Annotated in this window: 95 protein-coding genes, 1 tRNA gene and 4 pseudogenes (1 of these 100 running past the window's edge); 44 read left to right on the top strand and 56 right to left on the bottom strand. The window is 66.7% G+C overall.

The window, feature by feature from the left end; genetic code table 11:
• Window positions 1–222 carry the 3' portion of a hypothetical protein gene (locus ABZ293_RS29205; RefSeq protein WP_355185818.1) on the top strand. It extends 201 nt beyond the left edge of the window, so only the last 222 of its 423 coding nucleotides appear in the window; the start codon falls outside the window, past its left edge; its stop codon occupies window positions 220–222.
• 227 nt (window positions 223–449) lie between these two features.
• Here the strand turns inward: ABZ293_RS29205 and ABZ293_RS29200 are convergent, their stop codons facing one another.
• Window positions 450–863: a hypothetical protein gene (locus ABZ293_RS29200; RefSeq protein ID WP_355185816.1), complete on the bottom strand. Its 414-nt coding sequence runs from the start codon at window positions 861–863 to the stop codon at window positions 450–452.
• Window positions 864–993: 130 nt separating this feature from the next.
• Here ABZ293_RS29200 and ABZ293_RS29195 point away from each other — a divergent pair, with 130 nt between their 5' ends.
• A complete protein-coding gene (locus ABZ293_RS29195) occupies window positions 994–1866 on the top strand; it encodes a helix-turn-helix transcriptional regulator (protein WP_355185814.1) in 873 nt (290 codons plus the stop codon).
• On the opposite strand, the gene ABZ293_RS29190 is transcribed toward ABZ293_RS29195, so the two are convergent.
• The 8 genes from ABZ293_RS29190 to cobC all read right to left on the bottom strand — a co-directional run bounded on the left by ABZ293_RS29190 (window position 1815) and on the right by cobC (window position 18386).
• Window positions 1815–2504 (bottom strand): S1 family peptidase, encoded by a 690-nt coding sequence (locus ABZ293_RS29190; RefSeq protein ID WP_355185812.1) that lies wholly within the window; start codon window positions 2502–2504, stop codon window positions 1815–1817. The genes ABZ293_RS29195 and ABZ293_RS29190 overlap by 52 nt on opposite strands.
• A gap of 203 nt (window positions 2505–2707) precedes the next feature.
• Window positions 2708–9946 carry an amino acid adenylation domain-containing protein gene (locus ABZ293_RS29185; protein ID WP_355185810.1) on the bottom strand — a complete coding sequence of 2413 codons (7239 nt, stop codon included), beginning with the start codon at window positions 9944–9946 and terminating at the stop codon, window positions 2708–2710.
• A gap of 183 nt (window positions 9947–10129) precedes the next feature.
• Window positions 10130–12604 (bottom strand): FAD-dependent monooxygenase, encoded by a 2475-nt coding sequence (locus tag ABZ293_RS29180; RefSeq protein WP_355185808.1) that lies wholly within the window; start codon window positions 12602–12604, stop codon window positions 10130–10132.
• A 312-nt stretch (window positions 12605–12916) separates the two neighbouring features.
• Entirely contained in the window at window positions 12917–14203 is a 1287-nt protein-coding gene (locus ABZ293_RS29175; protein ID WP_355185806.1) for a bifunctional RNase H/acid phosphatase, read from the bottom strand.
• A gap of 94 nt (window positions 14204–14297) precedes the next feature.
• Window positions 14298–15035 (bottom strand): C4-type zinc ribbon domain-containing protein, encoded by a 738-nt coding sequence (locus tag ABZ293_RS29170; RefSeq protein WP_355185846.1) that lies wholly within the window; start codon window positions 15033–15035, stop codon window positions 14298–14300.
• 333 nt (window positions 15036–15368) lie between these two features.
• A complete protein-coding gene (locus tag ABZ293_RS29165) occupies window positions 15369–16013 on the bottom strand; it encodes a hypothetical protein (protein WP_354960549.1) in 645 nt (214 codons plus the stop codon).
• A 133-nt stretch (window positions 16014–16146) separates the two neighbouring features.
• A complete protein-coding gene (locus tag ABZ293_RS29160; RefSeq protein WP_355185804.1) occupies window positions 16147–17322 on the bottom strand; it encodes a Nif3-like dinuclear metal center hexameric protein in 1176 nt (391 codons plus the stop codon).
• Window positions 17322–18386 carry an Rv2231c family pyridoxal phosphate-dependent protein CobC gene (gene cobC / locus ABZ293_RS29155; RefSeq protein ID WP_355185802.1) on the bottom strand — a complete coding sequence of 355 codons (1065 nt, stop codon included), beginning with the start codon at window positions 18384–18386 and terminating at the stop codon, window positions 17322–17324. Before cobC ends, ABZ293_RS29160 begins: the two co-directional genes overlap by 1 nt.
• A gap of 17 nt (window positions 18387–18403) precedes the next feature.
• On the opposite strand from cobC, the pseudogene ABZ293_RS29150 reads away from it, so the two are divergent.
• Together ABZ293_RS29150 and ABZ293_RS29145 are read left to right on the top strand one after the other, a co-directional pair.
• Window positions 18404–18865 (top strand): annotated as a pseudogene (locus tag ABZ293_RS29150) (low molecular weight protein-tyrosine-phosphatase); the annotation flags it as partial.
• Between the two features lie 197 nt (window positions 18866–19062).
• Window positions 19063–19923: an SURF1 family protein gene (locus ABZ293_RS29145; protein WP_355185800.1), complete on the top strand. Its 861-nt coding sequence runs from the start codon at window positions 19063–19065 to the stop codon at window positions 19921–19923.
• Between the two features lie 19 nt (window positions 19924–19942).
• On the opposite strand, the gene ABZ293_RS29140 is transcribed toward ABZ293_RS29145, so the two are convergent.
• A complete protein-coding gene (locus ABZ293_RS29140; protein ID WP_355185844.1) occupies window positions 19943–20854 on the bottom strand; it encodes a cobalamin biosynthesis protein in 912 nt (303 codons plus the stop codon).
• Window positions 20855–21067: 213 nt separating this feature from the next.
• Between ABZ293_RS29140 and sigJ the strand changes: the two genes are divergently transcribed.
• Complete coding sequence (gene sigJ, locus ABZ293_RS29135; protein ID WP_355185798.1) at window positions 21068–22018, top strand: RNA polymerase sigma factor SigJ; 951 nt, start codon at window positions 21068–21070, stop codon at window positions 22016–22018.
• 51 nt (window positions 22019–22069) lie between these two features.
• On the opposite strand, the gene ABZ293_RS29130 is transcribed toward sigJ, so the two are convergent.
• From ABZ293_RS29130 to ABZ293_RS29120, 3 genes are all read right to left on the bottom strand, one after another.
• Complete coding sequence (locus tag ABZ293_RS29130) at window positions 22070–23590, bottom strand: serine hydrolase domain-containing protein (protein ID WP_355185796.1); 1521 nt, start codon at window positions 23588–23590, stop codon at window positions 22070–22072.
• 38 nt (window positions 23591–23628) lie between these two features.
• Complete coding sequence (gene ald, locus ABZ293_RS29125; protein ID WP_355185794.1) at window positions 23629–24744, bottom strand: alanine dehydrogenase; 1116 nt, start codon at window positions 24742–24744, stop codon at window positions 23629–23631.
• A 75-nt stretch (window positions 24745–24819) separates the two neighbouring features.
• Window positions 24820–25587, bottom strand: coding sequence for an MBL fold metallo-hydrolase (locus ABZ293_RS29120; protein WP_355185792.1), 768 nt, complete (start codon window positions 25585–25587; stop codon window positions 24820–24822).
• 72 nt (window positions 25588–25659) lie between these two features.
• Here ABZ293_RS29120 and ABZ293_RS29115 point away from each other — a divergent pair, with 72 nt between their 5' ends.
• From ABZ293_RS29115 to ABZ293_RS29100, 4 genes are all read left to right on the top strand, one after another.
• Window positions 25660–26643 carry a helix-turn-helix domain-containing protein gene (locus ABZ293_RS29115; RefSeq protein WP_355185790.1) on the top strand — a complete coding sequence of 328 codons (984 nt, stop codon included), beginning with the start codon at window positions 25660–25662 and terminating at the stop codon, window positions 26641–26643.
• The gene (locus ABZ293_RS29110; RefSeq protein WP_354959755.1) at window positions 26640–27155 is read left to right on the top strand and encodes a gamma carbonic anhydrase family protein; all 516 of its coding nucleotides are present in this window, start codon (window positions 26640–26642) and stop codon (window positions 27153–27155) included. Before ABZ293_RS29115 ends, ABZ293_RS29110 begins: the two co-directional genes overlap by 4 nt.
• 167 nt (window positions 27156–27322) lie before the next feature.
• Window positions 27323–27508, top strand: coding sequence for a hypothetical protein (locus ABZ293_RS29105; RefSeq protein WP_355185788.1), 186 nt, complete (start codon window positions 27323–27325; stop codon window positions 27506–27508).
• A 168-nt stretch (window positions 27509–27676) separates the two neighbouring features.
• Entirely contained in the window at window positions 27677–28324 is a 648-nt protein-coding gene (locus ABZ293_RS29100; protein ID WP_355185786.1) for a TetR/AcrR family transcriptional regulator, read from the top strand.
• 4 nt (window positions 28325–28328) lie between these two features.
• Here the strand turns inward: ABZ293_RS29100 and ABZ293_RS29095 are convergent, their stop codons facing one another.
• Genes ABZ293_RS29095 through ABZ293_RS29085 form a run of 3 tightly spaced genes read right to left on the bottom strand, consistent with a single transcriptional unit; the run spans window position 28329 to window position 32290 of the window.
• Window positions 28329–30113: an N-6 DNA methylase gene (locus ABZ293_RS29095; protein ID WP_355185784.1), complete on the bottom strand. Its 1785-nt coding sequence runs from the start codon at window positions 30111–30113 to the stop codon at window positions 28329–28331.
• A gap of 18 nt (window positions 30114–30131) precedes the next feature.
• Window positions 30132–31370, bottom strand: a complete 1239-nt coding sequence (locus ABZ293_RS29090) for an acyltransferase (protein WP_355185782.1) — start codon at window positions 31368–31370, stop codon at window positions 30132–30134.
• The gene (locus tag ABZ293_RS29085) at window positions 31367–32290 is read right to left on the bottom strand and encodes an SGNH/GDSL hydrolase family protein (RefSeq protein WP_355185780.1); all 924 of its coding nucleotides are present in this window, start codon (window positions 32288–32290) and stop codon (window positions 31367–31369) included. The genes ABZ293_RS29090 and ABZ293_RS29085 overlap by 4 nt, the downstream gene beginning before the upstream one ends.
• 56 nt (window positions 32291–32346) lie before the next feature.
• On the opposite strand from ABZ293_RS29085, the gene ABZ293_RS29080 reads away from it, so the two are divergent.
• Window positions 32347–32589, top strand: coding sequence for a hypothetical protein (locus ABZ293_RS29080; protein ID WP_355185778.1), 243 nt, complete (start codon window positions 32347–32349; stop codon window positions 32587–32589).
• A gap of 548 nt (window positions 32590–33137) precedes the next feature.
• Here the strand turns inward: ABZ293_RS29080 and ABZ293_RS29075 are convergent.
• The 7 genes and pseudogenes from ABZ293_RS29075 to aceE all read right to left on the bottom strand — a co-directional run.
• Window positions 33138–33501, bottom strand: a pseudogene (locus ABZ293_RS29075) (cation:dicarboxylase symporter family transporter); the annotation flags it as partial.
• 49 nt (window positions 33502–33550) lie between these two features.
• Window positions 33551–34984, bottom strand: coding sequence for a carboxyl transferase domain-containing protein (locus ABZ293_RS29070; RefSeq protein ID WP_355185776.1), 1434 nt, complete (start codon window positions 34982–34984; stop codon window positions 33551–33553).
• Window positions 34985–35185: 201 nt separating this feature from the next.
• Window positions 35186–36436: a KasA/KasB family beta-ketoacyl-ACP synthase gene (locus tag ABZ293_RS29065; protein WP_354959745.1), complete on the bottom strand. Its 1251-nt coding sequence runs from the start codon at window positions 36434–36436 to the stop codon at window positions 35186–35188.
• Window positions 36437–36446: 10 nt separating this feature from the next.
• Window positions 36447–36746, bottom strand: coding sequence for a meromycolate extension acyl carrier protein AcpM (gene acpM / locus ABZ293_RS29060; RefSeq protein WP_014982996.1), 300 nt, complete (start codon window positions 36744–36746; stop codon window positions 36447–36449).
• 123 nt (window positions 36747–36869) lie between these two features.
• Window positions 36870–37784: an ACP S-malonyltransferase gene (locus ABZ293_RS29055; protein WP_354959744.1), complete on the bottom strand. Its 915-nt coding sequence runs from the start codon at window positions 37782–37784 to the stop codon at window positions 36870–36872.
• A gap of 128 nt (window positions 37785–37912) precedes the next feature.
• Window positions 37913–39247 carry a helix-turn-helix domain-containing protein gene (locus ABZ293_RS29050; protein WP_355185774.1) on the bottom strand — a complete coding sequence of 445 codons (1335 nt, stop codon included), beginning with the start codon at window positions 39245–39247 and terminating at the stop codon, window positions 37913–37915.
• 11 nt (window positions 39248–39258) lie between these two features.
• The gene (aceE, locus tag ABZ293_RS29045; protein WP_355185842.1) at window positions 39259–42078 is read right to left on the bottom strand and encodes a pyruvate dehydrogenase (acetyl-transferring), homodimeric type; all 2820 of its coding nucleotides are present in this window, start codon (window positions 42076–42078) and stop codon (window positions 39259–39261) included.
• 297 nt (window positions 42079–42375) lie between these two features.
• Between aceE and ABZ293_RS29040 the strand changes: the two genes are divergently transcribed.
• The 5 genes from ABZ293_RS29040 (at window position 42376) to ABZ293_RS29020 (ending at window position 44736) form a co-directional block, all read left to right on the top strand.
• Window positions 42376–42933 (top strand): hypothetical protein, encoded by a 558-nt coding sequence (locus ABZ293_RS29040; protein ID WP_355185772.1) that lies wholly within the window; start codon window positions 42376–42378, stop codon window positions 42931–42933.
• A 158-nt stretch (window positions 42934–43091) separates the two neighbouring features.
• Entirely contained in the window at window positions 43092–43514 is a 423-nt protein-coding gene (locus tag ABZ293_RS29035; RefSeq protein WP_040688342.1) for a DUF3052 domain-containing protein, read from the top strand.
• A gap of 71 nt (window positions 43515–43585) precedes the next feature.
• Complete coding sequence (locus tag ABZ293_RS29030; protein ID WP_355185770.1) at window positions 43586–44065, top strand: peroxiredoxin; 480 nt, start codon at window positions 43586–43588, stop codon at window positions 44063–44065.
• Between the two features lie 32 nt (window positions 44066–44097).
• Window positions 44098–44169, top strand: a tRNA-Val gene (locus tag ABZ293_RS29025).
• A gap of 45 nt (window positions 44170–44214) precedes the next feature.
• On the top strand, window positions 44215–44736 hold the full coding sequence (locus ABZ293_RS29020; protein WP_355185768.1) for a hypothetical protein: 522 nt from the start codon (window positions 44215–44217) through the stop codon (window positions 44734–44736).
• 40 nt (window positions 44737–44776) lie between these two features.
• Here ABZ293_RS29020 and ABZ293_RS29015 read toward each other — a convergent pair whose 3' ends face one another.
• Complete coding sequence (locus ABZ293_RS29015) at window positions 44777–45856, bottom strand: alpha/beta hydrolase fold domain-containing protein (RefSeq protein ID WP_355185766.1); 1080 nt, start codon at window positions 45854–45856, stop codon at window positions 44777–44779.
• Window positions 45857–45974: 118 nt separating this feature from the next.
• On the opposite strand from ABZ293_RS29015, the gene ABZ293_RS29010 reads away from it, so the two are divergent.
• The gene (locus tag ABZ293_RS29010; RefSeq protein WP_355185764.1) at window positions 45975–46628 is read left to right on the top strand and encodes a TetR/AcrR family transcriptional regulator; all 654 of its coding nucleotides are present in this window, start codon (window positions 45975–45977) and stop codon (window positions 46626–46628) included.
• A 38-nt stretch (window positions 46629–46666) separates the two neighbouring features.
• On the opposite strand, the gene ABZ293_RS29005 is transcribed toward ABZ293_RS29010, so the two are convergent.
• Window positions 46667–48460, bottom strand: a complete 1794-nt coding sequence (locus ABZ293_RS29005; RefSeq protein WP_355185762.1) for a serine/threonine-protein kinase PknD — start codon at window positions 48458–48460, stop codon at window positions 46667–46669.
• Window positions 48461–48862: 402 nt separating this feature from the next.
• Window positions 48863–50884, bottom strand: coding sequence for a hypothetical protein (locus tag ABZ293_RS29000; protein ID WP_355185760.1), 2022 nt, complete (start codon window positions 50882–50884; stop codon window positions 48863–48865).
• Between the two features lie 830 nt (window positions 50885–51714).
• On the opposite strand from ABZ293_RS29000, the gene ABZ293_RS28995 reads away from it, so the two are divergent.
• Window positions 51715–51936, top strand: a complete 222-nt coding sequence (locus tag ABZ293_RS28995; protein ID WP_355185758.1) for a hypothetical protein — start codon at window positions 51715–51717, stop codon at window positions 51934–51936.
• Window positions 51937–51966: 30 nt separating this feature from the next.
• On the opposite strand, the gene ABZ293_RS28990 is transcribed toward ABZ293_RS28995, so the two are convergent.
• The 3 genes from ABZ293_RS28990 to ABZ293_RS28980 all read right to left on the bottom strand — a co-directional run bounded on the left by ABZ293_RS28990 (window position 51967) and on the right by ABZ293_RS28980 (window position 56445).
• Window positions 51967–53430: a wax ester/triacylglycerol synthase family O-acyltransferase gene (locus tag ABZ293_RS28990; protein ID WP_355185756.1), complete on the bottom strand. Its 1464-nt coding sequence runs from the start codon at window positions 53428–53430 to the stop codon at window positions 51967–51969.
• A 24-nt stretch (window positions 53431–53454) separates the two neighbouring features.
• Window positions 53455–53844, bottom strand: a complete 390-nt coding sequence (locus ABZ293_RS28985) for a hypothetical protein (protein ID WP_355185754.1) — start codon at window positions 53842–53844, stop codon at window positions 53455–53457.
• Window positions 53845–54225: 381 nt separating this feature from the next.
• The gene (locus ABZ293_RS28980; protein ID WP_355185752.1) at window positions 54226–56445 is read right to left on the bottom strand and encodes an MMPL family transporter; all 2220 of its coding nucleotides are present in this window, start codon (window positions 56443–56445) and stop codon (window positions 54226–54228) included.
• Window positions 56446–57131: 686 nt separating this feature from the next.
• Here ABZ293_RS28980 and ABZ293_RS28975 point away from each other — a divergent pair.
• From ABZ293_RS28975 to ABZ293_RS28950, 6 genes are all read left to right on the top strand, one after another.
• Window positions 57132–60557, top strand: coding sequence for a protein kinase (locus tag ABZ293_RS28975; RefSeq protein WP_355185750.1), 3426 nt, complete (start codon window positions 57132–57134; stop codon window positions 60555–60557).
• Window positions 60558–60816: 259 nt separating this feature from the next.
• Window positions 60817–61830, top strand: a complete 1014-nt coding sequence (locus ABZ293_RS28970; RefSeq protein ID WP_355185748.1) for an NADP-dependent oxidoreductase — start codon at window positions 60817–60819, stop codon at window positions 61828–61830.
• The gene (locus tag ABZ293_RS28965) at window positions 61830–62639 is read left to right on the top strand and encodes an SDR family oxidoreductase (protein ID WP_355185746.1); all 810 of its coding nucleotides are present in this window, start codon (window positions 61830–61832) and stop codon (window positions 62637–62639) included. The genes ABZ293_RS28970 and ABZ293_RS28965 overlap by 1 nt, the downstream gene beginning before the upstream one ends.
• Entirely contained in the window at window positions 62636–63268 is a 633-nt protein-coding gene (locus tag ABZ293_RS28960) for an HAD family phosphatase (protein WP_355185744.1), read from the top strand. Before ABZ293_RS28965 ends, ABZ293_RS28960 begins: the two co-directional genes overlap by 4 nt.
• A gap of 58 nt (window positions 63269–63326) precedes the next feature.
• Entirely contained in the window at window positions 63327–64547 is a 1221-nt protein-coding gene (locus ABZ293_RS28955) for an acyl-CoA dehydrogenase family protein (protein WP_355185742.1), read from the top strand.
• 15 nt (window positions 64548–64562) lie between these two features.
• Window positions 64563–65618, top strand: a complete 1056-nt coding sequence (locus ABZ293_RS28950; protein WP_355185740.1) for a phosphotransferase family protein — start codon at window positions 64563–64565, stop codon at window positions 65616–65618.
• Between the two features lie 116 nt (window positions 65619–65734).
• Here the strand turns inward: ABZ293_RS28950 and ABZ293_RS28945 are convergent, their stop codons facing one another.
• From ABZ293_RS28945 to ABZ293_RS28925, 5 genes are all read right to left on the bottom strand, one after another.
• The gene (locus tag ABZ293_RS28945; protein ID WP_355185738.1) at window positions 65735–66187 is read right to left on the bottom strand and encodes a MaoC family dehydratase; all 453 of its coding nucleotides are present in this window, start codon (window positions 66185–66187) and stop codon (window positions 65735–65737) included.
• Between the two features lie 14 nt (window positions 66188–66201).
• Window positions 66202–66963, bottom strand: coding sequence for a 3-oxoacyl-ACP reductase FabG (gene fabG, locus ABZ293_RS28940; protein ID WP_355185736.1), 762 nt, complete (start codon window positions 66961–66963; stop codon window positions 66202–66204).
• A 35-nt stretch (window positions 66964–66998) separates the two neighbouring features.
• Entirely contained in the window at window positions 66999–67982 is a 984-nt protein-coding gene (locus ABZ293_RS28935; protein WP_355185734.1) for an NADPH:quinone oxidoreductase family protein, read from the bottom strand.
• Entirely contained in the window at window positions 67979–68734 is a 756-nt protein-coding gene (locus tag ABZ293_RS28930) for an SDR family oxidoreductase (RefSeq protein WP_355185732.1), read from the bottom strand. Before ABZ293_RS28930 ends, ABZ293_RS28935 begins: the two co-directional genes overlap by 4 nt.
• Window positions 68735–68881: 147 nt before the next feature.
• A complete protein-coding gene (locus ABZ293_RS28925; RefSeq protein WP_355185840.1) occupies window positions 68882–69460 on the bottom strand; it encodes a helix-turn-helix domain-containing protein in 579 nt (192 codons plus the stop codon).
• 340 nt (window positions 69461–69800) lie between these two features.
• Between ABZ293_RS28925 and ABZ293_RS28920 the strand changes: the two genes are divergently transcribed.
• The 3 genes from ABZ293_RS28920 to ABZ293_RS28910 all read left to right on the top strand — a co-directional run bounded on the left by ABZ293_RS28920 (window position 69801) and on the right by ABZ293_RS28910 (window position 73273).
• A complete protein-coding gene (locus ABZ293_RS28920) occupies window positions 69801–71303 on the top strand; it encodes a long-chain fatty acid--CoA ligase (RefSeq protein WP_355185730.1) in 1503 nt (500 codons plus the stop codon).
• On the top strand, window positions 71300–72274 hold the full coding sequence (locus ABZ293_RS28915) for a phosphotriesterase-related protein (RefSeq protein ID WP_355185728.1): 975 nt from the start codon (window positions 71300–71302) through the stop codon (window positions 72272–72274). The genes ABZ293_RS28920 and ABZ293_RS28915 overlap by 4 nt, the downstream gene beginning before the upstream one ends.
• A gap of 102 nt (window positions 72275–72376) precedes the next feature.
• Window positions 72377–73273, top strand: a complete 897-nt coding sequence (locus tag ABZ293_RS28910; RefSeq protein ID WP_355185726.1) for a hypothetical protein — start codon at window positions 72377–72379, stop codon at window positions 73271–73273.
• 11 nt (window positions 73274–73284) lie between these two features.
• Here ABZ293_RS28910 and ABZ293_RS28905 read toward each other — a convergent pair whose 3' ends face one another.
• The 4 genes and pseudogenes from ABZ293_RS28905 to ABZ293_RS28890 all read right to left on the bottom strand — a co-directional run bounded on the left by ABZ293_RS28905 (window position 73285) and on the right by ABZ293_RS28890 (window position 76637).
• A complete protein-coding gene (locus ABZ293_RS28905; RefSeq protein ID WP_355185724.1) occupies window positions 73285–74217 on the bottom strand; it encodes an alpha/beta hydrolase in 933 nt (310 codons plus the stop codon).
• Between the two features lie 85 nt (window positions 74218–74302).
• Window positions 74303–74575 (bottom strand): annotated as a pseudogene (locus ABZ293_RS28900) (acyl-CoA synthetase); the annotation flags it as partial.
• Window positions 74572–75507: a fumarylacetoacetate hydrolase family protein gene (locus ABZ293_RS28895; RefSeq protein ID WP_355185722.1), complete on the bottom strand. Its 936-nt coding sequence runs from the start codon at window positions 75505–75507 to the stop codon at window positions 74572–74574. The pseudogene ABZ293_RS28900 and the gene ABZ293_RS28895, both read right to left, overlap by 4 nt.
• Window positions 75504–76637 (bottom strand): VOC family protein, encoded by a 1134-nt coding sequence (locus tag ABZ293_RS28890; RefSeq protein ID WP_355185720.1) that lies wholly within the window; start codon window positions 76635–76637, stop codon window positions 75504–75506. The genes ABZ293_RS28895 and ABZ293_RS28890 overlap by 4 nt, the downstream gene beginning before the upstream one ends.
• 123 nt (window positions 76638–76760) lie before the next feature.
• On the opposite strand from ABZ293_RS28890, the gene ABZ293_RS28885 reads away from it, so the two are divergent.
• The 3 genes and pseudogenes from ABZ293_RS28885 to ABZ293_RS28875 form a co-directional block, all read left to right on the top strand.
• Window positions 76761–77423, top strand: a complete 663-nt coding sequence (locus tag ABZ293_RS28885; RefSeq protein ID WP_355185718.1) for a TetR/AcrR family transcriptional regulator — start codon at window positions 76761–76763, stop codon at window positions 77421–77423.
• 77 nt (window positions 77424–77500) lie between these two features.
• Complete coding sequence (locus ABZ293_RS28880; RefSeq protein WP_354953642.1) at window positions 77501–78136, top strand: helix-turn-helix domain-containing protein; 636 nt, start codon at window positions 77501–77503, stop codon at window positions 78134–78136.
• 29 nt (window positions 78137–78165) lie between these two features.
• A pseudogene (locus ABZ293_RS28875) lies at window positions 78166–78357 on the top strand (3-oxoadipyl-CoA thiolase); the annotation flags it as partial.
• 183 nt (window positions 78358–78540) lie between these two features.
• Here ABZ293_RS28875 and ABZ293_RS28870 read toward each other — a convergent pair.
• The gene (locus ABZ293_RS28870) at window positions 78541–80247 is read right to left on the bottom strand and encodes a putative PEP-binding protein (protein WP_355185716.1); all 1707 of its coding nucleotides are present in this window, start codon (window positions 80245–80247) and stop codon (window positions 78541–78543) included.
• A 145-nt stretch (window positions 80248–80392) separates the two neighbouring features.
• On the opposite strand from ABZ293_RS28870, the gene ABZ293_RS28865 reads away from it, so the two are divergent.
• The 4 genes from ABZ293_RS28865 to ABZ293_RS28850 are packed head-to-tail and all read left to right on the top strand — an operon-like array spanning window position 80393 to window position 84431.
• Window positions 80393–81160 carry a DeoR/GlpR family DNA-binding transcription regulator gene (locus ABZ293_RS28865; protein ID WP_355185714.1) on the top strand — a complete coding sequence of 256 codons (768 nt, stop codon included), beginning with the start codon at window positions 80393–80395 and terminating at the stop codon, window positions 81158–81160.
• Complete coding sequence (pfkB, locus tag ABZ293_RS28860) at window positions 81157–82107, top strand: 1-phosphofructokinase (protein WP_355185712.1); 951 nt, start codon at window positions 81157–81159, stop codon at window positions 82105–82107. Before ABZ293_RS28865 ends, pfkB begins: the two co-directional genes overlap by 4 nt.
• 11 nt (window positions 82108–82118) lie before the next feature.
• On the top strand, window positions 82119–84137 hold the full coding sequence (locus ABZ293_RS28855; RefSeq protein ID WP_355185710.1) for a fructose-specific PTS transporter subunit EIIC: 2019 nt from the start codon (window positions 82119–82121) through the stop codon (window positions 84135–84137).
• Between the two features lie 36 nt (window positions 84138–84173).
• On the top strand, window positions 84174–84431 hold the full coding sequence (locus ABZ293_RS28850; RefSeq protein ID WP_355185708.1) for an HPr family phosphocarrier protein: 258 nt from the start codon (window positions 84174–84176) through the stop codon (window positions 84429–84431).
• A gap of 86 nt (window positions 84432–84517) precedes the next feature.
• On the opposite strand, the gene ABZ293_RS28845 is transcribed toward ABZ293_RS28850, so the two are convergent.
• Window positions 84518–85051, bottom strand: a complete 534-nt coding sequence (locus ABZ293_RS28845; protein ID WP_355185706.1) for a DUF3145 domain-containing protein — start codon at window positions 85049–85051, stop codon at window positions 84518–84520.
• Between the two features lie 121 nt (window positions 85052–85172).
• Window positions 85173–86003, bottom strand: a complete 831-nt coding sequence (locus ABZ293_RS28840; protein WP_355185704.1) for a serine hydrolase domain-containing protein — start codon at window positions 86001–86003, stop codon at window positions 85173–85175.
• Window positions 86004–86088: 85 nt separating this feature from the next.
• Between ABZ293_RS28840 and ABZ293_RS28835 the strand changes: the two genes are divergently transcribed.
• Window positions 86089–87279, top strand: coding sequence for a serine hydrolase domain-containing protein (locus ABZ293_RS28835; RefSeq protein WP_355185702.1), 1191 nt, complete (start codon window positions 86089–86091; stop codon window positions 87277–87279).
• A 173-nt stretch (window positions 87280–87452) separates the two neighbouring features.
• Here ABZ293_RS28835 and ABZ293_RS28830 read toward each other — a convergent pair whose 3' ends face one another.
• Window positions 87453–87878, bottom strand: coding sequence for an organic hydroperoxide resistance protein (locus ABZ293_RS28830; protein WP_355185838.1), 426 nt, complete (start codon window positions 87876–87878; stop codon window positions 87453–87455).
• A 212-nt stretch (window positions 87879–88090) separates the two neighbouring features.
• Here ABZ293_RS28830 and ABZ293_RS28825 point away from each other — a divergent pair, with 212 nt between their 5' ends.
• On the top strand, window positions 88091–88789 hold the full coding sequence (locus ABZ293_RS28825; RefSeq protein ID WP_355185700.1) for an alpha/beta fold hydrolase: 699 nt from the start codon (window positions 88091–88093) through the stop codon (window positions 88787–88789).
• A gap of 9 nt (window positions 88790–88798) precedes the next feature.
• Window positions 88799–89485: a winged helix-turn-helix transcriptional regulator gene (locus ABZ293_RS28820; RefSeq protein ID WP_355185698.1), complete on the top strand. Its 687-nt coding sequence runs from the start codon at window positions 88799–88801 to the stop codon at window positions 89483–89485.
• A gap of 315 nt (window positions 89486–89800) precedes the next feature.
• Here the strand turns inward: ABZ293_RS28820 and ABZ293_RS28815 are convergent, their stop codons facing one another.
• From ABZ293_RS28815 to ABZ293_RS28805, 3 genes are all read right to left on the bottom strand, one after another.
• The gene (locus ABZ293_RS28815) at window positions 89801–90931 is read right to left on the bottom strand and encodes an NDMA-dependent alcohol dehydrogenase (protein ID WP_355185696.1); all 1131 of its coding nucleotides are present in this window, start codon (window positions 90929–90931) and stop codon (window positions 89801–89803) included.
• Between the two features lie 174 nt (window positions 90932–91105).
• On the bottom strand, window positions 91106–91690 hold the full coding sequence (locus tag ABZ293_RS28810) for a DinB family protein (protein ID WP_355185694.1): 585 nt from the start codon (window positions 91688–91690) through the stop codon (window positions 91106–91108).
• A gap of 90 nt (window positions 91691–91780) precedes the next feature.
• The gene (locus tag ABZ293_RS28805) at window positions 91781–92845 is read right to left on the bottom strand and encodes a phosphotransferase family protein (protein WP_355185836.1); all 1065 of its coding nucleotides are present in this window, start codon (window positions 92843–92845) and stop codon (window positions 91781–91783) included.
• Window positions 92846–92925: 80 nt separating this feature from the next.
• Here ABZ293_RS28805 and pabB point away from each other — a divergent pair, with 80 nt between their 5' ends.
• On the top strand, window positions 92926–95013 hold the full coding sequence (gene pabB, locus ABZ293_RS28800) for an aminodeoxychorismate synthase component I (RefSeq protein WP_355185692.1): 2088 nt from the start codon (window positions 92926–92928) through the stop codon (window positions 95011–95013).
• A 246-nt stretch (window positions 95014–95259) separates the two neighbouring features.
• Here the strand turns inward: pabB and ABZ293_RS28795 are convergent, their stop codons facing one another.
• A complete protein-coding gene (locus ABZ293_RS28795) occupies window positions 95260–95748 on the bottom strand; it encodes a hypothetical protein (RefSeq protein WP_355185690.1) in 489 nt (162 codons plus the stop codon).
• A gap of 745 nt (window positions 95749–96493) precedes the next feature.
• Between ABZ293_RS28795 and ABZ293_RS28790 the strand changes: the two genes are divergently transcribed.
• Together ABZ293_RS28790 and ABZ293_RS28785 are read left to right on the top strand one after the other, a co-directional pair.
• Window positions 96494–98290, top strand: coding sequence for a TerD family protein (locus ABZ293_RS28790; protein ID WP_355185688.1), 1797 nt, complete (start codon window positions 96494–96496; stop codon window positions 98288–98290).
• Between the two features lie 150 nt (window positions 98291–98440).
• Entirely contained in the window at window positions 98441–99202 is a 762-nt protein-coding gene (locus ABZ293_RS28785) for an NAD(P)H-binding protein (protein WP_355185686.1), read from the top strand.
• Here ABZ293_RS28785 and ABZ293_RS28780 read toward each other — a convergent pair.
• The gene (locus ABZ293_RS28780) at window positions 99192–99917 is read right to left on the bottom strand and encodes a TetR/AcrR family transcriptional regulator (protein WP_355185684.1); all 726 of its coding nucleotides are present in this window, start codon (window positions 99915–99917) and stop codon (window positions 99192–99194) included. The genes ABZ293_RS28785 and ABZ293_RS28780 overlap by 11 nt on opposite strands.
• Before the next feature lie 8 nt (window positions 99918–99925).
• Complete coding sequence (locus ABZ293_RS28775) at window positions 99926–101155, bottom strand: cytochrome P450 (RefSeq protein ID WP_355185834.1); 1230 nt, start codon at window positions 101153–101155, stop codon at window positions 99926–99928.
• A gap of 278 nt (window positions 101156–101433) precedes the next feature.
• Here ABZ293_RS28775 and ABZ293_RS28770 point away from each other — a divergent pair, with 278 nt between their 5' ends.
• Window positions 101434–101877 (top strand): group II truncated hemoglobin, encoded by a 444-nt coding sequence (locus ABZ293_RS28770; protein ID WP_355185682.1) that lies wholly within the window; start codon window positions 101434–101436, stop codon window positions 101875–101877.
• On the opposite strand, the gene ABZ293_RS28765 is transcribed toward ABZ293_RS28770, so the two are convergent.
• The 4 genes from ABZ293_RS28765 to ABZ293_RS28750 form a co-directional block, all read right to left on the bottom strand.
• Window positions 101878–102603, bottom strand: coding sequence for a hypothetical protein (locus ABZ293_RS28765; protein WP_355185680.1), 726 nt, complete (start codon window positions 102601–102603; stop codon window positions 101878–101880). It lies immediately after the preceding gene.
• A 13-nt stretch (window positions 102604–102616) separates the two neighbouring features.
• Window positions 102617–104035 (bottom strand): DUF1254 domain-containing protein, encoded by a 1419-nt coding sequence (locus ABZ293_RS28760; RefSeq protein ID WP_355185678.1) that lies wholly within the window; start codon window positions 104033–104035, stop codon window positions 102617–102619.
• Between the two features lie 12 nt (window positions 104036–104047).
• On the bottom strand, window positions 104048–105451 hold the full coding sequence (locus ABZ293_RS28755) for a DUF1254 domain-containing protein (protein WP_355185676.1): 1404 nt from the start codon (window positions 105449–105451) through the stop codon (window positions 104048–104050).
• Between the two features lie 111 nt (window positions 105452–105562).
• A complete protein-coding gene (locus ABZ293_RS28750; protein ID WP_355185674.1) occupies window positions 105563–105724 on the bottom strand; it encodes a hypothetical protein in 162 nt (53 codons plus the stop codon).
• Window positions 105725–105730: 6 nt separating this feature from the next.
• Here ABZ293_RS28750 and ABZ293_RS28745 point away from each other — a divergent pair, with 6 nt between their 5' ends.
• A complete protein-coding gene (locus ABZ293_RS28745; RefSeq protein ID WP_355185672.1) occupies window positions 105731–106006 on the top strand; it encodes a hypothetical protein in 276 nt (91 codons plus the stop codon).
• A 47-nt stretch (window positions 106007–106053) separates the two neighbouring features.
• On the opposite strand, the gene ABZ293_RS28740 is transcribed toward ABZ293_RS28745, so the two are convergent.
• The 4 genes from ABZ293_RS28740 to ABZ293_RS28725 form a co-directional block, all read right to left on the bottom strand.
• A complete protein-coding gene (locus ABZ293_RS28740; protein ID WP_355185670.1) occupies window positions 106054–107361 on the bottom strand; it encodes a VWA domain-containing protein in 1308 nt (435 codons plus the stop codon).
• 44 nt (window positions 107362–107405) lie between these two features.
• Complete coding sequence (locus ABZ293_RS28735; protein ID WP_355185668.1) at window positions 107406–108299, bottom strand: DUF5995 family protein; 894 nt, start codon at window positions 108297–108299, stop codon at window positions 107406–107408.
• Window positions 108300–108606: 307 nt separating this feature from the next.
• Window positions 108607–110115, bottom strand: a complete 1509-nt coding sequence (glpK, locus tag ABZ293_RS28730; RefSeq protein ID WP_355185666.1) for a glycerol kinase GlpK — start codon at window positions 110113–110115, stop codon at window positions 108607–108609.
• Between the two features lie 65 nt (window positions 110116–110180).
• Window positions 110181–110945 carry an IclR family transcriptional regulator gene (locus ABZ293_RS28725; protein WP_355185664.1) on the bottom strand — a complete coding sequence of 255 codons (765 nt, stop codon included), beginning with the start codon at window positions 110943–110945 and terminating at the stop codon, window positions 110181–110183.
• Between the two features lie 258 nt (window positions 110946–111203).
• Here ABZ293_RS28725 and ABZ293_RS28720 point away from each other — a divergent pair, with 258 nt between their 5' ends.
• From ABZ293_RS28720 to glpD, 3 genes are all read left to right on the top strand, one after another.
• Window positions 111204–112010, top strand: coding sequence for an MIP/aquaporin family protein (locus tag ABZ293_RS28720; RefSeq protein ID WP_355185662.1), 807 nt, complete (start codon window positions 111204–111206; stop codon window positions 112008–112010).
• Between the two features lie 34 nt (window positions 112011–112044).
• On the top strand, window positions 112045–113565 hold the full coding sequence (gene glpK / locus ABZ293_RS28715; protein WP_355185660.1) for a glycerol kinase GlpK: 1521 nt from the start codon (window positions 112045–112047) through the stop codon (window positions 113563–113565).
• Window positions 113566–113628: 63 nt separating this feature from the next.
• Window positions 113629–115308 (top strand): glycerol-3-phosphate dehydrogenase, encoded by a 1680-nt coding sequence (gene glpD, locus ABZ293_RS28710; RefSeq protein WP_355185658.1) that lies wholly within the window; start codon window positions 113629–113631, stop codon window positions 115306–115308.
• Window positions 115309–115343: the final 35 nt, after the last annotated feature.

The raw sequence follows: 115343 nt of genomic DNA, 5'->3' as shown, positions 1-115343 counted from the left end.
AAGCTCCGCGTCGTCTTCGACCGGCGCGATCCGAGCTCCGAGGAATTGCAGACGACCCGCGATGCCATCGCCGAAATGCTCGACGATCTGGACAGCCTCATCCGCGAAACCGGACTGACCATGCTCGAACTCGCCCGCGAACGACACGCGGAGCCACATCAGCCCCACACCGAGGCGACGCGCGACGACCGGATGACCAACCGCACCGGTCGACTGCGATGAACCCGCCCGCCTTTCTCAGACCGACGGCCCGGTATCGCACGAGCGGCGACTCAACGTGAGCGCGCACATCGCTCGGCGCCGCCAGCACTTCACCAAGGTCTGGGTTGACACGCGCGTCGCAGCCAGCAACAGCACCCCGTACAACCTCGGGTTCGGTGGCCGGACGATCACGGCGAATACGTTGCTCAGTGCGATCCGAGCTCGCCCCAAGTCGAAAGCTGCTGCACTCACAGCCCGGCCCGACGCACCCCACGGGCCTGCAGGCCCGCGAATACCGCAACCCACACCGCTCCGATCAGCAGGAACACCACCCCGAGCCCGGTCAACTCCAGGACACCGGAGAACGCCAACACCACCAGTGCCACCGCCGATACCGCGTTGATGCCGACGACCGCGCTCGCGTGGCCCGGCACCAGCTCCGGATACCCGGCAATGAGCAGCAGGGCGAGCCCGCCGCCGATCATCGCGACAGCGAATGGAATGGACCAAGCCGTCGGCAGCCCCAACGGTCCACTCAGCGCCGCCGCTCCGGCGAACATGACGACGCCGAAGGCCCCGGTTCCCCATCCGTCCAGGCGCAGCACGGTCCGCAAGAAAACGGTGTCCGACGCGGGCCGGGTGTTCGGTGTCGACGTGCTCATATCCCTCTCCTGAGGTCGATCCATGGCAGCCGATCGGCTCCCGGCACCGACCATGCCCGGTTCGAGGTACAGGTCTCAATAACCTCGGAGGTCATGGCCGAGCGCAGGCGGCGCTGACTAGCCTGCTCGGGTGGCATCAACTCGGACGGATACGCGCGTCGGCGCATTACTGCGCGCCTGGCGGCAGCGGCGCAGACTCAGTCAGCTCGACCTGGCGCTATCGGCAGACAGCTCCGCACGGCACATCTCCTATGTGGAGACCGGACGGGCCAAGCCGAGTCGGGCCATGATCCTGCGGCTCTGCGATGCACTGGAGGTGCCACTGCGCGAGCGCAATACCCTGCTGCTGGCCGCCGACTACGCGCCCGCCTACCGGGAGAGCAGCCTCGATGACGCGGGCCTGGCCTCGGTCCGTTCCGCGCTCGACATCATGCTGACCGCACACGAACCCTATCCGGCGGTCGTGGTGGACCGGCTGTGGAATGTGGTCAGTGAAAATGCCGCGATGGGCCTGTTCATGACCGGCATCCCCGACGAACTGCTGCTGCCGCGGCCGAATGTCTATCGGCTGGTGCTGCATCCCGATGGCCTCTCGGGCCGACTCGCCAACCTGACCCAGGTGCGAGAGTTGTTCCTGGAGCGACTGTCTCACCAGGTGAACGTGACCGGTGACGCCGAGCTGCGGACACTGTACGACGAGGTCGCCGCCTATCCCCTGCCCCCGGGCTACCGCGAAGAACCGGATGACGATGCGGCACAACCGAGTCCGTTCGAGGTCCCATTGCGCATTCGGACCCCGGTCGGCGAACTGCGCATGTTCAGCACCATGGCCACCTTCGGCGCACCCGCCGATATCACGCTCTCCGAGCTCGCGATCGAATTGTTCTACCCCCTGGACGCATTCACCGCCCAAACCCTGCGCGGACTCGCGGCGCTGAACTCCACATCCGATCAGATGGGCCGGAATCCGCTGCCGACACCACCGGTGGCATCCACGGCCTGAAGGATCTGATCGATCGGCGCGAAAAATGCCGGTGAGTGAATGGGATTCGCGCCCAAGGTGCACGGAATATTGAACCCGAGGCCGCCGAGGCTGGTCAGCCGCCCCTGATTCATACCCACCAGTCGATCACCCACCGTGACCGGACCACCGGAATCGCCGGGCCTGGAACAGGACTGGTTGATAACGACACTCTCCAGCGTGCCCCACACGATGCCGCAGTCGATTCCGCTGCTGCGCCCGCTCGTGCACACCGGTTCACCGGGGACGGGTGCGGCGGCGAACCCGGCGATGGTGGTCGGGCCGATATTGCGCGCGGGCGTGACCTTCGCCGGATCGAATTCCAGCACCGCGAAGTCCAAGCCCTCGCCCTCATCGGAGTATGCGACGGTGCCGATCACACCGGTGTCCAGGAACTGCTCGGCGCCCAATCGCGCGCCGGTCGGGGCGCAGTGCCCTGCGGTCAGCCCGACCAGTCGCCCGGCGCTGTCGTAGCCGATGGCGGTCAGCGAGCACACCGCGTTGCTATCGAAGACCAGACCGCTACCTCCGCCGACCACGGCATTTCCCGCCGCTTGCGCAGTACCGGCCCCCGCGAAACCCACCGCGGTCGCGGCCAGTGCGAGCATTGCGAACTTCACGGCAACCACTCTCCCTCTCGAAAAGCGCTGGCCGACATCGGAATCGACGCAGGCGTTGGCCAACCGCGCACGCGATGGCGAGCCACCCCCGATGGCTGCGGCCACCTCGAAACTGTAGTTCACCATGACGAGAACCACGCCTGCTACAGCGCCGAACCCGACCGTTATGCGGGTCGTCGCGCATAACGGTCGGGTCGCATCGGTCAGGCGTCGAGCATTTCGGCGCCCAGCTCCCGATCCAGATCCGGATCCGCCGCCGCCAGCGCCGCGTCGAGTTGCACAGCGACCTCACCGACATGCGGTTCGGTCATCATGTGCAGGTGATCGCCCGGCACCGGCACCAGCGTGAAGCGCCGGGCCGCGTACTGCTGCCACCCGTTGTTCGCGCTGTCGAACATGCTGCCCACCGCCTGGTGCGCGATATCGACACCGGGCGGCAGCCCCTGTTCGGCCCGCAGCAGGGTGATATCGCGGTCATAGGGTTCGAGCCGGTACTCCAGCAGCGCCGTGTAATTGGCGTAGAACACGTCGTAGAGCCTGCGGATGGCCTGCGGTGAGCTGTCGGCGGGCAGGATCGCGGATCTGATCGCCTCGGCGAGCATTGCCTCGAACAGTTCCTCGGAACCGTGCACATCGGGTTCGAAATCGACGAGTGCGGCCTGATTTCCGCGGGCGTACCACAGCAATTCATTGAAGAACCAGCGGATCAGCTGCTCCTCGGCGATCGGTTCGCGGGCCTGCTGCCGCAACGCCATGGTATCGAGCAGCGTCACGCTGGCCACTTCGTGTTCGGGCAGCTGACGCGCCATTTCGAGAGCGACATTGCCGCCGAAGGACCAGCCCGCCAGGTGGTACGGCCCCTCGGGGTGCACCCGGCGCACCGCCGCCAGATAGGACTCCGCCATCGCGACGATCGACTTCTCCGGCGTGCTGCCCGGGTCCGCTCCGGCAGCCTGCAGGCCGTAGATCGGCCGATCCGGATCGAGATAGCGGGAAAGGGCCAAGTAGCACAGCACATTTCCACCGATCGGATGCACCAGGAACAACGGCGGCTTATGACCGCCGACGCTGATCGGCACCAGGGGGTCGAAGGTGCGCTGAGTATTGCCGGAGCGGATCAGCGCCGCGAGTTCGGTGGCCGTCGGCGCGCCGATGAACGAATCCAGCGGCAACTCGACACCGAATCGTCGGGACAGCCCCATCACCACCCGCATGGCGCCGATGGAGGTGCCGCCGGAGGCGAAGAAATCGTCGTCGAGTCCGATCGAACGCAGACCGGCGTATTCGGCCAGCAGTTCGACGGCGGTGCGTTCGTATTCGTCGGCCGGTTCCCGATGTGCGGCAACCGATTCCGGTACGGCATCGATGATCGAGCGCAGTACACCGTCGTCGCGCTTACCACTCGGCGTGCGGGGCAGTTCGTCGAGGAAGACGAACCGGGACGGCACCATATGCGCGGGCAGTACCCCGCGCAGATCGTGGCGCAGCGCGGCCAGATCGGTCTGCTCGGCGTCGCCGACCAGGAAAGCGATCAGGGCACCGTCGATTCCACCGAAACCCCGTGCCACCACGGCCGCTTCGGTGATGGCCGGGTACTTCTCGGCCAGCCCGAGAATGCACAGCTCCACCTCGGCGGGCTCCACCCGGAAGCCGCGGATCTTCACCTGGCTGTCACTGCGGCCGAGGCAGACCAGATCGCCGGAGGCCAGCCGGACACCGAGATCGCCGGTACGGTAGAGGATCGCGCCGCCGTGCGCGGCCACGAAACGCTGCGCGGTCAGTGCTGCCCGGCCCTGGTAGCCGAGTGCGAGGGAACGACCACCCAGGTAGATCTCACCGATCACGCCATCGGCCACCGGACGCAGTGCGCCGTCGAGCAGGTCGACGGTATCACCGTCGACCGGGCGGCCGATGGGCGGCAGCGACGGATAGTCATCGGGCGAGCCGGTCAGCGTGCAGGTAGTCGCGACGTGGGATTCCGTTGGGCCGTACTGGTTTTCCAGCAGCAGCCCGGGTACCACCTTGCACAGAGCGCGGATCTCGTCGGTGATGCGCAGCTGTTCACCGGAGGAGGCGAGCACCTTCAGATCGACCGGGAACATCCGTCGGGCCACCACGGCCTCGGCGAAGGCCTGCAGTGCGACGTAGGGCAGGAACAGTCGCTCGATGCCCTCCGCGACAACGGTATTCAGCAGTTCCTCGACATTGGAGCGCAGATCCACCGAACTGACCCGCAGCGTGGAACCCGCGGCCAGGGTGGTGAAGATCTCCTGGAACGACACATCGAAACTCAACGGCGCCAATTGCAGTGTGCTGGCCAGGTCCATGCCCGATGCGCTGCGGTTCTGCCAGTCCACCAGTGTGGTCAGCCCGCGGTGCGGCATGGCGACGCCCTTGGGTTCGCCGGTGGAGCCGGAGGTGAACAGCACATAGGCGACCGCATCGGGTGAGATATGTTCCGGAGCAGCGGCTTCCGTGTGATTGTCCATGGCCGTCGAATCGAATAGGTCGGCGGCATCCAACACCAGCGCGGCATTGTCGACGATATCGGCGTAGTCGGCGTCGGCGATCACCCGGTGCGGGTCGGCGCGGTCGATCATCAGGTTCAGCCGGGACCGCGGATAGCTGACATCGAGCGGCACGCAGGCCGCGCCGAGCCGCATGAGCGCGAGTACCAGCAGTACCAGCTCCGGGCGACGGCCCATCAGAATGCCGATGCGATCGCCGGTCCGAATGCCGAAGCCGCTGAGCCGCCGGACAAGTCGATCGCTGCGTTCGATCAGTTCGTCGTAGGTGATGCCGGATTCGTCGCCCTGTACGGCGACCGTATCCGGATTGAGTGCGGCCGCGTCGGCGACCAGCGTGCCGACATCACGGGCCGTCGCCGGACCGGTGCTGCGATCGATCGCGGCATCCGGATCCGCGACGATGCCCGCCAGCATGCGCAGCTGGGTGACCGCGACGGTTTCGCACTGATCCCTGGTCAGCGTGTGATCGCCATTGACCCGCACCCACATTCGGCCGTCCCGTGGATCGTTGGCCACGGTCACCAGGAGCTGGAAGTTGGTGTCCTCGCGAACGTCGAAATCGCGCAGTGCAACGCCGTCCGCGCCGACAATCGGTGCGAAGAGGTGATAGTTGATGAAGTTGAACGCCGTCTCGAAGGCGGGGGCGCCATCGGCCAGCATCGACCGCAGCGGATAGCGCCGGTGCGGATACGCCTCGCGCTCCCGGCGCGCGATCTGGTCGACGGCCGCGCGCCAGGTGGTCGCGGTATCGTCCAGCCGCATCGGCAGGGTGTTGAGGAAAAGGCCCGCAATGCTTTCCGCGCCCGCCCGGTCCGGACGGCCGTGGCTGACGACGCCGGTGGTGATATCGGCGCGGCCGGTCACCGTGCGCAGCGTCAGGCAGTGCGCCGCCAGGTAGACGGCCTTCTCGGGCACCTGGTGCCGGGCGGCGAAGGCGGTCACCCGCTCGGCGAGCCGGCGCGGCACCACCGCACTGGCCCGCGGTTCCTCCGCCCCGGCGCCCCTGTGCACACCCAATGCGGTCAGTGCCGTCGGTTCGGCACCAGCCAGCGCCTCCCGCCAGAACGCACGGGCCGAATCGTCGTGCGCCGCCGCAATTTCGGCCTGTGCGTATTCGGCGAGCACGGTGGTCGCATGCGGGGTGTCATCGATACCGGTCTCGACCAGCCCCAACGTGTTCAGATAGTCGAGCAACAGCTCGAGCACCGCGGTCGCGACGCTCCACCCGTCGAGGATCGCGTGATGAAAACTGAGCACCAGATCGACGGTCTGGCCAGCACTTTCGAGCGGACGTAGGAACACCCGCACGGCATGCAGCGGTGCGCGGGTGAGGTCGTAGTGGGCGTGCCTGCGCTCCTGGGTGTAGTCCTCGACCTCTTGATCGGCGAGTACCGGATCGAGATCGGAGAGATCGACGATCTCCAGGTCGTATTCGACCGCGGTGTGCACGACCTGTAGCGGCACCGAGTACTTGCTCAGCTCGAACGATGAGCGCAAAGCTGGCTGACGGCGCACCAGCCGGTCGAATGCGGCGCGGAATCGCGCGGCATCCCATGGCATTTCGAAGCGGTAGCGGAAGACGTCCTTGTAGGTCACCGAATCGGCACGCTCGATGCTGTGGAACAGCATGCCGAGCTGCAGGGCGGTGGCCGGGAATGCGTCCTCGGCCTGGTGCAGCGCGGCGCGGTCGATCAGCGGCACCGTCTCCAGTGCAGTGACGATCCGAATCCGGTTGCCGTCCGGACCATCCGAGACGATCCCGGCCAGTTCGGCAATGGTCGGATGCTGATAGAAGGCGTCCACATCGAAGTACATCCCGGCCCGCTCGGCGGCGGTGCGCACAGATAGCGCGAGTATCGAGTCGCCGCCGTGGGTAAAGAAGTTGTCGTGTACACCGATGGAGTCGATACCGAGCACGGTCCGCCAGACCTGTGCCAGCTCGGCCTCGACCGGTGTGCGCGGTTCGACCGCGCCGATGACGTCCATCTGCTCGGCGGTCGCCGCCTCGCGGGCCAGCGCCTTGCGGTCGGCCTTACCATTGCGCGTCAACGGAATCCGGTCCACCCGCAGCAGCCGGGTCGGAATCATATAGCGGGGCAGGCGGGTCGCGATCTGTTCGGCGATCTCCTCGCCGGTCACCGCATCGCCGACGAAGTAGCCGACCAGGTGCAGTCCGTGGGTGTCGGACTGCTCGTCCAGCACGGCCGCGGCACGTACGCCCGGCCAGCCGAGGATCGCGTTCTGTACCTCGCCGAGGGTGATCCGATTGCCGCGGATCTTCACCTGATCGTCGAAGCGGCCCAGATACTCCAGGCTGCCATCGGCCAGCCAGCGCGCCAGATCGCCGGTGCGGTAGCGGCGGCGGCCGGGCACGGACAGGTCGTCGACGAAGGCGGCGGCGGTCAGATCGGGGCGGCCGCGATAACCGCGGGCGAGGCCGACACCGGCGATATTGAGTTCACCGGGCACCCCGATGGGCATGCGGCGTCCGGATTCATCCAGGACCAGCAGATCGATATTGTCGATCGGCCGGCCGATGGGCACCACATCGAGTGCATCGCCAGTGTCCGGGCAGTCGAAATACGAGACATCGACGGTGGCTTCGGTCGGCCCGTAGAGGTTCACCAGCTGCGGCGGCCGCTGGCCCACCGCGGTGAAGGCCGCATGAAAGCGGCGGACCAGGGCGGGCGGCAGCGCCTCACCACTGCAGAACACCCGGCGCAGACCAGCAATGCGCGGCACGATCGTGCGATCGGCCGCCAGCTCGTCCACGAAGGCGGCCAGCATGGACGGCACGAAATGGATGACCGTCACCGCATGCGCCTCGATGGCCTCGGCGATGCGGCGCGGGTCGCGCTCGCCGCCGACCTCGAGCAGTGCGACCTCGGCCCCGGTGATGGCCCACCAGAACAACTCCCACACCGAGACATCGAAGGTGACCGGCGTCTTCTGCAGGATGACATCGTCGGCGGCCAATGGATAGCGGCGCTGCATCCAGGTCAGCCGGTTGACCACCGAGCGGTGTTCGATCATCACGCCCTTGGGCACGCCGGTCGAGCCCGAGGTGTAGATCAGATAGCTCAGATTGTGTGGATGCGAGACGTTTTCGACGCTGCCGGGCACGGTGTCGGACACCGTGACGCGGGTGACGCCCAGGCCAGCGTAGACCCGCGCATGCTCGCGTCCGGCGACCACGAACCGCGCATCGCAGTCCGCGAGCACCGTCTCGATGCGCGCCGCCGGATAGTCCGGATCGAGCGGCACATAGGCGCAACCGGCGCGCAGGATGCCGAGCACCGCGATCAACATATCCGTCGAACGGGCCAGGACCACCGGAATGCATTCGTTCCCGGTGGCGCCGAGCTCATGCAGCCGGGCCGCGAAACCATCCACCAGACCGGACAATTGGGCGTAGGTCAGACGCTGTTCACCGGAACCTGCGGCGGGCACGATGGCCACCCGATCCGGATGCGCGGCGGCCTGTTCGGTGAAGAGCCGATCGATGGTGGTGTAGGGGAACTCGTTGCGTGGCCCCGCCTCGAAGGCCGCCACATCGGCACGCATCCGCGGCGACAGCAATGGCAGCGCGCCCACCGGGGTCTCCGGCCGGTCCAGCGATGCGGTGACCAGCTCACCGACCCCGCGCAGCGCCGATTCGATCGGGAAGCTCGCGTCGAAAACGTCCTTGTCGTAGAACAACTGGAGGCTGATCGAGCCGTCCCTGCCGTTCTCCGCGGTGACGATGGTGAGCGCATTGGTCACCGAACCCGGATTGTGCACCGTCCACTTCGAGAGCAGCTCGTGGACGTAGTCGGCATCGGGCAGTTTGGTGTGGGAGAAGGCGACGTCGTACAGCGGCGGCGCGGCCGGATCCGGATTCAACGCGCGGGTCAGCTCACCGTAGGGGAATCGCTGATGCTTCTTCAGCTTCCGAATCTGCCGGGTCACCTGCTCTGCGATTGCCGCGAGCGGCACGTCCCGGTCGACGCGCACCGGCAGCGGCACGACGTTGGCTCGGTGCCCCTGCGTGCGGTACGTCTCCGCGGAATGCCGGTTCAGCATCGGGCAGCCGATCACCACCTGGTCGGTGCGGTGGATCGTCGCGAGATAGGTCGCCACCGCGGCGGTCAGATAGGCGAAGACGGTGACGCCGGTGGCGCGGACACGGTCGAGGTACTCCCCCGAAATCATCGTGCTGTAGTGCCCGCGTGCGATTCTCGGCGAGTTGGTCCGGTTGTCGAACAGCGCGGGCTCGATACCGTCGAGTGCCGCCAGCAGTCCGTCGCGGTCGGCCTGGTACTGCTCGGAGGCCCGGTATGCCTCGTCGTCCTCGATGATCCGCCGGTAGGTGGCCACCGAACGATCGGTGTGCTCGTTGGCGGGTTCCGGTACCGCGAGCTGGTCGAGTGGCACGTCTTTCAGCTTGTAGCTGGTATCGAGCGTGGCGATGACCGGATTCATGCCATAGCCGTCGGCCAGTGCGTGATGCACCGAGATGTACAGGAAGAACCGGTCCGGCCGGTCCACCACCGCGGCCAGCCGGGCGGGCCGCTCCGGCCGCTCCGGCGCGCCGACCTCGCGCCACAGCCACTCCTGAGCCGCGGTCTCCGGATCGGGCGCACCGGTCAGATCAATGACCTCGACCGGCGGAATGTCATCGGAAATCCATTGGCGGAACTCGCCGTTGTCGAATGCGAAGCGCAGTCGCAGCGCGTCATCGCTCATCAGGGCCCGCTGCCAGCAGGCCTGCAACCGCTCGATATCCAGCGGCTCATCCATGCGCAGGCTATAGGTCTGTTGGGCAACGGGTTCGGGCGCCAGCCGGAATGCCAGGCCGAGCACATCGCGCTGATACGCGCTGACCGGCCATGCCTCGGTGGATCTTTCCGGGGTTGCGCTGATTTCGGACGTCACAGTCACTCCTATCGCGACGATCGCGGCACATACCGTGCGCAAACCTGTCCAGGACCCACCCCTGTCGACGCCGAACGCAAAGCAGTTACCACTTGTATCCAGTTTTCAGATAGCGCGAATTACCGGCATCGCCCTCGATACCGGGATTCGCGGTCTATGGGCGGGCGCGGACGGCCCGCATTGTCAGATCACCGACAGCAGTGCGCGCACACTCTCATCGGCGAGACGTTCCGCGCGCTCGCGAGATATCGCGGGCTCGACATAGCCGAGGTTGAACGACAATTCGCCGTGCGTGGCATTGGCGGTGGCCATGGTGAAGCCGCTCACCGACATGCCGGAGACGAATTGCGCGCCCGACAGCTGCCAGGAGCCGATCTTGTCCGGGAACGAGTAGCGGCCCAGGTAGGTCATGCACAGGTGGCCCGGACCGCGGGTGTCCATCAGCTTGACCGTGGATGCGCTGGCGGCCACCGACTTCGGTGCGGCGACCTGCAACAGATTCAGTGCCGCGAGGTGATCGCGACGATCCATCCGCGCGCCGTACTCGCGCTCGATCTCACCGGCGATCTGCCACAGCGAGGACCACGGCGCGTACTTCGCCGGGGTCGCGATCATGCCCTGGTAGGTCCCGACCTCGGTATCGGCGACCGCGCCGTCGAGGTGGTCGCGAAAGTTCACCGAACTGCCGACGGTGTACCAGGACTCCTTATAGGTGCCCGACTCTCGGGCCGCCGCGATGAGCAGCGCCGCGGAGAGCGCGGCCTGCAGGCCGACACCATTGCGCTCGCAACCGGCGCTCAGTGCGTCGAGTTGATCGGCGTCGAGGCTGCGGTGCACGACCCGGCTGCGCCGCTCGGCTGGCGCGGCCAATTCGGTCGGCTCCAGTCGACGCGGACGCTTGAGCTGCGACTTCTGATCGCGCAGCAGCGATCCCACGGTACGGCCGAAGCCCTTGGCGCCCTGGAACTTCGCCGGAAACAGTGCCTCCGGACCCGGCCGGACCGGTGCGGGCTCGAGTTCGGGACCCTCGCCGGCGGCGACCTGCAGCACCTGCTTTGCCACCGACATCGCACTCTCGCCGTCGGCGATCGCGTAGTGCAGGGTGATGACCAGATCGCTGGTCTCGCCGGTCGAGTCGGTAATCAGCACGGCGCGCGCGAGCGGGCCGCCGTGCCAGTCGAACGGCTCGCGCAGTTCGACCTCGTCCACCTCGGTCACCCAGCTCTGCGCATTCGCGTTTTCGATAACGCGCAATGGAATCGGTGTCGGCACCGGGACGAAACGCGGTGCGGTGCCGTCGGGTTCGGCCGCCACCGCGACACCGAGCAGCGGATGTCGGCGCTGCACCGCATCGAGTCCGGTCCGGACCTGCTCGGCGGTGATCGACCCGTGCACCCGCACCCGGGCCAGAATGTGCAGCGGCGCAAGCTGATCGGCGATCCAATGCCAGCGTTCTACCGGGGACAGCGGGCGCGGCAGCCGCGCGGTCGGTCCGGCGAGTGGCGGGAACGACATCGGCTTGGCCAATTCGCGCAGGAAGAATTCGGTGGGCGCGTGCCGGAAGTAGGTGTCGCGCACCTTCACCAGCTTGGGATCGGTCGTCTGCTCGATCTTGCCGAGCGACCACGAGCCATTGACGAACATGGCCGTGCGCTCGGCGCGCACCTGCTCGTAACGACGCAGGCCCGCAACGGGATCCAGCGAGGTCCGCAGCGAGTGGGCCAACACCACCGCGTCCTCGATGGCCGAGTTGGCGCCCTGACCGAGGCTGGGCAGCATGGGATGCGCGGCATCACCGAGCAGGGTGACCCGGCCGCGGCCCCAGCCCGCGAGCGGCGGACGGTCCTGGCAGGGCACGGCGAGCACATCGGCCCATTCGGTCTGATCGATGCAGGCGCGCACCTCGGGCGCCCAGTCGGCGTAGAGCCGCTGCAGATCTTCCTTGGTCCCCTGCCAATCGGCGGCCGCATCGCCGGGCATGGTCATGGTGCCCCACCAGTAGACCCGGCCGTGGCCGATGTCATGGATGCCGAAACGCATTCCGGTGCCCCAGTAGTGGGCGGAGTAGCCGCGCGGGACGGCCGGATGTTCGAACGGGATGCAGGCCAGCCAGGCGACGAAATCGCCGGGGCGCGGTTCGGCGCGGCCGTGCAGCTGCGCGCGCACCACGGAGTGGATGCCGTCGGCGCCGATCAGCAGATCGCCCTCGGCGACGCGGCCGTCGGCGAATTCGACGCGCACGTGGTCACCGTCATCGATGAACCGAGTCGCTTGTGCGCCGACATGAGTCGGGGTGTCGCCGATCGCGCGCAACAGCACCGCGTGCAGATCCTTGCGATGCAGCGCGACGCTCGCCGCACCGAGGCGCTCGTCCTGGCGGTGCACCGGGAGCACCCGGATGGGCGTGCCGTCCGGGTTGTTGAAGCGGAAGGTCTCGACCTTGCCGCCGCGCTCGAACAGTTCCTCCTCGATGCCGAGACCGATCGCGCGCAGCGCGTGGATGCCGTTGGCCTGTACCGAAAGTCCGAATCCCTGGCCGCGCAGTTCGGGGGCAGCTTCATACAGTTCGACCGCGAAGCCCGCCTGTCGCAATGCAGCGGCCGTGGTGAGCCCACCGATCCCCGCACCGAGCACGACAACCTTGACCGGACTACTCATTCGAACCTGCGCTTCCCTCGACCCACTGGACAGCACAGGACGCCTTCACCTTTCGAAGCGACCACCGAGCCACGTTGCTCGTCGGCTCTCATCCCCCCGAGCAGCACTGTTCGAAGACCGATGTCATCCCCGACCAGACAGGCGGCGGGATGCCTGTGCCTGACCGACCCGAAGCCTACCGCTATCCGCGTGTCTGAAACGTTACCGTGTGAGATTCACCCCAAAGGGGCCGTTTCGACAGGCCGAATCCGTTGCCATGCGCCATAATTCACGCTTTGCAAAAAGTACGGATTGGTCGGATGCCGAAACCTCTCAGAGGTAGGACGTGTCGTTGACCAACCGAACCGAGGATCCGCCATCCGGATAGAACTCGGCGATCGACAGCGATGCCAGGTCCAGATGCAGGCGATACAGCAGCGACGGGCCGACACCGAGCGCGAGTTGCAGCAGGGTCTTGATGGGAGTCACGTGGCTCACCACCACGATGTTCTGACCCGGATACAGGGCGACCAGATCGCGGCGGGCCGCATCCACGCGTTCGCGGACCTGGTCGAAGCTCTCGCCATTCGGTGCTGGCGTCGAGGGATCGCCGAGCCAGCGGGCGTGTAGTTGCGGATCTCGTTGTGCGGCTTCGCCGAAGGTAAGGCCCTCCCAGTCGCCGAAGTCGGTTTCGATGAGGCCGTCGATGATGCGCACGGGCACATCGAGTGCGGTTGCGGCGGCTTCGGCGGTGTCTCTGGCGCGGCCGAGCGGGGAGGTGACCACGGCGGCGATACCGGCCTTCGCGGCGAGCATCTTCGCGGCGCGGGCGGCCTGTTCGCGGCCGAGGTCGGTGAGCGGCGGATTGCCGCGGCCAGAGTAGCGGCGCTCGACCGAAAGCGCGGTCTGACCGTGGCGCAGCAGTAGAAAGCGGGTCGGGCGGCCGGTCGCGCCGGTCCAGCCGGGTGCCTTTTCGGCGGCGGTCGGTGGCTCGTCGCCCTCGGCGACTCGGGCATCGGCCGCGGTCGACTGCGCGTCCCTGGCCTCGTCGATCCAGCTCGGCAAGTGCTCCTCGGCGCCGTGGGCGGATGTTTCGTCGGTCCAGCTCAGCAGTTGCTCTTCGGCATCGCGCACCTCCTCCGCCACCGTGGCGGCGACCGCCCCGGCATCGAGCAGCTGCCGTTCGGCGGCATGCACCTCGCCGATCAGCGTGCCGTCATCCATCGCCTCGTTCGCCAGCCGGTCGGCATGGGAGTTCTCGGCGCGCGGAATCCAGGTGAAGGTGACCGTGTCGAATCCGGCGACCAGCCTGCGTGCCCGGTCCGCCAGCGGAATCATGGCCGGATGCTTGACCTTCCAGCGCCCGGACATCTGCTCGACGACCAGCTTGGAGTCCATCCGCACCGACACCATCCGAGCTCCGAGCTCGGCCGCCGCCTCCAAACCCGCGATGAGCCCGCGGTATTCGGCGACATTGTTGGTGGTGATGCCGAGGTATTCCCTGCGCTCGGCGAGGATCCGGATGTGATCGCCATCGAAGACGACCGCACCGTAACCGGCCGGCCCCGGATTGCCCCGGGAACCGCCGTCGGCCTCGACGATCACCTCGCGCTGGGTCATTGTTTCCCTCGTCCTCTTCGACCACCCGGCCTCGTTGGACCGCCCGCCGCCGGCAGCGGAACCGACGCGGGTACTGATACCCGCATCGGAAACGTCACAAACCCGACTCTTTGGTACGCACCAGGATCGCACCGCATTCCGGGCACCGCACGATTACATCGGGCTCGGTCTTGGCGATCCGCGAGATCTCGCCGCGGTCCAGTTCGATCCGGCACGCACCACATCGACGCGCCTGCAACAGCGCCGCGCCGACACCGTGCTGGCTGCGCTGACGGTCGTAGATGCTCAGCAGTTCGGCCGGGAACAACGCCAGCAAATCCTTGCGATCGGCATCGCAACGCCCCTGCGCCACATCGAGATCCGCCAGCGCCTCATCGCGCAGCCGCTGCGCGTCGGCCAGATCCTGTTCGGTCTTGGTGAGCCGCGCACCGGCATGATCGTGATCGGATGCCGACGCCTCGCGGCGCTCCATCACCTCGAGCAGTTCGTCCTCGAGTACCGACCGGCGCCGCTCCAGACTGCCCAGCTCGTGCTGGATCTCCGAAAGCTGTTTGGCGCCCACCGAACCGGCGGTCAACATGCCGCGGTCGCGCTCTTCGCGCTTGCGTACCGCCTCGACCTCGCCCTCCAGCTTGCGAATATCGCGGTCGAGATCGTCGAGCAGGATCTCGACCGCCACCGCCGCATCCTTGTGCGCATTCCGCTCGGTCTCCAGCCGCGCCACCTCCTGCTGCTCGGGCAGCACGGTGCGCCGATGCGCTATCCGCGTCAGTTCGGCGTCGACAGCGGCGAGCTGGAGCAGCTTGGCCTGGACAGGTGGTTCGACATTCAACGCGGACAAACTCCTGGACGCTATGGACGGATGGGGGCACGTGAGCCGCGGGGGCGGCGATACCAGTCTTCAACCGTACCCCGAATGGTGGGTGATTCGGTCCGAGGCCACGTCATCAGTTCATGCACGAAGTCGCGGCGCATATCGGCGACCGTGGCGTGAGCCACAGCGACCTCGGTTCGATCCTTCGCACGAATGTTCGATCCGCGTTCGGAGGCTCGGACGGCAATTCCCGTGACGACCTTCGCCTCGCCGGTCTTCGGCAGCCGCGGCTTCCCACCCGCGGTGACCGCGAAGCGGGCGTCACCCTTCACCAGCGCCCCGAGCTTTGCGTCAGCTTCCCGGGGCTCGGGTTTTGATGGCGTCGCGGGAGATGAACACGTCGTAGGTGCCGGGTGTGGCGATGACGGCATTGCCGTAGGCGGAGCGGACGAAGGGGTCGGTCCACCATCTGTGGTTGCTCATATCGTTGAAGAAGTCTTGATCATCGCCATTGACGAAGATCTGGTTCTGCGTGGTGGCGACGCCGTCGAGGCGCTGGCCGTAGAGGCGCGTGACCTTGTAGCCGGAGTGGAAGCCGAGGGCGTTCACCCAGGGCTTCAGTTCGACGATATTGGCCTGCAGCACCCACAGATCGCCCTCGACCTGATATTTCTCGTGCTTGTCGGGATGGTCCTCGTCGCCATAGAGGGTGAGGTCGACCTCGAGCCGATGGTTTTGGCCCGCAACCTGACTCACCACCACATGTGCCGCCTTGATCTCCCCGCTCAACCCGAGGAAGGTCTGCATGAGCGTCACCACCCACAACAGGAGCACGGCGACGACCAGCAGCACCAGTCCACCCGCCCCGCGCCCGATCAAAACCCGCAAACCGACCTTGCGCACCATCACGAGCGCCGATATCAGCAACGCGACCGCGACCAGGATGACCAGCATCAGCCCGATCTGCACGATCCCGAAGTCCACCGGGAAGTTCATGCGGTAGTTGTACCCCGTACCGGTGCGTCGACTCAGCTGAACGGCACACCACTCCCGGCAACAGTCACGACACGCCCCGAACACGCCGCCGCACAGGATAGTTCGGGCTCGTGCGAGTTGATCAGGGTGTGCGTCACACGGTGACGCTGACCGTCCAGGGATCGGTGCGCAGCGTGGACACGCGGGTTTCGAGGTCCGGTAGCGCGGTCTGCACCACCGTCTGCGCCTGTGCGCACCAAGGGAATTCGGTCGCCCAATGCGCCGCATCGATCACGGCCGGACCACCGCGGCGCAGGTGTTCGTCGACCGGGTGGTGGCGCAGATCGGAGGTGACGTAGGCATCCACGCCGAGGCGCGTCACGGTATCCAGATAGGAATCGCCCGCGCCGCCGCAGACGGCGACGGTCCGGATCATCCGATCCGGGTCACCGGCCGCGCGAACGCCCCAGGTCGTCGCGGGCAATGCGGCGGCAACCCGAGCGGTGAACTCGCGCAAGGACTCCGGTTCGGGCAGTACACCGACGCGACCGATGCCGAGTCCCGATGGCAGTGCGGCGCGCTCGGTGACGTGGTAGGCGGGATCTTCATAGGGATGGGCGTCCCGCAGTGCCGCCAGCACGGCGGCACGCGCCGAGGGTGGCGCGATGACCTCGAGGCGATCCTCGGCGACCCGCTGCAATTCCCCGATCGCGCCGACCGCCGGATTCGCCCCCGCGACCGGACGGAACTGCCCGATTCCCGGCACTCGGAGAGCGCAGTCGCGATAGGTTCCGCTACCACCCGCACCGGCCGCGAACAGCGCCGCCAGCACCGCATCGGCATGTGAGCGCGGCACCTGCACCACCCAATTATCCACGGCGGCTTGCGGTTTCGAATCCAATGGACCGGTGACAGCGAGCCCGAGCGCCGCCGCGAGCGCATCGGAAACCCCCGGATCAGCGGAGTCGGCATTGGTATGCGCCGCGAACAGCGCACATCCGGACCGGATGAGCCGATGCAGCAGCGCACCTTTGGGCGTATCGGCCGCGACGCTGTCGACCCCGCGTAACAGCAATGGATGGTGCACCACCAAAGCCTGTGCCCGCCAATCGATCGCCTCATCGACCACCGCCGCCGTGGCATCCACGGCGAACAGCACCCGAGTCACCGCATCCCCCGGATCCCCGCACACCAACCCCACCGAATCCCACGACTCCGCCAACTTCGGCGGATAAGCCGCGTCGAGCACCCCGATAAGTTCCGCCAGCGTCGTCACGATCCGCCTACCTCCACTCCATCCACGCCCTGACACACCCGTCCGGGCCGACATCAAATCCCCGAGGCACGAATACCGGCGACCAGCCGATCGACCTCGGCCGCACCGCGGACGGCAACACGGATGTAGTCGGGTCCGAGTCCGGGGAAGGTATCCGCGCGGCGGACCGCAATTCCCTGGTCCGCCAAGTGTTTCCGCAGGAGTTCACCATCGGACACGCGCAGCAGCAGAAACGGCCCATCGGCGGGCGCGTGAACCTGCACACCCAGCGCGGTCAGTCGTTCGATCATCGAATCCCGGTCGACGGCGATCGTCCGCGCACGCTGCTGGGTGGCGGCCACCGCATTCGGCTCGGCGGTCGCGATGATCGCCTCGAGTTGCAGTGTCCCGAGCGGCCAGTGCGCGCGACCGTGGTTCAGCCGGGCGAGGACGTCGGATGCGCCGAGGAAGTAGCCGCAGCGCAGGCCCGCCAACGCCCAGGTTTTGGTGAGGCTGCGCAGGACGAGGATGTCCGGATCGGTCGAGGCGGCCAGCGACTGTGGTTCACCGCGGACCGCATCGGCGAAAGCCTCATCGACCACAATGATCCGGCCGGGCCTGCGCAGCGCCCGGATGGTGTCGGCGGGATGTAGCACCGAGGTCGGATTGGTCGGGTTGCCGAGCACCACCAGATCGGCCGCGGCGGGCACCAGGGCCGGATCCAGCGTGTACGGCGGTTCGAGGACGACGCGGGCGACCGGAATATCGGCCTCGCGCAGCGCCAGTTCGGGTTCGGTGAACGACGGATGCAATACCGCGGCCAGCCGGGGTGCGAGTCGGGGCAGCATCGCGAAACCCTCGGCCGCACCGGCCAGCAGCAGCACCTCCTCGGCGGTACGGCCGTGTCGGGCCGCCACCGCACTGCGCGCGGCGGATTCGTCAGCTGCGCTCGGATAGCGGCCGAGGTCGTCGAGGCGGGCGGCCAACCGGTTGCGCAGCCAGTCCGGCGGCGCACTGCCCTGCACATTCACCGCGAAATCGAGCATGCCGGGGCGCGCGTCGACGTCACCGTGGTGACGCAGTTTCGCGTGATCGACCTGTTCATCCGGCACGAGAAAACACCCTACGTGGCGGCTCATCAGGGCGACCGGCCAGAATGGCTGTCGTGGGTGAGTTGCACGTGTCGTTCGTCTGTACCGGCAACATCTGCCGATCGCCGATGGCGGAGAAGATGTTCGCGGTCCACCTCTACCGCGAGGGGCTCGCGGACCGCGTGCGGGTCAGCAGCGCGGGCACCGACGGCTGGCACGTCGGAGAGGACGCCGACGACCGCACCAATGCGACACTGCGCCGCCACGGCTATCCGACCGGTCACGTGGCCGCGAAATTCGGCAACCAGCACCGCGACGCCGACCTCCTGGTCGCCCTCGACTCCGGCCACGAACGCCGATTGGCCATGCTCGGCATCCCATCGGATCGCCGCCGCCTGCTCCGCAGCTTCGACCCGGACGCCGACTCCCTCGACGTCCCCGACCCCTACTACGGCGACACCGCCGACTTCGACCTGGTCCACGACCAGATAGCCGCCGCCATTCCCGGATTGTTGGACTGGGTCCGAGGCACCCTCGCCGCTCGCAACGGCACGTCCACCGATGACGTCGAAGCCGACGCGCCCCATGGCGCCGCGATCCAAGGCCGAAGAGCTGCCCGGTCCGGTGACGACACGGGTACCCAGCCGAGCACGGCCCGCGGAGCAGCTCTCGGCGAATCAGACCAGACGGTCTCTTGCAATCCCGTCCACGACGGACACGCATGATGCGCCGACTGACCTTCCTCCTGCGTCCGAGCTGGCTGATCCTGGCCGTTCTCGTGGCGGCCTTCGCCTATCTCTGCTTCACCGTGCTCGCCCCCTGGCAGCTCGGCAAGAACACCACCACCTCGCACCGCAACCAGCTGATCGCCGATTCGGTGGATGCCGCCCCGATCGATATCACCACCGTCCTGGACGACCAGGGCACCGATTCGCACGCCGAATGGCGTCGCGTCATCGCTACCGGCAGCTATCTGCCGAACTCGACAGCACTGGTCCGCCTGCGCCACCTCGACGGCGCCCCCGGCTACTCGGTACTGGCCACCTTCAAGCTCAACGACGGCCGCATCCTGCTCGTCGACCGCGGCCTGGTCGCCGCCGTCGACGGATCCCGCCCACCGCAGATTTCGGACCCGCCGACCGGTCCGCAGCGGATCGAGGCCCGAATCCGGATGTCGGAGGGCGTCACCCCTGGCAAGGACCCGCTGGTCCAGGACGGCTACCGCCAGGTGTACTCGGTGGACACCACCCAGGAAATGGCCGTCCTGCAGGAGCCACTGACCGCGATCCCCACCGGCGAACGCGGCGGCTACCTGGAACTCAGCGAAAACCAGCCCGGCGCCTTCACCCCCACGCCGCTGCCCCAACTCGACGCGGGCCCATACCTCTCCTACGGCCTGCAATGGCTGGCCTTCGGCATCATGGCACCCCTCGGCCTCGGCTACTTCGTCTACGCCGAAATCCGCGAACGCCGCAAAGAAAAGACCCCGGCGGCCCCGAAACCGACCCCGACCGCAACCCCGACCCCCGCACCGGCCGCCACCAACGAACAGCGCCTCGCCGACCGCTACGGCGGCACCCGCTGAGCCGTGCGCGACCTCGGCGTCAGCGCCGCAGGACCGACCAGAGGGCAGCCGTGAGAACAGCGCCCAGTTGGACTGCCTCCGACATATGTACAGCCCGACGCAGATCCGCTACCCGAGGTGCCGGGCCGTCGCCGAGGGTGGGTCTCAATTCGGTGCCGTAGCGGTATTGGGTACGGCCGCCGAGGCGGACGCCGAGCGCACCCGCCATGGATGCCTCGACCACGCCCGCATTGGGGCTCGGGTGTTCGGATGCGTCGCGCCGCCAGGCGCGCAGTGCGTCGGCGGGATGTCCGCCGACCATGGGCGCCAAGGCGGCAGTCAGCATGCCGGTGACGCGGGCTGGCAACAGATTCGCGAGATCGTCCACCCGGGCGGCGGCCCAGCCGAAACGCAGGTAGCGCTCGTTGCGGTAGCCGATCATCGCGTCCAGCGTATTGACCGCGCGGTATCCGAGCAGCCCCGGCGTCCCGGCGACCGCACCCCACAGCAGTGGGGCCACCGTCGCGTCGGAGGTGTTCTCCGCGATGGATTCCACTGCGGCACGGGCCAATCCGTCCGCATCGAGTGCCTCGGGATCGCGCCCGCACAGCGATGGCAGCAATGCCCGCGCACCCGTCAGATCACCGGACTCGAGTCGATCGGCCATATCCCGCCCGGTGCGCGCCAGGCTGCGCCCACCGAGCACCGTCCAGGTCGCCAGCGCGGTCGCCACCACCCCGCCACGACGCAGCCCGATCCCGAGCGCCGTCACCGCACCGACCAGCAACACCTCGTGCACCACCCCCGCCGACCGCCGATCGGCATAGGTCGCCCGCTCCAGCGCGCTTGCCGCCGAACCGAATCCGGCCACCGGATGCCACCGCTGCGGATCACCGAACGCACGGTCGAGCGCGAAGCCGAGCACCAGCCCAACTGTCGTCGAGGTCCCCATTCGCACCCGGCGAGGGTATCCGGTCCGCACCTCCCCACAACGCACGCGCCCCAGCGAACCCGGCAACACCGCGCGGGCCCCGACGGTGATGGCCAAGCCCGAGCAGTGCGCCACCGCGACTCAGATGTCACACTCGCTAGCCCTGTTTCGTCATCGTGATGACGACTCATAAACTCGCCCCCGAGGGGGCCGGACCAACGAACGGCGAGAACAGTGACCGCAGACCAGCCCGCCTCCGAACCGATCGACCAGGCCGAATTGGCTCGGCGTTTCGAGGAGCATCGGCCGTATCTGCGCCGGCTCGCCTACAGCACGCTCGGCAGTCTCACCGATGCCGATGATGTGGTGCAGGATGCATGGCTGCGCCTGCAGCGCCAGTACGAGGCCGGGACCGTGGGCGAGATCGAGAATCTGCGCGCCTGGCTCTCCACCGTCACCGGCCGTCTCGCCCTCGATCAGCTCGGCTCGGCCCGCGCCCGCCGCGAACAGTACGTCGGCGAATGGCTGCCCGAGCCCGAGGTCACCAGCTGGGACGACCCGGCCGACCGGATCACCCAGGACGAGCGCGTCACCACGGCGCTGCTGGTCGTACTGGAATCCCTCTCGCCCGCGGAGCGCACCGCATTCGTATTGCAAGATGTGTTCGGTATGAGCGGTCCCGAGGTCGCCGAGGTCGTCGGCCGCACCCCGGCTGCCGTGCGACAACTCGCGTCGCGCGCCCGCAAGCGCGTCGAGGACGGCACACCCCGTTTCCCGGCCTCGCCCGACGAGCAGGAGAAGGTCGTCTCGGCCTTCGCGGTCGCCTGGCGCTCCGGTGACCTCAGCGCACTGCTCGGCGTACTCGATGCCAATGTCAGCCTCACCGCCGACGGCGGCGGTAAGGTCCCCGCGATCCGCCAGCCGGTGCACGGTGCCGAACTCATCGCGAAGATGCTGCTCGGCTGGTACCACGCACCGTCCGCGGCGGGCGCCTGGGGCCGTGCGGTCCTGGTCAACGGCACGCCCGGTCTGGTCGTCTTCGACGGCAACCATATCGGCGTCTTCGCCTTCACCATCGACAGCGGCCGCATTACCGCCATCAATGTCGTCCGCAATCCGGACAAGTTGCACGACCTCCCCACCGAAGGCGCCCCCGACTGGTACCTCGGCCCGAACGCCGAATAGTCCACGCGGCCCGCACATTCCCATGTGCGGGCCGCCGTCCGACACCGCCGCTCAGGCAGACGCCTCGGCAACCGGTGCTTCCCGCTCTGCGTTTCCCCCAGAACGCTTGCGCCGCAACACGATGAACCAGACCACGCGCGCGAGGAGAACACTCACACCCGCCAACGCAGCGATGCCGAGAAACACCACGAGAGCCGGCCACACATAGGTCACCTGCAGGAAGGTTCCGGCCCGCCCCCGGAAGACGAGCCCCGCGAGCTGCGGCAGCACAGCCAAGATCACAATCGGAGCCAGGTACGGCAATTGCCGCAGAGCGATCGACCACGGGGGTCGGGCGGCCTGCCGGTCGGCCCACCGGCGCGATCGCAGCAGGCAGAACCCACCGAAACCGACCGTCCCGAGTGTCAACAGCGCCATGCCCCAGTCCGCCCAGATGCTCCACGGACGGTGCACATCCGGCGTCGAGCCCCGGGTCAGCTCGACCAATCCCTGCGCGATGATCCCGGGATCATCCTCCAGCGACATACCGGTATCGGCGATCACGGCAATCCCGTACCCGGTATCGGGCAACAGCACCTGTTCAGCGGTATAGGTGAACCAATCGGCGTTGTGCGAGAGCTGCACCCCGTGATCGGATTGCGCACGCCGCCAACCCATTCCGTAGTCGCCATCGCCCGCCGCGGACGGTGTGTGCATCTCGGCCACTGCCGCACCGGATACCACCCGCTGTCCGTCCGGCGCCAGACCGCCATCGTTCTGCGTGATCAGCCACCTGGCCAGATCGGCGGCCGTAGTGATCACACCGTGGCTACCGCCGACGAACCAATCGGGCTCCGCGACCGGTATCGCGAACCCGTACGCCCGAATGTATCCGTGCGTCACATCACCGGCCGCGCGTGCCGTATCCACCGTCGTACTGTCGCGCATCCCGATGGGCCCGAACACATTGCGCCGCAGATAGTCCGCGAACGGTTCCCCGCTGACCACCTCGACCAACCGAGCGGCCACCTGATAGTTCGGATTGTGGTAGTTGAATCGCGTCCCCGGATCGGCGGCCAATTTCGCCGTCCGTAGTCGCTCGACGGCCCCCGCCAATGAATCCGCCTGCGGCCGCCGCAGATCGGGAAATGCGGTATCCGACATGCCCGAGGTCTGATTCAGCAGCTGCCGCACCGTGATCCGATCACCGCGCGGATCGGCCAGCCGAAAGTCCGTGAGGTACTGACGCACCGGCGCATCCAGACGCACCCGCCCCGCGTCGACCAATTGCAGCACGGCCAATGCCGTCATGGACTTGCTCACCGAGGCGATCGGCATTCTCGTCGTCGCGGTAATGGCCGAACCGGTGGAATCGTGACCGTACCCCGCGACATACACCACCTGATCCCCGTGCGTAATCGCGATCGAAGCCCCCGGCAACCGTGTCCGCGAAAGGTATTCGGACATATACCGGTCCACCGCGGCCGGATCGACGCCCATCGGCGCCGCGACCGCCGCACCGGAGTAGGGCAGCAGCACCAGCAGCAAGGTGATCACCAATACCGATGCCCGCCGTAGGTATTCCGCCGTCACCGATCTCGCCCTTGTCATCATCTGTCCGCGTCGAGCCGTCAGCCCGCCAACCACACCGGCTCGGATATCGAATACCCGTGCGCCGCCGCGACCTCCGCCGATAGCAACCGCCCCTTATCTGCGGCAACCCCATGCGCGAGATCAGGATGCTCGGTACACGCCTCGCGCCACCCGTGATCGGCGATGGCGCGCACATACGGCATGGTGGCATTGATGAGCGCGAGGGTCGCGGTATGCGGCACCGCGCCCGGCATATTCGCCACACAGTAGAACAGCGAATTCGCCACGCGGAAGGTCGGGTTCGCGTGCGTGGTCGGATGCGAACCGGCAAAGCATCCGCCCTGATCGATAGCGATATCCACCAGCACGGAGCCGGGACGCATACCGCGGACCAGCTCCTCGGACACCAATTTCGGCGCCCGCGCACCGGGCACCAGCACCGATCCGATCACCAGATCCGCACCGAGCACCGCCCGTTCGATCTCGACCGCATTCGAAGCCACCGTCGAGACCCGCCCCTGGAACAGCGCGTCGAGTTCGCGCAGGCGCGTCAAATTCGTATCCAGCACGGTGACTTTCGCGCCCATCCCGGCCGCGACGGTTGCCGCGTTCGTGCCGGCGACACCACCGCCGAGCACCACCACATCCGCCGGAGGCACCCCGGGCACCCCGCCGAGCAGCAGCCCGGCGCCCCCGAGCGGCGCCATCAGGTGATATGCGCCGACCTGGGGCCCGAGCTTGCCAGCAACCTCACTCATCGGTGCGAGCAGCGGCAGCGACCCATCCGCCGCCCGCACCGTCTCATAGGCGATCGCGGTGATACCCGACCGCAGAATCGCATCGGTGCACTCCCGCGACGCGGCCAGATGCAGATAGGTGAACAGCACCTGCTCGCGCCGCATCCGCGGATACTCCTGGGCGATTGGCTCCTTGACCTTCAGCACCAGCTCGCCCTCCCGCCACACCTGATCGGCGCCGGGCACCATCCGGGCACCTGCGGCGACGTACTCCGCATCCGGAAAACCCGAACCCACCCCCGCGCCGGTCTGGATCAGCACCTCGTGCCCGTGCCGCACCAGTTCTCCGGCACCGGCCGGGGTCAGCGCCACCCGAAACTCCTGCTCCTTGACCTCCCGCGGAACTGCGATCCTCATATCGCCATCGTGGACCACGGACCGGAGCTTCGCCATGAACGCCGCGCGCTACCGAGGCAGTTCGCCACCGCGCGGCTATACCTCGAACGGCTGGCCCAAGCGCGGGATCCGCAGCTGAGCGGCCCGTCCGGCGTATTCGAAGTTGCGGGCCAGGTAGTCCAGCGGCTCGCTGAAGTGGTGCCATCCCTCGCCGTGCACGGCGACGACCACCGCATCACCGAGCAATTCGGCGGCCTCGAGTGCGGTGCGCCCGTTCAGCGTCACATCGGCGTCGCCGAACCGCCCGACATTCGCGCCCCCGACATTGAGGACGGCGATATCGATCCGCCCGATCCGCTGCACGATCTGCTCGACCAGCGCCACCGAGGCATTGTCCCCGGAGACGTACACGGTCGGCTGCTCATCGGCCTGCAGTACGAACCCGGTGACCATCCCGCTCAGCGGTTCGCACCCTTCGGGCCCGTGCAGTGCGGGCACACCCGTCACGCGCACATCACCCACCGTGACGGTCGCCCAGTTCTCCAGTCCCCGAACACCGTTGATGCGTCCGGCCGCATCCGTGGTCGAGAGCACGGTCGGCACCCTGGTCAGGAACTCACGACCCGAGGTGTCGAGATTGTCCGCGTGCTGATCATGTGAGAGCAGCACCACGTCCACCGGCCCGACCGCATCGGCCGATACCGCCGGGCCGGTCAGCTTGTGCAGGGTGATCGGACCCGGGTAGGCGCCGGGAGCATCGAAGGTGGGGTCGGTGAGCCAGGTCAGCTTGCCGTACCGGAAGCGCAGGGTGGGCCCGCCGATGTGCAGGGCTTCGACGGTGGTGCGTTCGATCGTCTCGGTCATGCGATCAATATTTGCCGACCGCCCTGAGTGATCAAAAGTGGCCCGTGAGCCGCCCAGCGATAAGATCGGGCCATGCGTACCGTCGCCGTCCTCGCCTTCGATGGCGTCATCCCCTTCCACCTGTCCGTGCCGACGCTGGTCTTCGGCCGCGTCGGCACCGAGGGCAGCCCCGACTACCGCGTCGAGGTGTGCGCAGAGCGCCCCGGCACCCTGCGGACACCCGCGGGATTCGACATCGTCGTCGACACCGGACTCGACGCCTTCGAGCGGGCCGACCTGGTGGTCATCCCGAGTTGGTTGCGCGATAAGCCCATTTCGGACGACCTGCGCAACGCACTGCACCGTGCCCACGCCCGCGGTGCCCGGATCGTCGGCCTGTGCCTGGGCGCCTTCGCGGTGGCGGCGAGCGGTTTGGCGGACGGCCGCGAGATCACCACCCATTGGGCCGCGGCCGACGACCTCGCCGCCGCCTATCCCGCGGTCCGGGTCCGCGCCGATACGCTCTGGTCGGATCTCGGCGATATCGTCACCTCCGCGGGCGTCGCCGCCGCACTCGACTGCTGCCTGCACCTGGTACGCGGCGATCTGGGCAGCCGAGCCGCCACCGAATTGGCCAGGGCGCTGGTGACCGCACCGCATCGCAGCGGATCCCAGGCCCAATACATTCCGGTTGCGGTGCCCGACGCCGCCGACGACGATCCGATCGAGCGCGCAATGGTCTGGGCGCGAACCAATCTCGGCGAACCGATCGATCTGGACGGCTGGGCCCGCGTCGCACTCATGTCGCGGCGCACCTTCACCCGCCGCTTCCGCGATCGCACCGGCAGCAGTCCGCAGCAGTGGCTGCTGCACCAGCGCGCCGACCGGGCCAGGCTGCTGCTCGAATCCACCACCGACACCATGGACCGCATCGCGGCCGAGACCGGCTTCGGCACCGCGGTCAGCCTGCGCCACCACTTCCACCGCATCCTCGGCACCAGTCCGGCCGCGCACCGCGCGCTGTTCTCGGGGACCCCTACGGTGTCGCCGATCACGTCGTCTAGGTTTTCGGCATGAGGATCGAGGTAAGCGGACACACGCCGGAGATCGACGACACCGCGTGGATCGCACCGAACGCGACCGTGATCGGACGCGTGCGACTGGCCGCCGAGGTGAGCATTTGGTACAGCGCGGTGCTGCGCGGTGATCTGGAGGCGATCAGTGTCGGCGCGCGCACCAATATTCAGGACGGCTGCGTGCTGCACGCCGACCCCGGCTTCCCGCTCACCGTCGGCACCGGAGTTTCGGTGGGGCACAACGCGATCCTGCACGGCTGCACCGTCGGTGACGATGTGCTCGTCGGCATGGGTGCGACGGTGCTCAATGGCGCGGTCATCGGTGCAGGCAGTCTGATCGCCGCGAACGCTCTGATTCCGGAGGGCGCCCAGATTCCGCCCGGCTCGCTGGTCGCGGGTGTGCCCGGCAAGGTGCGCAGGGAATTGAGCGAGGCCGAACAAGACGGCATTCGGCTCAATGGTGCTGTGTACCTTCACAACATGGCCAACCACCGGGTCGCCAAGCAAGTGTGAGACAGACCACACTGATCAAATGTCCCTTCGGAATCGCTGATAACATTTTGCCAGCGTGCCCGGTGTCCCGGGATCTCCCGCCGACGCTGCTGTCGAGTGGCCTGTAACGCGGAGGGTGAGCCCACCGGGATGGTGGGCTGCGTAGCGTGCAGGCAGGAGGTATCACGGTGGCGTACGTGCAGCAGGGTATGCACCGGCCGTCGCGGCGGATCAGCGTGGCCGATATCGCGGCCCAGCCGGGCGGGATCGAGGCGCTACAGCGACGGGTTCACGAGTTGCGCTCCAGCGGAGTGGATTTCGCCGCCAATGCGATCGAACAAGAGATGGCGGAGCTGGATCTGCCGCGGCACTGATCACGCGCGCACGCTCGCCGAACCGTCGAGCGATAGCACTCCTGTCGACCTCTGGCGCCGATCCCCGGCCGGCCCGTCGCGACCCGGTGAAATAATGAACACCGATCACCCGCACCGTCGCGACGCCCAGCCACCATCGGCGTCCGAGCCGATACGACTGGAGACTCGATGCCGACCGTCCCGCCCATCCTGCAGCGCATCCTGGAGAAGCCCGTCAGCGATGGCGAGAAGCTGCTGGAGAGCGCGCTGTCGGCATTCCTGGACTTCGGCATCAAACGCACCAGCATGGGCGAGATCGCCCGGCGCGCCGGAATCAGCCCGGCGACGCTGTATCGCCGGTACGAATCGAAGAACGACCTGGTCGAGGCGGTCAGCGTGCGTGAGGCACAGCGCTTCGTCGCCGAGATCGACAAGCGCGTGCAGAAGGTCGAGGGCGTCGAGGAACAGCTGGTGGAGATCTTCGTGGCGGTGATCACCGAGATCGCTGGCAACGAACTGTTGCGCAGGCTGCTGCGGACCGAACCCGACCTCATCCTGCCCCGGCTCACCACCGACGCCGGGCCGATCATCGCGGTCGGGCGCACCTATCTGGCGGAGAAGCTGCGCGAACTCCGCAGCGGTGCCGACGACGACTTCGACTTCGAACTCGTCGCCGAGATCATGGCGCGGCTGGCGCTCTCACTCGCGCTGACACCCGATGGGCTCATTCCGATCGATGATGTGACGGCGGGTCGGGCATTCGCGCGACGCACACTGCTGCCGATGGTCGGTGTCCGCACCGCCGCCCGACCCGGCATCAGCACTCTGAAGCGCTAGGCCCTCAACGCATTTCGTATACTCGCGGCCCGAATGCGGCCGCCACCCACTCATCGAGCAGTCGCAGCGAATTCGCGTCCGGTACCCGCCCGCCGTCGACGAACTCTCTGACCAGCTCGACGACCCCGCCCGCCCGCATCGTCGTCGGATCCGGCAGCGGCAGCCGCGAGACGTACTGGGTGATCCACCGCCGCCGCCCCGAATACAGCCGATTCCCGCAAACCGCATCGTAGAACCGCAGCCCGAGTGCCGAATTCGCCACGCCCATCAGCAAATACGCGAGCCGCTCGGCCGCACCGTCCACCCCGAGATCGGCCAGCGACATCCAGTAGCAGTCCCCGTTCACCACCGCCCCCGACCGATCCAAGGCGAACCGCGGCCGCTCGCTGATATCGGGAAATACCACCTTCGGTACCCGCCACAAATGCGGCCGCTGCGGCACCCAGATCTCGAACCACTCCCGGCCGCTGCCGGTCAGATACTTCCGACCGGCCAAAGTCTCTCGATTCTCCTCCAAATACGCTGCGGCCCGGGGAAAGTCCCGCAGATCAACCGGTATTCGTGTGGGCTCGGAAGTGTCGTACGGATACAGCACCCTGGTGTCACGCTCCCGCGAAATCCGCCACGGCTCGACATCGTGATGGGTGATCAAATCGAATAGCAACTCCCCCTCCGGCCGCAGCTCCAGCTCCGCCCAGCGATCGGAGATGAACACCCGATCCGCAGTTGTCTTGATCCCCACCCGAATCCGCCCCACCTCCCCGAATGTCCGCCAGGTCCCCGCCTCCACCTCCCCCAACCACCCATCCACCCCGGGCCGCGACATCCGCCACGCCCTCTTTCCGCCCCCATCACCGGCCCCCGAAGCCCCCGCACCCCCATCCACACCGTCACCCCACTGACCTGATGCCCGACCGCTGGTCTCCGTCTGATCGCCGGTTGCCAAGGCGCCGACCTCGACTGCGAAGATACGTCCGCCATGGTTGACGGTGTGGCTGCCTTCGGCGGTCAGGGCCTCGAAAAGATCTGTTCCACTGACAGTTTCGATGGTGTCGACCTCATAGGCCGAGACGTGGCGGCAGACGACGCGAGACGACGTGCGGGTGGCAATGGTGACGGCGGGCAGCACCGCCGCCTCGAAAAGTTTGGTATCGCCCAGGTCGTACAGTTCGACCGGAGACAGCTCGGTGAGCAGCAGACTGCGAATATTCGCACCCGCCCTGGTGGTGAGAAACCGGTTGGCGCACAACAATCCGAGCACCCCGTCCGGCCGCAGCAGCCGCGGCGCGATCGCGACGAACGGGTGGGTGAGGTCGATCCGGCCGCGCAATCCGAACTGCTTGCTGAGCAGCTGGGCGGTCGGCCCACCCAACTGCTGCGTCCGCACATACGGCGGATTGGTGATGATCGCATCGAACGACCCGTCCGCGATCACCGCCGACGCCGTCAGGAAGTCGCCGATATGCCACTCGACCACAACCCCCGCCGCCTCCGCCCGTTCCCGCGCCATCGCCACCCCGGTTCGGTCCAGGTCATATCCGACCAACTCCACCTGCACGCCCGGCAACACCTCACCGGCCACCCGATGCAGCGCGAGCAGCAGTTCACCGTCCCCACAGGCCGGGTCGAGCACCCGCAATACCCCACCGTCATGCGACGCCTGCCCGGTACCGCTGGGTCGCGGTATATGCGCGACCAGCCGCTGTGCGAGAAAGCGCGCCAGGGCAGGGGGCGTGTAGTGCCTACCGTGCCGTTTGCGGTCGCGCGCGGCAGGGTCCCCGGGATTCATGCCAGGGATTCTGCCTCGTCATGACCCAACCACGGCGGAAACGCGGTCGACCGGTTCCCCCGAAGTCGCGGGCGGGCCCGCGGTGCGGCGGCCGGAGAAGCGGCGCATGAGTGGTTCGTCCACCCAGTGGTAGATCGCCGCGGCCGCCGCCGTCGCGACGATCAGGCTCAATGCGGCGAACCCCAGCCAGCCGAACAGGCCGAACTGCCTGCCGCCGATGAACAGCCGGGTGATCAGCACCATCACCGGGAACTGGATCAGATAGAAGGCGAAGGAGATATTGCCGAACCACACCATTCGGGGCGAGGCGTTCAGCCCGCGCATACCGGCCAGATCCCGCGCGGCCAGCGTCGCGACCACCGCGGTCATCGGCGCGAGCAGCAGCGCCGACATTTTGTAGTTCACCGGAACCACCCAGGTGGCAGCGAAGGCGACGGCCAATGCCAGCAGCGGCCAGGTCAGCCGCGTATTGCGCCAACGACCCTCCAGCACCAGCCGCGCGGCGAACACCCCGAGGAAGAATTCGGGCAACCGCGACAGTGGAAATGTGTAACTGAGCCAATAGGCCGGAGCAACAGGGATATCCGGCTGGGCGAACCACGCCGGTGACGCGTGCAGCTCGAAGTATGGCGATACATCCCCCGGAACAAGCCGTGGCGCAAAGGCATTCTCGATGCCCTTTGGTCCGGGAACCCACAGGAAGTATGCCGTGTGCAGCGCGAGGATCACCACGAGCAGCCCCGCCATCACCCACCACACCCGATCGCCGCGAATGCGCCGCACCACTGGCAGTGCAAGCGGAAAGCTCAGGTAGAACAGCATTTCCGCGACCAGCGACCACGATGGCACATTGAGCCCGCCGACCGTCGTCCACTTCGGCACCCAGGTGTGGATCAGCAGTACGTTCGGTACCCAGACCACCAACCTGGACAGCGGCACGCTCGCGATCACGATGAACGCCACCGTCGCCACCAGATGCGTCGGGTAGATCTTCAGCACTCGCCGCCAGTAGAACCGCGGCACCGAATTCCCCGGCCGGAACGACCAATAGATGATGAATCCGGAGAGCACGAAGAAGAACGTGACCCCGGCCGCGCCCAACTGCATCGGCATCACCTGATGGATATGCCGGAACAACTCGGACTTCTGAAACGGGTAGACCGGCAGAAACACCAAGGCGTGCAACAGGAATACCGCGAATGCGGCCCACCACCGCGCTCCGGTCAGCGAAGGCAGGGCGGGCCGCTGCTGGGTCACTTGCCGTACCGCTCGTAGAGCGCTCCTGCGACCACCGAATCACCGTGCGCCGAGGGATGGAACGGAATCCCGACCAGATCCGCACGCGGATCGAGCGCACCGTTCAACCATGGCTGCGCCGAACACAATCCGTGCCCGGCGGTCACCGCCCTGGAATCGAAGAATTCGATCCCGAGCTGCGCCGCCGCGTCCCGCTGGGCCGCATTGATGCGATCCAGATACCGTAGCAGCGCCGCGCCCCTCGGCTGTACGTACTGCCCGACGCCGAGCACGCTGATACACGCGAAATCCTGCCCGGCCGGGAACAGTTCGGGATAGCCGACCAGCACGATCTTCGCCTGCGGCGCGTAATAGCGCAGATATTCGACCACCTCGCGGATGCGCTGGGCATAGTCACTGCCGGAAACGCCCCGATAGTCGGTGATCCGGCCCTGTTCGGCCGCCTCCAGCCCACATCCGTCGGCGAGGTTGAATACGCACGGGATCAGCGAGGTCCACAGCGTGGTCCCGCTCGCGCCCCAGCTGTCGTTGAGCCCGAACTGTATCGCGATCAGCTTGGTTCGCGGGCCGAACGCACCCGCCTTATCGGCATTGATCGCCTCCTGAACCAGCGAATAGCCCCGCTCGGTCTGAATGGCCGCACCGGAGCACGACGCGTCCACGAAGTCCGGACTACCCGCGACACCCATCAATTGGCTCAGCTGCGTCGGCCACGAGGCGGGTCCGCGCAGACACTCCTTCGCATCCACTTCCCATCGGAAGCCGTTGGCGGTGAAGGAATCTCCGAGCGTCACCAGGGCACTGCCCGGTGCCGCGGCCGGAGCCGCTTGCGTTGCCGCGGGCACCCAGGCCGCGGCAGCGACGCTCGCCGTAATCGCCCCGAGCCACCGGGCACAACGACGAGAAAGCTTGCTGGTCAAAACGATCACTCCGCTATCAGTAGCCCGCGCGCGGTTCGAATCCGGGTGCGGTCAATGTGGGTGCCGGCTTGGCCGGTTCCGGCTGCGCCGCCGGTGGCGCCTGCGGTGCCGGCTGCGCCGCCGGTGGCGCTTGCGGTGCCGGTGCCACTTGCGGCTCCGGGGCGGGCGGCGCCAGCGATGTCGCTTCCGGCGCGGGCACCACTTGCGGAGCGGGCGCAGGGGCCTCGGGCGCACTACTCGACGGCGCGACCGCGCTGGTCGACGCTACCGCGGTCGTCGACGCACTGGTCGGGGTGTGATCGCCATGCGATTCGGTCCCGCTACTGCATGCGGTGGCGCCGAGAAGCACCGCACCACAGGCGAATACGGCGGCGAGACAAACCTTCAACACGTTCCCCGTTCTAGAGATCAGGAGTAGCAGCATTTCAGTCCAGCCCGCAGAGTACAAGCCGAGTCGGACCCGTATGGCATCTTTCACCGAATTACCTGCCCCACCAAACTCCCATTTCCAGCGTCTCGACCGCCGCCCAGCCACGACACCCCACCCCTCAGGTCACTATCGAGCTGCCGCATACCGAATGAGCGCCTCGCACAGGGCACGACCTGCGAGGCGCTCATTCGGTATGCGCGAGCCGAATCCGGGGCCGGTCAACCCGCCTGGCGTCCGGGCGTCTCCGTCATTCCGGGACCCGGTTCCGGTGATATCCCGGGCGGTGAGTTCGGCGCCGCAGCAATCGCATCGCAGGGAGACATGCGCCTCGCCGGTGCACCCGCGGTGCCGGTACGCGACCGGCGGCCGTATGCTACCGATCGGTCGTTGCCCGGCGGCGGCTTTCCCCGCCGCTCCTCAGCCCGCCTCCGCCGAATACGCGACCATCGGATCAGCGTCCTGCAACGGCGGCACCTGTTCTCCATCCAGCACCTTGCGCATTCGCTCCGAATCCAATTGCCCCTCCCACTTCGCCACCACAAACGTCGCAACGCAATTGCCGAGCAGATTCACCGTGACCCGCATCGAATCCATCAGCCGATCGGCCCCGAGCAACAGCGCGACCACCGCCACCGGAATCGACCCGTGCCCGATGGTGGTGATCGTCGCCGAGAGCGCAAGAAATGACGACCCCCGGAACCCCCGCCATACCTTTCGAGGTCAATATCAACACGCCGACTGCCGTGATCTGCTCGCCGAGACTCAGATCCACACCAAGCGCCTAAAAGCGGGCCCCGGGAAAATCCCGAGACCCGCTTCCGCTACTGGATTTACAGCGGAATGTTCTTGTGGTGACTCTTGCGCACCGGCGCTGCCGCCAGTGCCGCGGCGATGGTGCTGCGGGTCTTGGCCGGGTCGATGACCTCGTCCACCACACCGATCGCGATCGCCCGCTCGACACCACCGGCGATGCGCTCGTGCTCGACCGTCAGACGCTCGTGCAGCGCCGCACGTTCGTCCTCCGGCGCGGCCGCAAGTGCCTTCTTGTGCAGGATGCCGACCGCGGCCTTGGCGCCCATGACGGCGACCTCGGAGCCGGGCCACGCGTACACCGCGGTCGCGCCCAGCGACCGGGCATTCATCGCGATGTAGGCGCCACCGTAGATCTTGCGGGTTACCAGCGTGACGCGTGGGACGCGGGCCTCGGCGAACGCGTGCAGCAGCTTGGCACCGCGGCGCACCACACCCTCCCACTCCATGCTGACACCCGGCAGGTACCCGGGCACATCGGTAAGCACCACCAGCGGAATACCGAACGCGTCGCACAACCGCACGAAACGCGCGGCCTTCTCGGCACTTTCGGAGTTCAGGCAGCCACCGAGGCGAATCGGGTTATTGGCCAGCACACCCACGGTGCGCCCGCCGAGCCGTCCGAGACCGGTGACAATGCTGCGCGCGTAACCACCCTGCAGCTCCTCGAACGAGGACTCACCGTCGACGTTGTCGAGCAGCTCGTGGACGATCGGCTTCACGTCGTAGGCGCGCTTGGCCGACTCCGGCATCATCGCCTTCAGATCGACGTCACCGTGTGCGGCGGCGATCAGATCGAATTCGCCCTGCTCGGCGAACATCGACACCAAGCGACGACCGCGGTGCAGCGCATCGGCCTCGTCATTGGCCACGATGTGGGTGACACCGGACTTTTTGCCGTGCGTCTCCGGACCACCGAGGGTCGCCATATCGACCTGCTCACCGGTCACACTGCGCACCACATCGGGACCGGTCACGAAGACCCGCCCCTCCGGCGCCATGATCACGATGTCGGTCAGCGCGGGACCGTAGGCGGCACCACCGGCCGCGAAGCCGAGTACCACCGAAATCTGCGGTACCAGTCCCGACGCGCGGACCATGGCCTCGAAGACCAGCCCGACCGCGTGCAGCGCCTCGACACCCTCGGCCAGGCGAGCGCCGCCGGAATGCCAGATGCCGACTACCGGAATGCCGGAGTCGATGGCGGTATCGATCGCGTCGACAATGTGCTTGCAGCCCTCCACGCCCATCGCGCCGCCCATGACGGTGGCATCGGAGCAGTAGGCAACGGTGCGGACACCATCCACCTCGCCGATCGCGGCCAGCACGCCGGACTTGTCGCGCGGGTGCAGCGGCAGAACGGTTCCCGGGTCGAAGAAGCGTTGGAGCCGACCGAGCGGATCACGCGGATCGGTCGCAGTTTCTGGTCGAAACGCGGGAGCCACAATTGTCATCGCGTTTTCTCCTCACCTCAAGGCAGTGCGCCGCTACCGCGGCTGCGTATGTCGAACACCGGTGGGGTCGACCGACTTTGGCGTTGGTCGACCCCACCGGGATCGTTGTGCAGTCAGCCAGTCTGAGCGGTCAAGCCCCGGAGGCGGCAGCTTGCGCTGCCATGTCGGGGCCCCGCACAGACTGAATCGGTTACCGAGCGGCTATGCCCGACCGAAGGCGAGCGCGACGTTGTGCCCACCGAAACCGAACGAGTTGTTGATCGCGTACTCGATCTCCTGGCGGCGAGCCTCGCCGTGCACCACATCCAGATCGATCTCCGGATCCTGGTTTTCCAGGTTCAGCGTCGGCGGCACGAGGCCGTCCCGGATGCTGAGCACGGTGAGCACCGATTCGAGCGCACCGACGGCGCCGATCGAGTGCCCGAGTGCCGACTTCGGCGCGTACACCGAAGCGTGGTTGCCCACGGCCTTGTTGATCGCGTTCGCCTCGGCGGTGTCGCCGATCGGAGTCGCGGTCGCGTGGGCATTGATGTGGGTGATGTCCTTCGGCGTCAGACCCGCGGTCTGCATCGCCCTGGTCATCGCCCGTGCGGCACCGTCGCCCGTGGGGTCCGGTGCGACCAAGTGGAAGCCGTCGGAGGTGATACCGGCGCCGAGCAGCCGCGCGTGGATCGTCGCACCACGTGCCTTGGCGTGCTCCTCGGTCTCGATGACCATCAGCGCACCGGCCTCACCGAAGACGAAACCGTCGCGATCCTTGTCGAACGGACGCGAGGCCCCCTTCGGATCATCATTGCGGGTGCTCATCGCGCGCATCATGGTGAATGCCGCGATCGGCACCGCATCGATGAAACCCTCCACGCCACCGGTGACGACCATATCGGCGTCACCCATGACGATCATTCGCCATGCATTGGCGATGGCCTCGGAGCCCGATGAGCATGCCGAGACCGGAGTGACCACTCCTGCCCTGGCCTTCAATTCGAGGCCGACGACGGCCGACGGACCATTCGGCATGACCATCTGAACTGCCAGCGGCGAAATCTTGCGATAGCCACCGTTCTTCAGCTTGTCGACCGAGTCGATGAGCGCGTCTCCGCCACCGAGTCCGGTACCGATCGCCACACCCAGACGCTCCGGGTCGACCTCGGGGCTGCCCGCGTTCTGCCAGACCTCACGACCGAGAACGGTCGCGAGCTGCTCGACGTAGGCCATGCGCCGACATTCGACACGGCTCAGCAGGGTGTCGGGTCGAACCTTCAGGTGACCGCCGATGCGGACCGGAAGGTCGTACTCCTCGACGAAGGAATCCTCGAGAACGTCGATGCCGCTCTCGCCGTTGAGGAGTCCCTTCCACGTCGCATCGACATCACCAGCGATCGACGTGGTCGCCGCCAGGCTTGTAACGACGACGTTGGGGAAGTTCCCGTTCAAGGTGGAAGGAGTGGTCACAGTGTCGGCCCTACTCGGCGTCGAACTTGGCCTTGAGCTCCGCGGCCGCGTCAGCGTTCTCGGCCTCGAGCTTCTGGATGTAGGCGACAGCGTCGCCGACCGTCTTCAGGCTGGCCAGATCCTCGTCCGGGATCTTTACGCCGTACTTGTCCTCGGTCTGAACCGCGATCTCGACCATGGACAGCGAGTCGATGTCCAGGTCATCGACGAAGGACTTCTCGATCGTCACCTCGGAGGGCTCGATACCGGTCACCTCTTCGATGATCTTGCCGAGTTCCTCGACGATTTGTTCCTGGGTCAGAGCGGCCACTTCGTGGCTCCCTTCTTATCTACTTTGTAGGGCTTCACTGTTGTTTTTCGAATCGAGCGAGCCGATGGTTACCGCTTGCTCGGTCACGATCGTGCATTTGATTACACAATCGCCGGTGGAAAGCTAGCCGGAAGTGCTGAGCCCGGCCAACGCGGGGAGGTCTTCGGGGGTCTTCAGGGCCAAGGTTGGCGTGCCCTTCATCTCCCGTTTTGCGATACCGACGAGCGTGCCCGCCGGTGGCAACTCCGCCACGGCCGAAACCGCCGCCTGTCGCACGGTTTCGGTGCACAGATCCCACCGGACGGGCCGGGTGACCTGCGCCGCGAGCTTAGCGACCGCGTCGGCACCCGAGGCGACCGGCTTGCCGTCGAAGTTCGAAAGCAGGGTCCGGGTCGGCTCGTTCGGCGTGATCTTGGCTATGGCATCCGTCACAGCATCCTGGGCCGGGGCCATGAACGCGGTGTGGAACGCCCCCGCGACGGGCAGCGCACGCACCCGCGCCTTCTCGGGCGGGTTCGCGGCGAGTTCCGCCAGGGCGGTCAAACGTCCGGCGGCCACGATCTGCCCCGCTGCGTTGCGGTTGGCCGGGACCAGGTCGAGTTCTTCGAGCCGCGCGAGCACGGCGGCCTCATCGCCACCGAGCACCGCTGACATGCCGGTCGGTTCCAGCGCGCACGCCTTGGCCATTTCCGCACCGCGGATGGCGGCCAAGGTCACCGCTTCGTCGGCGGAGATGACTCCGGCGACCGCGGCAGCGGCGAGCTCACCGACCGAATGTCCGGCAACGATGGTAGCCGCCGGAAGCGACTCCGGCTCGATTTCGGCATATGCCAGCAGGGCCGCGGCCACGACGAGTGGTTGGGTCACGGCGGTGTCGGTGATCTCCTCCGCCGTCGCGGTGGTGCCGAGCCGGAGCAGATCCAGGCCGGAGGCCTTGGACCAGATGGCGAGGCGATCGGTCGCGCCTGGAAGGTCGAGCCAGGGCGCGAGCATGCCGGGTGTCTGGGACCCCTGTCCAGGGGCGAACAACGCGATCACACCTCTAAGAGAACACTGTGAGGTGCGCCGCACGAGATGTCGACGCGAATGAACCTTTTTGCTCGCTTTTGTGGGGGTCCCACAAAATCCCATGTGGCGTGTCCCGATCGACCGGTTCGCCGAATCCGTTACAGCCCTTCGTTACCCGCCGAGTATTGAGTGACTTCTGGGACAGGTGTTGACGGTTCGTTACGAGTTCGTGTCAAACGACCCACTGTTGCAGCGATCCGGAGTACGTACGCATCCCTCGGATTCATCGGATCGCGGCCCGTGATCTCAGCTATCCGTTTGAGGCGATAGCGGACCGTATTTGGATGAACGTACAGCTGCCTGGCACACGTCTCGACAGCGCCGCCGCCGTCCAGATAGGCCTCGAGTGTGTCCGCCAGCGAGGAACCCGCGGCGGCCAACGGAAGGACAAGATACTCGTTCAACGCGTCGATCGCAGCTCGATCGCCCAGCAGTGCGCGCTCGGGCAGCAATTCCGCCGCGTGCACCGGTCGCGGGGCCCCGCGCCAGCCGACCACCGCCTCCATTCCGGCCAGCGCCTCCACCGCGCTGGCATGCGCCGCGCCGAGAGTCCGCATGGTCGGGCCGATCACCACCGGACCGTCGGAGAACACCTCGGCCAGCAGATCCGTGAGAAATGGTGAGGCATAAGAGGTATCGCCGAGATTTCCGCTGACCACCATGACCAGTCGCGAGCCCTGGACGACGGCCAGCGCCGCGCGGCCATGCCGCGCGGCGATGGTGTGCACCGAACCGACCATCGATACGCCCTGATCCCCCGGCGGGGTGCCGACCAGCACCGTCGCCGGTGCGGTGGCGTCCCAGTTCAATGTCGCGGCCCGCGAGAGCATGTCCGGACCGGAATCGCCGCGCACCACGGCATCGACGACGAGCGCCTCCAGTCGGGTATCCCACGCGCCACGCGATTCCGCGGCGCTCGCGTACACCGAGGCGGCCGCGAAGCCGAGCTCACGCCCGTACCGCAGCACCGCCTCGGTGAGCGCGACCAGCTGCCGGTCATTGCGCGCGAGCGCGGGCAGCCATTGTTCGAAGAACTCCATGGCCACGCGGACCATATCCACGGTCTGGCGCAGCGTCAGCCGCCGCGCCAGATCCTGCGGAATCACTTGGAAGGCATCCAGGCTGAACCGGATATCGCTTTCCGGGTCCTGCAGCCACTCCAGGAAGTTCACCACCGCGGTCTGCACCAGCATCTGCACGCCAGCGCGCTGTGCGGCGTCCAGATCGGCGAAGAACGGCAACCGATCCTGCATGGACCCGACCGCCTCGGTGGAGAGGCGTCCGGAGAACTGCTTCACGCGTTTGAGCAGCGTGTCCGGAAGCGGGTCACGGGTTTGCCGGTTCGGTGAGAGTGCGCCCGTCGGCAGATACACCTCGTGCTCGGAGGAGCCTTCGGAGATCCGACGCGGCCGCGGCGGTTTACGTTCCACCATCCAATCGTCCGCTATGCGAGTTCATCTTCGGTGCCGGGAGCCGACTTCGGCGCGGCGTCGACATCATCGATGCGGTACTTGACCGCGGCCTCGGTGGCCTTCGCGGGATCGATCTTGCCGGTCCGTGCCAGTGCGGCCAGCGCGGCGACCACGATCGATTGCGCATCGACGTTGTAGACCCGGCGCGCGGCGGGACGGGTGTCGGAGAAACCGAAACCGTCCGTGCCGAGCGTGGTGAAGTCGCCGGGAACCCACTTGCGGACCTGGTCCGGCACCGCACGCATCCAGTCCGTCGCGGCCACGTACGGACCATCGACCCGGGCCAGTGCCTGGGTGACATACGGGACCCCGGCGTCGGTGCCCGGACTGCGCAGCTGGGCGATCTCCTTGTCGAGGGCCTCCTTGCGAAGCTCACCCCACGAGGTCACCGACCAGACATCGGCCTGCACACCCCAGTCCTCGGCGAGCAGCGCCTGGGCCCGCACGCCGTCGGGCACCGTGACGCCCGAGACCAGGATCTGCGCGCGCACACTGCCCTCGCCGCCGCGCTTGTACAGGTAGATGCCCTTGAGCAGTCCGGCGATATCGAGATCGTCGGGCTCGGCGGGCTGTACATACGGCTCGTTGTAGAGGGTGATGTAGTAGAAGATGTCCTCGCCGCCGAACTCGCCCGCGGACCCGTGCGGATGCGTACCGGGCAGTGCGCCGGGGCCGGGCTGCGGGGTGCCGCCGCCGTACATCCGGCGCAGGCCGTCCCGCACGATGTGCGCGATCTCGAAGGAGAACGCGGGATCGTAGGTGACCACGGCCGGATTGGTGGAGGCGAGCAGCAGCGAGTGGCCGTCGTTGTGCTGCAGACCCTCACCGGTCAGCGTGGTTCGCCCGGCGGTTGCGCCGAGTACGAAACCGCGCGCCAATTGATCCGCGGCAGCCCACAATCCATCGCCGGTGCGCTGGAAACCGAACATCGAGTAGAAGATGTACAGCGGGATCATCGGCTCGCCGTGGGTGGCGTAGGAGGTGCCTGCCGCGGTGAACGACGCGGTCGAACCGGCCTCGTTGATGCCCTCGTGCAGAATCTGCCCGACAGCACTCTCTTTGTAGGCAAGCATCAATTCCGCGTCGACGGAGGTGTACAACTGCCCGTTGCGGTTGTAGATCTTCAACGAAGGGAACCACGAGTCCATACCGAAGGTGCGAGCCTCGTCCGGAATGATCGGCACGATCCGCTTGCCGATCTCCTTGTCCCGCAACAGCTCCTTCATGAGCCGAACCAGGGCCATGGTGGTGGCCACGTTCTGCTTGCCGGAACCCTTGCGCACCGACCGGTACGCCTCGTCGCCCGGCAGTTGCAGCGGCTTAGCCGCCGCGCGCCGTTCGGGCAGGAACCCGCCGAGCGCCTTGCGGCGATCGAGCATGTACTGGATCTCACGCGCCTGCATACCCGGGTGGTAGTACGGGGGCAGATACGGATCCTTCTCCAGTTCGGCGTCGGAGATCGGAATCCGCTGCAGGTCACGGAAGTCCTTGAGGTCCTGCAGGGTCAGCTTCTTCATCTGATGCGTGGCATTGCGGCCCTCGAAATGCTTGCCGAGGGTGTAGCCCTTGATGGTCTTGGCCAGGATCACCGTCGGCTGACCCTTGTGCGCCATCGCGGCCGCGTAGGCGGCGTAGACCTTGCGGTAGTCGTGACCGCCGCGCTTGAGGTTCCAGATGTCCTGATCCGAGAGGTCCTGCACCAGCGCCTTGGTCCGCGGGTCACGGCCGAAGAAGTGGTCACGGACATAGGCGCCGTCATTGGCCTTGTAGGTCTGGTAATCGCCGTCGGGGGTGCTGTTCATCAGATTCACCAGCGCGCCGTCGCGGTCGGCGCCGAGCAGCGCGTCCCACTCGCGACCCCAGATGACCTTGATGACGTTCCAACCCGCGCCGCGGAAGAACGACTCCAGCTCCTGGATGATCTTGCCGTTGCCGCGCACCGGCCCGTCGAGACGCTGCAGGTTGCAGTTGATGACGAAGGTGAGATTGTCCAGCCCCTCGTTCGCCGCCACCTGGATCAGGCCGCGCGACTCCGGCTCGTCCATTTCGCCGTCGCCGAGGAAGGCCCAGACGTGCTGATCGGAGGTGTCCTTGATGCCGCGGTCGTGCAGGTAGTGGTTGAACCGCGCCTGGTAGATGGCATTCATCGGGCCCAGGCCCATGGACACCGTCGGGAACTCCCAAAAGTCGTTCAGCAGCCGCGGATGCGGGTACGACGGCAGGCCGTGCCCCGGACCGCCGTGGCTGTACTCCTGCCGGAAGCCGTCCATCCGGTCGGTGCTCAACCGGCCCTCGAGGAACGCGCGGGCATAGATGCCCGGCGAGGCGTGCCCCTGGATGAAGATCGAATCGCCACCACCGGAGTGGTCCTTGCCGCGGAAGAAGTGGTTGAAGCCGACCTCGTAGAGCGCCGCCGAGGACGCGTAGGTCGAGATGTGACCGCCGACACCGATTCCGGGACGTTGCGCCCGATGCACCATGATCGCCGCATTCCAGCGAATCCAGGCCCGGAAGCGTCGCTCCACCTCCTCGTCGCCGGGGAACCACGGCTCGTTCTCGGTGGGAATGGTGTTGACGTAGTCGGTGGAGGTCAGGGATGGAATGGCGACCCTACGCTCACCGGCGCGTTCCAACAGCCGGAGCATGAGGTAACGCGCGCGGCCCGGACCCTCCCGGTCGAGCATGTCATCGAACGATTCGAGCCATTCGGAGGTTTCCTCCGGGTCGATGTCCGGTAGGTAGGACGCCACCCCTTCGCGGATCACCCGCACCCGCCCGCCGGTCGGCGGCACGTGCGATCCGTTCGGATCGCCGGGCGCGGAGTTGTCACCAGCGGATTTCGCTGGTGCGGAAGAGTGGATCAGGTCGGTCAAATCTGCTCCTCGTACAGGGGTGAACAAGCTGATGGGCGTCTGTTTCCCCGGATGGGCACGCTTGGTTGGCGGACCACCCGTCTACGTTAGGTTCGGGCGCACCTCCATCCTTGCGGAAGATGTGGCCCAGGTCATCATGTCAGGGGCATCTACAGTACGGTTCCGCAGGGAACGTGAGTCGAGTACCGCCGACGATAAAGAGGAGCCGGGAGGACGATGAAGGTGCTGGACCCACGCGGGTTCGGAGCGGTGTGCGCGGCAGCGGCAGTCGTGATCGGCCTTACCGTCGCCGGCTGTGCGAAACACGTTGACGGCGTTGCCAATCCGAATGCCTCGGAACTAGCCGCCTACAAGACCGAGGCGGCCTCGTCCTCCGCGGCGGCCACCTCCTCGCGCAAGGCCGCGGCACAGGCACAGGCGATCAGCGACAACTGTGGTCAATTCCCCACGACTACAGGCGTCGGGGTCTCCAAGTACAACGATTTCGTAGATGCCCACGATGCGAACGCGCCGGACTACAACGCCAAGCGCGATACCGCCGCCAAGACGCTCGAGGACGCCGCAACCAAGGTCGAGACCGGCGTGAACAACGCCAACGGCGCGCTACCGGCCGACCTGCAGGCGAAATTCACCGAATACGTCGCCGCCGCCCGGCAGCTGGCCGCCGAAACCCGCAAAATGACCTACACCGCGCCGGTCGGCGCGCTCAACGACGCCAGCAAACGGGTCAACGACGCACGCAACGCGGTCAAGGACGCATGCCCGAAACGCTGATTCATCCCACGAACCGAGTGCGGGTGGCGATAATCGGTCGATGACACGATGTTGTCATGCGACATTCCGTGGGTATTTCCTCCGATCAGCTTGCGCTCGAGGCGATAACCATGTTCGCTTGCAACTAACTATTGTCTGGAGTTGAGGAGGACACCACCGTGGTCGCCGCGGCGGACGCGCAGAATTACGCTCAGAAGCTTGGCATTACACACGGCATGGTTGTCCAGGAGCTGGGCTGGGACGAGGACACCGACGACGACCTGCGAGCCGACGTCGAAGAGGCCAGCGGCGGGGAGATGGTCGACGAAGACTCCGATGAGGTCGTCGACGCCGTACTGCTGTGGTGGCGTGAAGGCGACGGCGATCTGGCGGATGAGCTGATGGAAGTCATCAGCCCGCTGGCCGACGAAGGCTTCATCTGGGTGCTCACCCCCAAGACCGGGCAACCTGGTCATGTCGATCCGAGCGATATCGCCGAAGCGGCGCCCACCGCGGGTCTGACGCAAACGTCGGCGATCAGCCTCGGTGCCTGGTCCGGCAGCCGCCTCGTGCAGCCCAAGGCACCCTCGAAACAGCGCTGACCGCTTCGCTATGGTTTCGCCGGGCGGTGTTCCCACCGCCCGGCGCAGCCCGACACGATGGAGGATCAGTGATGCCACTCGAGGTTGGCCCGCTGGAAATCGGCACTGTCGCGCCGGATTTCACGCTCAGGGACCAGAACAACCAGTACGTCACGCTCTCGGACTACCGCGGCAAGAAGAACGTGCTGCTCGTGTTCTATCCGCTCGCCTTCACCGGGATCTGCCAGGGCGAGCTGTGCAAGGTGCGCGATGAGCTGCCCAAGTTCCAGAACGACGATGCGGAGATACTCGCCATCTCGGTCGGCCCGCCGCCCACCCACAAGATCTGGGCCGCCGAGCAGGGCTACATCTTCCCGCTGCTGTCCGACTTCTGGCCGCACGGCGCCGTCGCCCAGTCCTACGGCGTCTTCAACGAGAAGTCCGGCTACCCCAACCGCGGCACCTTCGTCGTAGACCGCGGCGGCGCAATCCGTTTCGCCGAAATGAACGGCCCCGGCGAGCCCCGTGACCAGGCGGCTTGGGAGAAAGCGCTCGCCGCGCTAGAGTCCTAGACCGGCCCGTCGGTAACCCACCGACGGATCCCGGGCGTATAGCTCAGTGGTAGAGCTCTGGTTTTACACACCAGCGGTCGGGGGTTCGAACCCCTCTGCGCCCACCGAAGAACCAGGAGGTCACGGCCCTATTCTTGGCCGTCCCTGACATGGTTCTGATCACCGACGTTCGACGGCTCGCATCGAGTCGGGCTGCGCCTATCAACCGAGCCTCGACGTTCATTGATCTCGCACCCTCTGGTGCGCCCGCATCGGCTGCGCGGGGTGTGCTGCATCTGCGGGCGGCGATTCTGGCCGCACGGATCGGCGATACCGAGCTTGCCGACAGTCATCCGTCGGCCGCTGTCGAACAGATCAGGCCGGGGCAGGAGCGCGCGAATTACTACGGCACCAAGTTCGGCGCGGCCAACGTCGGGATTCACCGGGTTGCCGTACCTGTCGAATTGTCCGATGGCACAACGGCTGTCACGCGGACGGCCACGATTCGCCTGCCACGTGGCACCGCGCCAAGCCGTAGCGGGCACTATTGGATCGACCTGTCGCGGGCGTGGCTGCTGCACGGGGATCATCGTCACGCGCTCGATTCGCTGCATGAAGCGCGCCGCATCGCGCCTCAGTTGACGCGCTATCACCCGCAGGTACGCGAGACGGTTTACGCGCTGCTGGACTAGAAAGACGTTCGCGCACAAGCCAACACAGTTCGGTTCGGCTTTACACACCAGTGGTCGGTAGGTCGGCCGGACCGTAGCTGCCGGTCATACTCATGCAGCCGAGGCCGAGCCGGGAGACCGCAGGGCCCGGGGGGGTGCACTGCGTCGTTCCTCCGTCACTCTGTGTCAGGGCCGCGCGCAGGAACTCGAGGATCTCCGCCTGGGCGACCCCGGCCTGCGGTTCCACGCCGGACAGGGTGAGGAACGCGTGCCGCGCTCCTGGGTATTCGGTGAGCCACACGGACGTCCCGGCCGCCCGCAGTCGCTCGGCGTAGCGGCGGCCGTGATCGGCGACTGCGTCCCGGGTCGGCACCACGACCAGCGCGGGGGCGAGCCCGCTCAGGTCGTCCGCGTACAGCGGCGAGAATGCGCGGGCGTCGGTTCCCGGCGGGACGGCGAGCCGCTGTAAGAGCCGCAGTACCGGAACGGCGCGGGTCGGGCTGTATGCGTACTCGGAGATAGAGGGATAGTCATACATCGTCTCGGTCACCTCGACTACGGGGTTGACCAGCACCTGCGCGACGAGCCGCAGGCCGATCGCCCGGGCCCGGATCGCGGTCAGGGCGCTGATCAGCGCGCCGCAACTCTCGCCGAAGACGGCCGTGCGCGCCGGGTCGACGCCCCACTGCGCAGCGTGTTGCACCACGTGCTCGAGCACGTCCCAGCCGTCGTCGGCGGCGTTCGCGAGTGGGCTGTCCGGGGCGACGAGGCGGTGCTCGACCGAGACGACGAGCGCGGGCAGGTGGGCGGCGAGGTGGCTGTTGGTCCAGTCACATTGCGCCGCTGTGCCCACGTAACCGCCTCCGTGCACATGGACCACGAGTGGCAGGTCGGTTCGGGTGTCGGCCGCGCCGTCGCCCGTCGACGCCGGCCGGTACACCCGGACCGGAAGGTCGCGGCCCGGCAGCGCTAATTCCTGCCACTCGATCGCGGCCCCGGCGTCCGGCTCCCCGATGATCGGCCACGCCGCGCTGGAGGCCCGCCAGCGATTCTCCGCGTCGCGGTAGGCGATCAGTTCCTCGGTTGTTATCGCCGAGAACTCCGGCTCCGGTGGCCGCTGCACAGCAGTGGTCTCGCTCATGTCTGCATCTCTCCTTCTCCCGGCCAGGCCTCTCAGCCAGCATGTGCGCTTAGCGTTGCACGCACTGCGTGCAACGGCAAGTGCATAGGTTAGGCTGAGCCTGGACGAGAGGGGCGAGATGGCAGGCCGAAGGCGTTGGTCGACCGAAGAAATCCTGGACACGGCGGCGGAGCTGCTGCGCACGAGCAACGCCGAGTCATTCAGCGTGCGCAAGCTTGCCGCGGCGCTCGGGACCGACTCTTCCAGCCTCTACCGGCACTTCCGCAACAAGACCGAGCTGCTGCGCGCGGTCGTGGACCGGATCCTGGCGGCCGCGATGGACGGCTACCGCCCTGGGGGCGACTGGAAGCAGCGCATCACCGCAACAGCCCTGCGCGTGCGAGAGGCCTTCGGTCAGCACCCCCAACTCGCCGCAATCTGGGGACGCTACGGCTCCGGCGGCACCGGTTCCCGGCTGGTCATGGAGGAGGTGCTACAGGCCTTGCGGGCCTCGGGCCTGCCCGATGAGGAGATTCCGCGCCACTACCACCGGATCGTGATTCTCCTCGCCGCGCTGATTGCCTCCGAGGCCGGCATCGGCACCCTCACCCCCGGCGAGTACGAACAGGGCATGGAGCAGTTCCGTGTCGCAGTCCTGGGCGCCGACCCCGACCGCTTCCCCGCCCTGGCCCACTTCGCCCGCGAGATCCGCCCCCTCGGGGCCGACCGGAGCGCCGCATTCGAAGAGATCCTCACCGCCCACCTCGCCCGGATCGAGGCCATAACTCCCTGACGCGACTTGCGGCCGACGTGGATGAAACAGTCCAGGGGTCAGCCGGCCTGGAGTTTGACCACCGGATCTTGGCCGAGGTCGGTGATGTATACGTCGCCCGCCGCATCGACCGCCACACCCTGGGGGTTCTTCAGGCCGGTGAACGGCAGCGGGGTCGGCGTCGACGCGCCCGGCGCCAACATCACCACCCATTTGTTACCCCAGTCGACGACGTACACGTCTCCCGCCGGGTCGACCGCCAAACCCTGGGGATCTTTGAGCCCGGTGAACGGCAACACGGTCGGTGCCGGCGCGCCCGCCGCCAACCTCGTCACATGCTCGCTACCCAATTCGGTGACGTATACGTCGCCCGCCGGGTCGACCGCCACACCATCGGGACCTTGGAGCCCCGTCAACGGCAGCGTCGTCGGCGCCGCCGCGTCCGCCGCCAATTTCAGCACCCGATCATTGCCCCGGTCGGCGACGTATATGGCTCCCGCCCCGTCGACCGCCACGCCATGGGGATCCTTCAGGCCGGTGAACGGCAGCGGGGTCGGCGTCGACGCGCCCGCCGCCAATTTCAGCACCCGATCGTTACTCGTGTCGCTGACGTATACGTTGCCCGCGGTGTCGACCGCCACATCCTGGGGGTTCTTCAGGCCGGTGAACGGCAGCGGGGTCGGCGTCGACGCGCCGGCCGCCAATTTCAGCACCCGATCGCTAGCCATGTCGGTGACGTATACATTGCCCGCGGTGTCGACCGCCACACCGGTGGGCAGGCTGACGCTGGTAAACGGCAGTGCAATCTGTGACGAGTAGCCCGGGGCGATAGGTTTGGGCGAGTTGCCACCGCCGCCTGGTTCCCGTTGGACGCCGATGACGAAGGCTATGGTGGCCGCCACCGTCACCGCGACTGCAGCGGCGAGCAGCCCGGCGGTCCTGGGCGACAATCTGATTCGCCGCCCATGGCGCGCAGCCATGCCCCCGGTGGTGTCGACCGCGGAATCGCCCATCGCGGCCGAGGCCGCCGCGGCCAGCTCGCGCACGGTCTGGTAACGATCGCCGGGGTTTTTGGCCATTCCCTTGGCGATGACCGCATCGAACGCAGCCGGTACCTCGGGTGTAGTGGTGCTGGGACGCGGGGGCGGGGTGTGCAGGTGATGGGCGAGCACACCCTGCATCCCCAACGTGCTCGCAAACGGCGGGTGGCCGGTCAGGCACTCGTGCAGCACGCACGTCAACGCGTAGACGTCCACTCGGGCATCGGCCTTGACCTCCGCGGCGATCTCCTCCGGCGCCATGTAGGCGACGGTGCCGATGGTCTCGCCGGTCGAGGTCAGCGTACGGTCGTCGGCGGCGTGGGCGATCCCGAAGTCGATCAGGTAGGCGAACTCATCGGCCCCCAGCAGGATGTTGGTGGGTTTGACATCGCGGTGGACCAGCCCGGCGTCGTGGGCCGCCTGCAGCGCGCCGGCCACCTGCGCGATGATCGCCACTGCCCGCCGCGGCGACAGGGCTCCTTCTCGCGTGATCACCTTGCGCAGGTCGGTGCCCTCGATCAAGCGCATATTCAGATAGAGCCGACCATCGATATCGCCGAAGTCGTGGATGGGGATCACATGCGGCTCGGTCAACTGCGCGACCGCGCGGCACTCCCGGCGGAACCGTTCGCGTAGCTGCTCGTCATCGGCGAAGCGCTCGGGCAACAGCTTGAGCGCCACCACTCGGTTGGTCAGCGAATCCTGCGCCCGCCACACCTGGCCCATGCCGCCCTGCCCCAGCAGCGACAGCAGCCGATAGCGGCCGAACGCCTGCGCTGGCACCCAAGTGGCGTCCCCGCCACCCGTTGACATGTCATCCATTGTGCCGTCCCGTGACCACCCGACTGGCAAATGATGTACTTGCTTGCATTCCAACCCCCGCTCGCGAGCGGGTAGCCCCACACTAGTTGATTTAGCCAGGCCAGACAGTTGCGAGTCGGCGCTATCGTCGGCGCGCGAATTTCCAGCCATGCTCGTCCCGGCAAGTACGCGGCCGGGCACTGACCCGCTAGCGGTGCGAGTGCGCGGATCGTGCCCAGAAATCCGCCAACAAACCTGTCGCAAGTTCGGCGTCGCAGCATAAGCTCTCGCCGACGACACGGAATCCGCCAACCTCGAGCGCCTGAAGAAGCACTACGGCGGCCACCCATACACGACTCATCCCCTTCGTGTGGTCACCACTCTGCCGCCGATGGCGTCCGGGTGCCGGGACGATCACGGCGGGGCGATGGCGAGGTAGGCCGTGCTCCACAGCTGGGCGGCATCAGATTCGGTCACGTCGGCGGTTTCCGCGCCGAAGGCCACCGGCTGGTAGGCGCCGTCGCGGTAGATCCAGCTCCACAGTTCCGAATTCCGCATGGGCGCGACGGCATCGATCGTCTGCCACAGGGCTTTTCGCGCGACGATCAGCTGATCACGAACGGCGCCGGGCAGGTCCGTCCGGGCGAGCTGGCGGTTCAGACCCGCGGCGAAGGCGGCCTGCACCCAGGACCAGGCTACGGTCCCGTGGTAGTCATGTGCGGTGAACCGCTGCCGCACATCGGGATCGGCGAAGACCGGGTTCGCGACGAGCACGCCCGCACCGGTCGTCAGGCCCAGCGGAAACGGCGCGGCCATGATCGCGATCTCGCGCGCGAGCGCCTCGGGCGCGGGTGCGCCGAACAGCAGGTCGAAGACCTCGTCCGAATGCACGACGGGGATCGGCCCGCCGTCGGCGTCCAGGGCAATGGCGTTGAAAGAGAAGGGATTCGAGCCGAGCGCGGCGAGCGCGTCGTCGGGCCGGACGCCGACCTCGGTGGCATAGGCCGTGGCGGCACGGGCGGCGTCGGCAGTGCCCATGGTCACCGAGAACAGACGGGCCGCCGTGGAGCGCCAGATCGTCGCGTCGGCGGCGGCCTGGGCCAACGCCGCCCGGTCCGCGGCGCCGAGTGCGGGATCGAGCAGCCCGCTTCCGGCCAAGCGTGCGGCAGCCTCGAGCGCGGCGGGCACGAGTATGCAGTTCACGTCGTACGGGTACCACCCGCCCGCGAGGCCGTCGGCGCTGTCGCGCCACTGTCCCGCCGCCTGGCCGGGCGGCAGCCCGATCAGATTGGCGTACCGCGGATCCCGCGCGAACGCGCCCGCCGTCGCCACGACGCGTCGCAGGTTCCCGACCAGATCGGTCGCGCGACGGGGATCGGCTCGGAAGTAGTCGCGGGCTTGCGCCGAACCGGCACGGTCGTCGAGCAGATAGGCGGCGATCACCGGTGCCAGCAGATAGGTCTCATCGATCATTGCGTAGTCGTAGATCGGTGCGGCACTGGCGGTCCCGTCCTGGCGGCGATGCTGGAGGATGGCGTGTTCCGATACCGACTCCTCATGGGCGACCCGACCGTCCGGGCTCAGCCGGGTCAGGACCGAATCCAGTCCGGCGTCCACTGCCGCGGGTGCGAGCACGGGCATGAGCAGCATTAGCGAGATGAGGGTGTCCCGGCCGAAGTAGGTGTCGAAATGCCATGAGCCGGCGAGGAACTTCTCCCGGTAGCCCAGGTACGCGAGCGTGTTCTCCGCGGAGCCGAGACGGCGCTGCGTGCCGTTGAGCAGATCGTTCCCCGGCAAGGGCGTCAGTGGTGTGTCACCGGTCAGCGAGGAGATCCGCAGGCCGATGCGACCGTCGGCACCCGCAGCCAGGGCCGTGCCGCCCGGTCGCACACTGCCGTCGGTCACGGTGATGGTCAGGCGGTAGCCGGGCGCGCCGTCGAGGCGGTCTCGCGCCCAGCCGAGCGTATTGCCCGAAACGGTAGGTGCGACAAGGACTTCCGGCGCAACCGTGCCGTACTGATCGAAATCGCGCAGCACCCGGACACTGGACAGGATCGCCTGGTTCAGTACCAGTTCCGGCGCCGCGATGGTGGCCTCGAACGCGATACCGTACAGCGGCCGCCCGCGAGAATCGCTCTCCCGGCGCGGCTGCGGCGCACCGGTGACGGTCCAGGCGGCCGGGGCGGACAGGGGCGCGAACCATACTCCGACGCCGCTGTCACCGGCCGGGAAGGCCACCACCATCCGCGGGTCCCGGCCCGAGCGCAACACCAGATGCGCCGCGACCGGCCCCTCCCGGACGAATTCGTTGCTGTTCAGGCCCTCGGCAACCGTAAACCGAAGCCCTGCGAACCCCGATTCCCGCGCGCATCCGGTCCCGATCGCCAGCACCAGCGCGGTCCCTGTGGCCAGCACACCCCTGCCGATGCTCGTCATGATCCCATCATGGCCGGACGGCCCATCGTTCCCCGGACATCTCCGACCGCGCGCCGCTCGGACAATCGCTCGTCCGGTAGGACGCCCGCGTGCTCCCGGACGGCCTCGTCACGAGTGGGGAAGCATCGAAGTCCGGGCTACTCGGGCAAGCGCCCCACCTGCGGAGGGATCGGATCCCTGCCGGCAGGTCCGCGACACTGCCCCGGCTCGCGGGGAAGTCCCGGTCGCCCGGCTGTCGGGCGCATTCATCGCGGGCGATCTTATGAATCCGGGTACGTGGCGTGGTGCGACTCCGCGGCCGATCCGGACACCCGTCCGACGCGACCGGACCCGAAGAAGCTTCGATCGAGCAGGCCATCCGCTATGTCGAACCGATCATTGGAAATTTTCCCCTGCGGAATAAAGAATTATCTTCAGAATTATAGAGAACCGTACGCATAATCTTCACACTAACTCCCGACAGAGTGCGGCGGGTCACCGTCACCTGACCGCCGAGAACGAGGAGTGCAGATGAAGATCGGAATCCGTCCGAGTCTGTGGCCGAGGCACACGGATACGCCACGCGTACCGAAGCAGTCGCCTAGCAGCACCTAATCGTCATCGGCTCCCGGCCGGCCGCTTCTATGAGGGGAGCGGCCGACCTGGGTGGCCCGTGATCGGACCTGCCCACCCGTCCGCCACGGCATCCGTGCGCGGCAGCAGCGACGCAGGACTCGCAGCCCCCATATCCGGCGGCCTCGTACGGCGGCGACCGCTGTCGCGCCGCACACAAGTAGGACTCATCCGGAAATGTCGACTGGTCATTGCGTTGCCCGAGGAAACGATAAGCCGTGAATTCCGAACAATGGACTCCGCCGGAAGGTGATCTGCACCTGCGGATCTGGCTGGCCGGTAGGGGCTTGGACTACACCGCCACCGCTGCGGCAGCACGCAATTTGGTCCACGATTGGAAAAGAAAGCGCTGGTGCACAATCGAATTGATGCACAAAGCCGTCGAGAACCGTCGGCTGCTGCCGCGCCTGCCGTGCGAACGATTGTTCCTCGGACCATGATCAACGTCAGCACAGCGGCGCCGGGATCGATCACCGCGGTGACCGACGCGATGTAGCCGGCGCGTTGGGCGTCGGTACCGGCTCCGTGGCACCGGCCCGACCGCCGGTCTCAGACCCCAGGACCGGTTGCGCGAGGTCGTCGAGGGCACTGCGCACCCCGCGGGCGAACACCTCCACGTCCGGGCAGCTGTCCTGGTCAGCGGCGGCAGTGAGGTTGAGCTGGCCGGCGTACGACAGGGCGGCAACGACGAGAGTCAGGTTGCCCATGGGCGGCAGTAGGGGGAACACCTCCAGCAGCGGCGCGCCGGCGAGATACAGCCGCATCGGCGGACCCGGGACGTTGCTCACGACCAGGTTCACTGACCGCTGCCGCGGAAACAGCCGGTACCAGATGCGCTGGCCGACAACGAATCTGAAGATCCCGCTGCCCGCCTCGGGGCGAGCCCTGTGCTTCCGTGCGCTTGTCTCTGCGGCGATCAACGTGAGCCGGCGCAGCGGGTCCGGTTCACCGACCGGCAGCGGCACCATCATCCATCCGGGCGTATTGCCTTGCGCTTCGCCGGGCCGCGCTTCGTGGTGCGAGATGGTCACCATCGCGCGCTGGACGAGCCCTTGGACATCCTCGCCACGGCTTGCGAGCAGCTGGCGCAGGCCGCCGGCAACCGCGGTCAGCACCACGTCATTGACCGTGGCGTGATGGACATGGGCGACATGTTTCACGGGGTCGAGGCGGCCGCGGACGATGGTCAGTCGGCGCTCGGGGCCTACGGGGCGGTTGAGGCTGGTTCGTGGGGCCGGCTTTTCGGTGAGCACCTCCCGCCAGGCCGGTAACGCGCGGCGCGCCAGGCGCAGTGTTCTGGTCGGATGGACCAGGCCCGACCACCCGAGCCCTAGTTCCCGTCGGCGGCGGCGCAGGTTGTCGCGGAGCAGTTCACCGGTGGACGGGGTGGGTGCTGGCGTCCATGGCGGTGCACCCTCGACCGGCGCGTCAGCGGTCCGGTCGAGCAGCGCCCCGAAGGCGGCCATCGCGGCGGGGCCGTCGGCGAGGACGTGATGCAGCTTCAAGAACGCACCGACCCGGTGGTCCGGCAGACCGGGCAGCAGCCACAGCTCCCACCGCGGCCGGGCGGGATCGAACGGTCGCCGGGCCAGCTGCTGGCATGTCCGCAACAACTGGTCCTGGTCGCCGGGCGCGGCAAGCGCATGGACGTGGATGTGCTCAGCGAGGTCGAAGGAGGGCGCGTCGATCCACAGTGGCCAGCCCAGCCCGAGGCGAGGCCGGTACAGCAGCTGCCTGAAGCGAGGCACCAAGTGCATTCTCGGCTCGAGGTGTCGCCGGACCGCGTCGAGTCGGACGCCGCCGTCCTCGTCGAGCAGGCTTGTCCCGTCGAGGATGGCGAGCCCGCCGATGTCGGTGGACCAGCCGTAGTCGTCCCAGAGCAGCAGGAACAGGTCCGAAGCGGTCACCCGTTCCAGCAGACGGATCTCGGCCACGACCTCACATCCCTTCCTGGTGGCCTAGACAGCCGCCGCGGTTCCGAGGCCTTGGAGGAACGAGTAAACAGCGATTCCTCCGGCGTGCTTGTATGCGAGTTCCCTGAGCTCCTGGGAGACCTCGCCGAAGGCGGTCATGCGGTGGTCGTAGGCGTACTTCTCGAAGAGGATCGCCCGCGCGTCCATGACATGTGCGTTGTGCTCGATCAGCCCTTGTCCGCCCGGGTACACCTCGTGGACCTCGCATTCGCTTCCGTCCTCGCTGATGAACCAGTCGAAGCGAAGGGTCTGCGTGTCCTTCTCTTGGGTCAGCCGCATGATCTCGGCCGCCAGAGCCTTGAACCCTTCCAGCTGACCTGGACGAATCTTCATGTGTGCGTGCAGTTCCAGATGTCCCATAACTCCTCCCGTCATCGACATCGGGTGCGGTCGTTCTGACCGAGCAAGACCGGGTGTGCCGAAACGAACACCCACTCATCGGCGAGCGCATCGTCCTCCTCGAGGTAGCCGACGAAGCGGTGGGCGTTATCCGAGAGCGCGGCCAGTGGGCGCTTGCTTGTTCTTCACATCGTTGTCTTCGGGACCACCTCGCGGCAGGGCCGAAGGTCCACCCCGCACCGGGCCGACCGGCCCGACTGCCGGGGTCCGATTCGCCACCCGTTGATCGGTACCGCGCCCAGCAACGCCAATGTCAGCACGGAGCTGTCCTATGTCGGCGCCGATACCCGCCGATGGCCCGGTCACGATCGCGGTGGTATTCGGGATCGCCGCATCGTCGCCGTTGGCGAACGAGCGTCATGACGGTTCGGTAATGCCCTGTGGCACTTCGGCTTCGGTGTCGTGGGCGAATCGGCGTTCGAGTTCGGCACCCTCGATATCGAGGTCGGGGATGTAGCGGGCGAACCAGCGCGGGTGGTACCACATCCGGTTGCCGATCAGGGCCATGACCGCGGGCACCAAGGTCAGCCGGACGATGAAGGCATCGAACAGCACGCCGATCGCCAGGGTGAATGCCAGCGGTTTGACGATCGGATTGTCGGTGGTGGTGAACGCGACGAACACTCCGAACATGATCAACGCGGCGGCGGTGACGACGCGCGCGGAGTGCGCGACGCCGTTCTGCACCGAGGCGACCGCATCGGCGGTGCGGGTGTATTCCTCCTTGATCCGCGAGACGACGAAGATCTGATAGTCGCTGGACAGGCCGAAGATGATGGCCAGGGTGATGATCGGCAGGAAGCTCAGCGTCTGCGCCTTGTTGACATCGAAAAGACTTGCGCCCCAGCCCCATTGGAATACCGCCACCTGCGCACCGAGGGCGGCGAACACCGAGAGGATGAAGCCGACGATCGAGGTCAGCGGGACGAGAATCGTACGGAAGGCGATGGTGAGCAAGAGCAGCGCCAGACCCACCACGACCGCGAGGAAGATGGGCAGTGCCCCGGCCAGCCGCTTCGAGGTGTCGATATTGGCCGCCGTGGTACCACCGACCAGATACGTTGCGCCGGTGCCGCTTTCGATGCGGTCACGGTCGTCACGCAACCGGTTCACCAGATCGGTCGTCGCGGAGTCGTTGGGGCCGGTCTTGGGAACGACCTGGATCAGCACCAACCCGTTCCCAGAGGCCGCGGGCTGTACGGCGGCGACGTCGGGTTCCTGCTGGAGCCGGCCGATCAGCGTTTGCGCGGCGTCCGAGCCGGTGGCCTTGGACAGGTCGGTGACCACCAGCAGGGGTCCGTTGAAACCGGGGCCGAAGGACCGGCTGACCAGGTCATAGGCCTTGCGGGCGGTGCTCTTCTCCGGCTGGGTGGCACCGCTGGGCAGCCCGAGGTCCATGCGGGTGGCCGGAATGGCCGCGGCGACGAGAATCGCTATGCCGAGGACCAGCAACGGGATACGGTATCGGGTGACGAAACGTCCCCAGGCATGCCCGGCCGTGCGCTCGGGCTCGTAGGCGGCAATGCGCGCCACCTCCTCCGCCTTGCCCGGATGCAGCGGCGGTGAGATGAACCTCGCGACGGTGTCACCGGCGAAGCTCAGCAGCGCGGGCAGCAGCGTCAATGCGACGAGCATGGCCACCAGCACCGTGCCGGCGGCCGTCAGACCCATGACGGTGAGGAACGGTATGCCCGCCACCGTCAGCCCGCACAGCGCAATGATGACCGTTATCGCCGCGAACACCACCGAACTGCCCGCTGTCCCGACCGCCAGCGGAATCGCCTCCGACGCAGCCATTCCCAGCACGATGTGATGCCGATGCCGCGACAGGATGAACAGCGCGTAATCGATGCCACAGGACAGACCGAGCATCAGGGCCAGCGATGTCGCGGCCGACGGCACGTCGACGAAGGCGGCCACTCCCAGAATCCCGGTGAGCCCGATACCGACACCCACCAACGCCGTAATGATGGGCAACCCCGCGGCGACCACCGCACCGAAGGTGATCAGCAGGATGACGAATGCCGCGACAATGCCGAGAAGCTCCGGGGTGTGCGGGATCTCGGCCGTGAAGCCCGGATACACCGCACCGGAGAACTGCACGTCGAGACCGGCCTCGCGCGCGGGGGCCGCGAGGCGCTCCACCTCGTCTAGGGTGTCCCCGCCGACCTCACCGGCCGACACCGAGAATTGCACGGTGCCCAGTGCGACACGCTGATCCGGCGACACCGCCTTGGCCTGGAACGGGTCGACGACCACAGCGACCTGCGGGAGTCCCTGCAACCCGGTCATCATCTGTTCGATCTCGGTCCGCACCTGCTGGTCGGTCACCTTGGCCAGACCGGGCGTAGCGAACACGACTTGCATCTGCGCACCACTGAACGTCGGCATCCGCTGCCGCAGCAATGACACGGCATCCTGCGACTCGGTACCGGGAACCGTGAAATTGTCGTTCGTCTTCCCGCCGGTTCCCGCAGCGAAACAGATCGCGCCGACCAATAGCACGATCCACACCGCCAGCACCCACCAGCGGCGACGCACAACCACCCGACCAAGCGCGAACAGATACCGAGACACGCGGGTCCTCTCCTCGAGACACCAACGGACACAGCAACGGAGCGAGCACGCACTACGTCGGTACGATAACACGTAATATGATGATTTCCTCATAAACGCAGAAATGGTCAGCAACTCAGCTGCAACAGTGTGCCGAACAGGGCTGGCACGACGCCATCGGGGCCTTCGTCGACACCTTTCGCCAACCACCGTTCGGCCGCCTCCACTGGCGCCGCGGCGCTGTACGCCAGCGCCGCGATCCGAGAACTGTGGTCTCAGGTGAGTCGAGGACGCGGAGGCTCGAGTTGCCGGAGCTGCAAACCCCCGGGCGTGACGGTGGACCGGTACGGCGGAGGCGCACCGGTGCCCGCTTGTCAGCGGATACAGTGACCCACCGCCGCGCCGGCGCGCGCCGATAGCTGCTGATCACACCGTCCCGAAAGCTGCCGCCACGATCGCGATACCGGCCTTCGCCGTCTCCCGCCTGCGGACCAAGCCACATTTAGTCCGCAAGTCCTTGCAACACAGTGGTTCTCGCATGAGACGCCGCGGCAACCGTGATGGTCGCTATGATCGGATTGTCGGGGCCAATGTTCTGCCTCGTGAGGTGATCGTATGGTTTGCTACCTCCGCAGCCGGTGCGAAGCCACGCGGCGACTCCCGCCGATGCCGAATCACCGGAATTCGGCATGGTGAGGCAATAGGCCATGCCGGAATTCGACCCCACCACAACCCAGCGTGACCTGCAGGTCGGTCTCGCTGCCGAGCTGGCCGCGGCCGGATTCTTCGACGCGGAGGAGATCGGGCGGGGCGGTTTCGGCGTCGTCTACCGCTGCTTCGAACGATCGCTGGACCGCGCCGTGGCGGTGAAGGTCCTCACCGCGGAATTCCGCGGTGAGGACCGGGAACGGTTCGTCCGCGAACAGCATGCGCTGGGGCGGTTGTCGGGGCATCCGAACATCGTGCAGATCCTGCAGGCCGGTATCACCGCGACCGGTCGGCCCTATATCGTCATGCCGTTCCACTCCCGAGGTTCGCTGGAGAACCGGCTACGCACGACCGGACCGATACCGTGGGACGAGGTGCTGTCCATCGGTGAACGCATCGCCGGGGCGCTGGCCGCCGCGCATGCCGAGGGAACCATCCACCGCGATGTGAAACCCGCCAATATCCTGGTCACCGACTACGACGAACCGCAACTGGCCGACTTCGGCCTCGCCCGCATCGGCGGCGGCTTCGAGACGACGACTGGACACATCACCGGCACACCCGCATTCACCGCACCCGAGGTGCTGGGTGGTGCGCAACCGAGCCCGGCTTCGGATATCTACAGTCTCGGCGCGACGCTGTTCTGCCTGTTGACCGGGCACGCGGCCTTCGAACGCCGGACCGGCGAGAGCGTAATGGCGCAATTCGTGCGCATGACGACCGAGCCGATCCCGGATCTGACGGGGACAGCGATTCCGGCCGATGCCATCGCCGCCATCGAAGCGGCCATGGCGATCGATCCGGCGGCCCGCCCGGAATCCGCTGCCGCTTACCAGCATCTATTGCGGGACGCACTGCGCGATCAGGTTCCGGCCGCCGGTCCCGCCCGCGCGGTCCGCGCCGAACCGGCCGCACCGCAGTACGTTCTACCCCAACCGGTAGGACCTGCGGTCCCACCGGCCGCGCTGACCAAATTCCGGCCACCGACGCCGCCGCGCGCGCTCGTGGGCCGTCCCCGGTTGCTGAGCATGCTGCGTGCAGGCCAGCAGCGTCGGCTGACCGTGATCCACGCACCGGCCGGATTCGGAAAGAGCACCTTGGCCGCTCAATGGGCGAGCACCCTGGAATCCGAGGGGGTCCAGGTCGCCTGGCTCACCATCGATGGCGATGACAACAATGCCGTCTGGTTTCTAGCGCATCTGGTCGAGGCGATCCGCCGGATCCGACCGACGCTCGGCCGTGAACTGAACCAGATCCTGGAGGAACGCGCGACCGACGCCACCCGCTATGTGATCACCGCGTTGATCAACGAAATCCACTCCAGCGGGGAAACATTCGCGGTGGTCATCGATGACTGGCACCAGGTCACCAATCGCAGTGCGCTCGCGGCAATGGAATTCCTGCTCGACAATGCCTGCCACCATCTGCGCCTCATCGTCACCAGCCGAAGCCCGGCCGGACTCCCGATCAGCCGGATGCGCGTGCGCGACGAACTCGTCGAAGTCGATTCCGAAGATCTGCGCTTCGACGATGCGGAGACCAGTTCCTTCCTCCTCGATGTCAATCAGCTGCCACTGACCGCGGCCGATATGACGCAGCTGCGCGAATCGACCGCGGGCTGGGCGGCCGCGCTGCAACTCGCGTCGATGTCATTGCGCGGCAAGGAAAATCCCGCCGAATACATCGGACGGCTGTCCGGGCACGGCTACGCCATCAGCGAATACGTCGCGGCGAATGTGCTGGACACAGTGGACCCCGCCCTGCTCGACTTCCTGGTGTCCACCTCGGTGACCGATACCATCTGCGGCGACCTCGCCAACACACTCGCCGACGTGACATATGGACAGGAAATGCTCGAGGAGGCCGAGCATCTGGACCTGTTCCTGCGTCGCGTCGATGACGAGTCGGAATGGTTCCGATTCGACCGGCTCTTCGCGGATCTGATGCGGCACCGGCTCGCTCGTCAGGACCCGACGCGGCTGCGGCGGCTGCACGCGGCCGCATCGACCTGGTTCGCGGACCACAGGATGTTGCACGAAGCGGTCGACCACGCCTTGGCCGCGAACGACGCTCCCGGCGCGGCGCGCATTATCGAGGAACACGGATTGGAGCTGCTGGAACGGTCGAAGATGGCGACACTGCTCGGACTGGTTGCGAAGCTGCCACCGGCCTATGCGAATACGAACCCGCGGCTGCAGCTGCTGGTGGCCTGGTCCGATGTGACGCTGCAACGCCTCCAGCCCGCCCGCACCGCACTGGATATGGTCGAGGCGATGCTGGATTCGGGCATGCGGGACGAGACCGACACCGCCGATATGCGGGCCGAGGTTGCCCTGATCCGCGCCACATCGGGATTGTTCGCCGACGACTTCGAGTGCCTGCCGGAGCTGGTCCAGCAGCGCCTGCAGCAAGACGCTTCGGTGGGGGCGATCGACTCGTTCTATGCCATGATCGGCGCCAACGTCGCGTCCATGTGCGCGCTGTACAACTTCGATTTCGACGAGGCGCGCCGGTGGCAGCGGTGGGCCGCGCCGTATCACCCGAAGCGCAAGGGCCCCTTCGGCATCGTATACGGCTACTGTCTTTCCGGTCTGGCGGCGAGTGAACAGCTCGATATCGCGGCGGCCGAATCCGAGCTGCGCACCGGGCTCGCCCTGGCGCAGACGCTCGGAATGCACTCCTACGGCGCCCAGCTGGCTTCGGCTCTGCTCGGCGCGATTCGATACGACGTCGGCGATATCGCCGAGGCCGAGGCGCTGCTCGACGACAGTGCCGCGCTGGGACCGGAATTCGCACTCGTTGACATCATGATGGCCACCTACGCCATCGGGGCGCGAGTCAAATCACTGCGCGGAGATATGGACGCAGCCGAGGCCCGACTGACCGAGGGGGCCGAGATCGCGAAGAACCTCGCACTGCCCCGGCTCGCCGCGCGGATCGTGAACGAACGCGTGCGCATCGGGCTGCCCATCGATCCACCGGACCGTGACGTGCTGGTCCAGCTGCCGCCGTATCGCCGCCTGCCGAATACCTTGCACACGCTTACCGCGGAATTCCAGCAGGACAGTGCGATTCGGCTATTGCTCGGCGCGCACTCCCCCGCCGCAACCGAGCAGGCCTGCACACGCGCCGAGGCTCTGGTGCGCGAAATCGCCACCGACAACCGGCCCCGTGACGTTACGACAGCCGAACTCCTCTGGGCGGCATGCCTTTCCGAGGCGGGACGGATGGACGACGCGATCGCCGCCGCGGCCCCGGCGCTTGCGCGCTGCGCCGAGCACGGACTGATCCGCTTCGTGGCCGACGAGGGCCGACCACTGCGCCGCATCCTGGAAGCCTTGTGCGCGGACCCCGTGGTGGCCCCCGATATCCCGCGTCCGTTCCTCCGCAAAGCCCTATCGGGGTACGAGGTAGAACGCCCCTGATCACGGAGGCCGATCTCAGCGGCTCGAACGCCGCCATGTCACCCGGTAGGTGTAATACTCCGGAATATCAGCTATAGATCGGTCCCTGGCGTAGTAGCACGAGTTCGCGGACCCGCACCGATCGCAGCGGCAACTCGCAGGCCGGCGGAACACAATTGAATCCGACGTCAACTTCAATTAATGTCGGAGCCGTCCCGGGGCTCGGTCCGCTCCCGACGGACACCTTGATCGTCGCGCATGAGCATGGAGGTTTCTGGCCGTGAAGAGCCGAGAGGTACATCTGGTGGCCCGCCCCACCGGGGAACCCGCACCATCCGATTTCCGCATCGTGACGACGGATGTCCCCGATCCCGGCAGCGGGCAGTTGCTGGTTCGCAACGACTGGATGTCGGTCGACCCCTATATGCGCAATCGCATGAACGACGTGAAGTCCTACATTCCACCGTTCCGGCTCGACGCCGCCATGGACGGCGGCGCGGTCGGTACGGTCGTCGCCTCGGGAGTGCCCGGCGTCGAAGTCGGCGCGACCGTGCTGCACGATCTCGGATGGCGGGAGTATGCGCTGCTGGACGCCGGGCACGCGCGAGTCGTCGATACCACCCTGGCTCCGGCCGAGAGCTACCTCGGCCCGCTCGGCATCCCCGGACTGACGGCATATGTCGGCCTGAAGGAAATCGCGCCGGTCCGGCCGGGTGATGTCGTCTTCATTTCGGGTGCGGCGGGCGCCGTCGGTCTCGCCGCCCGCCGGGTGGCCGAGCACTTCGGTGCGGCGCGGATCATCGGGTCGGCGGGCGGTCCGGAGAAGGCGCGGCGGCTGGTCGAGGAGTTCGGTTACGACGCCGCGATCGACTACCGGGCGGGCAGTCTGGGGAAACGGTTGCACGAGGCGGCCCCGGACGGCATCGACGTCTACTTCGACAATGTCGGCAGCGACCATTTGCAGGCGGCGATCGGCTCGATGCGCAATTTCGGCCGCATCGCCCTGTGCGGAGCCGTCGCCGGGTACAACGCCGAAACCCCACCGCCCGGCCCGAAGAATCTGGCGCTGGCGGTGGTGCGCCGACTGTCGTTGCGCGGCTTCATCGTCACCGACCACAGTGACCTCGCACCGGAATACGCGGCACTCGCAGCGGACTGGGTGCGCGACGGCAGCCTCCGCGTCCCCACTACGGTGCAGACAGGTATCGACACCGCCGTCGACGCCCTCCTCGGCCTGCTGCGCGGCGCCAATACCGGCAAAATGCTGGTCCGACTGACTGCTGAGGAGGGCTGATGCAGGTAGGCAACGCGGTCGCGATCGTCACCGGCGCCGCTGGCGGCATCGGCGCGGCCATCGCGCAACGTCTACTCGAACACGGCGCCCGAGTCCTGATCACCGACCGCGACGCCGATCGGCTCGCGGCGACCACCCGCCGCCTGACCGCCGAATTCGCGGGCGCGGTGTCCGGGCTGGCCGCTGACGCCGCGTCCGAATCCGACCTCCGCAAGCTCATCGATACGGCCACCAGCGAATTCGGTCCGGTGGACATGTTCTTCGCCAATGCCGGTGTCGGCGGCGGCCCCGGACTCGACGCCAGCGACACGCAGTGGGAGCAGGCGCTGCAGGTGAACGTCATGGCCCATGTGCGGGCGGCGCGGTTGCTCGTTCCCGATTGGCTGGAGCGCGGCGGCGGCTATTTCGTGAGCACCGCGTCGGCGGCCGGGCTGCTCACCCAGATCGGTTCGGCCACCTACACGGTCTCCAAGCACGGCGCGGTCGGATTCGCCGAATGGCTGGCGGTGACCTACGGGGACCGCGGGGTACGCGTCAGCTGCCTGTGCCCGATGGGTGTCGATACCGCCATGCTCACCGGACTCGGCGCCGATGGCGGACCCGTCGGCGACCTCGCCACCCGGGCCGTCACCGGAGCCGGGGCCGTACTGCGTCCCCTCGACGTAGCGGATCGGGTGATCGAGGCGGTCGAGGACGAGCGGTTCCTCATCCTGCCGCATGCGGAGGTCCGAGAATTCCTGCACCGCAAGGTTTCCGATCACGACCGGTGGATCGCGGGCATGCAGCGCTACCGGAGGTCGCTGACATGAGCGGGCGCACCGCGGTGCTGTTCGATTTCGGCGGGGTGCTCACCACGGCCGTGCTCACCGCATTCGCCGAATTCGGCGCGGAGCTGGGCGATTCGCGGCTGCCGCTGCGGCTGCTCACCCGTGATCCGGAAAGCAGTGCGCTGCTGGTGGATCACGAAGAGGGCCGCATCGGTCAGCACGCGTTCGAGGAGGGTTTCGCGCGGCGACTGCGCGCGCACGGCGCCGATATCGAGGCCGTGGGCCTGGTCGATCGCATCCAGTCTCGGCTGCATCCCGACCCGGCGATGATCCGACTGGTCGCCGATGTCCGCGCCGCGGGCTATCGCGTTGGGCTGCTGTCGAATTCGCTCGGCGACGACTGCTATGCGGGCTTCGACCTGCCGACCATGTTCGACGCGGTGACCATCTCCGCGGAGATCGGCGTCCGCAAACCGTCCCGCCGGGCCTATCTCATCGGCTGCGAACGACTCGGCGCCGCGCCGGAGCAGACCATCATGGTCGACGACCTCGAACAGAACATCACCGCGGCCGAACTGCTCGGACTCGGCGGCATTGTGCACCGCGACGCCGAATCGACGGCCGCCCGGCTGTGGCCCGCGCTGGGGCCGCGGGGACAAAACCTCAACTGACCCACCCACCTTGCGGCGCAGTCGCTTTCGACAGCTCGCACCGACGATCGGAGCATCGATGGATCTGTTCACAACATCCGACCGCGCCCGGCAATATCAGCGCGATCTGCTCGCCTTCATGGACGAATGCGTCTACCCCGCCGAGGCGGTGTACGAGAAGCAGATGGCCACATCCGGCGATCCGCACCACCATCCGCAGATTATCGAGGAACTCAAGGCCGAGGCCCGTGGCCGCGGCCTGTGGAACCTCTTCCATCCGCATCCCGAATGGGGTCCGGGCCTGACCAACCTGGAGTATGCCCCGCTGGCCGAGATCATGGGCCGCAGCGCGCATCTGGCACCGGAGGCGTGCAACTGCTCGGCCCCCGATACCGGCAATATGGAGGTGCTCACCCTCTTCGGCACCCAGGAGCACCGCGAACGCTGGCTGGAACCGCTGCTCGCGGGCACCATCCGCTCCGCCTTCGCGATGACCGAGCCCGCCGTCGCCAGCTCCGATGCCACCAATATCCAGCTGAGCATGGTGCGCGACGGCGACCACTACGTGCTCAACGGTCGCAAGTGGTTCGCCTCCAACGCTCTGCACAAGAACTGCAAGGTGCTCATCGTGATGGGCAAGACCGATCCGGACGCGGCCAAGCACCGGCAGCAGTCGATGATGGTGCTGCCCATCGACGCGCCGGGCGTCACGGTCATGCGCAATCTTCCGGTCTTCGGCTACGCCGACCGCGAGGGCCATGCCGAGATCGACTTCTCCGATGTGCGGGTCCCCATCACCGATGTGCTCAAGGGCGAGGGCGAGGGTTTCGCCATCAGCCAGGCCCGCCTGGGGCCGGGCCGCATCCACCACTGCATGCGTGCCATCGGCATGGCCGAACGCGCGCTGGAGCTGATGTGCGCCCGCGCCGAAACGCGAATCACGTTCGGGCAGAAGCTGAGTGAGCGCGCCAATATCCAGGACTGGATCGCCGAGGCCCGCATCGATATCGAACAGGCCCGGCTGCTGACCCTCAAGGCCGCCTGGATGATGGATACGGTCGGCAATAAGGCGGCCCGGACCGAGATCGCCGCGATCAAGATCGCCGCACCGGAGATGGCGCTGCGGATCGTGGACCGGGCGATCCAGGTGCACGGCGGGGCCGGTGTCACCGACGACTTCCCGCTCGCCAGCATGTACGCGCACCTGCGCACGCTGCGTCTCGCCGACGGTCCGGACGAAGTGCACAAACGGACCATCGCGCACGCCGAACTGGGTAAGTTCAGGGCCGGCGGGGCGTAGGACGGATAGGAACGAATGCAGACAAGTAGCGAACTCATTCGGCCCACCGCGGACGCGACCGGCTTCGATATCGATGCGGCCGCATTCGTGGACTGGGTGTCCGGACTCGGTTCGGCCTGTACCGCGCCGGTGCGGGCCGAACGGGTCGGCATCGGCCAGTCCAATCTGACCTTCCTGATCACCGATGCCGAAGGGCGGCGCTGGGTATTGCGCCGTCCGCCGCTGGGCCACCTGCTCGCGTCCGCGCACGATGTGGCGCGGGAGGCCCGCGTCATGTCGGCCCTGGCAGCTACCGATGTCCCGGTGCCGCGCGTGCACGATGTCCGGTCCGAGGGCGATATCCGGCTCGTGCTCATGGAATTCGTCGACGGGCTGGTCATCGACGGGGTCGAGACCGCCGAACGACTCACCCCCGACCTGCGCCGCCGCGCCGGGCTGTCACTGGTGCAGACGCTGGCCCGAATCCATGCCGTCGACCTGGAAGCCACCGCGCTGATCGACCTCGCCAGTCACAAACCGTATGCCGAACGACAGCTCAAACGGTGGTCGGCACAGTGGGAGAAGTCGAAAACCCGGGACCTGCCGCTGGTGGACCGCCTCACCGAACGGCTCCGAATCGCCGTTCCCGAACAGCGCGAACTCGCGCTCGTGCACGGCGATTACAACCTCCGCAATGTGATCACCACACCGGATACGGGTGCGATCGCCGCCGTACTCGACTGGGAGCTGTGCACCCTCGGCGATCCGCTCGCCGATATCGGCAGTCTGCTCGCCTACTGGCCGATGCCCGGCGAAGCGGCCATCCCGGGTACCGAAATGTGCACTCTCCCAGGGTTTCCGTCACGGTCCGAACTGGTCGAGGAATATCTCGCGATCACCGGCCGGGACCGCCGCGCACTCGGCTTCTGGCATGCCCTCGGCCTGTGGAAGCTCGCGATCATCGCCGAAGGTGTGTTCCGTCGCGCCCTCGACGACCCGCGCAACCGTGCCATGGCAGGCACTCCGACTACGGATCTGATCGACGGACTCGTCGACACCGCCGACCGGGTCGCCACCGAAGCCGGATTCTGAGCCGACACTTGCCCGTCCCCCTGCTCATATCGTCAGGGAGACAGTCTGGTTCGCATACTCGCTCGAACGAAGTGACCGCCGGACACACAGTGCTCGGCGGTCACTTTTTCAGTTCTTCAGGGCACCAGAACCGACAGCGCCTCGGCAATGCAGGCGGGCTTATCGCCACCTTCGCGTTCGATGGTCACCCGGGCCGTCACCTGGACTCCCGCATTGGTCGGTTTGATCTCCGCCAGCTCCACTCCCGCCCGCACCCGACTGCCGGAGGGCACCGGCGACGGGAAGCGAACCTTGTTGCAGCCGTAGTTGATACCCATCTTCAGCCCGTCGACGCGATATACCTGCGAGACCAGCAGGGGCAATAGCGACAGGGTCAGGTACCCGTGTGCGATGGTGGTGCCGAACGGGCCCTGTGCGGCCCGCACCGGATCGACATGGATCCACTGGTGGTCACCGGTCGCCGCGGCGAACAGATCGATCTGCTCCTGGGTCACGGTATGCCACTCGCTGTAGCCGAGATGGGTGCCGACGGCCTGCTCCAGCTCACCGATTCCATTGAATATCTTCATATTCGCCCCCACACTCAGACCGTCGGCGCACCGGCGACGTAGAGCACCTGACCGGTGACGTACGACGCGCCCTCGCTGACGAAGAACGACACCGAATGCGCGATATCCTCCGGCTTGCCGACACGTCCCACCGGAATCCGCGCCACCAGGGTCTTGCTGAACTCCTCGAACGAAACACCCATACGCTCGGCGGTCGCGGCGGTCATCTCGGTCTCGATGAAGCCCGGCGCGATGGCGTTGACCGTCACCCCGAATTTGCCGAGTTCGATCGCGAGAGTCTTGGTGAATCCCTGCAATCCGGCCTTGGCCGCGGAGTAGTTGGCCTGGCCGCGGTTGCCGAGCGCGGAGGTGCTGGAGAGATTGACGATGCGACCCCAGCGCGCCTCGGTCATGTACTTCTGCACCGCGCGGCTCATCAGGAAGGACCCGCGCAGATGCACGTTCATGACCGTGTCCCAGTCGTCGACGGTCATCTTGTACAGCATGTTGTCGCGAATGACGCCGGCATTGTTCACCAGGACGGTCGGCGCGCCCAGTTCGGCGGCGACCCGCTCCACCGCCGCGGCGACCGCCTGCTCGTCGCCGACGTTCGCACCCACCGCGAGCGCCCGGCCGCCAGCCGATTCGATCTCGGCGACAACGGCTTTGCCCGCCTCTTCCTCGAGATCCAGGACGGCGACGGCGAATCCGTCGGCCGCCAGCCGCCGTGCGGCGGCCGCGCCGATGCCGCGCGCGGCACCGGTCACAATGGCGGTACGGGCTGTCTCACTGCTCATTACGGTTCTCCCTTGTCGAATTCGGTTGGCACCGTTTATGGTTCGAAAACTATGCGGCCGACGGTCTTGCCGTCGGCGAGGCGCTGCAGTCCGGCGGCCACATCATCGAGCGGCAGCCGCTCGCCGATCAGTGGTTTCACCAGACCCTGATCGGCCAGTCCGGTCAGCTCCCGGTGGCAGTCGCGCACCGCCTGCGGATCCTTACCGCGGTACAGACCCCAGTGCAGACCGACGATCGAATAGTTCTTCACCAGGGCGTGATTGAGCGCGGCGGACTGGATCTGCCCGCCCGCGAAACCGACGACGAGAATGCGGCCCTCGAAGGCGATGCATTTGGTGGACCGCTGATACACCTCACCACCGACCGGGTCGTACACTACATCCGCACCGCGGCCGTCGGTGGCGTCCCGAACGATCGACACGAAGTCCTGCGCGCTGCGATCCACCACGATATCGGCACCCAGTGCCCGCGCCACTTCGGCCTTGGCCGCACTGCCGACCACCCCGATCACCTTCGCCCCGGCCGCCTTGCCCAATTGCACTGCCGCGCTGCCGACACCACCGGCCGCCGCGTGCACCAGCAGCGTCTCCCCCGGCCGCAGGCCCGCGCGCCGATGCAACCCGAACCAGCCGGTCTGGTAGCCGATGAAGAATGCGGCGGCCTCGGCATCGTCGAGCGACGCGGGGGCGGGGAAGACATCGACGGCGTCCATGACCGCCAGTTCCGCGAATCCGCCCCACGGCAGCGCCGCGCCGCCGAGCACCCGGTCGCCGACCGCGATGCCGTCGACACCGGCACCGATCGCGACCACCTCCCCGCACAGTTCGACTCCGGGAGTGAACGGCAGTTCCGGTTTGACCTGGTACTCGCCCCGGCACATCAGCACATCCGGGAAGTTCGCCGCGGCGGCGCGGGTCCGCACCACCACCTGGCCGGGCCCCGGCGTCGGATCGTCCAGTTCGACCGGCCGCAGCACCTGTGCCGGTTCGCCCAGTTCCGTTACCTGCCAAGCCTTCACGCCACACCTCCGGTGAGGGTGACCCCACCGTCGACGACGATTAGCTGTCCGGTCAACCAGGCCGCGTCGGCGGAGAGCAGGAAGGCGGCGACGCTGCCGATGTCCTCGGGCTCACCGAGGCGCTTTAGCGGATACGCCGCGGCGACCTCCTGCTCGCGGCCGTCGTAGAGCGCGGTGGCGAAGCGGGTCTTCACCACGGCGGGCGCGACCGCGTTCACCCGGATCGACGGGCCGAGTTCGACCGCCAACTCCTGGGTGATGTGCACCAGCATCGCCTTGGTCGCCCCATAGAACCCGATGCCGGGCGCGGGCTTGATTCCGGCCACGGACGCGACATTGACCACCGCGCCGCCGTGCTCACCCATCCACGCCTTGTGCGCCTGCTGCACCCAGGAGATGGCGGCCAGGCAGTTCACCTCGAACACCTTGCGGGCGGCGTCCAGGTCGAGTTCGACCATCGGCCCGTACACCGGATTGATACCGGCATTGTTGACCAGGAAGTCGACCGAACCGAAGGCCTCCAGCGTGCGGTCGATGGCCGCGCGCTGATGATCGACGTCATCGGCTCGTCCCGCGACGGCGACGGCATGCTCGGGTCCGCCGAGTTCGGCGACCACCGCATCCAGCGCGTCCTGTTTGCGGGCGGTCACACAGACCCGCGCACCGTCGGCCACCAGCCGCTGCGCGATGGCCAGCCCGATACCGCGGCTGGCTCCGGTGACGATCGCCGTTTTTCCGTCGAAACGACCCATGTCGTAAGCCTTTCCTGATGCTGAGGTGCCCGACCCAGCGTCACCGAATTTGAATTCGACGTCAAGTTCATGAGCGATCGCATTGCGCGTGATCCGGGTCACAGAGATGATCGAAGTGAATACAGCTGGCACCGGGCCGATGCCGGCTCAGCGAACTTCCTTCAGCTGAAGGGCGTTGAACCACAATTGATTCAGCGTCTTCACCAGCTTTTCGAAGGAGATCTTCTGCCCCTCGACGAATACGAAATAGGCCATGCGGCTCACCATGCTCGACAGCGCCTGCGAGGTGATCGCGGCATCCAGCTCGGCATCGACCAGGCCGCGCTCCTGCAGATTCCGGATCATCTCGGCATTGCGCTCGACGAATGCCATGGCGCGCTCGAATCGCAGCACCCGGAATTTCTCGTCGATTTTCGACACCTGCTCGAGTACGGCCATCAGCCGCGCATTGCGCCGATACGACTGCAGATACTCGCGATTGGCGGCGGCGATCAGCTCGCGCGGATCATCGATGCCGACCCGCTCCCGAATATGCGGGTGCAACATCTCCTCGCGCACCTGCTCGACGACCGCGGCGAAGATCTCTTCCTTGCTGTCGAAGTAGGTGTAGAACGATCCGGATGCGACCCCGGCCTCCTTGGAGATGTCACTGATCCTGGCATCGAGGAAGCCGTCTCGTTCGAACACCTCACGCGCCGCGGTCACCAGCGCGGTCCGGGTGCGCATCCCCCGCTTGCTACGCGGGGGCACCCGACCGGACTGGTCCTCGATGGCTTCCTGGGCGTTCACCGTCTCACTCGCTGTCGTCGGGCTCGCTGACGTCGTGGATCGTAACAGCGTGCGCCACTCCGCCGACCCCACGACGTACGGCAGGCACGGGAGGGCGACCAGGAGCAACGCACTATCTATTGAACATGACGCCGAATTCAAGTAGCGTTCCGACGCACTGACGTGGCCTGCGTCACATCAGACCTCTCCCACCTCTGGATCGGGAGAAAGCCATGCCTGCGAATCCGGCTGCCCCGACAGCATCGGATCAGCGGAAACGACCCGACAGGGAGACACCGTGACCAATGTCGCCGACCGCTTCTGGCAACACGCCACCGAACGCCCCGAGGCCATCGCGCTGCTCACCGCGGACGCCCACATCTCCTACGGCGAATTGGCCCGCCGCAGCGCGGCCTATGGCGGCCAGCTCCGCGAAGCCGGTATCGCCACCGGCGACCGGGTGCTGCTGGTGGCGCCCACCGTGGCCGAATTCGTCGTCGCGTATCTGGGCGCGCAACTCATCGGGGCCATCACCATCACCATGAACACCATGGCAACCGTGCCCGAAATCGGTTACGTACTGGATGATTCCGGCGCGCGGATGGCGATCGCATGGCACAGCGCACGCGATGCCGCCCAGCGGGCGGCCACCGAACGGAATCTCGCGTTGCTGGTGCTCGAGCCCGGCGCGCACGCCGAGCCGAACAGTCCAGTGACCGAACCGGTGCACCGCGGCGCCGACGATACTGCGGTGCTGCTCTACACCTCGGGCACCACCGGCAAACCGAAGGGCGTCGAGCTCACCGTCGCCAATCTCAACGAGACCGCCCGAATCTTCACCGATCAGCTGCGGCTGGGCCCGGAGGATCGCTTCGGCACCGGGTTGCCGCTGTTCCATGTCTTCGGACAGGCGGTATGCCTGGTGACCGCGCTCAACGCGGGCGCATCCTTCGCCATGGTGACCCCGTTCGAACCACGGGCCATGATCGAGATGATCCGCGATCGCCGGCTCACCCATGTCGCCGGAGTTCCGACCATGTGGAATGCCATGCTGCACGCCGCCGGTGACTACGGCCCCGCGGACTTCGCGAGCCTGCGGCTGGCGGCCTCCGGCGGAGCGTCACTGCCCGGTGAGGTGATCCGGGCCTTCTCGGACCGCTTCGGCGCCACCATCCTCGAGGGTTACGGACTCACCGAATCCACCGGTGCGGCCACCTACAATCCGCTCGATCGCGAACAGCGGGTGGGATCGGTGGGTGCCGCCCTGCCGGGGACCTCGATCGAGGTTCGCGACCTCGATGGAAAGGTTGTGCCCGCCGATACCGTCGGCGAGATCTTCGTGCACGGCCCGAGCATCATGAAGGGGTACTGGAATCGGCCCGATGCCACCGCCGCCGAATTGTCCGACGGCTGGTTGAAGACCGGCGATCTGGGCCGCGTCGACGCCGACGGCTATGTCTACATCGTCGACCGCGCAAAGGACCTCATCATTCGCGGCGGGTACAACGTGTACCCACGCGAGGTCGAGGAGGTCCTCTACCAGCATCCGGACATTGTCGAAGTGGCGGTGATCGGCATTGCGGACGACCGATACGGCGAGGAGGTCGGTGCGGTCGTTGCCGCCACACCCGGCGTCGAGCTCGAACCCGAGCAACTGCGGTCCTGGGCCAAGGAGCGGTTGTCGGCCTACAAGGTGCCACACCGGTTCGCCTTCACCGACCAGCTGCCCAAGGGCGCCACCGGCAAGATTCTCAAGCGCGCTATCGATCCGAACCTGTTCACAGACAAGGCATCCCGTTGACCGCAGTACCCACCGCAACCGGCACCGCCGACTCGAGCGAACTCGGCCGCGTCCTGGTCCACGAGCACGTCTTCATACTCGGCGAGGAATTCCGGCAGAACTATGCCGACTGGGACGAGGACGCCCGCATCGACGACGCCGTGAAACAGCTCGACGAGCTGAAGTCCCTCGGCATCGACACCATCCTCGACCCGACCGTACTCGGGCTGGGACGGTACATCCCGCGCATCCAGCAAATAGCGGCCCGCACCGATCTGCGGATCATCGTCGCCACCGGTATCTACACCTACAACGACGTCCCCTTCCAATTCCATTACACCGGACCGGGATTGCTCTTCGACCGGCCGGAACCGATGGTGGAAATGTTCGTCAAGGACCTCACCGAGGGCATCGCGGATACCGGTGTGCGCGCCGGATTCCTCAAGTGCGCCATCGAGGAACCCGGACTGACGCCCGGCGTCGAACGCGTCATGCGCGCGGTCGGCCGGGCCTCGGCGCAAACGGGTGCGCCGATCACCGTGCACACCAACCCGCATACCCGGTCCGGGCTGGTGGCGCAGCGAGTGCTGGCCGAGGAGGGCGCGGATCTGAGCCGGGTGGTGATCGGCCATTCCGGCGATACCACCGACGTCGACTACCTCACCGAAGTCGCCGATGCGGGATCGCTACTCGGCATGGACCGATTCGGGCTCGACGTCCTGCTGCCCTTCGAGGATCGGATCGACACCATTGTCGAACTGGTGCGGCGCGGCTACCGGGACAAGATCGTTATCGCCCATGACGCCGCCTGCCACATCGACTGGTTCGACCCCGATGCCAAGGCGCAGGTGGCGCCCAAGTGGAACTACCGCCACATCAGTGCGGATGTGCTTCCGGCACTACTCGAACGGGGGCTCACCGAGGACGATATCGACGCGATCCTGGTGCGCAATCCGCGCCGCTACTTCGAGAACGGCGCGCAATCCGAGTAACGCAGGAACGCAAGCAGATTCGATGACTCGACGGCCGCATGGATTTCCGTGCGGCCGTCGAAACGCAGCCACTCGAACACAACGAGATACCGGAGCGATCCCTTGACCACCGTCTCCCCACCCAGCGCCCGCCTGACGTTCCGCGCTCTCGAGCCGGTACACGGCATGATCTACTTCACTCCATATGGCCCGGATGAGTACCGCGAGCTGGGCATCACCGATCCGCGCATGATGTACTTCGCATCCCGGTCCGCGGCCTTCGGCCCGGTGCCGGACGCGGTCACCATTGCCACCTTTTTCAACTTCAATCCGGCCGCGGTGCGCGCCGTCATCCCCGCCGCATGGGAAATCTCCGCGCCCGCAGACATTTTGCGAGCCCGACTGCGTGCCGTCGACCGGTCACTTCGGCAGGCGTGGGGCGACGACATCACCGGCCCCGAGGTGCGCGAAGCCGCCGACCTCGCCCGGCAAGCGGCCGAACGCGCTTGTGCACGCCCACATGGCCGTCCGCTGTTCGCGGCGCACGCGTCGCTGCCGTGGCCCGATGAACCACATCTGGTGCTGTGGCATGCGCAGACACTGCTGCGGGAATACCGCGGCGACGGACACGTCGCCCTGCTGATGACGGAGGGGCTCGACGGCACGGAAGCATTGATCACGCACAGTGCGACCGGTGAGATATCGCCGGAAGTGCTGCGCGCGAGCCGATCCTGGAGCGAAGCGGAATGGGCCGCCGGTGTGCGACGACTGCGGGTGCGGGGTTGGCTGGCCGACGATGATCTCGTGCTGAGCGAGTACGGCGCCGAGCGGCGCGGCGCGATCGAGAGCCGGACCGACGAACTCGCGGTCCATCCGTACGAAGCGATCGGCGAAGCGGGATGCGCGCGCCTGCGTGCCCTCGCCGCGCCATTGGCGATCCGGGTGATGGAAGCCGACCTCGGCTTCCCAGCCCCGCTGTCGGCGCGCTATCGGCAGGCGATCCAGGCCCAGGTGCGGTAGGCCTCGACGATTCAGCCGATGCTGCGGGCGAAGTCGATCAGTGCCGCGCTGACTTCGGCCGCGCGTTCCTGTTGAATCCAGTGTCCCGCCCCGTCCAGGACAATCGAGGCCCGCAGGTCGGATAGCACGGAGGTCATTTTGCTGGTCGGGGTGAACCGGATGACCGCGTCTTGCGATCCGGCAATGAACAGCGTCGGCTGGTGGATCTTCGCATCGGCCAGGTGCGCGGCCAGCTCCCAGTTGCGGTCGAGGTTGCGGTAGTAGTTGAGACCGCCGGTGAATCCGGTGGTGGTGAACGTTTCGATGTAGAAACCGAGTTCGGCCTCGCTCAGCCAGGCCGGGGCGACCATCTCCGAACCATTGCCGTTCAGCAGATCCCGGGCGCTGACGACGTCGTCCTGCAGCAGGGTGCGGCGCACGTCCGATGCGAGTGCCGCGTCGGCGACGCCCGGTTCCTGGAACCAGCACATATAGAAGTCCTCGCCCAGCCGGGAGCGCAGTATCGGCAATGGCGGCGCCGCCGATCGCGGCGTGGCCGGAACACTCAGCCCCGCGACGGCCCGCACTCGATCCGGATACCGAACGGCCAGTTGCCAGACCACCGAGGCGCCCCAGTCATGGCCGACGAAGATTGCGTCCTCGATACCGGCATCGTCGAGGACACCGACGAGATCAGTGCACAGCGCGGCGATGTCGTAGTCCTCGATCCGGTCCGGACGCGAGCTGCCGCCGTATCCGCGCATATCCGGAGTCAGCGTCCGGAAACCGGCCTCGGCGAGTGCGAAAACCTGGTGGCGCCAGGAGAATCCGAGTTCGGGAAAGCCGTGGCAGAACACCACGGCGGGACCGTCGCCGTGGTCGACGACGCGCAACTCGATCCCATTCGTCGCGACCTGACGGCTGCCGAGCCGCAGCCATTCGTCCAGCAGATTGCGTGTATCCATCTCGAAGGTCACCTCGTGTACCACGGCACCATACGCTCATCACCGTATTCAATTCTGACGTCAAGTTCAACTATCGGTGGTGGCGAACACCGAGTTCGTGCCGCAGATTCGCATATCGGTGGACCGCGGCGAGCAGCTGAGAGTAGGTGCACCGCAGCGGTTCCCGCCATCGCGCGGCCGCGGGCAGCACCGTCAACGCAATACGGTCCGGCCACCGACTCGCGGCCCGCGTCAGCAGGGCGTAGGTCGATTTCGGCAGGCCGCGCTCGGCCAGTGGTACGGATTCGATATCGAGCAGGTCGCCGGGCGACTCATAGCGTGGCCACAGCGGGTTTTCGGTCACCGCCTGCTCGGTCATCGGGCGTACCGCACGACCGTGCGCTGGCGGCCCAGATCGATCGCGCTGTCATCGGTGGCGATCGCGGCCTCCACCACGTCACCCTCCTGCAGATACTTCGGATTCTTGGCCTGTCCCTCGAAGAACAGCTTCCATTTGACCGCCGCCGGCAGCATATTGGCGATGAACTGCACCGGCTTGGGCGGTGCGCTGATCGCCGTGCCGACCGGGGTTCCGGTGAGCAGCAGATCGCCCGCGTCCATGCGCTGGAATCGGGTCAGTTCCCGCAGGGTTTGCACCGGCCGGTAGATCATGTCCGCGACCGTCATATCCTGGCGCACTCGGCCGTTGACCCACAGCCGCAGCCGCAGATCGGTGAACCGCTTCAGCTCATCGGCGTCCAGCAGCACCAGCGCCGGACCGACCGGGGTAAAGGTCGGATATGACTTCGCCTCGTAGAACTGGGTTTTCGGCAACTGCACATCACGGGCGGACACATCGTTGGTGACGACGAGTCCGGCAATGTAGTCGGCGAGGTTGTCGGGGGTGATCTCGGTGCCGACCGGCATCTCACGGCCGAAGACGAGCCCGATCTCCACCTCGTAGTCCAGCAACCGCACATGTGCGGGCCGCACCACATCGTCGTACGGGCCGCTGATCGATCCGGAGGCCTTCCGGAAGAAGGTCAGCGGCACGGTCTTCGGGTCCATGCCCGAGTCGGTCACATGCGAGACGAAATTCGTCATCTGCGCCACCACCCGACACGGAGCGGTGACCGGCGAGATCAGCGAAAGGCTTTCGACGGCAACGAGATCGGAGTTCGCGGCGGCGGCGATCGCCTGTCGGTCGGCCAGCAGCGCACCGGTTGTGGTCGCCGCGGTGTCGATGCGGGCGGCACCATCTGGTGTCTGCACCCACCAGGCGTCGACCGTGCGAAGTACGGAAACACTCATGAATTGGCTACTTTCAACAGGCCGCGCAGGCGGCGGATATCGAATTCGTTGTCCTCGCGCAGCGCGTCGACGATCGCGCGCAGTTCACGCACCGATTCCCGGCCGGGCGTGATGCCGAGGAAGTCCTTGGTGACCGGCGGCCCCCACTGGGCGAGTCCGGACGCGCTCATCGGCGCCCACCCCGGCTCGAGGGTGCAGTCGAACATGTCGCCGTCACTGAAATGTTCGACCATGAACCCGTCCGGATCGCGCCAGTAGTCGAAGATCTGGCTGCCCTGGATATGGCGGCCGATCCCCCACGACCGGCGGTATCCGTGTTCGCGCAGATACTCGCCACCGGCGGCGAGCGCATCCAGATCGGCCACCTGGTAGGCCGAGTGGACATATCGGTTGGACGGACCGAGTGTCAGCGCCAGAGTGTGGTGATCAGTCGGCACCGTGCCCTGATCACAGCGGATGAAGCTCATCACCGGCCCACGCTCGCGCTGCCCCGAGTAGTACAGGAAGTCGCTGACTATCAAACCCAGGTGCTGCAGATACCAGTCGAGCGTTTCCCGATATTTGGTCGTCTGCACGACGACATGTCCGAGCCGCTGCACCAGGGCGGGCTCGCGCGGTGGCCGCTGCGTGCCGTTCACCCGCTCCAGCTTGTGCCCGAAGTTGAAGGTGTGCGGCTCCTGGGCTGGTAGGGCATCGAGTACCCGCGTCTCGGCGACAACCCGGACCCGCAGGCCGCTGGGGTCGGTCAGATCCACCACCAGCCCGCCCAGACTGTCGGTCAGCGGCAGCACCTTCGCACCGGCCGCCTCCGCCAAGCGCACCAGATCGGCGGCATCGCCCGCCCGGAACGCCGGGCCGAGGAACCGCGAACGGGCACCCCGGCGAATGCGCACGCAGGGCGCCCCCGCATCGGTGCCGCGCAGCTGCAACTCCTCGGCGGTGCGTAGCGATGTCGTGAATCCGAATGCGCGAGCGAAGATTTCGGCACCGTCGAGGTCCGGCTTCGCGAACTCCAACCAGGCCAGATCGTGCACCTTGACGATCGGATTCCGTGCCCGCCCCGGATGCTCACCGGGCCGGGCGCCCTGCGCGCTGTGCAGACCCGCATGCGGGTCGTGCTGGTCGGTCATCGAACCCTCCCTTCTGCTGACGATATCGTCACTCAAGAGCATTGCGTCAGTCAAGCATTCTGAAGAATTCGTCAATACTGACTGAATGAGCTATGCTGGTCGTCCGCAGATTCGGGGAGAGAGATGGCCGATAAGACTCGCGAAGAACCCAACCGCTTGGAGCGGCGCAAAGCGCGGACCCGCGCCGCGCTGGTCACCGCCGCGCAGTCGTTCATCGCGGCCGGGAAACTGAACGCGCCGATCCTGGAGATCACCCAGGCGGCCGATGTCGGAATGGGCTCGTTCTACAACCACTTCCAGAGCCGGGAGGAGTTGTTTCAGGCCGCGATCGAGGAGGCACTGGACCGGCACGGGGCCGCACTGGATCTGTTGTGCGAGAACCTCGATGATCCCGCCCAGGTCTTCGCGCAGAGCTTCCGACTCACCGGTCGGCTGCACCGCCGCAATCCCACGCTCAGCAAGGTGCTGCTCAGCAATGGACTGGCCTTGATCCGCTCGGACCGGGGCCTGGCCCCGCGGGCCGGTCGCGATATCGAGGCGGCGACCCGCGCTGGCCGATTCCAGGTTCAAGATGTGGAGTTGGCGATGACCATTGTCGCGGGCGCCGCCATCTCCCTCGGCCAGCTACTGCACGACCAAGCCGGCCGCGACGACGCCACGGCCACCGATCAGGTCACCGAGGATCTGCTGCGCATGCTCGGCCTACCGGCCGATGAGGCCCACGAGATCTGCCAGCGCCCACTGCCACCCCTCGACGCACTCCCGCAGCACGACACCGCGGCCTGAAAACTGACTCACAATCGCCTCTGATCCTTTCCTCAGATACGATTCCGATAACGAATGTGAGCGGAAAGAGGGAGCCGATGGCCGAGCCCGTAGCGCGCAACCGCATCGATCGCCGACGCGAGCGCACCCGCAACGCGCTGCTCGGTGCGGCACGAAAGTTCTTGTCGGAGGGGCGTTCCGCGGTGAGCATTCAGGAGATCACCGACGCCGCCGATGTGGGATTCGGCTCCTTCTACAACCACTTCAGCTCGAAAGACGAGTTGTTCGACGAGGCCGTGCGCTCGGTACTGCAGGTCTACAGCGAGATGCGCGACGATATCGTGGCGCTCTACGACGATCCGGCCGAGGTATTCGCGGTGAGCTTCCGGATGACCGGTCGCCTACAGCGCCAGATCCCCGAAGGCGTTCGGGTGATTCTGCATTCGGGCATGTCGGTGCTGCTGCATGACGAGGGCTTGGCCCCGCGGGCCCGCCGCGACATCATCGCCGCCCAGGAGGCGGGCCGGTTCGAGCCGATGGATCCGGATATGGCGATCATGGCCGCGGGCGGAGCACTGCTGGGACTGCTGCAACTGCTGGACGCCCGGCCCGAGGCCGACGCCGGCGCACTCACCGACGAGATGACCTGCCATGTGCTGCGCATGTTCGGCATGAACAAGCGCTCGGCGGAGAAGCTGACCACCAAACCGCTCCCGCCACAACCGCAGCTGTGACCATGCGGGCCGATTCGAAAGCCGCCCGCCAGGCTGCGCGAATCACGTTGCGGCGGGCCGGAATCGGCTGGGGTGATCTCGGCGTGGTCGAGTCGAACGAGGCCTTTGCCGCGCAATCGCTTGCCTGCCTTGCCGATTGGCCGGACCTGGATCCCAACATTGTCAATGTCGATGGCGGTGCGATCGCGATCGGCCACCCGCTCGGTGCGTCCAGTGGCCGACCAGGGGCTGGCCGTTATTCTGGTGGCGACCTCATGAATATCCGGCTGGCGCCGAGGTGCGCTTCCGCATCAACGAAAGCCTGCGCGACCTGATCACCACCGGCACCGGCCAGCCGAGCGAGTTCCCGAAAGCGGTGGCCTTGCGTCAGGCGCAATAGGTCCTGCTCGGCGAAGGTGAGCGGATCAGCATCCCGCGGATTCGAGCGCCGCGCGGGCGGCCGCGCGGGCGGATTCCGGGTCGGATGTCGCCAACACCGCGGCGGCGGCACGGCGGCAGTCGTCGAGGGTGACCGCGGCTAGCGCGGCGCCGACCGCGGCGACAGCGGCACCGGCCGCGGATAGCGAGCGAATGCCGAATCCGGCCAGCACACAAGCCAATAGCGGATCGGCGGCGGCCTCACCGCAGACGCCGACCGGCTTACCCGCGCTCGCACCGGCGGCCGCGGTACGCGCGACCAGCGCGAGCACCGCGGGCTGCCAGGGATCGGTGAGGGCCGCGAGTTCGGCGGACATGCGGTCCGCGGCCATGGTGTACTGCGCGAGGTCATTGGTGCCGATCGAGAGGAAATCGACGTGTTCCAGAATGGCCTCGGCCAGTAGGGCCGCCGCGGGTACCTCGATCATGACACCGGGTACCAGTCCGCGCGCCCGCACCGCGGCGGCGAACGACTTCGCTTCGGCCGCAGTGGAAATCATCGGGGCCATCACCCACGGTGCCGGTATGCGATCCGCGGCGGCTCTGGCGATCGCGTCGAGCTGCCGGTCCAGGATTCCGGCGTCGCGGGCGGCGATGCGAATGCCACGGACCCCCAATGCCGGATTCGCCTCGTCGGGCTGCTCGGCGAAGCGCAGTGGCTTGTCCGATCCGGCGTCGAGGGTGCGGATCACCACCTTCGACCCGGCATAGGCGTCGAATACATCGCGATAGATATCCGCCTGCTCGACGATGCTCGGCTCGGATTCGCGGTCGAGGAAACACAATTCGGTGCGGAACAGCCCGATTCCCTCGGCAGGCTGCGATCGCGCCGCGCGGGCCCCGGCCGCGTCCTGGACGTTGACGAGGACTTCGACCCGGTGTCCATCCGAGGTGGCACCCGGCCCGGTCCAGGCCGCGGTGCGCGACTCCTGCGCACGATATTCGGCAACGGCGCGGGCGGCGGTTTCCGGATCCGGGCCGATGACGACACATCCGGCCGAACCGTCGATCAATACCTCGACTCCGGCGGGCACATCGTCGAGCCCGGCGATCGCGACGACGCACGGGATGCCGAGTTGACGGGCGATGATCGCGGTATGACTGGTCGGGCCGCCGCGCGAGGTGGCAAGGCCGACAATGAGATTCGGATCGAGCCCGGCGGTATCGGCCGGGGCGAGATCGTCGGCGAGCAGGATGGACGGCCGCGCCGGTGTGGGAATGCCCGGTTCGGGCGCTCCGGCCAACTCGGCAACCACGCGGTCGCAGACATCGCGCAGATCGGTGACGCGCTCGGCCATCAGCCCACCGAGCTTGGTGAATACCTCGGCGAACTGATCGGTGGCGGCGCTCGCCGCCGTCGCGGCGGGACTGCCCGCGGCGATCAACTTCTCCGCGGCACCAAGCCAGCCGCGATCGGCGGCCATCGCGGCATTCGCGGCCAGCACCTCCGCCGCGGCCCCACTCGCACGGGTGGCACGCTCGCGCAAACGATGCGCGACGGCCGCCGTCGCGGTCAGGAGGGCTTCGCGTTCGGATGCCCGATCGGACTCGGCGACGGGTTCCAACCGAAGGTCTGGACGGATCCGTAGCGCCGGGCGCACCGTGGGCGCGGCGGCGGTTCCGGGCACCGCCGGTGTTCCGCGCAGCGTCATCGCCTCCTGCGATATGGCTGTGGCCTGCGGTGATCCGGACATTCGATTCCTCCTCCACGTCGATGTCGAGTGAGTGAAACCGATTACTCACCTCGGCTCGATGTGATCCAGACTACTCAAATCTCTTGACAAAGCAACACAAGCGGGCATAAAACAACATAAACAAACATTGTTATCGGAGGATCGGATGTACGCAGAGGAGCGCCAGCAGGCCATTGCCGCCCTGGTCGGGCAACGCGGGCGCGTATCGGTTACCGATCTCGCAGAGCAGTACGGGGTCACCACCGAGACCGTGCGCCGCGATCTGGCCGTGCTCGATCGCATGGGGCTGATCCGGCGGGTGCACGGCGGTGCGGTGCCCGCCGCCGCGCTCACCGCAATCGAACTCGGCACCACCGAGCGCGAACACTCCCACGCCGCGGAGAAGGACCGCATCGCCAAGGCGGCCCTGGACTTTCTGCCCCCGACCGGCGGCAGCGTGCTGTTCGACGCCGGGACCACCACCGCGCGCATAGCCGCCGCCCTGCCCGGCGATCGAGAGCTCGTCGCCGTGACGAATTCGGTCCCCATCGCGGCGCGGCTGAGCGGGCACGGCGGCGTGCGGCTGCACCTGATCGGCGGCCGGGTGCGCGGGGTCACGCAGGCCGCGGTCGGGGCCGAGGCGCTGCGCGTGCTCGGCGAACTCCGGGTCGATGTGGCCTTTATCGGCACCAATGCGCTGACCATCGGTCATGGGCTGTCCACACCCGATCCGGACGAGGCCGCGGTCAAGCGCGCCATGATCGCCAGCGCCCACCGCGTCGTCGTGGTCGCCGATGCCACCAAGGTCGGCCGCGAGGATCTGCTCAGCTTCGGCTCGGTCCACGATTTCGATGTGCTGGTCACCGATACCGGACTGCTCCCGTCGGTGCGCGATGAACTCACCGAATACGGCATCGAGGTGGTGGCTGCGTGATCGTCACCCTCACCGCCAATCCGAGCATCGACCGCACCGTCAGCCTGCCCGAGCCATTGCGGCGCGGCGCCGTGCACCGGGCCGAGACCGTGTTGTCGCAGCCGGGCGGCAAGGGCGTCAATGTGTCCAGGGTGATCGCCGCCGCCGGGGTCGACACCGTCGCGGTGCTGCCCGGCAATGACGGTGATCCCTTGCTGCGCATGCTGACCGATGCCGCCATCGACCACCGTGCAGTGGCGTGCACGGCATCCGCGCGCACCAATCTCACCGTCGCCGAACACGACGGCACCACCACGAAGATCAATGAGCCCGGTGCCGCGCTGTCCGCTGAATGTCTTGCCGCACTGGCGGATCAACTGGACGAACTCACCGCGCGGGCCAGCTGGATCGTGCTGTCGGGTTCCCTGCCACCCGCGGTACCCACCGATTGGTACGCGTATCTGCTGCACCGGCTGCGCGGCACCCGCATCGCCGTCGACACCTCCGACGCTCCCCTGCTCGCCCTCGCCGCCGAACTGGAATCGGCCGCACCGCAACTGCTCAAGCCGAATGCCGACGAGCTGGCGCAGCTCACCCGAACCGACCCGGCCGGACTGGAGGATCCCGTTGCCGCCGCGCGCGCGGCGCGCACGCTGGTCGAACGCGGCGTCGATGCGGTGCTGGCGACGCTCGGCGCGGCCGGTGCCGTGCTGGTCACCGCGGACGGCGCCTGGCATGCCGCCGCGCCCGCCATCACCCCGCGCAGCACCGTCGGAGCCGGCGACTCCGCACTGGCCGGATATCTGCTCGCCGATCTCGCGGGCCTGGCCGCACCGGATCGGCTGCGCCGCGCCGTCGCCTATGGCAGCGCCGCCGCCGCGCTGCCCGGCACCGGATTACCCAGCCCACACCACACCGACCCCCGCGCCGTGGCCGTCACGACGTTGGAAGCCCTGCACAGTCGCTGAAGGACAACGCGATGGCCCACCCGACCACTTCCCCCGATTCGATCATCACCGCCGAGCTGATCAGCCTCGATACCGACCTCGGTGCCGCCAAGGAAGCGGTGATCGCGGCGCTTGCCCGGCGACTCACCGACAATGGGCGCGCCACCTCTGCCGCGGCATTGCGTGATGCGGCGTTGGCACGCGAATCGCAGTCCGCAACCGGACTTCCCGGTGGGATCGCCATACCGCACTGCCGGAATGCGGCCGTGACCAGTGCTTCGCTCGGGTTCGCCCGGCTAGCGCCCGCAGTGGATTTCGGCGCCGCTGACGGGCCTGCGGATCTGGTATTTCTCATTGCCGCGCCGGAAGGTGCCGGGGCCGAGCATATGAAGTTGCTGTCGAGTCTGGCTCGCGCGCTTGTCCGGCCGGAGTTCGTGGGTTCACTGCGCGCTGCCGTGAGCGCTGATGAGGTGGTTTCGCTGGTTACCGATGTACTCGCGCAGAAACCTGCGATGACGCCCAAAGCATCAGCACCCGAAGCGACAACACCTGCGCCCCATAGCGCTTCGGCCGACGAGATAAACGCCGTGGCCGAGCGAACGATCGTCGCCGTCACCGCCTGCCCCACCGGCATCGCCCACACCTACATGGCCGCCGACTCCCTCGTCGCGGCCGGTGATCGCGCGGGCGTCACCGTACATGTCGAAACACAGGGTTCCGGCGGCAGCACCCCGCTGCGTCCAGAAGTAATCGCCGCCGCGAGCGCGGTCATCTTCGCCACCGACGTCGGGGTGCGCGGCCGGGAACGATTCGCGGGCAAACCCGTCGTCGAGTCCGGGGTGAAACGCGCGATCAACGAGCCGGACACCATGGTCGCCGATGCGTTGCGCGCCGCGCTCGACCCGAAGGCGGCCACCGTCGCCGGATCGGCTCGCCCCGAGACCGATTCGGCCCCGGCCGCACTCGGCTGGGGCACCCGGCTGCGCCAGATCCTGCTCACCGGCGTCAGCTATATGATCCCGTTCGTCGCCGCGGGCGGCCTACTCATCGCGCTCGGCTTCCTGTTCGGCGGCTACGAAATCGCCGATCACGCCAAGAAAATCGTGCTCGACAACTCACTGACGGCATTGCCCGACGGCGGCCTGCCGACCTATCTCGGCGCGGTGCTGTTCCAACTCGGCTCGCTCGCATTCGGCTTCCTGGTACCAGCACTCGCCGGTTATATCGCCTTCGCCATCGCCGACCGTCCCGGTCTCGCACCGGGATTCACCGCCGGTGCGGTGGCCGTCTTCGTCGGCGCCGGATTCCTCGGCGGCCTCGTCGGCGGTCTGATCGCCGGATTCGCCGCGCTGTGGGTGGCGAAGCTGCCTGCCCCACCCTGGGCGCGCGGACTCATGCCGGTGGTGGTCATCCCGCTGTTCGCCTCGCTCACGGTCGGCGCGCTGATGTTCATCGTGCTCGGCAAGCCGCTCGCCGCGATCACCAGTGGACTCACCAACTGGCTCAATAGCCTGACCGGCACCTCCGCCCTCGCACTCGGCGTAATCCTGGGCCTGATGATGTGTTTCGACCTCGGCGGCCCGGTCAACAAGGCGGCGTATTCCTTCGCCGTCGCCGGACTGTCCGTCACCGATCCGGCCTCACTGCGCATTATGGCCGCCGTCATGGCAGCGGGCATGGTCCCGCCGCTGGCAATGGCGCTCGCCTCGACCTTGCGCCCCCGCCTGTTCACCACCGCCGAACGCGAAAATGGCAAGGCCGCATGGCTTCTCGGCGCCTCCTTCATTTCCGAAGGCGCGATCCCCTTCGCGGCCGCCGATCCACTGCGGGTGATCCCCTCGATGATGGCCGGTGGCGCGGTCACCGGCGCATTGATCATGGCGACCGGAACCACGCTCAGCGCACCGCACGGCGGCATCTTCGTCTTCTTCGCCGTCGGCCACATCGTCTGGTTCCTCGCCGCACTCGCCGCGGGCACCGCCGTCGCCACCCTCTGTGTCACCGCGGCCAAGGAGCTCATCAGGCCGCGCACCGTACTCGCCACCGCCTGATCCGAAAATCGTCAGCCCCCAAGGAGAACCGCCCTCATGGCCAGCACCACCGTCACCGTCGCCTCCGTCATCGGACTGCACGCCCGCCCCGCCAATATCATCGCCGACACGGTCACCGACGCCGGAGCCCAAGTGACGCTGGCACTCGTCGGCGGCGAACCCGTCGACGCCGGATCGGCGCTGATGATCATGACCCTCGGCGCCGCCAATGGCACCGACGTCGTCGTCACCAGCGATGACCCGCAGGCACTCGAACTCGTGGCGAAACTCGTCGCCACCGACCTCGACGCCTGATCGAGGCCGAGTTCCAGCACCGCACAAGCAGAATGCCCGCGCTCCGGTGAGCGCGGGCATCTCCGCGATCAGCGGGGCTGTGCCGATCAGCCGACGTCGCGGCGCAGCCAGGTGACCTCCGCACCGGATTCGGTTCCGTAGCGGTAGATTTCGAGATCTTCGTCCCAGGCGGTACCGAGGGCGCGGTCGAGTTCGGTTGCCAAGTCATAGCCGGTGTAGTTGCCGAGTTCGCTGTTGGCTTGCAGCATGGCGCGCAGGCGCATTTCGCCGATGGTCACATCGCCGTTGGCCGAGGTGGAGCCGTGCCAGAGCCCGAGCGTCGGGACGAAGCTGTAGCGTTCGCCGTCCACACCGTCGCTGGGGTCCTCGGTGACCTCGAAGCGCAGCACATTCCAGGACCGCAAGGATTGGGCAATTCGCGATGCGGTACCCACCGGGCCGAACCAGTCGGTGGTCGCACGGAGCTGGCCGTCGGCGGGCTGGGCGGTCCAGCGCAGTTTCGCGGGTGAGCCCAGTGCCGAGGTGAGTGCCCATTCGATATGCGGGCACAGCGCGGCTGGCGATGAGTGGATATAGACCACACCCGCCGTCGCGTCCGCGAACTGACCCGATGCGCGCACGACTGACACCTCCAGCTTCGACGAGGAACGTCTTCCCCAACGACCCGTCGAATCTGGCGTTGCCTGAGTGTACTGGAGTGTCCCGAGTTACACGTGTTACTTCGGAGGCGTGTCCGATCCGTTACTTCGGAACAGAGTTCCGAGCGAGGATCACCTCGGCGATCACCGCATCGGAGAAGACGGGCCAAGCCTCCCGTGCCCAGTCGCCGAAATTCTCGTCGCTCAAAGCGATACTCGCCACCCCTAATTCGGGATCGACCCACAGAAATGTTCCGGACTGCCCGAAATGGCCATAGGTACCTGCGGAATTCGCTCCGCCGGTCCAATGCGGAGATTTCCCGTCGCGAATCTCGAATCCCAGCCCCCAGTCGTTGGGACGCTGCGATCCGTAACCGGGCAGCACACCGTTGAGCCCGGGAAACTGGACCGAGGTGGCCGCGGCGTGCGTCGGCGCCGAAATCAGCTGGGGATTCAGCAGTTCCGCGGCGAAGCGGGCCAGATCTGCCGCGGTGGACCGGCCCGCATGCCCGGCCGAACCGGTCAACACCGAGGCTTTCATATCGAGTGGCTCGAATACCGCCTCCCGCAAGTATTCCGGGAAGGCGATACCCGTCTGCTCAACGACGAAGGCCGCGAGCACTTCGAAACCCGCACTGGAGTAGATCCGCCGTGTGCCAGGGGCGGCGAGGATATCGGTGGTATCGAAGGCGATGCCGGAGGTGTGCGCCAGCAGATGCCGGACGGTAGCTCCGGGCGGACCCGCGGGCTGATCGAGTTCGATCGCCCCCTCCTCCACCGCGACCAGCACCGCGTAGGCGACCAGCGGCTTGGTCACCGAGGCGAGCGGGAAGACCCGCTCGACATCGCCCGCCATCCGCGCGCCGTCGCGGGTGACGATGCCCGCCGCCGCATGCCGAACCGGCCAATCCCTGATCTGCTCGAGTGCACCCACGAATCGAGCCTACGAGACGCCGGGACCGGGCGGCCTCGCACCTTCCTCGCAGTGAACTCGGTACCGCCGGTACCATCAACTGATCATGAGCACACAGCCCACCGTCCACGGCGAGGTGGCGGCCGGATTCGGCCCCGTCGCCGACGCCTTCCGCCGCAACTTCACCCAGCACGGTGAAATCGGCGCCGCCGTGGCCGTTTACGCGGGCGACCGCCTCGTGGTGGATCTGTGGGCAGGCCACCGGGACCGACGCGCGACACTGCCGTGGGAGCACGACACAATCGTTCCGGTCTTCTCCTCGACCAAGGGCATGGCCGCCTTCGTGGTCGCCCGCGCGGTATCGAAGGGGCTGCTGAACTACGAGGAGCCGGTCGCGAAGTACTGGCCGGAGTTCGCCGCGGCAGGCAAGGGCGCGGTCACGGTGCGTCAGCTGATCGATCATCAGGCCGGACTGTCGGGCCTCGACAGCGTGGTGCGACTGCCGCAGATCGCCGATCTCGATGGTCTCGCAACGATTCTCGCGGCCCAGCGGCCCGCGTGGCGGCCGGGGACGCGACACGGCTATCACGCCATCACCCTCGGCCTGTACCAGGGCGAGTTGGTGCGGCGCGTGGATCCCGAACATCGCACGCTCGGGCGGATATTCGCCGAGGAGTTCGCCCAGCCACTCGACCTGGATTTCTTCATCGGACTGCCCGCCGCGCAGAGCATGGACCGGATCGCCACCCTGTCCGCCACCGAGGGCATGGATATCCTGCGCTATGAGCGCGATATTCCGATGCGGATCGGTGCCGAGATCTTCGCCAAACGCGGACTTTCCCATGCGGCGCTGACCAATCCGCGCATCGGCGCGCCGGCGCGCGCGAGCCGGCGCGAACTCCTCGAAGTCGAAATGCCGGGTTCCAATGGCGTCGGGAATGCCCGGTCGCTGGCCAAGGTGTACGGCGCGGCGGCCGGTCGGACCGGCACGCTCCCGATCGACGACAGCGTGCTCGATCAACTCGCCGCCCCGGCCGCCGACGATGTCCCCGCCGATGACCTGGTGCTGCACACCAAATCCCGCTACCACCTAGGCTTCCGCAAGTCCCGCGGCTCGTTCCGGTTCGGCTCGGACAAGCACGCCTATGGCACCACCGGTCTCGGCGGCTCCTTCGGATTCGCCGATCCGACAACCGGATTCGGCTTCGGCTACGCGATGAACCGCCTCGGCCTCGCCGTCCTCGACGACGTCCGCAGCCGCAACCTGCGCGAGGCGCTACTGCGCTGCGCCGCCTGACGCCGCGCTATCGACTTCCGGGCGTTTCTCGAGGACCTGCCTCATTCGCGAGGGTAGGCACTTGGTTTGGCATGCAACTCGGCCGTGCGGTGGAGTGAGCGCCGCCGAGCAGCTTTGTCCGTCGCCCAACCGGCGGTCGAGCTCCGCTCCCCTCGCGGGGAGCGGAGCGGGTGTCACAGTCGGCTGCCGTTGACTACCAGTGTCACGTCGATATTGTCGCGCGTGGCGTTGGAGTAGGGGCAGACCTGATGGGCTGCGGTCACCAGTTCAACGGCCTGGTCGCCGGAGACCGACGGCAGCGAGATCTGTAGCTCGACACCGAGTTGGAAGCGGCCACCGTCGATCGGGATCAGCGAGACCGACGAGTCGATTTCCGCGTCATCGGCCCGGAGCTTGCTGCGCTGTCCGATCAGAGCGAGCGTCGTTCCGAAGCAGGCGGCGTATCCGATCGCGAAGAGTTGCTCAGGGTTGGCGCCCGCACCGTCCCCGCCTAGTTCCTTTGGCTGACGCAAGTCCAGATCCAGCTGTCCGTCGGACGTACTTGCGTGGCCGTTCCTGCCTCCGGCCACGTGCGCCTGCGCTCGGTACAGCACCTTCATCATCCTGAACTCCCTTCGTCGCTACTGCCAAATGAACTTCGCACTTCAAAAATAAGAAGTCAATAGCTAAGCTCGTGAACCTCACGACAACCAGGAGATGACATGGCAAGGCTGGCGATCGGCTACCTGCTACTTACCCGCGACCAGACCGTTCCGGGCGAACACGAACCAGGACGGCTTGTCGTCCAGGCACGGCGGGCCGAGGTATCACAATGACCACATTCGTTCTCGTCCACGGCGCCTGGCACGGCCCATGGGCATGGGAGCGGGTCGCCCCGCTCCTGCATGCCGCCGGCGCGCGCACTGTCATCCCGGACCTCAGCACGGTCGGCGACTGCGGGCTCCACGACCACGCCACCGCAGTCGCCGCCGCCCTCGACTGCACACCGGACGATGACGAGCTCGTGCTGGTCGGACACAGTTACGCGGGCCTGGTCGTGCGGGAGGCGGCAGACGCACGTCCCAATGTGGTCGGCCACATCATCCTGGTCGACGGATGGGCGGGGAGAGACGGCGCCAGCATGGTCGATCTGGCCCCCGAACCCTTCGTTGCGTCCGTCTACGCGGCGACCGAGGCCCGCGGGGAAGGTTGGCAGATCCCGGCCCCGCCCCCAGCGGCATTCGGCATCGTCGACCCCGACAATGCGGCATGGCTGGACGCGCGCCTGCTCCCACAGCCACTGCGCACATTCACCGAACCCACTCGCCTGAGCGGGGCCGTCGACCGGATTCCCGGCACCGCCATCTATTGCAAGCCGCAGACCTATTCCTTCGAACAGTTCGGCAAAGCCCTCGGCTACCGGACCCATGCGCTGGATGGCCCGCACGATGTAATGCTCACCCAGCCCGAACCGCTCGCCCGGATGCTCCTGGAAGCTTGCTCATTCAAAATCGGGAAGCGCGAAGTCTAGAGTGATGAAGTGGACCAGCGAAGCTACAACCAGTACTGCGCGACCGCGCGCACCCTCGACCTCGTGGGCGAGCGCTGGACGCTGCTGTTGATCCGCGAGCTGCTGACCGGACCCAAACGGTTCGGCGACCTGCAGGCCAGCCTGCGCGGCCTCGGCACCGGCCTACTCGCGGCCCGCCTGAAACATCTGGAACACGAAGGACTCGCTCACAAGATCACACTCCCGCCGCCCGCCCGTACGCCCGCCTACGCTCTCACCCCAGCAGGCGAGGAACTCGGCCCAGCGATCCTCGCGCTCGCCCGGTGGGGCCTGAAGTGGGCGATGGGCGAACCCCGCGCGACCGAGACGTTCCACCCGGGCTGGGCGGTGCTCGGCCTACGGGCCTGCTTCAACCCCGACGCCGCCACCGGATTGCACGCCGTCTACGAGTTCCACATCGACGACGAGGTCTTCCACGCCCGCATCCACGACAAAACAATCGAGGCACTACACGGACCCGCCCAGCACCCCGACGCAACCATCACCATCAGCAGGGCCGCATTTCTCCGCCTGACCGGCCAAGGCCTCACCTTCGCCGATGCGATCGAGATCGGCGACGCGTCAGCATCCGGAGACAGCACGGCTCTGCGTAGGCTGACGGGCCTGTTCCGGCTGCCACCCCCACACGACCGGAAGACCGAACAGACCTCGTCCTGATCACGCTCCGGAAATCCAGACCCCGCTCCCGTCAACGCAACCCGGCCAACCGCGCCATCGAAATTTGCGGACAACCGCCGTCCGAGATCCACGCAGAGCCACCGAGTAGATGGAGGACGTTGGTGACGTAGCGGACGGCGGTCGGTTCAGCCGAGCCCACCGGCAGCGCGGCGTAGCCGGACCCGGCAGCGCCCACCGACAACTGCGGCGCGTACCGGGCGGGCAAGGGGGCGTTGAAATTCCGCTCGGCAAGCCGGTCCGTACGAGCCGATCACGCAGATCGCGACCAGGCTCGCCGAGCGGTGACCCGACGACTTACCAGTCGGCCTCGGTGTACTTGATGATGCCGCGAATGTTCTTGCCGTCCAGCATGTCCTGGTAGCCCTGGTTGATCTGCTCCAGGGAGTACTGGCGGGTCACCATATCGTCGAGATTCAGCTGACCCGACTTGTACAGCGAAAGCAGGTGCGGGGCGTCCTGGCGGGCATTGCCGCCGCCGAAGATGCAGCCCTTGACGGTCTTCTGCAGCATGGACAGCAGGAAGCTGTTGAGCTTGACGTCGCTCTCGTCCATGCGCCCCATGGAGGTGACGACCAGGGTGCCCGCCTTCGCGGTGAGGATCAGACCCTCTTCGATGTACTCGCCGTGCATCTCGCCCATGGTGAGAATGACCTTCTGCGCCATCCGGCCCTCGGTGGCCTCTATCAGCGGCATGATCGCGGCGGCCATGCTCTCGTAGGTATGCGTCGCGCCGAACTTCTCCGCCTGCTCGCGCTTCCACGGGTTCGGGTCGATGGCGACCACCTTGGACGCGCCGGAGAGCACCGCGCCCTGCAGTGCGCTCATGCCGACACCGCCGATGCCCGCGATCACCACGGTCTCGCCCGGCTTGACGTCGGCGACGTGGGTGGAGGAGCCGAAGCCGGTGGGGACGCCGCAGCCGACAAGGCAGGCGACCTCGAACGGAATGCTCGGGTCGATCTTGACCACCGAGGTGTGGTGCACCGTCATATACGGCGCGAAGGTGCCAAGCAGGCACATCGGGATGACGTTCTCGCCACGCGCCTGGATGCGGTAGGTGCCGTCGCTGATGGCCTGGCCCATCAGCAGTCCGGCGCCCAGATCGCACAGCGCCATATTGCCGCTCACACACGCCGGACAGCGTCCGCACGCGGGAATGAACGACAGGATCACGTGATCGCCGACCTGCAGATCGGCGGGGCAGTTCGGCCCGAGCTTGGTGATCACACCCGCGCCCTCGTGGCCGCCCATGACGGGGAATGCCGGCATCGGTGTCGCACCGGTCACGATGTGGTGATCCGAGTGGCACATACCGGCGGTTTCCATCCGGATCTGGACCTCACCGGCTACCGGATCGCCGACCTCGATCTCCTCGACCGACCATTCCTGGTCGATCCCCCACAGGATCGCGCCTTTCGTCTTCATTCCTGTCGACCTCTCGCATGCACGGGCTTCTATGTGACTGCACCCACAGTACGAGAAAACTGTAACGCGTTCTAGTGCCGGATCGGAAATTCGTCGACAGGGATTGGCGAGACCGTCGAACGGGTTCCAGTTCTACCCGATCCCGCCGCTGCTCAGTTCCGATATTGCCCGATTTCAGCCCCGCACGTCGTGCACATGGTGGATTACGTCGTGCACGAAGTAGGACGCCAGGGATTCGACGGTGAAGACCGAACCGTCACTGCGCCGCACCTGGTTGCCGAGGTCGGCGGCGGATACCGATACGAAGGCGCGCGCGACCACCTCGGCCGCGTCGGCCAGCTCGGTTGCGACCCTGCTCGGATCCTGCTGGTCGTATCGATCCGCGATGGCCGTCACATCCTGGTCCCAGTTCGAGAACACCGGGATGCCGTCGGCGGTCTCGGCGGCATCGAGCCCCTTCGCATCGAAGCCGGGGACCTGCGGATCCACCGCTTCGGTGCGCGCCGCAATAGCCGTGCGATAGGTGAAGATTCGGCAGACGTCGCGAACATGGGCGGCGTATTCGAGCGCCGACCAGGTCGCATCGTCCGGGCGCGCGGTGGCGTCGGGTCGCATGAGGGTTGCCGACAGGCGGCCCGCATATTCGCGGGCCAACTCGGGCACGGCCGCATAGGTGATGGACTCCGGGTCGAATCCGCATTCGGGACAGCGCCGTTCGAGCACCCAGGTCCAGTTCTTCACATCGGGAACGATTGGCATGCGGCAACCTTAGGCTGGCTGGATATTTTCAGCGACATAAATCCAGCCAGTCATCGACAAGATTCCGACAGTGGACCTGAACCGGTCCGCTCAATCCATCAGACGATGCGCTCGCTCGAACAGTTCCAACGTGATGGCATGCAGAAAGTCACCGACCTGCTTGGGCGCCTTCCCCGCGAATGCACGAGCATGCGTGCCCTCCAAGACAATTCCCAATTTGAAGCAGGCCAGCACCGTGTACCAGGGGACATTGCTCAGGTCGCGGTCGGAGAACTTGCCGTAGTGCGCGATCATCTCCTCCGGTGTCGGCAGACCGCCGACGGCGCCGAGCTTGCCGATCAGCGCCGCGCCGGTGGTGCCGGGTTCCGGGCGGGTCGCGATCTGCCAGCCGAGGTCGAGGAGCGGGTCGCCGATGGTCGACATCTCCCAGTCCACCATCGCGGCCACTTCCGGACCGTCATAGGAGAACATCATGTTGGCCAGGTGACAGTCGCCGTGCAGGATGCCGGGGGTCCATTGCGCGGGGCGATTGCGATCCAGCCAATCCCCGACCTGCTGTAGGCCGGGAATCTCCGGACCCGGATACCCCGCGTTGGCCGAATACGACTCGAGTTCGCCGAGCCAGCGCGGCACCTGACGCTCCAGGAAGCCATCGGGTTTGCCGTAGTCGTTCAGGCCGAGCGTCTGGTAATCGAGTGCGCCGAGACGCGCGATGGCCTCCACCGCGGACAGGCCCATCTGCCGCCGGATCTCCGGATCGCCCGCATGTAGTTGCGGCAATTCGTTCTGTGGGTTGAATCCGGTAATGGGCTCCATCAGATAGAAGACCGCGCCGAGCACCGATTCGTCCGGGCAGGCCGCGATCACCTTCGGGGCGCGCACGCCGGTTCCGTCGAGCGCGCCGAGCAGTCTGGCCTCGCGGCGGATCACGTCATTGCTCTTGGCACGCAGATGCTTCGGGCCGCGGCGCAGCACATAGTCCCGACCGCCGCGGGCGAAGCGCAGCATGATGTTCTGCGTGCCACCGCCGAGTGCGGTCACATTCTCGAATTCGCCACCGGGCAGACCCTGCTGATCCATCCAGGTACCGACGATGGCGAAATCGACGATGTCTCGATCCACATCCACCGGTTGCGCAATAGACATGCCCCACATTGTGCACCACGCCATCCGTCGAACTGAAGGCAGATGACAACAGTTTGCCTCGACCGGGGCGGCGTAGGGTTCTGGACACGATGCGCACGCTCTTGATCGACAATTACGACTCGTTCACCTACAACCTGTATCAGCTGATCAGCGAGGTGAACGGGGAAGAGCCCACGGTCGTGCGCAATGACGAGGTCGGCGATATCGGACAGCTGCGGCTGGAGCGCTTCGACAATGTCGTCATCTCCCCCGGTCCGGGCCGCCCGGACGTCACGCGGGATATCGGCATATCGGCGGCGGTGATCCGGGAGACCGAACTGCCATTGCTCGGCGTCTGTCTCGGACATCAGGCACTGGTCGTCGCGGAGGGCGGCATCGTGACCACCGCGCCCGCCGCGCGACACGGATATCTCGATCACATCGAGCACGACGGCAATGACCTGTTCGGCGGGCTCCCCGAGGGTTTCACCGCGGTGCGCTACCACTCGCTGGCCGCCGAACGACCGCTGCCGGACAGTCTCGAGATCACCGCCGTCGCGGCCGATGGCGTGATCATGGGTGTGCGGCATCGGAGCAGACCGCAGTGGGGGGTGCAGTTCCATCCCGAATCGATAGCCAGCGAGTACGGTGCGGCATTACTCGGCAACTTCGCGAAACTCACTGCAGGCCAGCGCATTCGGTCGAGCATTATCGCGCCGTTCGAACATGCCGAACCGCTGCAGGGCGGTAGGCACGAGTACCGGGAATCGCGGAGGTCCTGGCAGCTGCGACATTCGGTGATCGAGCGGGCGATCGATACCGAGGCCGCATTCGTTCGGCTATATGGTGACTCCCCCACCGCATTCTGGCTGGACAGCGAGCATGTCGAACCGGGGCTGGATCGGTTCTCCTTTCTCGGTGATGCGAGCGGGCCACTGGCGGAAGTGATCCGCTATCGGGTCGGCGAGAATGTGGTGACGGTCGAATCCTCGGACGGAAATCGGCGGACCGTACCCGGCGGAATTCTCGACTATCTGGCCGGGCAGCTGCATCTGCGGCATACCGAATTGCCAGATCTCCCTTTTGATTTCGCGTGCGGGTATGTCGGCTATCTGGGCTATGAGGTGAAGGCCGATTGCGGGGCGAATGCCGCGCATCGCGCTGCCACCCCGGATGCGCAGTGGATCTTCGCCGACCGGATCGTGGTGGTCGACCATGTCGCCGGGCGGACCCATCTGCTCGCGCTCACCGATCCGGCGCCGGAAGCCCTTCGGGCGGGCGCGGATTGGTTGCGCGATACCCGCGAGATCCTGGAATCCCTGCCGACGTGGGTGAATCCGCCCCCGCTCGAGGTGTTCTCCGATACCGCCATCGTCGCACCGCTTTTCACCCGTGGACGGGAGCGGTATCTCGCCGATATCGCCATCTGTCAGGAGCGGCTGCATGCGGGCGAGTCCTACGAAATCACCATTACCGACAGCGCGTCCATGGTGGCGGCCGAAGCCGACGGCCTCGATTTCTATCGCACCCTGCGCCGCTGCAATCCCGCGCCGTACGCGGCGTATCTGCGTTTCGACGATCTCGAAATCGCCTGCTCCTCACCGGAACGCTTCCTCAAGGTCGACCGTGCCCGCACGGTGGAGAGCAAACCGATCAAGGGCACTGCGCCACGCGGGCACACCCCCGCCGAGGACGAACGGCTGCGCCGCGAACTGGCCGATAGCCCCAAGACCAGGGCCGAGAACCTGATGATCGTCGATCTGCTGCGCAATGACCTCGGCCGGGTCTGCCAGATCGGCAGTGTGCACGTGCCGAAATTGATGGCCACCGAGGCGTATACGACCATGCACCAATTGGTTTCCACCGTGCGCGGCACGCTGCGCCCGAATGTCGACGTCATCGATTGTCTGCGTGCGTGTTTTCCCGGCGGCTCGATGACCGGGGCACCGAAGCTGCGGACCATGGAGATCATCGACGAACTGGAGACCGAAGCGCGCGGAATCTATTCGGGCACCATCGGTTTCCTCGGGCTGGCGGGCACGGCCGACCTCAATATCGTCATCCGCACCGCCGTCCGCCACGACGGACACTGGCGCATCGGCGCTGGCGGCGCCATCGTCCTCGATTCGGATCCGGAAGACGAATACCACGAAACCCTCCTCAAAGCCGCCGCCACCTACCGCGCAACCACCCGCTGAGCAATCGCGCGGCCGCAGCCCGACGGGCCGTTCCCTCCGACGGGACAGTCGGCGCCGAATCAGGCCCCGGGCGCGCCTGCGGAGCCTGCGCCGTTTAGTGGATCCGGATGCGGTGGCGGCATTGTCGGCGCGCGGAAAATTGCGTTGGGTGCGGCGGCGATGCTGGCTCGGGCGGCTCGAATCCGCATGCCCGCTCGGACTTCGCGCCCGCTCCGGGCATGCAGAATCCCGAGAACGGTTCGGCGGCTATCTGCGGCGGCGGCGTTTCGGGGGGTCGGGGTCGGGCGGTGGCTCGGCGGATTTGCCGGTGAAGCGGCCGAGGAGGGAGACGCCGGGGAGCTTGGCGAGGGCGGCCAAGACGTCTTCGCCGAGGCCGACCATCGCCTCTAGGCGGGGCAGCAGTCGGTCGTAAGCGGCTAAGGCCGGGTCGGCCAGCGCCAGGGTGCGGTCGAGGCGATCGATGGTGGAATTGAGCCGGTCGATGGCGACCGAGAGGTTCTCGATCAGATCCGGCAATCGCACCGCCAGCTGGGCCGAGGCCGGTGGCAGCCGCACCGCGGCGTCGAGGGCCTGCCCGGCCGTCAGTTGCGCGGCATCCAACGCCTGCACCGCCGCCGACTGCGCGGCCTCCACCGCGGATTGCGCGGCGGCCAGAATATCGCTCGGACTGGGCACCCGCCCACCCGGCACTTTCGGAACCGAACCCTTCCGACCCGCTCCCTTCGGGGTAGTCATACCTCCACTCTGCCGCACCCGAACCACCTCAGACCGCAAATCCCCAACCGACCGGTCTGTGTCGCCGCCCAGCCCACCACTCACCGGCGGCCTGCCGATCCGCTCCCGATGCTCGGCCTCACCCGGACCGGGCCGCCGCCGCAGCGTGGTCTCCACCGGCCCACAGCGCACCCGGGTGACCCGCAACGTGCGACCGGCGCGACGCGCTGAAAGCCCTCGACGTTCCACCAGCCCAGCCCCGCCCAGCCCAGCGCGGCGCGGCGCCCCAAGCCGCCCTGCTGATCCGCAGCGTCCGACCGGCACGACGCACTGAAAGCCCGCGACGCACCACCAGCCCAGCCCACCTCGGCGCCTCAGACCACCCAGCTGATCCGCAGCGTCCGACCGGCACGACGCACTGAAAGCCCGCGACGCACCACCAGCCCAGCCCACCTCGGCGCCTCAAGCCACCCAGCTGATCCGCAGTGTGCGACCGGCCCACAGCACACGATGCGGCACGGCCCGAACGCGTCACTGTCAGGTCCGTGCGCGACTGGCCCGAACCTGTCGCCGCAGCGCGGTAGTGGGCAGGTCGGGATGACGCAGCGCAGTGGGTGCCGTACGCGCGGGCCCGGCGCGATACTGCGGCTGGCGGACACACCCGCCGAAATCCGTGGTGCGCCCGAGTCGCGTATTCGCTCGCATCGCCGAACCAAGGGATGGGCGGGTTCGGCGTGTCGGACCTTCGTGGCATAGTTCGAGCACGATGAAACTGAGCAAAGGGGCCAATGCGCCGGTACCGACTTCCCTTCTAGCCGTGGTCATTTCATGGCGGTCGGAGCATGCGGTGGATGCGCATGCGCTGTTGCTGGCGGAGGCGGGGGCGGTGCGCACCGATCGGGATCTGGTGTTCTTCAATGCGCCCCGGCATATGTCGCAGGCGGTGACGCTCGATCAGGAGCCCGCGCCGGGTACCGCGCGACTGAGCGTCTCACTACCGCGCACCGAAGCGGATGTGGCCCGGATCGTCGTCGCGGGATCGGTCGACGACGGAACCTTCGGCGATATCACGGGTTTGACCCTCACCATCGAAGCCGCCGACGGGCCGATCGCCCAGTTCGATATCACCGATACCGATGCGGTGGCCGCGATGATGTTCGGCGAGTTCTACCGCCGCGACGGCCAGTGGCGCTTTCGCGCGATCGGACAGGGCTGGGCCAGCGGGCTCTCCGGACTCGTCACCGAATTCGGGGTCACCGTCGACGATCCCGCAGCGCCGGCCCCCGACCGACCGCGCCCGGCCCCGACGGCCTTTCCGCATCACCGATCATCCACCTCCCCAGCGCGACAACGTGTTTCCGTGGGCGGACCCGACGCCACCCGCCCTCGGCAGCTCCACCACCCCGCACCCTCGGACCAGGACGACCAGCTCGGCCGAAGCCGAGCAGTCGACCTCGATCGCCGACGCCACGAGATCGATCCGCCGCTGCCGCCACCGCCGAATCCCGAACGTGCGGACTGGCATTCCGATCCCGAGCACCCCTCCCGTATGCGTTGGTGGGACGGAGCCGAATGGACGAGCGCCATCCGTGCACGGCCGCAACCCGGCCCACGCGACTGTGCGCGGTGTGGAAATCCCCGGCGGCGCAAGCTGTTCGGCGGACTCGCGCCGTGTGAACGCTGCGAGAGTGAAATTGAAGAGTTTCTGACGCACTGGCACACCCAGGCTTGGCGGGTGCTCACCGCATTCGGGCCGCGCGGCGCGGAATGGGCGGAGCTGTGGGCATCGCTGCGGTATCAGCGGATCGACGAGGGGCTGGGACGGGCGGCTCTGCGGGATGTCGCGCTCACCTATGTGGAGCGACTTGTCGCCTTCGCATTCGCGGATGGGGAGATCGAGCAGGCCGAATACGAGGCATTCGAATACACAATCGAGGAACTGGCGCTCAGCGGACCACTGGTCGAGGATCTGCGCAGGCGAATGTATCGCGGCCACACCCTGTCCAGGTTGCGCGGCGGAGACCTACCGGTGGTCCGGACCCCCGGCCTGCACCTGGATCCGGAGGAGCGGGTGCACTTGGATCTGCCCGCGGTACACGTGCGCCAGCTCGCCAAGGGGCCGAAGCTCACCGACGGCAGGCTGATCGCCAGCAATAAGAAGCTGCGCTTCGTCGGCACCGACACCGGTACCGAATTGCCGTGGAACCGGGTGGTTTCGGTGCGGGTCGAACAGCGCACGGTAGTCATCGCGGCGACCTCGGCGCGCGGCGGCGCCACCTTCGATGTCGACGATCCGGACTACGTCGCGGCCGCCCTGGAGGGCGCGCTGCGGGTCGCCAAACGCCTGATCCTCACCCCGGGCCAGCGCGACACCCGCAGCATCCCCCAAGAGGTCAAGGCCGAAGTGTGGCAGCGCGACGGCGGCAAATGCGTCGAATGCGGCGACGGCCACTATCTCGAATTCGACCACATCATCCCGCTCAGCCGCGGCGGCGCGACCAGCGCGACCAATCTGCAGATCCTCTGCCGCGCCTGTAACCGCGCCAAAGGCGCGCGAATCTGACCGCCCACCCCGGTTCCGATACCGCACACATCCGCGCACCGGAACACCGGTGTGGCGAATCAGGCATATGTGATGAAGCACGTTGAGCCCGCGTACCGTGTCGCCGTAGCGTGCGACTTACCGAACAGGGTTGTTTGGAGGGAGTGGATCATGCGGGTTGCGGTAGTCGGCGGAACCGGGGTGCTGGGAACCGCGGTGGTACGGGAGCTGGGCGCGCGCGGGCATGAGGTTCGGGTGGTGAGCCGGACCGCTCCGGCGACTGGCGTGACCGAGCATCGAGCCGCCGATCTCGCCACCGGATCCGGACTGGAATCCGCATTGAACGGTTGCGATACCGTCGTCGACGCGGTGAGTGCCCGCCGCCGGACCCGATCGGTCATGGTGGACGGAGTGCGTCGGCTACTCGAGGCCGAGCGGCAGGCGGGCATCGGCCACCACGTCGAAATCTCCATTGTCGGCTGCGATCAGGTGCCCATCGCCTACTACCAGGCGAAGGTGGCCCAGGAACAGGTGATCACCACGGGCGAGGTTCCGTGGACGCTGTTGCGCGCCACCCAATTCCACGAACTCGTCACCGAAATCCTCGCACTGCCAGCACGATGGCGGATCGCTCCGCACACGACGGCGAAGGTGCAGCCGATCGATGTGAGCGCCGTCGCGACCCGGCTGGCCGATGCGGTGGGCAACGGACCGGCCGGACGCCTTCCCGATATCGCCGGGCCGTCCGTGCACACCATTACCGAGCTGGCGGATATCTACCGAAACCACATCGACCGCAAGCTGTTACCGCTGCCGGTGCCCATCCCGGGCCGCATCGGGCGGGCGCTGCGGTCCGGCGCCCTCTGCCTGGACGAGCGCGGCGAGGCGATCGGCATCGGCTACGCCGACTGGCTGTCCCGGCTCACTCACTGATCAATCCGGCGGTCCGCCCCAGATCCGCCAGCATCGCATCGAACAGAATCTCCGGATTCGACAGCGGAATTGGATAATTCCCGAAGACCTCCAGGGTGACGTGCCCATAGAGCCGGGCCCAGATCTGGATCATCAGATATGTCACGCCGAGATCGAGTTTCTCGGCGGGAAATTTCTGCCCGGACTCCGAAAGCGCTGCCAGCAGCTCGGTTTGGAACAGCACCAGATCATCGCGCAGCTCCGCCGGAATCACATCGGTCGGCGGCGTCACGACATCGTAGGTGGCCAGCAGCCGACCGGTGGCGGCCAGGAAGATCCGCCCGAACGGTTCGTTGAACCGCCGCAGCATGCGTGCCCGGCCCGCGCCGGGCGAGGCGAATACCAGGGTGAATTCCCTGGTGTGCGCCAGCGCCCAGCGCCGGAAACCCTTGCAGATGGCGAAGAACTGCACCGCACCGTCATCGGGCAGGGTCGCGATCTGCTCGGACAGCTCGGCCGCGAGGTCGGCACAGAACTCCAGGCGCAGGCTCTCCAGCAGGTCCTCGCGGGAGTTGTAGTACCGGTACAGCGCGGGCGCGGTAATGCCGAGCTCGCGCGCGATGGCTCGCAGCGTGACCGCATCGGGACCATGGTCGACCAGCAGTGCGCGGGCCACCCGACGGATATCCGCATCCGATACCACCGGCGCCCGCCCCCGCGGCTTCGAGCTGTTCATCAGGGGATTCAAGCGTATTCGACTTCCCAGCGCTTGATCCCGTTCAACCAACCCGAGCGCAACCGCACCGGATCGGCGACCTGCCGCAGGTTCGGCATGACATCGGCGATGGCGTTGAACATCAGATCGATCTGCAGCCGGGCCAGATTGGCGCCCACGCAGTAGTGCGTACCGGTGCCGCCGAATCCGACGTGCGGGTTGGGGTTGCGCAGCACATTGAAGGTGAACGGATCCTCGAAACCGTCCTCGTCGAAATTGGCCGAGCTGTAGAACAGGCCGACCCGCTGCCCCTTCTTGATCTGCTGCCCACCGATTTCGGTGTCCTGGGTGGCGGTGCGCTGGAATGCGGTCACCGGGGTGGCCCAGCGCACGATCTCGTCGGGTGCGGTGCGCGGACGCTGCTGTTTGTAGAGCTCCCACTGCTCGGGGTTGTCGACGAAGGCCTTCATGCCGTGGGTGATCGAGTTGCGGGTGGTCTCGTTGCCCGCGACCGACAGCAGGATCACGAAGAACGCGAATTCGTCCGAACCCAGATTCTCGCCATTGATATCGGCATTGATCAGCTGGGTGACAATGTCATCGGCCGGGCATTTGCGCCGTTCCTCGGCCATATTCCAGGCGTAGCCCATGACTTCGGCGGTCGCGGCATGGTGGTTGCCGTCGAATTCCGGATCGTCATAGGAGATCATCTGGTTGGTCCAGTCGAACAGCTTCTTGCGATCGTCCTGTGGGACGCCGATGAGCTCCGCGATGGCCTGTAGCGGCAGTTCGCAGGCGACCTGTTCGACGAAGTCGCCGCGGCCGGTCTGCTTGGCCTCGTGCACAATTCGGGCCGCGCGTTCGGTGAGCGCCGCGCGCAGGCTCTCCACCGCGCGCGGGGTGAAGCCCTTGGAGATGATGCGGCGGGTCTTGGTGTGCTGCGGCGGATCCTGGTTCAGCAGCAGCATATTGCCGAGCATGTCGATCTGCTCGCGGGTGGTTTCCTCGTTGAACCGGATGATCGCGGTGTTCTCGTGCGAGGAGAAGACCTCGGGATTCTTCGAGATCTCCTTGATGTGGTCGAGCTTGGACACGACCCAGTAGCCGCCGTCATCGAAGCCGCTGGCCCGCCCGGACTGCGCGCACCACCAGACCGGCGCGGTCCGGCGCAGCTCGGCGAATTCGCGGATGGGCAGGCGGGTGGCGAGCAGATCGGGGTCGGTGAAGTCGAATCCTGTGGGAATCGCTGGCGTGGTCACGGTCACGGCTATCTCCTACCGGTCTGACATGGGCTGCAGACCTCACAACGTTGTGTGGAACACGTTCCTGAGGAGATAAAACCACACAACCGGACCTTGTGAACAGTGTTTAGTAAAACCCGTTAACTGAATCGGCGGTTGCCGCCCGTTCGCGGGATGTATAAATAGCAATCAGCTATGACTTTCCTCCTGATCGCTTATCGCGAAACGGTGGACGCGCCACCGAGGACGGCCTGTAATGAGACTCGACCGATTCGACTCCCTGTTCGGAGGTTCCCATGCCCAGCCTGTACGAGCACGCCGGTGGCGACGAGCCATTGCATCGCGTCGAAGCAGCCTTCTACGACAAGGTGCTGGCCGATCCAGTGCTGAAAACCCAGTTCACCGAACGCCTCCCGACCCACGTCGACCACCTCACCTGGTTCACCGCCGAATCCTTCGGTGGGCCGGACCGTTTCACCCGCGACCTCGGCTTCGACTACATCATCGCCGTGCATCGCGGCCTCGCGATCACCGACGAACAACGCGACCGGTTCGCCCAGCTGTACCTGGAAGCGTTCGAAGAGGCCGGCCTGCTCGATGATCCGGCCTTCCGCGACGCGGTGCGCGAACATGCCGAATTCGGCGCGCAGGTGGCACAACAGAATTCGCACGCCAAGTCCGATGACGAACTGCACCCGATCCGCGCGGTGCCGCACTGGACCTGGGACGGCGACGACTGACTACCGGAACACGCGCGCGACCAGCTCCTGCAGCAACCGCGGCACCACAGCCTCGAGATCAGCCGTCTGGTCCTGGGGTGTGCCGCGGGTATGCGCCGCGACGGCGAAGCCGTTGCCGAACGACGCCGAGGCCACCTCGAGCGGCTCGCTATCGGACCAGCCCCATTTGCTGCCCAGGACCCCCGGCAGCCGCGCGGTCCCCCAGTCCTGGGAGGTACCGTCGGCCGCCTGGTCGCCCGCGGCGGCCATCCAGTCGAAGATCGGTGAGCTGGGTTCGGTGCGCTGTTTGGCCGCCAGGAAGCTGGCCACATCGGCGGTGCTGGTATACGACATGCCCCAGGCCGCACCCGATTTGGTGCCGGTCAGGTGGTACTCCGCGGCGATGGCGTCGATCGCCTGCGGATACTTGGCGCCCATCGCGTCGGCGGCGGAATCGTCGGAGTAGCGGATCATCCGCTCGGCCAACACCAGATCCTCCGCACTGCGATCACCGTGGTGCAGCGCGTAATCGACCATATAGAGCTTGACCAGCGACAATCCCGTGCGCGATTCGTATTCGTTCGCAGTGCCCCACTCGACACCCGGAACCACCGAGCGGAACGAGAATGCCGTACGCGACGGCACACCCAGGTTGTCGTCACCGATCGCATCCGCCGCGGCACTAGGCGCGGCGAATACCAGCACCGCAACGGCGGCGACCGAAATCGGGAAAACGAAGCGGCCCATGGTGTCTCGCCGCCTACGCCGCGACCGTCAGCACGGGCGGCTGCCAATGCCCACTGATGGCAACATCTTTCGGCGCATAGAGCCGCATGACGAGCGAGAACTGGCCCGCTGCCGGAATGGGCAGCCAGTTGCCCGCGGGCACGCTGACACCCGGATCCTCATGCTGCACAGCGAGATCGACCGAACCGTCCGGATTGGGCACCACCGGAACCTGATGTCCGATCGCGTAGATATTCGCCGTATTCGGTATCAGGTAGCCGTCGGCGTCGTAGGCGGTCAGCGACCAGAACGCATCGACCGGTGGGAGTTGTCCCGGTGGGAAGTGCAGCCGAAATTTGGTGGGCGTGCCATTGCGGTCGGCCTTGGCGAACATGCCCGGATAGAGCGCGTCCCGCGAGAGGTTGGCTCCCAAGCCGACCCATGCGACATTGGCCCGCAGCAGGTAGTCGGTGCCGTAGGTGCCGACTCCCGGATTGAGGCGCCATCCGTTCTCGTTCACCATGGTCGGGTCGGTGTAGGTCGGAATCTCCTTCTTCGCCGCATCGGCCGCCGCGGTCAGCTGATCGTTGGAAATGCCTTGGACGCTGCCGCCCGGCCGAATGCCGATGGCGGCGAAGCGTTTCATGGCCGGTTCATCGTCGGAAGGTGGCGGATTCACCGCCATGACCGCGCACATTCGGGTGAAGAAGGTCGCCGCGTCCATATCGTGCACCTGCTTCGGCGGCGGGACCGCTGTGGAGCCCGTCGGGGTCGAGTGCGACGGCGTGTCCTTGCTTGTGGCCCATGCGCTGAGCGGCACCAGTTTCAGCTGTTGCTGTAGCGCCGTGACGGCAGCGATGTCGGCGGAACCGTTGACCTGGATCCGCCCGAGCAACCACGCAGTCGGTGTCGGCACCGGGAGCTCGATCAGGGCATCGGGCACCGCGCCCATCCACTTCGGACCGGTGACGAGATAGGTGAAGGGCGGGCCACCCGAGCTCACCTGCGGCCGCCTACTACTCGGGTCGTGCACGGTATTCGTCCAAGCATCGAGCACCTGCATCATCCAGTAGCGACTCGGATCGATCGCAGGCACCTGCAATACCATCGGCTCCGCCGAAACATCCAGCCACGCCGTCGAATACAGGGTGTCCAGGTTCACTCGCACCACATCGCGGCGCTCCGGTGTCGGCAGCGCGGTGGCGTGCTGGAAGGTGTTGACCGGGGCAATCGCTTCCGCCGCAGCCCGAGTGACGTCCATCAACACCAGCGGATAGCCGAAGACGTAGGCGTCCTTGGCGATGGCCTCGACATCGCTGGACGCGGCCGAGGTCGACGCGGACTTGTCCGAGGATTTCCCGCAGGCGGCCAGTCCGATACCGGCGGCGGCGAGCCCGAGGACCGTCCGACGCGCGATCTGCGCGGGGGCAAGGATGGCACCGCAGTTATCCATGGCTCTCCTCGCTCATCCGATTCGGGTCAAACTCGGTGGTGTCCAGCTGCCGTCGAGCGCACCGCCCTCGGGAACATAGAGGCGCAGCGCGAGCCGGAACGTTCCCGACTCCGGAATCGGCAGCCAATTGCCATAGGGCACTTCATCTCTCGGATCCTCGGCCTGGATGGCGAGTTCCAGCGCACCGTCCGGCAGCGGTACGACGGGACGTTGGTGCCCAACCGAGTAGATGCCCGCCGCATTCGGCACCAGAAAGCGCTGAGCGGTATAGGCGGTCAGCGACCAGAAGGCCCGCACGGGCGGCGACTGCCCGGCTGGGAAGTACAGCCGGTACCGGCGCGGCGTGCCCTGCTCCCCCGCATTCGCGCTGATTTCTGGATAGACGACATCCTTGGGCAGATTCGCACCGAGCGCGGTCCATGCGGTGGAGGCGCGCAACGCGTAGTCGGTGCCATAGGTACCGAGATTGGTCGCGATATCCCAACCGTTCTCGCGTCTGGCCTCGGGATTGGCGTAGTCCGGAATCTGCAATTGGCCCGCCGCGACGGCGGCATCGAGATCCGCGGCCGGAGCACCATCCAGCGCGCCGCCGGGCCCGATACCGATCGTCGAAAAGCGCCGCAGGGCAGGGGCGTCGGCGGCAGCCGGCGGATTGGTGCGCATCAGGTCGCAGAGCCGAGTGAAGAAGGTGCGTCCGTCCATCCGCGCGACCTGCTGCGGCGCCGAGATCGGGGCCACCATATTCGGATCGATCTCCGGGGTCGGTCGTTCACCGCGCTGCCAGGCGCTCAGTGGCGCCAGGTACACCTGATGCTGCAATGCCTCGGCGGCGGCGAGATCGGCCTGATCGCGGAGTTCGACCCGACCGATCAACCATGCGGTCGCGGTGGGCATCGCCAACGGAGTCAGGTTGTCCGGGAGCGGGCCCGACCAATCGGGGCCGGTGATCACGTAGGTGTACGGCGCGGTCTGCCCATCCTTCACCTGGGGTGCCACACTGCTCGGATTGTGTGTCGTATTGGTCCAGGCGTCCATGATCTGCATCAACCAGTACCGATCGCCGTCCATCTCCGGAACCTGCAGCACCACCGGTTCGGCACGCAGATCGAGCCAGGCTGACGCATAAAGGGTGTCGACATTCGGCATGACCACCGAGTTCATCGTCGAATCGATCGGGCCGAGGGCGGCGATTCTATTCGCCGGAACGGCAGCAGTATTCGTCTGCAACGTGACATCGATCAGCACCAGCGGATAGCCGAAGATATAGGCGTCGGTCGCGATCGAACGCGCATCGCGCGGCGGCTCACCATGGGGTCCGCCGGCACCCCCAGAGTTCGTCGATTTGCCGCACGCGGCCAGGCCCGTGCCCGCGACGGCACCGGCCAGCAGCACAGATCGCCGCGACACCTGGGTCATGGCCTTCTCCCTACTTTCCCGATCAGGTCGGACAACTTCGAGAGATCAGGCGGAGTATAGCCACATATTTGCCATATATCGGGCAAGCGGCGGTCCAGTGCCGTGCCGCGATCAGCCGGTGCCGAGAATCGAATTCATGATGGTGCCCGCGCTGGTGGCGACGCCACCGCCGAGTCCGGCAAGGTCGGAAAGACGTGACTGCGCGGTCGCCGAGAACCCGATACCATCCTCGGTGAGCGAATTACATTCCTGTCCCGCATCCAGAATGAGCAATCCGAAATGATCCTGGCCAGCGTTTACGACACTTGGGCGCAGCTCGGCAATCCCACCCCCGAGGCCCCACCGGTGGCCGACAAAATCCTCCAGATGGTCCGCTATCTGACCTGGTTCGTGCTGCTCGCTGGCATCACCGCCATCATCTACGCCGGTGGCCGTTTCGCCTGGGAGAAGTGGAGCGGCGGCGGCCTGGAATCCCCGAAGATGGTGGCCGGAGCCATGATCGGCGGCGTGGTCGCCACCAGCGCGGGCACCATCATGAACGCGGTTATCGGCTGAGTTCGCGTCGGCGGTTGCGCGCGAGCGCCTTTCGGTTCGCCGATGATTCAGCCGAGAATGCCCGCCCGGGTCGCGGCACGCAGCCAGTCCGGGAACTCGCCGAGCAGGCGGGCATAGAGCTGCGCGTCGTCCACCTGGTCGATGTCGTCGAGGGCGAAGAAACCCGCATTGTCGACAACACGATCCGACATTTCGTCGAGGGTCCGCAGCAGGCCGTAGTTGGCCTTGCCGAGGCCGACGAACTGCCAGAAGGCAGGCAGCCGAGACGCATCGCGCATGAGTGCGGTGATTTCACGCTTCTTGGCGAACCCGCCGTCGGTGAAGAACAGCACCAAGGTCGGGGTGCCGCCGGGGCGCAATGCGGCGATGATGTCGCGCATGATCGGCAGTTCGTCATTGCGGCCACCGATTCTGGCGTAGTCGATGCCCTGGTGGATGCCGGTGAGGTGCAGGAAGGTCTGGGCCCATGCATCGCCGTGTTCGACGGTGATATCAGGCAGTTTCGCGAAGGACAGGGCGTAGAGGTAGGCCTCCAGGGTGCCGTCCTCGTCGAGTTGGGTGGCCACCGGGATCATCCGCTGGACGACGCGGTGCACGACCCCTTTGCTGTATTGCCTGCTCATGCTGAGGGTTTTATCGATGACCAGGACGACTCGGGCACGAATCCCGAAGGCGTTCTTGGTGATCAGGACATTGGCGACCTCGCGTTTGCGCAGGTCGAGGGTGGCGCGCTTCTCGAAGGAGAGTGCGGCCTCACCGGGGACGGTGCGGACTTCGGGGGCGGCGGCAGGTGCCGCAGGCGCTGCCGTTGCGGCGGGCGCCGGGAATCCTACCGGCGCAACGGACACCGGTGCGGGTTCATCGTCGACGCTCACCCCGTGGTCGGTGACCAGAGCGGCGAACCCACCCGCATAGCCCTGCCCAACCGCGCGGATCTTCCAGTCGGAATTACGCCGATATAGTTCCACTGCGATGACGACCGATTCGGTGCCGAGCCCATCGATCACGTACTCGTACAGGATGTTTCCGGATCCGTCGGCGACGGCGGCAACCGGTGGCGCGAATTTTCCGAAAGTTGCGGTGGCATCATCCAGCGTGATGACCACCCGAATTCGATCGGTTTCCGCGGATACTTCGGCCGTGGAAACGACCAGCGCCGCAGGCATTCCCGACCGCAACTCGACACCGGGCGCATTAGGCTGATTGAAGAAGACGAAGTCGGCGTCGGTACGCACCCGGCCCGCATCGTTGACCAATAGCGCCGAAACATCGACCGCTGCTGCCGATTGCACCGAGACAACGACATTCGACACCGCCAGCGGGCCGTTCTGTCCCTTGACGAGTGATGTGCCCACCGCGACTCCTTGCCCTGCCACCAGACCCGTAGTGCCTAGGTGTCTCACAAACCTCTGAACAGCGTCAACACATCCAGTGCGGCATCGACGGAAGCACTGAGCAGCCCGACTTCCGCCACGGTCGCATCGTGCAGTCCGGGATCCTCCAGCGCCAGCCCATTGCCGTAGATCACCACGTTGTATCCGAGATCCGCGGCCCGCAGGAGCGGACCGGTCGCGACCCCCGCACCGAGCAGCAGGTCCAGCCCCTCGCCGAGGAAATAGAACCGCCACAGCGGACCGAGATCCCCGTTGTAGACCTCCTTGGTGCGATCGACGATCACCCGACCGGATGACGCGATGGCATCGACAATCTTGAAGTAGTCGGGTGCATTGTCCGGCCTACTGCCCACGGACGCCACCGAATACGCGAGATCCACGGTCAAATGCGCGTTGTAGCCCGCCATCGCGACGCGGGCGGGCGACACCTCACACCGCCGGGCCAGCTCGAAATACCGCGCCCAGTGTGGCTCGACGGGCGCGCCGGTAACGGCCGCATGCAGGTTCTTCAGGAATCGCCCCAGTAGCTCGAGGCTGATCGCATGCGCGTACTCCCGGTCCTGAAATGCGGCGGGATCCCGCTGCAAGGGCATTACCGCCAACTGTTCGACACCGTCGAGTCCGAGTGGGAACAGCCCGCGCCGATCCCGATGCGCGACCAGGATGTCGGTGATCTCATGATGGCGCGCCACCGCGATCGTCAACCGCTGCAACGCATCTCCGGCCAGCGTGCCGGTGTCGGAGAGCCGGGCGATGGTGTCCAGCTCATTCGGCGAGAGCGGCGTGCCGCAGACCGCCGGGTCGACCGCTTGCGCGATGGCCGCCGGGGTCGACCCGACGGCCATCACGAGCATCGCACTGATCAGACCTAGGACGGCCGGTCGCAACGAAGTTCGCACCGCCGAAGTCTAAAGCGCGATTCAGGTTTGCGCCGACTGCATCGGGGCGCGCCGGCCGGGCTAACCGACGAACTCGCGGTCACCGTATTGGAAGCTGGCCGCGTTCCAAGTGCCGCCCAATGCGACGAACCGCTGGGGCAGGTCGATATCGGCGACCACGATGAGAGTGCCGGATTCGGTGACCGATCCGCCGACAAGGTGTTCGCGGGCTTGTTGATCCGCGACACGGGCGTCGCGGAAGCGACGGACATCGATGCGAGCGACCTCGACGGTGCACGCGACACGTCAGGGGCGCCGGTCGGGGTACCTATTGCCGTTTCGACCGCGCCCAGCCGAAGGTGAGGGCTACTGCGCGTTTCCAGTTGTCGTATTCATCGGCGCGGTGGATCGGGTCCATTCGGGGGACCCATTGGCCCGCCAGGCGCCAATTGCTGCGCAGACCTTCCAGGTCCGGCCAGTAGCCGACGGCGAGACCAGCGGCGTAAGCGGCTCCGAGGGAGACGGTTTCGGCGACGAAGGGGCGCATGACGGGAATGTCGAGGACGTCGGCGACTATCTGCATGAGCAGGTTGTCGGAGGTCATGCCACCGTCGACGCGCAAGGTGCGGGCATGCAGACCGGAGTCGGCGTTCATGGCGTCGACGACTTCGCGGGTCTGCCAGGCGGTGGCCTCCAGTACCGCACGGGCGAGGTGGCCCTTGTTGATATAGGAGGTCAGGCCGATGACCAGACCCCGCGCATCGCTGCGCCAATGCGGCGCGTACAGACCGGAGAAGGCGGGCACGATATAGCAGCCGCCATTGTCTTCGACTGTGCGAGCAAGGGTTTCGATTTCGGGCGCACTCGAGACCAGGCCGATATTGTCGCGGACCCACTGCACCAGCGATCCGGCGACCGCGATCGGCCCCTCCAGCGCGTACACCGGTTCGGACTCGATCTGATACCCGATCGTGGTGAGTAGACCGTGTGACGACTGCACCAGTTCTCGCCCGGTATTCATCATCAGAAAGCCCCCGGTCCCGTAGGTGCATTTGGTTTCCCCACGGGCGAAACAGGTTTGGCCGAACAGCGCGGCGTGCTGGTCACCGAGTGCGGCGGCGATCCGGATGCCGGGCACCACGCGACTGGTCGTCCCGTAGGACGCGGTCGAGGGCTGAATGGTCGGCAGCATTGCGGCGGGAATTCCGAAGAATTCCAGTAGTTCCCGATCCCAGGCGAGCGTGGTGAGATTCATCAGCAATGTTCGGCTGGCATTGGTGACATCGGTGCGATGCACACCGCCATCCGCGCCGCCGGTCAGATTCCAGATCAGCCACGTCTCCATGGTGCCGAACAGCACGTCGCCGCGCTCGGCCCGATCCCGCAGTCCCGGAATGGCATCCAGCAGCCAACGCAGGCGCGGCGCGGCGAAATAGCCCGCAAGCGGCAGACCGCACAATTCGCGGATCCGTTCCGCACCCGGCCTACTGTCGAATTCGCGCACCAGGTCATCGCTGCGCACATCCTGCCAGACGATCGCTCGCCCGATCGGCACGCCGGTGCGCCGATCCCAGACCACCGTGGTTTCGCGCTGATTGGCGATGCCGAGGGCCACAACCTGTTCGGCGGCAATACCCGAATCCCGCAATGCCTGCGGGACGAGCCGCTCGACATTGCGCCAGATCTCCATCGCGTCCTGTTCGACCCAGCCCGGACGCGGGTAGTACTGCTGGTGTTCGCGCTGGGCGACACCGGCCAGGCGGGCACGCTGATCGAACAGGATGCACCTGGTCGAGGTGGTGCCCTGGTCGATCGCCAGCACATAGCGTTGCGACATCGCCTGCTTCCTATCGGATGAAAATTCGGTTCGGTGGAACGTGATTCGAATCGAGTTCAGCGAACTCAGTGCGCGGCACCAAGATCCCGCGATACCGCGTACGCGGCATCACGCACCAGGCCGACCAGCGTCGGCCGATGCCGCAGCTGCGAATCACAGAGCCGGTCGACCCGCCCGCTGATCCCGATTGCGCCGACCACCAGTCCGCCGTGCGCGCGGATCGGCGCCGCGATAGCGGCGACGCCGGACCGGAACTCCTCGGTCTCTCCAGCCCATCCGGCCTGCCGAACCGCCGCGAGCGCCCGGTTGAGCGCCGCCCGGTCGACGATCGTGCGCCGGGTGAGCCGCGCCAACTCACCGGCGCGGACGGCGGCGGCCACCTCGGCGTCATAAGCGAGCAGCACCTTGCCGAGCGCGGTCGCGTGCATCGGCAGCAGTTCCCCGACCTCGAGCGCCTGCTCGGTATTGTCCGGGCGGAAGACATGGTGCACGACCACCACATCTCCTTCCGCAGCCGCTCCGATTCGCACCGACTCACCCGTGCGCGCGGCCAAGGCATCGGCCCAGTTGATCGCCCGCGAGCGCAGCTCGTTGTTGTCGAGATAGCTGGTCCCGAGATGCAAGACGGCCGCACCGAGCTGGTATTTGCCGCTGGCCCGATCCTGTTCGACGAATCCGACACCCTGCAGCGTACGCAGAATGCCGTGCGCGGTCGGCTTGGCCAGATCGAGCGCACCCGCGATCTCACCGACCCCGAGGCGGCCGGAACCCCGAGCGAGCAGCTGTAGGACGGCCGCCGCTCGTTCGATCGATTGGATCGGACCGGGCATACGCCGAAACCTATCCGGAACCTGCGAGTTCGACAATGTCGAATGCGTAGGGACCTCCGAGCAACACCCGCGCTATGAGGTGTGACCTGCGTCATGGTGACCTCCACGGTCGCTGGACAGTAGTGGCGGCGCAGTGCGACGGCCACCACAACCGTTCGGCATTGTCGAACGCGAGCTATGTCCGGTATCGCAACGCGGTCGTAACCTCTGCGCCAGCAGTCGCAACCGCGGCTGGCATTTTCAGACGGAGGCTCAACGGTGAACTTCGGCTCGGTATTCGTCAGCGAGGCACTCGGCACAGGGATCCTGCTGCTACTCGGTGTCGGCGTGGTCGCGAATGTGTTGCTGACCAAATCCAAGGGATACGACGGCGGCTGGCTGCTGATCAATATGGGATGGGGTCTCGGCGTCATGGCCGGGGTGTACGTCGCCTACAAATCGGGCGGTCACCTCAATCCCGCGGTCACCATCGGCATTCTCTTCAGTGGTGCGGACGAGTACGCGCCCGGTGTCGATATTTCGGTCGTCAACACCATCGCCTATCTCGGCGGGCAAATGGTCGGCGCCTTCCTCGGCGCGAATCTGGCCTATCTGGCCTATAAGCGGCACTTCGACGCCGAGACCGATGCGGACAAGAAGCTGGCGGTCTTCGCCACCGGGCCCGCGATCCGTGCCCTGCGGTGGAACTTCGCCACCGAGGTGATCGGCACATTCGTCCTGGTTCTGGTGATCATGGCGTTCGGCCACACTCCGACCGGATTGGGTCCGGTCGCCGCGGCACTGCTGGTCGTCGGCATCGGCGCCTCGCTCGGCGGCCCGACCGGTTACGCCATCAACCCGGCCCGTGACCTCGGGCCACGCATCGCGCACGCGCTGCTGCCGATCGGCAAGTCCGCGCCCGCGCGAATCCCGGTCGCGGCGGGTGCGGGATATGCCGAACCTCTGCCCGAACACCCCACGGAATCCCGTCGCAGCAACTCCGACTGGTCCTATGCCTGGGTGCCGGTACTCGGCCCGCTGGCTGGCGGCGCGCTCGCCGGACTCGCCGCGCAATTCCTGTTCTAAATCTTCTTCCCATGCGTTTTTCGAAAGGACAGCGATGAGCCAGTACGTCGGCGCCATCGATCAGGGCACAACAAGCACGCGGTTCATGGTGTTCGACCATGGCGGCAACGAGATCGCCCGGCACCAGCTCGAGCATGAGCAGATTCTGCCGCGCGCGGGTTGGGTCGAGCACAATCCGACCGAGATCTGGGAGCGCACCCGCTCGGTTATCACCTCCACGCTCAACAAGGCCGATCTCGTCGCGAGCGATCTGGCCGCGGTCGGTGTCACCAACCAGCGCGAAACCACGGTGGTATGGAATCGCCGGACCGGGCGCCCATACTGCAACGCCATCGTCTGGCAGGACACCAGGACCGATAAGATCGCCGCCGACCTGGAACGCGCGGGTCATGGCGAGGTCATCCGCCGCAAGGCCGGTTTGCCGCCCGCCACCTATTTCTCCGGTGGCAAACTGCGCTGGATCCTGGACAACGTTCCCGGCGTCGCCGCCGATGCCGAGCGGGGCGAGGCGATCTTCGGCACCACCGACACCTGGCTGCTGTGGAATCTCACCGGCGGCATCGACGGCGGGGTGCATGTCACCGATCCGACCAATGCCAGTCGCACCATGCTGATGGATCTGGAAACCTGCGACTGGGACGACGAACTGCTATCGCTGTTCGGGATTCCGCGCGCAATGCTGCCGACCATCGCCCCCTCGTCGAATCCGGAACTGTTCGGCAAGACCAGGGCCGACGGCCCGTTCGGCGGCGAGGTGCCGCTGGCCGGTGTGCTCGGCGATCAGCAGGCCGCCACCGTCGGTCAGGTGTGCTTCCGTCCGGGTGAGGCCAAGAACACCTACGGCACCGGAAACTTCCTGCTGCTCAATACCGGAACCGAAATCGTGCGCTCGCAGCACGGCCTACTCACCACCGTCGCCTACCAGTTCGGCGACGACAAGCCGGTGTACGCGCTGGAGGGTTCGATCGCGGTCACCGGTTCGGCCGTGCAGTGGCTGCGCGATCAGCTCGGCGTCATTTCTGGTGCGGCACAGAGCGAATCGCTGGCCAGGCAGGCCGAGGACAACGGTGGGGTGTACTTCGTACCCGCGTTCTCCGGACTGTTCGCACCGTATTGGCGTTCGGATGCCCGCGGCGTCATCGTCGGCCTGTCCCGCTATAGCACCAATGCCCATCTCGCGCGGGCCACGCTGGAATCGATCTGCTATCAGACCCGCGATGTCGTCGAGGCCATGGAGGCCGATTCCGGTGTGCGCCTGGACACCCTGCGCGTGGACGGCGGCGTCACCGCCAACGAGCTGTGCATGCAGTTGCAGGCCGACTTCCTCGATGTGCCCGTCTCGCGACCGGTGGTCGCCGAGACCACCGCACTCGGCGCCGCCTACGCGGCGGGGCTGGCGGTCGGATTCTGGAGCGACACCGATGAACTCGTGCAGAACTGGCACGAGGACAAGCGCTGGACCCCGACCTGGACCGAACAGCAGCGCGAACACGGTTATGCCCGTTGGAAAAAGGCCGTCGCGCGCACCCTCGACTGGATCGACGTGGACGAATGACCCTCGAAAACCAGCTCGGCCCGAACCCGAAGACTGAGTAGCACCGAAGCAAGGAGACATACCGTGTCCGCACGTTTGGACCCGAACTACCGCGCCGATGCGCTGAAAACATTGGGCGACAATGAAATCGACGTACTGGTCATCGGTGGCGGCGTGGTCGGCGCCGGTGCCGCCCTCGACGCGGCAGCGCGCGGCCTGACCGTCACCATGGTCGAGGCCAGGGACTTCGCCGCGGGCACATCGAGCCGTTCCAGCAAGCTCATCCACGGCGGCTTGCGCTACCTGGAACAGCTCGACTTCTGGCTGGTGCGTGAGGCATTGAAGGAACGCGGCCTGCTGCTGCACCGGCTCGCACCGCATCTGGTGCGACCGGTGTCGTTCCTGCTGCCGCTGCAGCACCGGGTATGGGAGCGCGCCTACATCGGCGCTGGCGTCGCACTGTACGACACCATCGGCGGAGCCAGGGCGCTGCCCATGCACCGGCACCTATCACATACGCGTGCAATGGAATTGGCGCCAGCGCTGCGTGACGACGCGATGATCGGCGCGATCCGCTACTTCGACGCGCAGGTCGACGACGCCCGCCACACCATGACCATCGCGCGCACCGCAGCACAGCACGGTGCGACGGTACTCACCCGCACCAAGGTCACCGGACTGCTGCGTGACGGCGAGCGCGTCATCGGCGCGCACGTCACCGATCTGGAGACCGGTCGCGAATACACCGTGCGCGCCCGCCGGGTGATCAGCGCGACCGGTGTCTGGACCGATGAGATGAACGAGATGACCGGCGTGAAATTCCCGTTCCACGTGCGCATGTCCAAGGGCGTGCACATTCTGGTCCCGCGCGAACGGCTCGACCTGGATACCGGTCTGATCATGCGCACCGAGAAGAGTGTGCTGTTCGTGATCCCGTGGGCTCGGCACTGGATCATCGGCACCACCGACACCGACTGGACGCTGGACAAGAACCATCCCGTCGCCAGCGACGCCGATGTGCAGTACATCCTCGACCATATGAACGCGGTGCTGCGAGAGCCGTTGACCCGCAACGATATTGTCGGCACCTACGCGGGCCTGCGGCCGCTGCTGTCGGGTGCGTCCAGCGATACCGCATCGCTGTCGCGCGAACACGCTGTCGCGGAACCGGTTCCGGGTCTGTTCGTGATCGCGGGCGGCAAGTACACCACCTACCGGGTGATGGCTGCCGATGTGGTCGATGCCGCCGTCAAGGGCCTCGGCCGCGCCGCCGCCCCGTCGGTGACCGAACATCTGCCGCTGCTCGGCGCGGTCGGCTATCAGGAACTGGCCGCCGATGTGCACAGTGTCGCGCAGCGCGCGGGCCTGCCCGTCGCGACCGTCGAACATCTGCTCGGCCGCTACGGTTCGGGCGTGTCCGAACTTTTCGATCTGATCACCGCCGAACCGGAGTTGGCCGAACCGCTCCCGGGTGCCGACGAGTACCTTGGTGCCGAGGTCGTCTACGCGGTAACGCACGAGGGCGCACTGCATCTCGATGATGTGCTGACCCGCCGCACCCGCATCTCCATCGAAGCCGCGGACCGCGGTCTGACCGCCGCGCCCGCGGTGGCCTACCTCATCGGCGCCCGACTCGGTTGGGATGCCGCGACCACCGACCGCGAAGTGACCCGCTATCGCGAGCGGGTCGAGGCCGAGCTGGCGGCCAATAAGGCCGCCGACGACGAGTCGGCCAATGCGGCCCGCTTGGTCGCCGTGGCCTGATCCGAACCGCGACTCGGCCCTGTGCGGTAGCTACC

It is taken from the genome of Nocardia sp. NPDC005998, from assembly GCF_040614395.1.
In the GTDB taxonomy this organism is placed as follows: Bacteria; Actinomycetota; Actinomycetes; order Mycobacteriales; family Mycobacteriaceae; genus Nocardia.
Note: the sequence above shows the minus strand (reverse complement) of the source record. Positions and strands in the feature narration are given on the sequence as shown.

What these genes read in the sequence shown, in the direction of transcription:
- ABZ293_RS29000 (WP_355185760.1), bottom strand. Translation starts at nt 50,884, where the DNA reads ATGACGAGCATCGGCAGGGGTGTGCTGGCCACAGGGACCGCGCTGGTG.
- fabG (WP_355185736.1), bottom strand. Translation starts at nt 66,963, where the DNA reads ATGAGCAGTGAGACAGCCCGTACCGCCATTGTGACCGGTGCCGCGCGC.
- ABZ293_RS28780 (WP_355185684.1), bottom strand. Translation starts at nt 99,917, where the DNA reads ATGAACAGCTCGAAGCCGCGGGGGCGGGCGCCGGTGGTATCGGATGCG.
- ABZ293_RS29160 (WP_355185804.1), bottom strand. Translation starts at nt 17,322, where the DNA reads ATGTCGGCCCGGACGGGTGTGTCAGGGCGTGGATGGAGTGGAGGTAGG.
- ABZ293_RS28880 (WP_354953642.1), top strand. Translation starts at nt 77,501, where the DNA reads ATGGCCGAGCCCGTAGCGCGCAACCGCATCGATCGCCGACGCGAGCGC.
- ABZ293_RS28850 (WP_355185708.1), top strand. Translation starts at nt 84,174, where the DNA reads ATGGCCAGCACCACCGTCACCGTCGCCTCCGTCATCGGACTGCACGCC.
- ABZ293_RS28985 (WP_355185754.1), bottom strand. Translation starts at nt 53,844, where the DNA reads ATGACGGGAGGAGTTATGGGACATCTGGAACTGCACGCACACATGAAG.
- ABZ293_RS29010 (WP_355185764.1), top strand. Translation starts at nt 45,975, where the DNA reads ATGGCAGGCCGAAGGCGTTGGTCGACCGAAGAAATCCTGGACACGGCG.
- ABZ293_RS28960 (WP_355185744.1), top strand. Translation starts at nt 62,636, where the DNA reads ATGAGCGGGCGCACCGCGGTGCTGTTCGATTTCGGCGGGGTGCTCACC.
- ABZ293_RS28905 (WP_355185724.1), bottom strand. Translation starts at nt 74,217, where the DNA reads ATGGATACACGCAATCTGCTGGACGAATGGCTGCGGCTCGGCAGCCGT.
- ABZ293_RS28790 (WP_355185688.1), top strand. Translation starts at nt 96,494, where the DNA reads ATGAAACTGAGCAAAGGGGCCAATGCGCCGGTACCGACTTCCCTTCTA.
- ABZ293_RS28815 (WP_355185696.1), bottom strand. Translation starts at nt 90,931, where the DNA reads ATGAAGACGAAAGGCGCGATCCTGTGGGGGATCGACCAGGAATGGTCG.
- ABZ293_RS28785 (WP_355185686.1), top strand. Translation starts at nt 98,441, where the DNA reads ATGCGGGTTGCGGTAGTCGGCGGAACCGGGGTGCTGGGAACCGCGGTG.
- ABZ293_RS28925 (WP_355185840.1), bottom strand. Translation starts at nt 69,460, where the DNA reads ATGCGCACCCGGACCGCGCTGGTGACCGCGGCGCGTGAGGTGTTCGAA.
- ABZ293_RS29200 (WP_355185816.1), bottom strand. Translation starts at nt 863, where the DNA reads ATGAGCACGTCGACACCGAACACCCGGCCCGCGTCGGACACCGTTTTC.
- ABZ293_RS28835 (WP_355185702.1), top strand. Translation starts at nt 86,089, where the DNA reads ATGAGCACACAGCCCACCGTCCACGGCGAGGTGGCGGCCGGATTCGGC.
- cobC (WP_355185802.1), bottom strand. Translation starts at nt 18,386, where the DNA reads ATGAGCCGCCACGTAGGGTGTTTTCTCGTGCCGGATGAACAGGTCGAT.
- ABZ293_RS28870 (WP_355185716.1), bottom strand. Translation starts at nt 80,247, where the DNA reads ATGTCCGGATCACCGCAGGCCACAGCCATATCGCAGGAGGCGATGACG.
- ABZ293_RS28745 (WP_355185672.1), top strand. Translation starts at nt 105,731, where the DNA reads ATGATCCTGGCCAGCGTTTACGACACTTGGGCGCAGCTCGGCAATCCC.
- ABZ293_RS29030 (WP_355185770.1), top strand. Translation starts at nt 43,586, where the DNA reads ATGCCACTCGAGGTTGGCCCGCTGGAAATCGGCACTGTCGCGCCGGAT.
- ABZ293_RS28930 (WP_355185732.1), bottom strand. Translation starts at nt 68,734, where the DNA reads ATGGGTCGTTTCGACGGAAAAACGGCGATCGTCACCGGAGCCAGCCGC.
- ABZ293_RS28765 (WP_355185680.1), bottom strand. Translation starts at nt 102,603, where the DNA reads ATGGGCCGCTTCGTTTTCCCGATTTCGGTCGCCGCCGTTGCGGTGCTG.
- ABZ293_RS28770 (WP_355185682.1), top strand. Translation starts at nt 101,434, where the DNA reads ATGCCCAGCCTGTACGAGCACGCCGGTGGCGACGAGCCATTGCATCGC.
- ABZ293_RS29110 (WP_354959755.1), top strand. Translation starts at nt 26,640, where the DNA reads ATGAGGATCGAGGTAAGCGGACACACGCCGGAGATCGACGACACCGCG.
- ABZ293_RS28965 (WP_355185746.1), top strand. Translation starts at nt 61,830, where the DNA reads ATGCAGGTAGGCAACGCGGTCGCGATCGTCACCGGCGCCGCTGGCGGC.
- ABZ293_RS28755 (WP_355185676.1), bottom strand. Translation starts at nt 105,451, where the DNA reads ATGACCCAGGTGTCGCGGCGATCTGTGCTGCTGGCCGGTGCCGTCGCG.
- ABZ293_RS29145 (WP_355185800.1), top strand. Translation starts at nt 19,063, where the DNA reads ATGCGCCGACTGACCTTCCTCCTGCGTCCGAGCTGGCTGATCCTGGCC.
- ABZ293_RS28760 (WP_355185678.1), bottom strand. Translation starts at nt 104,035, where the DNA reads ATGGATAACTGCGGTGCCATCCTTGCCCCCGCGCAGATCGCGCGTCGG.
- glpK (WP_355185660.1), top strand. Translation starts at nt 112,045, where the DNA reads ATGAGCCAGTACGTCGGCGCCATCGATCAGGGCACAACAAGCACGCGG.
- ABZ293_RS29095 (WP_355185784.1), bottom strand. Translation starts at nt 30,113, where the DNA reads ATGAATCCCGGGGACCCTGCCGCGCGCGACCGCAAACGGCACGGTAGG.
- ABZ293_RS28945 (WP_355185738.1), bottom strand. Translation starts at nt 66,187, where the DNA reads ATGAAGATATTCAATGGAATCGGTGAGCTGGAGCAGGCCGTCGGCACC.
- ABZ293_RS29020 (WP_355185768.1), top strand. Translation starts at nt 44,215, where the DNA reads ATGGTTCTGATCACCGACGTTCGACGGCTCGCATCGAGTCGGGCTGCG.
- ABZ293_RS28795 (WP_355185690.1), bottom strand. Translation starts at nt 95,748, where the DNA reads ATGACTACCCCGAAGGGAGCGGGTCGGAAGGGTTCGGTTCCGAAAGTG.
- glpK (WP_355185666.1), bottom strand. Translation starts at nt 110,115, where the DNA reads ATGTCGCAACGCTATGTGCTGGCGATCGACCAGGGCACCACCTCGACC.
- ABZ293_RS29040 (WP_355185772.1), top strand. Translation starts at nt 42,376, where the DNA reads ATGAAGGTGCTGGACCCACGCGGGTTCGGAGCGGTGTGCGCGGCAGCG.
- ABZ293_RS29165 (WP_354960549.1), bottom strand. Translation starts at nt 16,013, where the DNA reads ATGAACTTCCCGGTGGACTTCGGGATCGTGCAGATCGGGCTGATGCTG.
- ABZ293_RS29120 (WP_355185792.1), bottom strand. Translation starts at nt 25,587, where the DNA reads ATGACCGAGACGATCGAACGCACCACCGTCGAAGCCCTGCACATCGGC.
- ABZ293_RS28955 (WP_355185742.1), top strand. Translation starts at nt 63,327, where the DNA reads ATGGATCTGTTCACAACATCCGACCGCGCCCGGCAATATCAGCGCGAT.
- pabB (WP_355185692.1), top strand. Translation starts at nt 92,926, where the DNA reads ATGCGCACGCTCTTGATCGACAATTACGACTCGTTCACCTACAACCTG.
- ABZ293_RS28830 (WP_355185838.1), bottom strand. Translation starts at nt 87,878, where the DNA reads ATGAAGGTGCTGTACCGAGCGCAGGCGCACGTGGCCGGAGGCAGGAAC.
- ABZ293_RS29175 (WP_355185806.1), bottom strand. Translation starts at nt 14,203, where the DNA reads ATGACCCAGCGCGAGGTGATCGTCGAGGCCGACGGCGGTTCCCGGGGC.
- ABZ293_RS29050 (WP_355185774.1), bottom strand. Translation starts at nt 39,247, where the DNA reads ATGGTGGAACGTAAACCGCCGCGGCCGCGTCGGATCTCCGAAGGCTCC.
- ABZ293_RS28890 (WP_355185720.1), bottom strand. Translation starts at nt 76,637, where the DNA reads ATGACCGACCAGCACGACCCGCATGCGGGTCTGCACAGCGCGCAGGGC.
- ABZ293_RS28805 (WP_355185836.1), bottom strand. Translation starts at nt 92,845, where the DNA reads ATGTGGGGCATGTCTATTGCGCAACCGGTGGATGTGGATCGAGACATC.
- ald (WP_355185794.1), bottom strand. Translation starts at nt 24,744, where the DNA reads ATGAGGATCGCAGTTCCGCGGGAGGTCAAGGAGCAGGAGTTTCGGGTG.
- ABZ293_RS28865 (WP_355185714.1), top strand. Translation starts at nt 80,393, where the DNA reads ATGTACGCAGAGGAGCGCCAGCAGGCCATTGCCGCCCTGGTCGGGCAA.
- ABZ293_RS28895 (WP_355185722.1), bottom strand. Translation starts at nt 75,507, where the DNA reads ATGAGTGTTTCCGTACTTCGCACGGTCGACGCCTGGTGGGTGCAGACA.
- ABZ293_RS29180 (WP_355185808.1), bottom strand. Translation starts at nt 12,604, where the DNA reads ATGAGTAGTCCGGTCAAGGTTGTCGTGCTCGGTGCGGGGATCGGTGGG.
- ABZ293_RS28855 (WP_355185710.1), top strand. Translation starts at nt 82,119, where the DNA reads ATGGCCCACCCGACCACTTCCCCCGATTCGATCATCACCGCCGAGCTG.
- ABZ293_RS28825 (WP_355185700.1), top strand. Translation starts at nt 88,091, where the DNA reads ATGACCACATTCGTTCTCGTCCACGGCGCCTGGCACGGCCCATGGGCA.
- ABZ293_RS29070 (WP_355185776.1), bottom strand. Translation starts at nt 34,984, where the DNA reads ATGACAATTGTGGCTCCCGCGTTTCGACCAGAAACTGCGACCGATCCG.
- ABZ293_RS29015 (WP_355185766.1), bottom strand. Translation starts at nt 45,856, where the DNA reads ATGAGCGAGACCACTGCTGTGCAGCGGCCACCGGAGCCGGAGTTCTCG.
- ABZ293_RS28975 (WP_355185750.1), top strand. Translation starts at nt 57,132, where the DNA reads ATGCCGGAATTCGACCCCACCACAACCCAGCGTGACCTGCAGGTCGGT.
- ABZ293_RS28810 (WP_355185694.1), bottom strand. Translation starts at nt 91,690, where the DNA reads ATGCCAATCGTTCCCGATGTGAAGAACTGGACCTGGGTGCTCGAACGG.
- ABZ293_RS28885 (WP_355185718.1), top strand. Translation starts at nt 76,761, where the DNA reads ATGGCCGATAAGACTCGCGAAGAACCCAACCGCTTGGAGCGGCGCAAA.
- ABZ293_RS29115 (WP_355185790.1), top strand. Translation starts at nt 25,660, where the DNA reads ATGCGTACCGTCGCCGTCCTCGCCTTCGATGGCGTCATCCCCTTCCAC.
- ABZ293_RS29100 (WP_355185786.1), top strand. Translation starts at nt 27,677, where the DNA reads ATGCCGACCGTCCCGCCCATCCTGCAGCGCATCCTGGAGAAGCCCGTC.
- ABZ293_RS29005 (WP_355185762.1), bottom strand. Translation starts at nt 48,460, where the DNA reads ATGTCAACGGGTGGCGGGGACGCCACTTGGGTGCCAGCGCAGGCGTTC.
- ABZ293_RS28950 (WP_355185740.1), top strand. Translation starts at nt 64,563, where the DNA reads ATGCAGACAAGTAGCGAACTCATTCGGCCCACCGCGGACGCGACCGGC.
- ABZ293_RS28725 (WP_355185664.1), bottom strand. Translation starts at nt 110,945, where the DNA reads ATGCCCGGTCCGATCCAATCGATCGAACGAGCGGCGGCCGTCCTACAG.
- ABZ293_RS29140 (WP_355185844.1), bottom strand. Translation starts at nt 20,854, where the DNA reads ATGGGGACCTCGACGACAGTTGGGCTGGTGCTCGGCTTCGCGCTCGAC.